The following is a 111,220-nucleotide window of genomic DNA, read 5'->3' as shown; positions in this document are numbered from 1 at the left end:
GGCGGCGCGGCGAGCACGGCGGGGGCCGGGATCGCCGGCGGCGTGCCGCACGCCGACTACCGGGCGCTGCCCCGGGTCACCTTCACCGACCCCGAGGTGGGCGCGGTCGGGCTGACCGAGCGGCAGGCCCGCGAGCGCGGCATCAACGTGCAGGTCGGCGTTAGCCGGCTCGGCTCGTCCACCCGGGGCTGGATCCACCAGGCCGACGGACTGATCAAGCTGGTCGCCGACGCCGACCGGGGCGTCCTGGTCGGCGCGACCTCGGTCGGCCCGGCCGGCGGCGAGGTGCTGTCGGGCCTGGTGGTGGCGGTGCACGCGGCGGTCCCGCTGCCCCAGCTCCGGAACATGATCTACGCGTATCCGACGTTCCACCGCGCCATCGAGGACGCCCTGCGCAACCTGAGGTAGCGCCGGTGGCTCCCTGATCGTCCGACGAGCACGAGGTCGTGCCGGTGCGGTGCTGACGGTCAGGGGGCGGGTGCGGTGTGGCCGGTCAGGGAGACGCGGGTGCGCCGTGCCGGCCGGCGCCCGCGGCGAAGCGGGCCGCACCCGCCGCCGCGTCGGCCGCCAGCGACTCCGCGCCGTGGGCCAGCTCGACCGCGAAGGCCTCCGGCTCGGTCAGGTTGGCGCCGGCCAGCACCGCCGCCCGGTCATTGCGCAGGCAGGTCTGCGGGTGGCGGGCGATCCCGGCGGCCAGCCGCTCGGCCTCCACCCGGGCCTCACCCGGCGCGACCAGCCGGTTCACCAGACCCATCGCGTACGCCTCCTCGGCCGGCACCGGTCGGCCGGTGAGGATCAGGTCCATCGCCCGGCTCTCGCCGATCAGCCTGGGCAGCCGGAAGGTCCCCCCGTCGACCAGCGGCACCCCCCAGCGCCGGCAGAAGACCCCGAGCACCGCGTCGGACTCGGCCACCCGCAGGTCGCACCAGAGGGCCAGTTCCAGCCCGCCGGCCACGGCGTACCCGGAGATCGCCGCGATCACCGGCTTGGACAGTCGCATCCGCGTCGGGCCCATCGGGCCGTCGCCGTCGGGCTCGACCCGGTTGCCGCCGGGGGTGCCGATCGCCTTCAGGTCCGCCCCGGCGCAGAACGTCCCGCCCGCTCCCCAGAGCACGGCCACCGCCGCCTCCGGGTCGGCATCGAAGGCGCGGAACGCGTCGGCCAGGGCCCGGGCGGTCGACCCGTCGACGGCGTTGCGGGCAGCCGGCCGGTCCAGGATCACCGTGGTCACGGCCCCGGCGCGTTCGACCCGTACCCCCATTGGCGTCCCTCCTGGTCGGACGGCTTGACCCTCGGCTGCGGGCCGCCGGGCTGGCGGTGCATGCCGAGGTGGCCGGCGGGCCGGCCCTCGGGGTGGTGGTGGACACCCCGACATCGACCGTAGCGGCCCGTCCGTCCCGACGGCGCACGCGCGCGGCGCTAGCATCGGCGGCGGCACGATCATGTGAGGTGCCCCGCGTCTGCGGGGAGAATCGGGAAGCCGGTGGGAATCCGGCACGGGCCCGCCGCGGTGACCGGGGAGCCGCCGTCCACGCGCGTCACGCGCAGCCACTGGCCGCACGGCTGGGAAGGCGGACGGTCGGGCGTCGATCCGGGAGTCCGAAGACCGGCCTCGCGTCGGGTGCCCACCGCAGCGGTGGGCCGAGCGCAGCGGGAGCCTGCCTGTGGACATCTACGACACCATCCACCGCCGCCGGGACGTCCGGGCCGAGTTCACCGGAGAGCCGGTGCCGGCGGACACCCTGCACCGGATCCTCGACGCGGCGCACGCCGCGCCCAGCGTCGGATACTCGCAACCGTGGGACTTCGTCCTGGTCCGGGACGCCGAAACCCGCCGCCGGTTCCACGAGCACGTCCAGGTCGAACGGGATACGTTCGCCGCCACCCTCGACGGCGAGGCGGCCGAGCGGTTCGCCCGGATCAAGATCGACGGAGTGCTGGAGTCGACCCTGTCGATCGTGGTCACCTACGACCCGGCGCGGGGCGGCCCGGCCGTCCTCGGGCGGCACGCCATCGCCGACGCCGGCCTCTACTCGGTCTGCCTGGCCATCCAGAACCTGTGGCTCGCCGCCACCGCCGAGGGGATCGGCGTCGGCTGGGTCTCCTTCTACCGGGAGCCGTTCCTGGCCGGGCTGCTCGGCATTCCGGACGGCATCCGGCCGGTGGCGTGGCTCTGCCTCGGGCCGGTCAGCCACCTGGCGACCGTGCCAGACCTGGAACGGCACGGATGGCGGCGGAAGCGTCCTCTCGCCGAGGCGGTGCACCACGACCGTTGGGCGGTAACCCACCGGCGAACGGCCGATTCATGAACCTCGATTGCTGAGATAGCGTGGTGTTCACCCTCGGTACCCAACCCGCTACGCTCGGGAGGATCTTCATGCGTGCCACCGTCAGGGTCCTGCTCGCCTCCGTCCTCACCACCCTCGGCCTGACCGCCGCCGTAGCCACCCCGGCCCTGGCCAGCGCCCCCGCGCCCTTCTGTGAGTCCGGCGGGTCGCAGTTCTACTGCGACGCCACCAGCACCGGCACGACGACCTGGACGGTCACCTGGTACTCCGGCAGCGTCGGGACCTTTACGAGCGCCGGACCGACCCTCTTCGCCAGCTGCCCCTTCTCCAACATCGGCCTGCAGGTGCGGGTCAGCTACAGCTACTTCGACGGCAGCGTGACCCAGTACAGCGACACCGATAGGTTCATCTGCCGCAGCGGCCCCTGGCAATAGTCGCCGGGCCCCGCGCTGCTGGCCGGTGGCAGCGCGGGGACCCCGCCGCCGGCACCCGGGCCGGTGACGTGCGGGTCCGGCGGCGGTGTCGGCCGCGTCCCCGGACGGCCGGTTGACACGTACGGCGACAAGCTCGTCACCGCCGACCGGTTTGCGACCGCTCCTGCCGGGAAGCCGGACGGGATGCGGGCACTCTTGACGAGAATCGAACAGAACTCGGCGCTGGACCGGGTCGGGGACCGGTTGCAGCGCGCCGTCCAGGCCACCATCCGCCCGCAGCGGGTGCGCGACCTGCTGCACGGCGTCTTCCTCGGGCATCCGCTGCACCCGGCGCTGGTGCAGGTGCCGGTGGGCGCCTGGATCAGCGCCGCCGTGCTGGACCTCATGCCCGGTCAGCGTCGGGCGGCCACCACGCTGGTCGGGCTGGGCACGGTCGGCGCCCTCCCGGCGGCGGTCGCCGGGCTGAACGACTGGGCGGCCCTCACCCGGGACCAGCGGCGGGTCGGCCTGGTGCACGCCGCCTCCAACACCGTCGGCCTGGCCCTGTACACGGGCTCGCTGGCCGCCCGGCTGAGTGGGCGGCACGGGACCGGGCGGGCGCTGGCGTACCTCGGGCTGACCGCGGCGAGCGCGGGGGCCTACCTCGGGGGGCACCTGGCGTACAAGCAGGGGGCCCAGGTCAACCAGAGCGTGTCCGAGCTGAACCGGATCAGCGACGGCTGGCACGCGCTCGTGGACATGGCCACGCTGCCGCAGCGGAAGCTGGTCACCCGCGAGGTGGACGACGTCTCGGTCATCCTCTACCGGCACGGCGACGAGGTCACCGTGATGCTGGAACACTGCCCGCACCAGGGCGGTCCGCTCGGCGAGGGCGAGGTCGCCGAGATCGACGGGCACGCCTGCGTGGTCTGCCCGTGGCACGGCAGCGCGTTCCGGCTCAACGGCGGCGAGGTCATGCACGGGCCGTCCGGGAACGACCAGCAGATCCTGCCGACCCGGGTGGTCGACGGGATGTTGCAGGCCCGGCTGCCCTGAGCTTTCCGCTCCCGCGCCGCCCGTCGCCCCGCTCCCGTCGCCCCGCCGGGCCCGTCCTGCCCGCTCTGCGCGCACTTTCCCCGAATGTGTGGCATCGGCGCGCGCCATGGCCACACATTCCGTGAAAGTGCGCGCAGGGGAGGCGGGGCGGGGGCGAGGTGGGGGCGGCCGGCGTCAGTTTCGGCGGTGCCGGCCGGAGACCAGGGCCCGCGCGCCGGCGGCGGCCCGGGCGATGCCCGGCCGGCGGCGCAGCCCGAGGACCGCGCCGATCTGCGCCCCGACGATGCTGGCCACGGCGAGCACCGCCGAGACCGCGAGCGGACGGTTCACCTGGTCCTCCTCGCTCGCCCGGGACGCCCCGGCGGCCATCGCCGGCTGCGGCCCGGAGGGCGGCTGGGCCACCTGCTGGCTGCCGCGGGTCGACTCGGCCGACGGCTGGGTGGCCGACGGCGCGGGTGCCGGGCGGGTGGCCGGCGGCGGCGTCGCCGCCGGGGTCGCCGCCGGGGTCGCGGGAGCTTCGGCGGCCGGCGGGGTGGCCGGGGTCGCAGGCGGGGGAGTGACCGCGCCGCCGGGGGCGGGGGCCGTGGGCCGGACCACCAGCCGGCCGGTGGCGTGCGTACGGGCCCCGGCGTCGCCCGCACCGTCGGGCAGCCTGATGAGCTGTCCCGGGCGGATCCGGTCGGGGTCGTGCAGCCGGTTCAGCTTCGCCACGTCCCGGTACCGGTCGAAGTCGTCGAGGTAGCGCTCGGAGATCTCGCCCAGGTAGTCGCCCTTCGCCACCCGATACACCGTCGGCTCCACCGGCTCGGGGAGCTGGGCCGCCGTGGTGACCACGACCGGCGGCGCCGTCCGCGCGCCGACCGGAAGCGTCGCGCTGACCGGCCGGGCCATCGGGGCCGCCGCGGCGACGGCCGGCTGCGCCACCGTCGGGTACGGGCCGGCCAGCACCGTCGCCGCGCTGGCCGCCGCCGGGCTCGCCGCGATGATCAGGGCCACCGACCCGACCAGCGCCGCCGCGGCCCGCTGCTGCCGGCTGATCCCGGGCAGCCGGGGTGCCGGCCGGCGCAGCGACTGCGCTCCCAACTCCACGAGCACAGAGAATGCGAAGGTGGCCCAGCCGAACCAGCCGACCAGGGCCAGCGCCCGCAGGAACAATTGGCCGTCGTCCCGGCTGGTCAGTGTGACGCCGATCTCGGCGAGGGTGGGTACCTGGTCGGGGAGCGGGTTGCCGGCGAACGCGATCAGCGCCACCGGCCCTCCGACCAGCACCGCGATCAGCACGACCAGCGCGCCGAACCCGGTGAGGACCTGTCCGGTCCGCCGTGCGGCGGAGCGACCCGGTGCGGCCATGGCGGTTCCTTCCCTTCCTACGGGCCCTCGGTGAGGGCCCGCGCGGTGGCCTCACCGGAGACGGTGACGGTGTTGCCGAAGCCGAAGAAGCCGAGCATGTACCGGTCGTAGGTGACCGTGACGTGCACCCGGACGAGGGTCTCCCCGCCGACGACCGGGAACTCGACGGAGGAGGCGGTCACGTCCGCCGCGGCGAGGTAGCTGTTCACCGCGGCCCTGGCGGCCACCTGGTCGATCACCTTGGGCCCGCCCTCGATGGCCTTCGCCCGGTCGATGGCCTGGCCGCCGGTCCGGGCCGCCTCCGCGGCCAGGTTGTCGGCCCGCTGCATGGACCGCAGTTGGCCGGCGCCGTCGAAGGCCAGCCCGATGATCGCGAGGACGCCGATCATCCCCGCCGCGAGGAACAGGCTGACCCGGCCGTCGTCACCGCGGAGCCGGCGGGCGGTCACGACCTGCTCCGGTAGCGGTCCAGCGGTGAGGTGAAGGCGGCCGAGACCGTTCGGTTGGTCGGCATTGCCGGCAGCAGCGACAGGTCGATGTCGGCGAAGGTGACCGTGCAGGCCACCCGCACGGTGACGGCGGCGGGCTCGCCGGGATCGCTGGCGAAGGCCTCGTCGAAGCTGACCGCATCGCCGTCGACCGAGCCGCTGAAGGTGAGCGTCGGCTCGCTGGCGCAGTTCGCCCGCTGCCAGTCGAGCTGGTTGCTCGCGGCGGCCAGGGCCTGCTGCCGGGCGGTGGCGGCATCCCGGGAGATGGAGGCGGCCCGGGCGGCATCGTGCGCCGCCGACTCGATCGCCTCCTGGGCGATCGCCGTACGCCCGGCCACGCCGGCCAGCACGAGCAGCGCGAGGAAAGCCGGGGCGAGCACGGCCACCTCGACGGCGACCGAACCGCGTTCGTCCCGCCGCGGTCGGCGCCGGAATCGGTGTCGGCCATCGGCCGGCACGTCATGTCTCCGCACGCCGCTCATCCCGTCGTCCACCGTTCGACGGTGCCGTGGGCGGTCTGCCGCACCGGGAAGCTGACCCAGGGGACGACCGACAGGGCGGTGCCGGTCACCGTGCAGGTCACCTCGGTGGCGGCCGTCATGCAGTCGGGCCCCGGCGAGTCCCAGTCGACCAGCCAGTCACCGGCCGAGGTGAGAAAGTCGGTCGCCCGCTGTTCCCCGGCCCCGTCGGGAGCCTGAAGGACGCGCTGGGCGTTGACCCCGCTCTGCGCGGCGTTCAGCGCGGTGGCCCGGGCGACGAACCAGGCGGCGGCCTGGATCGAGGCGAAGAGCAGCACCAGGATCGCCGGCATCACGACGGCCAGTTCCACCGGGTTGGCGCCCCGCTCGGCCGGGCCGTCGGCGAGTCTCCGCCGGGCCCCGGCCAGCAGCCCCCAGGACGCCTCCCCGGGTGGCCGCCGTAGGCCGTCGCGCGCCCACCGGCCCGGTCGCCGCCGTACGCCGTCGCGCGCCCGCCCCGGTGCGCGCAGGCCGGTGGGCCGGTCGGCGGGTGCCGACCGGCTCCGGTCCGCGCGTGCGGGGCGGCCCGTCACGGTTTCGACCCGCCGTCCGGGATGGCGTTCATCCAGCTGTTGGCCTTGGTCAGGGCGAGGGCGGTGACCGCCATGGCGACGGTGACCAGGCCGGCGATGATCACGGCGGTCGGCACCGGGCTGTCGCCGCGCTCGCCGTCGCGGCGCAGCTCGGCCAGCCGCGTCGTCAACGCGATGTGCAGATAGGCGATGAGGTGCATGACGTGCTCCTTATGAACTGGGGAGGGGTTTCACAACCGGGCGAGGAACGGGTAGATGGCGAAGCCGAGCAGCACGAAGACCAGCAGCGAGCCGGGGATGTCCAGCCGGCTGGTGACCGCCTCGGCCCGGGCCAGGTTGTCGGTGCGGATCTGGTCACGCAGCGAGTCGGCCCGGCTGCGCAGCGTCTCGTGCACCTGCGCGCCCTCGCTGCCGGCGGAGCGCATGATCGCCCCGACGTCGCCCAGCTCCGGGATGCCGATCTTCTCGGCGAGCTCCCGCAGCTCGTCCCAGGGCGAGTGCATCTGCATCTGGGCGATCCGCAGCGACTCCCGGATCCGGTCGAAGACCCAGCCGTCGCAGACCGCCGCGGCCCGCTCCAGGGCCTGCACGGGGCCGTGCGCGGCGGAGAGCTGCAACGCCACCAGGTCCAGGTAGGTGCAGACCGCCTGGCGGAACTCGTCCCGGGCGGCGTCCGCGCGGGTCAGCACGCTGCGGTGCGCCACCAGGGCGGCGACTAGCGCCATCCCAAGGCTCCCCAGCAGCGGTACGAACACCGGCACGGACACCCCGCCGAGAAAGAGCACCGCACCGGCCAGGGTCGGGGTGACCAGGCCGACCAGCGCGGAGAGCAGCAGGGACAGGGCGTACTGCTCCGGGGTACGGTCGATCAGGGCGAGCTGCCGGTGCGGCGGACGCAGCCAGCGGGCCAGCCCGCCGACCCAGTCGAGGCGCTGCGCACCGCTCGCGGCGGTCCGGCCGGTGCCCGGCGGCTGGTGCAGCCGGCGCAGCGCGGGGCCGAGCGCCGGTGCGGCCGGCAGCGCCTCCCGGACCACCAGGAAGACCCCGAACCCCACCGCCGCGCCGCCGCAGACGGCGACGGTGAGCTGCCAGTTGAGGATCACCGGTGCCGCCTTTCGTTCGCGACTGCGGGGCTCGCAAGCTCACTCCTCGCGCTCACCGGTGCCGCCTTTCGTTCGCGACTGCGGGGCTCGCAAGCTCACTCACGCGATTGCCTCCGTGGGGTCGGGGGCGGGCAGGAAGCGGGCCGGCCGGGGCGGCTGGCTCATCGCCCGCACCCAGGCCAGCAGCCCGATGAACGCCCCGCCGAGCACGGCCATCACGAGCTGCCCCACCGGCGTGCCGTACGGGCGGACGTACTCGGTGTTGACCAGGCCGTACGCGAGGGTCAGCAGGGTCATCCCGGTGAGGAACCGGACCGCGAACCGCGGCTGGGTGCGCTTGGCCTCGATCTCCCGGCGGGTCGCCACCTCGGCGCCGGCCGCGCTCGCGATGGAGCCCAGCACGTCGCCGAGCCGCTCCCCCCGGTCGGTCAGGTGCAGGATCAGCGCCGCCACCACCTGGTCGCAGACCGGGTCCCCGATCTCGTCGGCGAACGCGAGCAGGGCCGTGCGGGCCTGCCAGCCGGCCTGGAGCCGGGCGGCGAGCGTCCGTACCTCCTCCGCGATCTCCTCGGGCACGGTGGCGATGGTGCCGAGGATGGCCTGCTGGAGGCCCTGGCCCGTGGACGAGACGTCCTTGAGTCGGCGGGTCCACTCGCCGACCGCCTCGATCCGGGAGATGGCCCGCTGCTCGGCGCGGCCGACCGCGAACAGCCACGGCGCGCCGGGCACCGCCACGGCGACCAGCAGGCCGACCACGGGCAGCCCGGTGAGCAGGAAGGCCAGCGCGCCGCCGAGCCCCGCGCCGCCGATCAACACCTGGTGGTTGCGCTGCTCCCGGGCGGTGGTGCCGGAGCCGAGCCAGAGTCTGCGCAGCCCGCCACCCGGGCCCGCGCCGGGAGCCGGGCCGGCGGGCCGGGTGGTGCCGACCAGCGCCACCACCGCCAGCACCAGGCCGGCCACGCACGCCGCGCCGGACACCACGGCGATCAGCTCGATGTTCGGGGTCACCGGGTCACCGGCCTGACGCCGAGCCGGGTGTGCCGGGGACGCTGCCACGCCCCGGCCCCGGCCTCGATCCACCGACCCAGCAGCCGGGCGTCGTAGCCCACCCGCAGGAGCTGGTCGCGGACGCGTTCGGGCAGGTGACGGGGGATGGCCCGGCCGTCCGGCCCCGGACCGAAGACGCTGGTGGTGGTTATCCGGCTGCCCTCGCCGACCCCGATCACCTCCTCCACGTGGGAGACGAAGCGGTACTTGCGGCCGCCGATCGCGGTCTCGTCCTCGACGGTGACGTAGACGATCAGGTCGAGGGCGTTGCCGGCCATCCGGCGGGCCTGGTCGACGGTCATCTCCCGGCCGTGCGAGAGCGCCAGCTCGACGATCCGCTCGCTCACCCCGGCCGGGGTGCGGGCGTGGATGGTGCACATCGATCCGCGGCTGGTGGTCATCGCCTGGAGCATCGGCACGATCTCCCGGGACCGCACCTCGCCGACGATGATCCGCAGCACGCCCATCCGCAGCGACACCGGGATCAGGTCGGCGATGCTCACCTCGCCGGCCGGGCGGCCGTCCAGCCCGCGTTCGCCGTGCCCCTCCCGGGCCTCGAAACTCATCACCGCCCGGTGCTTGTGCCCCCGGCGGGCGGGAAGCAGCTCCCGGCTCTCCTCCAGCAGCACGTACGGCTCGTCGGCCGGGATTTCGTCCATCAGCGCCCGGATGACGGTGGTCTTCCCCGCCCCGGCCAGCCCGGCGACCATGATGTTCAGCCCGGCCCGCATGGACGCCCGGAGGAAGTCGCGCAGCAGCGGGTCGATCATCTCGTCCAGGTCGCCCCGGCTGCCGGCGATGTCGTCGAGGCTCACCTCGAGGGTGTTGTGTTTGCGGATCACCGCGTACGGGCGGTGGCTGACCAGGAACACGGCGGCCAGCCGGCTGCCGTCGGGCAGTTGCAGGTCCAGGGTGGGCTTCGAGGTAGACAGCGACCGCTCCGTCGCCCCGGCCCGGCGGGCCGCCGCCTGGAGGATCTCCACCAGCTCGTCGTCGCTGTCGGCGATCGGGTCGGCCCAGTCGACCCCGCCCCCGTGCCGGGTGATGCGCACCTGGTCGCAGCCGAGGATGTGCACCTCCTCGATGGTGTCGTCGACCAGCAGTGTCTGGAGCCGCCCGAGGCCGACCAGTTCGGCGGTCACCTGGTCGAGCAGCAGCCGCTCCTCCCCGGCGGGCATCGGGGTGCCGGCCCGGCGGACCGCGTCGGCGTACTCGGCGACCACCGCGACGGCAAGGCGGGCCCGCTCGACGTCCTCGGCGTCGGCGTCGAACTCCCGGCCGCGCTGCCACAGCGTGAGCCGTTCGCTCAGCTCCCGGCGCAGCTCCCGGACCACGGCGAAGTCGACCCGGGGACGGGGCGTCGTCGGCGCGACGGTCGGCGGCGGGGCGGGGCCCACCGGCGGGACCGGCTGCTGGTGCCGCCCGTTCGGGGCCGGCGGCAGCGGCGGGGCGATGGAGGTCGCGCCCTGCTGCTGCGGGACCCGGGGGTCGTGCGACACCGGCTCAAACCGCATCCGGCACCCCTTGGGCGGCCGGCCAGGCCAGCCGGGCCCGGCGGCGGTCCAGCAGCGCCCGGATCGGCACCTCCAGGGCGCCGGCCGCGCGCATCAGCGGCCGGCCGGCCCGCACGGTGCCGCCGAGGGTGAGCACCTCCGCGGTACGCGGGTCCTCCGGCAGCCGCGCGATCACCGGAAGCCGCAGCGCCTTGCTGATCTCGCCGCGCCCGTGTCCGTCGCCGATCGGCAGCAGCCGCAGCGTGCCGGGCGGCACCCGGTGCTCGGTGAAGTCCCGCTCGATCGCCCGGATCATGGACCGGGTGGCGGACAGGTCGGGCAGCTTCGCCCGGGTGACCAGGAGGACCACGGCGGCGGCGCGCAGGATCGGCCACGGCGGGCCGGTCACCTGGAGCCGCCCGCAGTCGACGAGCACGTCGTACGGGAGCTGGCCGCGTTCCAGGTCGAGGAAGAAGTCGGCGAACCGGTGCCAGAGCGGGGTGACGCTGCCGGCCTGCGCGGGGTCGACGACACCGGGCAGCAGCAGCCGCTCCCGGCGGGGCGCGTCGAGGTCGACGAGCTGGGACCAGAACGCGGACTCCAGGCTCCCGTCGCGCAGCTCCCCGACGGCCAGCTCGCCGATGCCCCGGGGGCCGTCCAGCACCCCGCCGAGGTAGCCGGCGAGGACCGACCCGCCGGACGGGTCGCACTCGGCGAGCACCAGCCGCCGGTGCCAGGTCAGGGCGCAGGCCAGCGCGGTCGTGGTGACGCCGGGCGAGCCCTTGGCCGAGACCAGCGCGATGATCGCCATGCTCAGGCCGCCCCGGTCAGCACGACCGCGATCCGGTCCTGGGCGGCCAGCGCCACGATGGCCGGCACGTCCCGGGCGGTGAGCGCCACGTAGACCACGACGCTGCTGCTGCTCGGCGTGGCCGTGTCGATCACGGTGGCCTCGAACCGGGTGCTGCCGGAGCTCTGCCCGTTGGCGTTGCGGTTCGGGGTGCTGACCAGCAGCACCCGGTCGCCGGGGTGCAGCCGCTTCGCCGGCACCTGGCCGGGGGAGAGATCGAGGGAGATCTGCTGCTGGCCGGGGCCGAGCAGCGGGTCGGCGGTGAGCTGGGCGGGAGTGAGCAGGGTACCCGGGGCCAGCGCGACGGCCGCCCGCTTGCCGATCACCTCGTTGAGCTGTCCCGCCGGCACCGGCCGCAGCCCCTGCCCGCCGGCCACCTGCACGGTGACCAGGTCGTCGGCGCTGAGCGTCCGGCCCACCTCCACCGGCCGGGCCACCGCGAGGTAGCTGCCGGTGGCCCGGACGGAGGTGACCGCGAACGCCGCGCCGAGGCCGCCGAGGGCGATCAGCAGCACCGCGAGGCCGAGCAGACCGGGGCGGACCCGGCGCTGCCGGAGCACCTTGGGCGGGGCGATGGGGGCGTCCACCGGCCCCGTGCCGTTGCGCGTCGCCAGACTCACCGGGTCACCACCTGAAGCTCGTCGATCTCGATCTGGACCGTGCCGCTGGTCCGGGTCTGGGGGATGTCGCCGCTCTGGTCACCGCCGACCCAGTGCACGTTCCAGAAGGTGGTGGCGCTGACGTCGTAGGTGTCGGCCCTCTGATAGCCACCGTGGTAACCACAGTCCGGGGAGGGACGGCCGGCACCCGGGCCGTCAGCGGAGTACGGGGTGCCGGGGTTGTCGCACTCGACCTGCTCGCCGTTGTCCATGTCCCAGACGATCCGCTTTACAGTGGCGGTGATGGTCACCGTCAGCCCCCGGTCGGAGGCCGAGGCGGTCAGCGGGCCGAAGTAGTCGTCCCCGGGGCTGGCCCACATCCACACCGGCAGGCCGACCAGGCCGGGGCCCTTGCTCTTGCGCGGGGCGACGGACGCCCGGGGCGGGAGCAGCGAGATCGAGGCGAGCGCGCGGCGGGCCAGCTCCTCCGGATCGGGCGGGGTGCCGTAGCCGGGCGGCGGGGCGTCCAGCAGTTTCTCGCGCAAGCTGCCGATGTCCCCGCCGTTGCAGATGAGCTCGTACCACTGCTTGCCCTCGGGGGTGCCCGGAGGCTGCGGATGCTTCAGCTTGTAGTAGCAGCCGTCGTCGTTGTTGAACCACCCGAGGACGTTGTCGTAGCAGGGGATGACCTTGCCTTTCCACTGGCACTTGCCGGCCGGCCCGTCGTTGCCGCCCCCGCCGCCGGGGTTCCCGCCGCCGCCCGGGGTGCCCGGGTCGTCGTCCCAGATGTTGCAGTCGTTCTGGCCGATGGGGCACTCCACCCCGCCGCCCCGGGCCGCCGCCGCCGCCGCGACGGTGGCGGTGGGCGGGGCCGCCGCCACCGCGAGCACGAGGGCCAGGCCGATCCCCGCGAGCAGCCGTCCGGGCCGCGGATCGCGGAGCCGGCGGTGGGCGGGCCGTGGACGTACCGCTGGTGCGTCGCGCCGGCCGGGGGCCGCGCCGGCCCGTCCGCCCCGGGTCAGCACGGCTGGTCCTCGTGGGCGGCGCCGGAGCTGATCAGCCAGCGGCCGTCCGCATACCGGGTGGCCGTCGCGGTGGCCAGGTGCCGCCCGCCGCCCGAGCCGGGCACGACTTTCTTCGTCTTCGTGTAGATCAGCCGGTAGCCGGTGGCGTCCACACAGTCCTGGATGTCCACCGTGGCCGGGACGCCGTCCAGGCTCACGGCGGTGACGGTGGGATCGGAAACGAGCGTTCCGGTACGCATGGCACCGTGCTCCTTCGCGTCGCGAATTGCCAGTCGAACCCGGGTCAGCAATGGATCTGCCAGGAACCTGGTCAGTTCCGGGTGGAACGGATCGCTGCGGCGGTTCGCCGTCCGGGACGCCGCGAGATATCCGGAATATGCGGTGAGCGCCGATTCTCGGGCCGCCCGTTCCTCGGCCGCCGAATGGCTCTGGGTCGTTTTCGGCGCCGCCGACAGGGGCTGCGCCGTGGTCTCGGGTTCCGCGCCGCAGGCGGCGACCGGTCCGATCACCAGGACCGCGACCAGGAAGATCGTCCATCGGTCGGGGTGCTGTGCGCGCAACGCCGCCCCTCCTTGCTGGCGACCCGGTCAGGCGGCACGCCGACCGCCCCCGGGCGTGCGGCAACGCGGCCGGATGATGTCATCCGAATATTGCTGCGTCGCCGCGGTATTCGCCTGTGCTGATCTTAGAAAAGCCGTGAATCGATGTCCTCGCGTTGCCTCCGACGCTGCTTGCGGGGTTGCGCCGTACTCAAGGGGCGAGCATAAGCTGACGCCTGCCGATGCAACAGAGGCAATTCATGCGAACACTCTCGGTGACGAGTGGGTGGTGGTGGGGGATGGCGCGTGCGGGACCGGACATCGCGGGGCCGGGGTCGCCCTCGAACGGCACCATGACGGCCGTGACATCGGCTGCGGGTGTGGGGTGCGCGGTCCTTTCGGCCGGTCAGCCGGCCCGCTCCGGGAGGGTGGGTCCGAAATGCCCGCAGGTCGGGGTGCCTACCGTGCCCGTCCGGCCGCCCCGTCGGCCGCGCGGCCCCGCTGGGCCGTGGCGGGGTGTGGCCGGGTCGGATTCGGCGTCATCCGCTACACAAGGGCGGGCCGAAGGTGACTCACCGTGTCCTCCCCGATCCGGCTGCCCGGCCGGCCCGGGGGCCGGTCATGCCCGCTGACCCCCCGTCCCGGCCCCTCGCGGCACCCGTCGAACCGGTCGAGCCCGCGTCGGTCGAGCCGGTCCCGCCGCCCGTGCCGGTCCCGCCGCCCGTGCCGGGGGCTCGTGCCGGGTCGCGAGGGCGGCCGTGGACGCGACTGGCGGCGATCCTGGCCGTCGCCCCGGTGCTCCGCCTCGCAGTCGCCCGGTACGCCGTACCGCCCGGGGCGCCGGACCGGACGGCCTGCCCGACCTGCGGCACGCCGCTCGCGCTCGACCGGCCCTGGCCGGCGCTCGGGCCGGCGGCCCGCTGTCCGGCCTGCCGGTCCCGGGTCGGCGCGCCGCCCGGCACGGTCGAGGTCGCCGTGCTCGCGGCGCTGGCGGTGCTCGTGTCGGCGGGCGGGACGCCGGGCGAGCTGGCGGCCCTGGCCTGGTGGCTCGGCTGGGCGGTGCCGCTGGTCTTCGTCGACGCGGCCGTGCACCGGCTGCCCGACCGGCTCACCTGGCCGGCGGCCGTCGGGGCTCAGGCGCTGCTCGGGGTGGCCGCGCTGGCCGCCGCCGGGCCCGCTCCCTGGCTGCGGGCGGCGGCGGCCGGGGTCGGTCTGGCGCTCTGCTTCGCCGCCACCACCCTGGTGCTCGGGCGGCGCGGCTTCGGCCTCGGCGACGCCAAGCTGGCGCTCGGGGTGGGCGCGCTGCTCGGCTGGTACGGCTGGCCGGTCCTGGTGCTCGGGGTGCTGGTGACGTTCACGCTCTCCGCGCTGACCAGCCTGGCGCTGCTGCTGGCCCGCCGGGTCCGCTGGTCCAGCCACCTGCCCTTCGGTCCGTTCCTGGTGCTCGGAACGGTCGTCACCCTGCTCCTCGTCCGCTGACCGGGGTCCTTGCGTCAGCGGCCCCGGCTGGCGTCGGCCACCGGGCGTTCGGCCCGGCGTTCCCGGCGGCGCAGCACCCCCGCGACCGGCCGGGCCAGCAGCGGGGTGCCGACGGTGGCCACCAGCGCGCCGAGGAGCAGGCCGGCGGCCACATCGTGCGGGTAGTGCACGCCGACGAAGGCGCGGGAGAACGCGGCCAGCACGGCCAGTGGGACCGCGTACCAGGCGAGTCGGGGGGAGAGCAGCAGGATGACGGCGGCCAGCGCGCCCGCGATCGTCGAGTGGTTGCTCGGGAAGGACCAGTCGCCCACGGGTGGGCACTGCCCGGCGACGATCACCAGGTCGGCCGGGGTGCGGCAGGGGCGCTCCTCGTCCACCACCGTCTTGAGCAGTTCGCTGCCGCCGTACGCGAGGACGACCGCGACCGGCGCGGCCACGGCGAGCGCGAGGCTGCGCGGCCCGGCACCCAGCCTCGGCAGGGCCGCCGCCACGAACAGGAGCCCGAGCAGGATGATCGACCATTCGGTGAAGTGCGCGGCGAACCACTGCACCGAAGCGGGCGTGCTGTCCGCGAAGTCGACGATGTCGCGGTACCAGTCGACGCTGAACTGGGGAACATCCGACAGGAAGCCGTCAATCATGCCTCAACCTACCAAGTGTTCATCTTCCGTTCACCTGATCACACGGTAGGCGACCGAGCCGGATCCCCGCACCGGACGAACGTCAGGCGGCCGCCACGACCAAGGTCGGTGCGGGCCCGGGACAGCTTCACGACTGGCCGGGCGCCGGCCGGGGCACGCCGCCCGACATCCGCTCGACGACCTCCTCCAGCGCCTCGAAGGCGTACGCCCAGTTGTGGCACTTGAAGCTGCGCAGCCCGTCGATGGGCGTCCGGCAGTCGGAACAGTGCACGCCGCCGATCGCGTTCGGCACCTCCGTGTTGACGTACCGGCGGTCGCCGAGGATCACCCGGGCGATCATGGCCGGGTCGTGTACGCCGTGCAGCGCCGACGAGACGATGTCGAGCCAGGTCATCCGCCGACCGCACTTCGGGCAGTCCGGCTCGTCGCCGCTGACCCACAGGGGCGCCCCGATGCTGCGCGCCGGCATCCCGAGCAGCTTCTCGATCCGGCGGACGTCGTGCTCCGGCGTCACCCAGCGGTGCCGGCCGGGCAGCGCGGCCGGTGAGTCGTACACGGCGCGGAACAGCACGGGGTCGACCTCGACGGTCTCTCGCTGACGGGTCATCGCGTACCTCCTCGACCTGGCGGCACCGACCCTGCCGGCGTCGCAGCCCCACCGTCGCCGCGGACCGACGACGGATACAACCGGATCAACGACACGCGGGGTCGATGGCGGTCGTGCGGGGTGCTAGACATTCAGGACGCGTACCGAGCTGCCCCAGTGGAGGGACATCGTGACCAGCGACCCGGCGCCGACCGCACCCGGCGGGGGAAGAAGCGACGCCACCAGCGCCGGGACGGCCGGGTCGGGCGTCGAGAGCCGGCCGAACGTCGCCCGGATGTACGACTACTACCTGGGCGGCTGCCACAACTTCGCCGCCGACCGGGCCGCCGCCCGGCAGCTGCTGGAGATCTTCCCGGACACCGGCGTAGCCGCCCAGACCAACCGCGCGTTCCTGCGTCGCGCCGTCCGGTACGCCGCCGAGCAGGGCGTGCGGCAGTTCCTCGACATCGGTGCGGGGCTGCCCACCCAGGGCAACGTGCACGAGGTCGTGCAGTCCGTGGCCCCCGACTCGCGGGTCGTCTACGTCGACTACGACGAGGTTGCCGTCGCGTACGCCCGGCGGCTGCTCGGCGACGCGACCCGCACGGTCGTGGTCCGGGGCGACCTGCGCCGGCCGGACGAGCTGCTGACCCACCCCGACGTGACCGCGTCGATCGACTTCACCCGCCCGGTCGCCGTGCTGCTGGTGGCGGTGCTGCACTTCGTGCCGGACGCCGAGGACCCGTACGCGGCGGTCGCCCGGCTGCGCGACGCCACCGCCCCCGGCAGCCAGCTCCTGCTGTCCCACCTGACGCTCGACGGCGCCCCGCCGCTGCCCGCGCAGCGGGGCCGGGCCGTCTACCAGCAGAGCACCGCCCCGCTGGTGCCCCGCACCCGCGCCGACATCCTCCGGTTCTTCGACGGGTACGACCTGATCGAGCCGGGCCTGGCCTGGCTGGCCGACTGGCGGCCCGACGGCGAGCCGCGGGACGGGGTGTCGCACGGTTTCGGCGGGGTGGGCGTCCGCCGCTGAAGCCGTACGGCCGGGACGAACGGCACGTCGGCTGGCACTTCCCCGGGCGGGGCGGGCCAGGGGCAGCGGATCGGGGCGGCGGGTCAGGGAGCGGCCGGCTGCTGGCCGGCCGAGCCGCGGCGCACCGCCTCGCTGGCCAGCCGCGACCGGCGCCGGTCCTCGTTGGAGGTCAGGTCGAACTTCTCGTACAGCCGGGTCAGGTGCTTCTTCACCGCGCTCTCCGTGACGTGCAGGGCGGTCGCGATCGCGCGCACCGAGGGCGGCTCGGGGAACGGCTGGCCGCCGGAGACGTACGGGCGGCAGAGCACCGTGATCACCTCCTGCTCGCGCGGGGTCAGTGCGGGCGGCGCGGGCGGCGGCTCGACGTGCAGGGTCCGGGTGCCGGGGTGCTCCGACGGGGCGTGGAAGAGCAGCCGGGCCGGGCCGACCTCCACCCGGTCCCCGTCCCGCAGGATCTGTGCCTGACGCACCGGGCTGCCGTTGACCGTGGTGCCGTTGGTGCTGCCCAGGTCCCGGATCGACCAGCCGGACGGGTAGCGCTCGACCAGGGCGTGCAGGCGGGACACGAGCCTGCTGTCGATGGGCAGCTCGTTGGTCTTCGCCCGCCCGATGGTCAGCGCGTCGGTGGTCAACGGCACCAGCCGGACGCCACCCGCGCCGTACACCTCGAAGTACCCCTCCGCCACCCCCGCCTCCGAACGGTCAGTCGCCGCAGTACGGCTCGGTCGTCGCGCTCGTCGGCACCCCGGTCCGCACGCTCGTCACGGTGGCGGTCGCCGTGGTGCAGCCGCCGTCCACCGGGAGCGGCTCGGTCCACAGCTCGAACGGCTGCCCCGTCGCCCGCTGCCGCACCCCGACCGGCCCGAACGCGTCGAGCGACCCCGGCGGTCCGGCAGCCCCGGTCCCGGGGCGGACCGTGAGGTCGACGTCCCAGGTGCCGCCGTCGGTCCCCGCGTTGTCCCGGTACTGCTTCCACACCCAGATGTACGCCATCGCGGCCCGGCAGGCAGGCGACCAGTACTGCTTCACGGAGATCGCGCGCAGGCCGCCGGCGTACCCGTACGCCGACGTGCCCACCTGGTAGGCGTCGTCGTAGCAGCGGCCCGGTGGCGCGTCGTCCCGGCTCGCCCGGCGCGGATGGCCGGTCCCGACCACCCGGACGGTCACCGGGTCCGGCGACCCGGCCACGGTCAGCGCCAGCATCGGCCGGCGCGGCCCCGGCGCGCGGGGGGCGAAGACCAACCGCACCTCGCACGCCCGCCCGGGTGCCAGCGGCCGGGCCGTGCATCCCCCGGCGGTGACCCGGAGGTCCCCGCCGTCCGCCCCGGTCGACGCGACCCCCGTCACCCGCACCGCCCGGTCGCCCGGGTTGCGCACGGTCACCGTCTGCTCGGCGGAGTCCACGTTGACCTCCTGGTCACCGAAGGTCAGCTCCACCGGCACCTCGATGGGAGCCGGGGCCGGCAGGGCCGCCGACCAGCCGGTGGTCAGCACCGACACCAGCGCGACCAGCAACCCGACGGCACGGGCCAGCGCGCGCCGGGGCACCCCGGGCGGCTGCCGGCCCCGCACGGTGGCGGTGAGGTCCAGGTCGAGGGCCGCCCGGCGGCGCGCGCTGAGCGAGAACCGGGGCCGGGGCGGCACCTGATCGCCATCGGTGGCCGGGGCGTCGTCCGGCCGTGGGTGGGCGGCCCCGTCGTCCCCGCCGCCGGGCATGAGCGGGGTGACCGGCTGGCCGGCGGCGCGCTGTGCCCGCTGGAGGTCCTCGGCGAACGCCACCGCCGTCGGATGGCGCAGCGCCGGGTCCTTAGCCATCGCCCGCTCCAGCACCACGCACACCACATCGGGTACGCCGGCCGGCCGCAGGTCGGGCACCGGGTCGGCGGCGACCCGCCGGAGCAGTCGCGCCAGCGGCTCCGTCCCGTCCGGCGGCCCCGCGCCCGACAGCGCCTCGGCGAAGGCGGGTGTGCCCCGGATCCAGTGCAGCACCGACGATGCCAGCGCGTACACGTCCGAGGCGACCGAGGCCGGCTCGCCGCGCAGGATCTCCGGCGCGGCGTGCAGCACACTCGTCGTCACCCGGCGTCGCCCTGGGGCGGGCTCCGCCGCCCGGGGCCGGGCCAGCCCGAAGTCGGCCAGCTTCGGCTCGCCGTACCGGGAGATCAGGATGTTCTCCGGCTTCACGTCGCGGTGCAGCACGCCGGCCCGGTGCGCGGTCTCCAGCGCCCCCGCCACCGTGATCCCGCCGGCCACCGCCGCCGGCCACCGCTGCGCCGCCGACACCGCGTCGGGTGCGCAGCCCGCCTGGGCGGCGGCCAGCCGGTCGGTCAGCGAGCCACCCTCCTCGTACGCCATCAGCAGGTACGGGTTGCCGGCCGCCGTCCGGCCGGCCTGGTGCAGGGTGACGATGTGCGGATGGTCGGAGAGCCGCCCCAGCACCCTGAGCTCGCGCTCGAAGCGGGCCCGGGACGGGCCGTGCCAGTCGGCGGCGAGCACCTTGACCGCCACCCAGCGGGAGAAGTCGGGCTGCCAGGCGCGGTAGACCACGCCGAAGCCGCCGCGACCGATCTCGACCGCGTCCGTGCAGCCGGCCACGCCGAGGTCGAGCCCCGGGACTGTGTCGGCCTCCCCAGGGCGGTGGGAGGCCGACTGCTCTGTGTGGACCATGGCGGCCCATTATGACCGAGGGGTGTGCCAGGACAGTCGTCCGCTACCGGCCGGTCACCTGTCGCCCGGCCGTGCCGGGCGACAGCCTGCGGCCATCAGGTGGAACTCGCCCGATGCCGAGCCCCACCCAACCGCTACGGCATGTTCGGCTAGCAGGACGTCCGGTACCAGGTGGAGTAGCGGGTACGGATGCCGTCCTCGAAGCTGTTCCCGCAGTTGCCGTACACGAGCATCCCGACCTCCACGGTCTTGCTGGCGTCGGAGTAGTAGATGAAGGTGATGCTCTCGTCGTTGTTCGGGAACGGTAGGGCCATGGCCGGGCTGGCCACGACCGCCGTGGTGCCGGCGACGGTCAGCAGGGTGGCCAGGACGGCGTTCCGCACGAACTTCTTCACCTGAAGGCCTCTCGATCGAGCGGGTGGATGGTCGAATAATAGTCGTCCATCTATCTTCCGCACAGCGGCTTGAACCTTGCCCCGAATATCTGGGAAACTCGCCGACCCGGCAAACTGGGTGGATGGGGCCACCGCGGGTCGGATCGGCATGACCGGCCTGCCGATGTGGGCCACGGACGGGCAGGAGTGAACCGGCTGGCATGACCGATCCAGACGACGGAGCACGGCTGGCCGCGTCGATGGCCGGCCGACTCGCCTGCCTGACCTTCGTGGACCGCACCACCGAGCAGGTCACGGAACTGCTCATCGACGCGATCGCCGACTGGGGCACGGCGCAGGGCTGGCGGGTCTACCGGCGGGCGGCCAGCGTGGTGCCGCTTCCGCCGCCGATGTCCGGGCAGCAATCCGTCATCGACATCGCCTGCGCCCGGCCCGCCGCGCCGCCCGTGGTGATCGAGGTCGACCACACCGACCGGCGTCGTACGGTCGAGAAGCTCCTCGCCGAGGCCGACGCCGGGCGGGTGCCGATCTGGGTCCGGTGGGGCTCCCGTGGCTTCGTCGAGCCCCCGGAACCGGTCCGGATGGTCACCGTCCCGGTCACCGCGCGGCGCGGCGAGGCCGGCGCACGGCTGCACTCCCGCCAGCCGGCGCGGCAGCTCCCGCCGCCGGAGCACCGCGCGGGGCCGGTCACCGCCGGCCCGCCGGACTCCCTCTTCGATTCCACGGGCGGGAGCTGACGCGGCTGCGTGGTGCCCCGGGCGGCCGCCGGTCGCGGAGGGCCCCGGCCGGAACGGGCTGCCCGGCGCGAGCTGAGGCGAGGTCATCCTCGTGCGCCGGAGCGCTCCCTGTGCACCGGTTCGATCGTTGGTGGGAGCAGGTGGAATTGTCCTTCGCCGTGTGCCGTCCGATCCCCGGAACGGTGGTGACGGGCGGACCAGGGAAGACGGCGGGGAGACGGCCGGACGGAGAGCTTGAGATGGTGCGTCAGAGCTACCTTGCGACGTTGGTCGTGTTCGGTGTGCTGCTCGCTGGATGCGACGGGCAAACCGGTGCGGGGTCGGCAGGCTCAGGGCCGGTCCCGGGTGCCACCGAGGCTTCGCGGCCGCTGGCACCGGAGAAACTGGTCGGCTCTTGGACGATCGCCGACGTCGGCGACCCGGGCGCGGGCAAGATCCTGCGTTTCGCACCTTCTGGACTGCACCTGATCGGCAGCAGCTGCGGCACCTTGGGTGGGTCCTGGCGGGCAGACGTCGATGGTGTCTTCCTCGCGGACATCGACACCGCCTTCAGCGCCGCGGTCGAGGGCATTCCGGGCTGCGAGAGGGCCAGCCAGGACGTTCCCGGCTGGCTGCGGCGCGTGACGGCGTACCAGTTCGACGGCTCAGGGCGGCCCGTGCTTCTGGATGATCTGGCGCGGCCGGTTGCCCGGTTGATCCCCGGCGCGACGCCGACGGCCGGGCCGGACATGATGGCCTCCGAGCTGGTGCCGCCGGTGGTCACCGACGAGGCCCGGCAGGCCCTCGCGCCGGCCGCCGCGCTACCGGAGGCGCTGGCTGCCGTCGATCGGCGCCGGCTCGCCGGCCGCTGGGTTCCCACCGACGGGCACAAGGCGGCGTACGTGGAGTTCACGGCGGACGGCGAGTGGCGTGGGTCCGACGGCTGCAACGACGAGAGCGGCCGGTGGATCACCGGGGCCGGGGGCACGCTGCTCGCTACCGCCGGGTCCGCCACGCTGATGTACTGCGTGGCCAGCGTGCCGGTCGGGGAGTGGCTCTGGACGGCCCGGCGAGCAGGCTTCGACGGTGCGACCCTGGTGCTGCTCGACGCTCAGGGCAAGGAGAAGGGCCGGCTACGCGCCGTCGACTGAGAGCGCGGGAGGCGGTACGGCCGGAGGGCCGTTTCCCGGGCCGCTGAGTTCGTGGCGATGTCGTCCTACTCGCGGCGGACTATCAGCAACTCTCTGCGTGGCGTGGACGCCTGCCTGTGTCCGTGCAGGCGCTGCACGCCGTGGCCCCCGCCGTCCGCCGCGGAGCGGCGATCGTTGAGGTGGTCAGTCGGGGTGAACGCCGTTCAGGATCCGCATGGCGTGGCGTTCCCGGTCTGCGAGTTCGGTGAGGACCGCCGAGGCGCGGCTCAGATGGTCCGGGTCGCCGGTCTCCCCGGCGGCCGTGATGTGGTGGGAGACCTCGGTCCATAGCGGGGCGATCTCGGCGTACAGCCGGTGACCGAGACGGACGTTGTCGTCGTCGACGATCGTGGCGCATTCGGCGAGGAAGTCGCGGTACATGGCGCGGAACAGGGCGCCGCCGGTCCCGCCGCGTTCCATCAGCGTCGCAGCCAGCGGGAGGTCGCGGGACGGGTCGCTTGAGCGGTCGAGCCACCGCGCCACCTGCCGGGCCGCCTTGTCGATGCCGCGGTGGCCGAGGTTGGCGATGGGCGGGTTGAGAAAGGCGTGTGCGTTGTTGCGGATGGCTGCCCGGACGGCGTCGCCCAGGTCGGGCCGGACGGCGGGGCCGGCGATCGTGTAGGAGAGGTTACGGGTGGTCATCGGTCCGCGTTCGTTGCGGGCCCGCTCCAAGCTCGTCAGCGTGGTCCTCACGGTGCCGCCCTGCTGGGCGGTGTCGATCAGGTAGGCGTGGGTGTCGTCGTAGCCGTACATCGCGACGAGGTGGCCCCCGAAGTGGACTTTGGTGGTGAAGTAGTCCAGGTGGTAGGAGTCCAGTTGCAGGCCGACCGGGCGGCCGGCGGTGAGGGCGTCGGCGACGTTCTGCCAGGCCCTACGGGGCGAGGCGGTCTCCTGGACGTGCAGCGTCAGGCCCAGCCGGTCGGCCACGGTCCGGGTGATCGTGGTCGGCTTGGTGCGGCCGCCGAGGAACGGGAAGTCCATGTTCTTGACATCCCAGTAGACGAAGCCCAGACCTTCGCCGAGGCCGAACAGCATGGGCTCGGACAGGTCGAGGCCCTCGTGGCGCAGCAGTGCGCCGAGCGTGGTGGTCTCGCAGTGCTGACCGGCGGAGAACGACACATTCTCGATGATCATCTTGCTTCCTGGTTCGCTGGTTGAGGCGGGCCGGACGGGGGTCGGACCGGCCAGGCGATCTCCGTACGGAGCGCGGCCATGGGTACGCCGGGCCCGGGCGGGACGAGGTAACGCTCCTCGGCCGGGCCCGCCAGCAGCCGGTCCTGCTCGGCGATCCAGCGCCCCAGTGACCGGTAGGCGGTCTCGATGTCGTCGTAGCCGCCCTCGTGGACGGTCGCGGCGAGCAGACAGCCCGCCTGTTCCCCGGCCGCGATCGTCGCGGTCGGCCGGGGCGGGCGGGCCACCGGCACGAACAACTCCACCTCCAATTCCGCCGCGTCGAGGTCGTCGCTGAGGTAGCGGGTCCCGGCCGGCCCCGCCGGGGCGATCCCCTGCTCGGCGAGGCCGGCGAACAACCGCGCGAACCCGGGCGCCAGGGCCTCGGCCAGCCCGCTCAGCGGGGTACGCACCAACATGCGGGCGGTGGGCTGGGCACCGCGCCACCGTTCGTACACCTCCAGCCAGCCCGACACCCGCCCCGGCTCGGCCAGCACGGCCCCCAACCGCCCGGCGATCTCGCCCAGCCGGGCCGCCCGCGCGGCCACGCGTTCCCGGTGCCGCTCGATGACGGCGCCTGCCTGCTCCGGGGTGTCGGCCGCCAGGATCTCGGCGATCTCGGGCAACGGCACCTCCAACTCTCGCAGCCGCCGCACCAGCCCCGCTCGGGGGAACTGGTCGACGTCGTACCGGCGGTAGCCGGTGTCCGGATCGACCCACGCCGGGACGAGCAGACCCAACCGGTCATAGTTACGCAGCACTCGAACGGACAACCGGGTCGCTCGCGCGAACACCCCGATCGGCATCAACCCCGTCACCGACGCCTCCAACAGCCTCGCCCCTCCCCCTGGGAGAGGGTCAACCGCGCCCGGCACCTGCCGCACCGACCACGGAACGAATCACCATGGAAACGGGCCCGGCGCGGTCGCCAGCCGGCGGGATGGGTGCAGCCTCTTCCCCGCCCACGCGGGGGACCAACCGCCCGGTCGCATCCACGCACGACCGTCGGAGCAGCCAACATCAATGCAGGCGGATGGCGATGATCGCCTTTATTCGCTGTTCATGGACCAGTTTTGTGGGCCGCCTGGGACTCGAAGCCAGAACATCGGACGCTGCCGATAGATCATCTCGAATCAGGCAGATCCGGCCCTTGACCAGGGCGGCAATCCTCATCGTCTCTCGACGCTTTACAGGCGTTTCCGGGCCCAGTTGTGCCGGATCTGTGCCCGATGATCATGCCGGGGCATAGAAGTCGATCAAGCTTTCGGCGTACGGGTTCCGCTACAGAGTCAGGTACGCGCTGACGCAGAGATCCGCCCGCTCCGAGAAGCAGCGTGCCGCTGGCCATCGGCCCACCCAGCCTCCGTGCCAACGCCTACGCTCAGTTACCGGCAGGCAGTCGGCCAACGCCCGGATCGTGGCATGTGAGTGCGCTTTGGCATTGCCACACTGCACAACACGGCGACGCATGTCTATAAGCTGTACTGGGTGTTGCGTTGGCTGTCTAGCGGGAGAGGCGCTGTGGACCTTGCGTTGCCGGACGGCCGGGTCCTGGGCTGGGCGGAGTACGGCGATCCAGCCGGGCCGCCGGTGGTGTTCCTGCACGGCACGCCGGGCTCTCGGATCAGCCGCCCGGACGACACGGCGTTGGCGGACGTCCGCCTGATCACCGTCGACCGGCCCGGGTACGGTCGGTCCACAGCTGTCCGACAGCCAATGCTCCTCGGCGTCGCTGACGACGTCGGTACGCTGATGAGCTCTCTGCGGATCGAGCGCTTCGGCCTGATCGGGTTCTCTGGGGGCGCGCCGTACGCCGTGGCCTGTGGGGTCCGGTTCCCGCATCGACTGACGGGGGTGGTCGCCGCAGGCTTCACCGGCCCATATCGGGAACTGCGCACGGTGCGTGGCTGGCAGCGGTTTCACGCGTGGGTCTTGCGGACCGTTCCGGGGCTCGGGCGCCGCTACGTGACCCGCGCCGCCGCATGGTACGCCGAGGATCCGCTCAAGCAGCACCGGCAACTGCTTGCCGCAGGCCAGGACCCCTGGATGCGGCCCTACGAGGAGTCCAGCCGCGAGGGTGCCCGCCAGGGCGCAGTGGGGCTGGCCGGCGACTGGCTCGCCACCGACATCCGCCCATGGGGGTTTGGCCTGCGCGACGTGCCCTGCCGCGTCCTCATCTGGGCCGGTCGACACGACCCCGGCCGAGCGGTTCCCGACGCACCGCTGATCGCCGCACGGATGCCCAACGGCAAGATTCGCATCAGCGAGGACGCAGCCCACACGCCGTCTCCGGCCCACTGGCAAGCGATGCTGACGTGGGTAACAAGCGGCTGAAAACCGGCGCTCCCCAGGTGGCCGCAACGCCGTCGACAAGCGGGAGATCTACGTTCGGCTGGCCGGCCTGCGCTCTGCCCGTCGATCTGATGGGCACCCGGGGTCGGAGTCGGCTTTCGTGTCACGGTCCGGCACCCGGCGGACACCGCCACAGCGGCGCTCTTGACCTGACCGCGCGGCCGGCAGCGGAGTCGGCTCCTGGCCGATCGCCCCGACCGTCGACGGCCACCACCCCTTTCAGGCGCAGGGTTTGACCTGACCCGGACTCGGTAGGAGCTGGCACGGGGGGTCGCCCGCCCGGCAACCGCGGGCGCCGCCCCCATGCTTGGGGCTTGCCGGCTCTCCCCTGCGCGGCACTCTCGGAGCCAGACTCCGGCGGCGTCCGTTCTAGCTAGTGGACCGGGCGAACGGACGCCTACCATGAGCCGATGATCGAGCAAAGTCAGCGACGCGTTCCTATGCCGGTTGCCGCCGCATCGGTGATTTTGCTCGTGGCGACCGCGTTCCCGGCGACGACGATGTTCACGAGTGGTCCATCGATGGTCACCGGGTTGATACAGGTGCTTCTTCTCCTGGTGTTGGCTTACGGACTGTGGCGTGGTAGCGGGCGGGCCCGGTTTTGGACAACCCTCTTCTTGACCACCAGCGTTGTGTACGGCGTCGTCATGATCGGCAGGGCTGATGCCTTAGGGCTGCTAGAGATCTTTGGTGCATCAGTCATCGTTGGCCTGTTGCTGGTGCCCGCATCGTCCCGGCGGTGGTTTCACGACTTGCCGGCGGAGAAGTAGCACTGGCCGTCGCCGAGGGCGGGGCGGTCGCTGCCGCGCCGCTACCGGCCTGCCACCGGGTAGCGGGGCTCTGACCGACGTGCCGTTAGCTAGCGCTGGGGCACCGCGAAGGGCCTGTCGCCGCTCACGTCAGCGAAGTCGGCCCCGTCGAGTTCGAGCTTCCCGACATCACCACGGGAGAGCGGCTGGCTCGGCCGGTCGCCGTTCTGTTCACCTCCTCGCGGGGGAAGCTGCTGAACGACACCTACTGGTCGCAGTTGTGGGCGGACTGGCGCGAGGCTGCCGGATGGCCGAAGGTAGGCACCTTCCACTCCCTGCGCCACTTCTTCGCCACGACGCTGATGAGCAACGGTGTCGAGCCGCAGGAGGTACAGAAGGCGCTGAGGCATGCCAACCTGCGAGTCACGCTGGAGACCTACGTTCACTGGCTGCCGAAGAAGGACCGGCCGCGCGGCCTGGGCGCGGCCGACTCCGCGCCGGCTGGCCGTTGCGGCCACGGGTCCGACTCACCGCCGAGGGCCGGTGTCGTGCAGGGCTGCCCGGGCGGCAGCCGCCTCGTCCCGGATCTGCGCCGAGGCGACGGTGTCTCCGGCCTGACGGTGCGCCTCGGCCAGCGTGTCGAGACCGACGGCAAGCCAGCTCCGGGAGCCGACCTGCCGCCACAGCTTCACGGCGGCCTCCGCGCGCCGCCGGGCCAGCACCGGCCGCCCTACGGCGAGCTGCGCCTCGGCGAGCGCGTAGGCCACCGCAGCCTCGCCCCACACGTTGCCGAACTCGCGGTAGATCCAGAGGCTCCGGGCCAGTAGGCGGCGTCCCTCGCCGTGCGCGCCCTGGCGTACCAGAACGTCACCGAGCCAGCAGATGGCGTGGGTGGCGGTCAGCCGGTCGCCGAGGTCCTCGCTGATCGCAGCGGCCCGTCGGAAGCAGTCCGCGGCAGCCGGGTATGCGCCGAGAGCGCGGTGGCTCTGCCCCAGGCAGCGCAGGGCCTGGGCCTCACCGGGCCGGTACCCGGCTGCCCGGCTTACCTGCAGACACTCCTCGAACCGTGCCATGGCGGCGTCGACCCGCCCCTGTTCCAGGTCGATGACACCGATGCCGTTTGTGGCGTAGACGAGACAGTTGACGTTGTCACTCGCCCGGGCCAGTGCAACGGCCTCCTCGAACTGGCGCACCGCCGAGTCGTACTGGCCGAGCAGCCGGTGCACGTAGGCGAGGCCGGCGGCGGCGCTTTCCTGGTAGGCAGGCTCCCGACCGTCAGCGAGCAGCAGAGCTTGCCGGAAGTGGTCCAGTGCCTCCGGGTAACGGTCCAGGATGGTGGTGAGTTCGCCGAGACAGCGGTGAAGTTTGGCGGCGCTGCGCTGGTCGCCGGTGCGCAGCGCGGCGTCGAGAGCCTTGCTCTGGAGCCGTTCCCACTCGTCGAAGTGACTACGGACCTGGAAGAAGGTCGTCAATGCGACGGCCACTCCAGCCGCTGGCCCGATGTTCGGGTTGTCGAGCGCCTGGTCGACCAGGGCGATCAGGAAGCGGCGCTCGTCGTCGAACCACGCCACCGGATCGGCGACCAGCTGATCGATGTCCGGTGCCGGGAGCCGCCAGGACACCAGCTCGGCCGGTGGGCTGCCCTGGAAGTCCGCCCCGAGGGCATCCGCGGCGAGGTCGGCCAGGTGCAGGCTTCCGCCGAGCAGCCGGTCCAGTGCCGTCGCCCAGTCCTGCTGCGGAATCGCTCGCTGCGCCAACTCCCGGCCGAAGAGCCGGACAAGGTCGTGCAGCCGGTAGCGGAAGCCGGTGGCGCCGTTGGCTCCGACCTCCACAAGGTGTACCTCCACCAGGTCGTCGATGACGGCCTCCGCGTGCGCCATCGTGGTGTCGATGAGCGCTGCCAGCGCCCAGGCAGCGAAGTCCGGGCCGGGCGACAGGCTGAGCAGGCGCAGGGCCTGCTGCGCCGTCGGGGTCATCCCCCGGTAGGTCAGTTCCAGGCTGGCCCGGACGGCGATGTCACCGACGGCCAGCTCGTCGAGTCTGCGCTGCTCGTCGCCGAGCGCCTCGGCGACCCTGGCCAACGGCCAGTGCGGTCGGGCGGCCAGCCGTGCGGCGGCCACCCACACCGCGAGGGGAAGCCCCCCGCAGGTCTCCACGATGAACCGGGCGGCGTCGGGTTCGGCGGTGGTCCGCTCGCGGCCCAGCATCTCCCGCAGCAGCGCGAAACCTGCGGTCGAATCCAGGGTGCCCAGCGAAAGGCGGCGACTGCCCAGGTCCGCCAGTGTGGTCCGGCTGGTGACGATCGTGGCGCACCGACCACCACTCGGCAGCAGGTCGGTGACCTGTCGGGTGGTCGCCGCGTTGTCCAGCACGATGAGCACCTCTCGCTGCGCCAGCAGAGTTCGGTACAGGTGGACCCGGCTGGCGAGGTCCGGGGGCATCGCCCCACCATGCACGCCGAGCGCCCGCAGAAAGGCACCCAGCACGGCAAACTGCCCCAGTGGCTCGTCGCCGAATCCGCCCAGGTCGATGTAGAGCTGGCCGTCCGGAAACCGGCCCGTGAGCAGGTGCCCGAGGCGTACCGCGAAGGCGGTCTTGCCGACTCCGGCCGGGCCGCTGACCAACAACGTCACCGGCCCGGCTGAGTCCAGGTCGAGCAGCCGCCGCGCCTCGGAGAGTTCGTCGTCCCGACCGACGAACAGCGGCAGGTCAGGCGGCAGCAGGCAGGGGGGCCACTGCCTCCCGGCTAGCCCGTCTAGAGCGGAGCCGACGGGTGCTTCCGGCCCGGGTGCGGTCGGCGTGGCCGGCCCGGGTACACCGGCAGCCAATTCGAACCGGTCGCTCGGGGTCAACGCGTGGCGAGCGGCCACCCACTCCGCCACGATTGCCGGATTGCCGCCGCAGGCGCGCACCAGGGCTGCCACCAGTTCCTCGGACGGTAGTGAGATTCGATTGAGCGCGCTGGAGACGGTGCTGATCGGCAACTGATCGCCGGCACGCCGGGCCCTCCGCTCCAGCTCTCGGTACGAGAACCGGGACCAGGCTTTCACGCTGCGTAACTGGGCGACAAACTCGGCCGTCGTACGTGTCGTGCCGGGCCCCGGCGGCTGCATCATCACGCAACGTATTGTATCGATGCGCGATCAGTGCGCCCCTTCTGATCAATGAGACCCGACCGGTCCAGAGCCGGGATATGGGATTCTCCACCGGTGCACCGGACCGAGACCCGCTCGGGCGGGCCTGCCGGACGCCTTGTCGACCGCGCCAGCAACACGCGGGCCGCGCACCGGGATCGAGATCGTGCGCCGACCTGCAGACCAGTGAGGAATCATCGCGCCCTGCTGGGAGCACCTCTTGGTGTTCGGGACGGATCCGTACAGTCTCGTACACCGTGATGCCTTGCTCAGGGTAAGTGGTGGTGATTGGCTCATCTCACCCTAACAAGAAGGGTGAAGCGGCCGGATTGGCTATGACTTCCAACGGCCCTCCTGCGGCAATCAGGGCTGTTCTCGATGGCCGCCCTGGTGGCGCAATAGCAATTTGTTCCACCCATCCACATTGGCCTGATGCTCACGCGGAGCACTAGGTGGGAGTCAAATACCCATCGAAGGGAGTCGAATCTTATGCGCCGATTGCGGCGCCGGGGCGCCATGGCAATGGCGGCACTCGCCCTGGGATCTGGAGTCTCGATATCCTATGTTCAGCCTGCTCAGGCAGCATGCAGTTGGACCGTCTCGACGCCAGTCAAAAGCGGCGGCAAGGCGGTCACCACCGGGACCGCCTCGGGTTGTAGCACCTCATCCGGTTGGGAAACGCAGCTCTACGTCTGGAACGGAGCGAGTTGGCAGTTGTTGAACTACGTGACCTTCAGCGGCAACACGAGCCGCTCTGTTAGTCACACGTGCTCCGGAACGGGCAGCCACACCTTCAAAGGTGCGATATACAACGCCGCCACCGGCGCGTCCAAGACGTCAACGACGGCGCTGGCCTGCGGCGTCTGACCTCAGCTCAGCCGACATCTCTGCCGGAAATTAGAGGGGAATAATGAACTGGCGATTCCCCTCGCGAGGACGTCGGGCTGCAATGAGATTACCCATCAATCAGAAAGGTAAATGATGTCTGGAAATCTCGTCAGGAAGATTATCGGGGTCGGTGCTGGTACGGCCGTGGCGGCGACCCTTGCCGTGACCGTGTCGTCCACGCCCGCATCCGCCGCCCCGGTCTGGTGTGGAAACTGGTTGAGCGAGCCGTCCCTGGCGTCGAACATCTCGCCGGTCCCGGGGACAACGGCGAACGTCGGCGGGCCGACCTATATCCGGGTGAACCAGGGGACGTACGGCGGGAAGTGGTACGCCTGGGCGAAGATGTACAACTATGGCATGGACCTGGTATCGCTGATCTGGGTGAACCAGTCCGACAAGGCGATTTACGCGTGCGGCAGCCGCGACGGTGAACAGGAATGGTCCCAGGACTACACCGCCGGCGTCGACGACGCCCACGCCTACAAGGTGCAGGCGAAGTACAAGCACAGCGCCGTGGCATACGGGCCGACGGTGATCTGGCGATAAGCCGGGTCCTCCCGCATCGCGGCCATCGGCACCGCGGTGCGGGAGGACGGCGCGTCCCCCGTGCGATTTGACAGGGAGTGTCCTATGAGGGCTTTGAAAACCTGGGCTGCGGTGACTGGTCTGTTCCTTGCGGCGGTGCTCGCCGTCGCAGGCTGCCTGGCGAACACGACGTCGCGGAGCCCGGACGGGGTGCCCCTCGTGGGGCAGAACCCTGGCGGGGCGGCCGGGCTTGTCCTCCCGCTTGACAGCTATGAACTGACCTCGGCCGAAAATTTCGCCGTGCACCGGGCGAACATCCGATTGTTGCACGACTGCATGACTGCGTTTGGCCTGGCATTTTCCGAGTCAGCGCAGGCGCCGTCGAGGTACCCCCGACATGCGACGCTGCTGTACTGGCTCGGTTCACACGACGTGCAGAAGCACGGCTACGGAGGCCCGCCGGGATTCGCTGAGGAGGTGGCTGCCGCCGCTCGCCGGGAAGCGCGACCGATCGTGATTCCGGAAAACCAACTGTCGGTCTTCAGCGGTACCGAACCTCAGTTCTCCGGCCGGGCAGTGCCGCCGGGGGGTTGTGACGGACAGGCTCGGCGCTCGTTGCACCGCGGGGCTCTCGCAGTCGACCTCTCGGCCGTGGACCCGACCGTCATGCCGGAGCGCGGAGTCCAGGCGCTGGAGTCGCGCGCTGCCGACCAGGCGCGAACGGACGACCGCTATCGATCGGTAGTTGCTGCGTGGCGCAGGTGCATGCAGCGAGCGGGATACCCATACACAGATCCCGACCAGGCGCAGAGCGACCCACGCTGGGCGGAGCGCACCACCGCAGCGGCTCCGTCCGATGCAGAGATCGCCGTGGCACTCGCGGACCGCAGATGTCGTGACGAGGTCAACCTCTCCGGCGTGCTCCGGAGCGTGATCGCTGAGCACGAGATGCAGCTCATTCCGCGACACCATACGGCGCTGAGGCAGGTGTCCGAGCTACTGCGAACGAACCTCCGCAATGCCTACGGTGTTCTTGGCGAGTCCACGGGCGAATGACCCGGCACGGCGCCAGAGCCACTCTGGTGCGGCCGGCGGCCCCGGACATCGCGCACCTGCTCAAGGCCACCGATGACTACGTGCGCGAGGTGATCCACCCGTTCAACGCTACGGTGAACCACCGTCGGCGGCCGAAGCCGCGTCGGTGCCTTCCTCTGCCATGCCCACGCACAGGCCGGTGATCGCCGTCGTGGCGACGTAGACGATGGCGGTCAGTGCCATCAGAGCCAGCAGGGCGCTGATTTCCGAGCATGCCTCGGGTATGTCCGCCTCTGGATCGCTGATCTATAATCCGTGAGCCCGGAGACACCTCTCAACGGACCGGTACGACCATTCGCCCCCCCCCACACGAGTGCCTGACGTTTTACAGGCGTTTCCGGGCTCACTTGTGCCGGATCTGTGCCCGATGATCATGGTCGGACATCGAAGGCTATTCGCCCTCTGGCCTGACGAACGTCCCTCGTTGCGGCACCACGAACAGCGCGCCCTGGTCCACCAGCACGGCGATCGCACGGCGGACAGTCGCCCGAGCGAGGCCGTACTCCCCGACAAGCTGCGCCTCGGACGGGATGGCCCGGTTCGGCTGCCAGTCACCGCGACGAATTCGGGCTACGAGGATGCCGGCCAGTTGACGGTAGGGCGGCAGCGGTGCGCCGTGGTCGATGCGGGCGTCCGGGTCGGCCTCCATACGTCTGACCCCGTGGCTTCTGCTCGCTGTCCACTCCCGGTGCACTCCTCGGGCGGGGCGTAGGCACGAATGGTGCCGTTGTGCCGCGCAACTCTCCCGTCAGCGGTGAGGGCTACGGTGCGTTTGCAGACGGGGCACCGACCCCCCTGGTGCTGCGAGCGCTGAGCCACCTTGCCTCCTCGGGTAGGCCGTTGCACGTCTTCAGTTCTACCCGCCAAGCCGCGAGGTGCCGACCGACTCCAAACGGTTGTGCCCACGGAAGGGTCGATCTACGCAGTGGCCCGTTCTAGCGCTGAGGCGCGCGGGGTTGTCCGGTCGGCGTCGGGGGAACTGCCTGCACCCGCCATCCCGCGTGCACCCAGTCCCGGCCGGCTGCGGCTGTCGACTGCTCCTCTTGCTACGCCGTGCGCCGGGGCGTGACCGGCCGCCAGGCCGCACGCGCGCCCCGGCGCGGGCACGGCGGCGGGCCGCAGGCCCGCCCTTGACCAAGTAAAGAAAGTCTGAGCACACTACGCTTTAGTACTTCAGCAGGAGATCCGTTTTAGGGCTCTGTGAGTTTCCGTCTTTGGTAGTGGCTGGCCTTGGCGGCGGCTTGATGTCGCCGCCGGAAGATGGACCAGGCGATGACGTCGGCGATGCGTCGGGCGGGTTCGGGTCAGGGCCGTTTAGTCAAGGTATTCCAGGGACTTGACGGGGCCGTGGCTAGGCGGCCACGTTGAGAAAGAACTTTTCGTGATCGCCACCCGGGGCGCCGAACTGGCAGTTGACTACCCCACCGCCACCGTTGGTGGAGGCCGTCACCCCGAAGCCGACCAGGCGCAGAAACGAATTCGGAAACAACGTCGACTCGAAGGAGAACGAGCCACCTGCCTGCGGGAGAAGCTTGAACGTCTCGTGGGTACCCACGTGGACCTGGCAGTTGACGGTCCCACCGCCCGGCCCCCCGGGGATCTGCGGCAACTCGGCGGCGTCCATGCGCAGATGCACGTTCGAAAAGGTCGCCGACGCGAAGGCGAACGAGCCGTCGGCCTGCGGGAGAACCTTGAACTTCTCGTAGGGTCCCGCGCCAAACTGACAGTTGACGATCCCGCTGCCAGACCCGTTCCAGGTCGTCACCCCGGTGCCGTCCATGCGCAGATACACGTTCGGAAAGGTCGTCGAAAGGATCGTGATCGGTGCTTTTCCGGGCACCGCGAGGTCCGCCACTGACAACGGCATGAGAGATCCTCTCCTTCTTCGGGAATTCTCACTCACGATAGTCGGATCGTCATGGAGAGATAAACCCTGGCGTTTGGCGAAGGGCGAACGTAGCGACGATGGTGGACGGATGTGACAATACCGAAATGCAACACCATACCGGGATTCTCCCGAGCGGCGAGGACTGGCGGTGCCGGTTGGCCGAAGCCGAGGGCGAGCGCGATCAGCGTCGCGTCTTTTCCACCAGTAGTTCTGGTCAGGCCGAATCCGCCAACCAATTAGTGCGGTTGGCGCTGACGCTCGACCGCTGTTGACCCGTGGGCGAGTCGATGCCGAGCAACGGTCGTCTGCAATAAATGGCAAACTCGCTCGGCCTGGGAACCGGATAGGGCTAATGCTGGTCCATCTTCCGGCGGCGACATCAAGCTGCCGCCAAGACCAGCCACCACCAAAGACAGAAACTCACAGAGCCCTAAAACGGATCTCCTGCTGGAGTATCAGCCGTGCTGGCGGGTGACGGGCGTTTCGTTATGAGTGATCTATAAGCCGCTCGATGGCATTAGCCGCTTCACTGACTGACGCAGCCTCGGTGTCGATCCGCATGTCTGCGACCGGCAGGCGAAGTGTTTGCTTGACAGCCGCAAAGCGCTGGTCTTCGTCCCCGGTGCCGCGCGACCGGATGCGGCTGGCGAGTATAGCTGGCCGGGCGTATAGCTCGATTACAGTCCAGTTCGCCTCGGTGCCGTCGGCTGTAGCTTCAATCGCCTCGATCTGGCCAAGGTGCACGACTGGCACCCGGCCTGACTCCCATAGCTGCTCAAGTCCGAAGCAATCAACGAAGTATGTTGCGCCGTATCGGGTGTTCTCCCACAGGGTCGCCCCCGGTTCATGCCGCAACTTATCTGCTTCATCTGGGCTGATCGTCCGGTACCCACTCGTCCTCCCAGGCCCGCACTTTAGCCGCTTGAAGTGCGCAAAGCGCGGGTATCGGCCGACCATTTCAGCGGTGATTGTGTCTTTTCCGGTTGCGGGAGCGCCGTGGAGGATGAGGCATGCCAACCTGCGAATCACGCTGGAGACCTACGTCCACTGGCTGCCGAAGAAGGACGGGCCGCGCGGGCTGGTCGGCAACCTCCTACGGCAGGCAGACGGCATGCTGCCGAAGCATCCCACCGGTCAAGATCAAACCTGAGCTGTGCCCTGGTTGTGCCGGACGATCGTCAGCCGGAGTTCTTGCAGCTCAGAGGGGGTATGTGGTGGGCCGCCTGGGACTCGAACCCAGAACCTAAGGATTAAAAGTCCTCAGCTCTACCATTGAGCTAACGGCCCGCCGTACCAGGTTACCGGAACCCCGCTCCTGGGGCCGGCTGGGAGGGTTTCCCCTGTCAGGTCAGGCCGGTGCAGACAGTGGACGTCGCCGGGCCGTGCACCGCCCCGTGCCAGTTGGCGGCTCGGTCCTGCACCAGCAGCACAAGTCGATATACGCCCGGTGTGTACACGCGGGGTATACCCTCGGGGTATGGTCTCGGCATGAGTGTTCCCATGACCCTTCTCGGCCTGCTCGAACGCGAGCCCAGCCACGGCTACGACCTGAAGCGCGACTACGACACCTTCTTCAACCGGAGTAAGCCACTGCCGTTCGGCCAGGTCTACTCGACCCTCGGTCGGCTCGCCCGCGACGGCAAGATCGTGGTCGGCGAGGTCGAGCCGGGCGTAGGTCCGGAGCGCAAGCGCTACGTCATCACCGAACGGGGTGCGACCGAGGTCGAGTCCTGGCTGACCGAGCCGGTCGAGGCCGAGCCCAACCTGCAGACGGTGCTGTTCACCAAGGTCGTGCTGGCGCTCATGCTCAACCGCCCCGCCGAGGAGTACCTCGACATTCAGCGCGCTGCGCACCTGCGGCGGATGAAGGAGTTCACCGAGGTCAGGCGCAGCGGCGACCTGGTCGACGCCATGTTGGCCGACCACGGCCTGTTCCACCTGGAAGCCGACCTGCACTGGATCGACACCACGGTCGCCCGGTTGGACGCCCTCCGAAAGGTGGTCCGGCGATGAAGGCGATCGAGGCGCGGGACGTCGTCCTGTCCTTTGGCGAGACCCTGGCGTTGCGGGGCGCCAGCATCTCGGTGGCTCCGGGCGAGATCGTCGCCATCATGGGCCCGAGCGGCTCCGGGAAGTCCACCCTGCTGCACTGCCTGGCCGGGATCCTGGTGCCGGACTCCGGCGAGATCCACTTCGACGGCCGCCGGATCGACACCCTCAACGAGAACCAGCGCAGCGTCCTGCGCCGGGACCATTTCGGGTTCGTGTTCCAGTTCGGTCAGCTCGTGCCGGAGTTGACCGCCGAGGAGAACGTCGCCCTGCCGCTGCTGCTCGGCGGCGTCAAGCGGGCCGCCGCGCTCAAGGAGGCGCGGCCCTGGTTCGAGCGGCTCGGGCTCGCCGGGCTGGAGCGGCGCCGGTCAGGTGAGCTGTCCGGTGGGCAGGCGCAGCGGGTCGCTCTGGCCCGTGGCCTGGTCGCCCGGCCCGGGGCGCTGTTCGCCGACGAGCCGACCGGGGCCCTCGACTCGCTGACCGGTGAGCAGGTCATGGATCTCCTGGTCTCCTCGGCGCGCGAGCAGGGCACCACCGTCGTTCTCGTCACCCACGAGGCCCGCATCGCCGCGTGCGCCGACCGGCAGGTCATCGTGCGTGACGGCAGGGTGAACGCGCTGGTGCACTCATGATCCGGTTCGCGGTACGACTGTCCGTGGCCGGCGGGCGCGAAGCCGCCACCCGGCTCGTCATCATCGCCACCGCAGTGGCGCTCGGCGTCGGCATGCTCCTGACGGCGCTCGCCGGCATGAACGCGGTCGGCACGCAGAACGAGCGGTACGCCTGGCTCAACACCGCCGTCGCCCCGGCGTCGGCCGACCCGTCGGCCGACCCGATGTGGTGGCTGGCCCGCAAGGACTACTACCGTGGCGGGTCCATCGGCCGGGTCGAGGTCGCGGCGCTGGGCCCGGACGCGCCCGTTCCGCCGGGCATCCCGCACCTGCCCGGCCCGGGCGAGTTCTACGTCTCGCCCGCCCTCGGCGAGCTGCTGCGGACCTCGCCGGCCGTGGAACTCGGGGACCGCTTCCCCGGCCACGAGATCGGTACGATCGGCCGGTCGGCGCTGCCTTCCCCCGAATCCCTGCTGATCGTCATCGGCCGTACCCCGGCCGAACTGGAGCAGTTGGGGGCCCGGCAGGTCACCCAGATCATGACCACCTCCCCAAGCGACTGCAACGGCTGCTACGTCGGCGTCAGCGGCGACGGCATGGCACTCGTGCTCTCCGTCACCGCCGCCGCACTGCTCTTCCCGGTGCTCATCTTCATCGCCACCGCGACCCGGCTGGCTGCGGCCCGCCGGGAGCAGCGCTTCGCCGCAATGCGGCTGGTCGGGGCGACACCACGGCAGATCACCCTCATCTCGGCCGTGGAGTCCACAGTCGCCGCCCTGGCGGGCACAGTCGTCGGGTTCGGCCTGTTCCTCGCGTTCCGGCCGGGACTCGCCGCGATCCCGTTCACCGGCGAACCATTCTTCGCCGCCGACCTGTCACTCAACGTCATCGACGTCGTGTTGGTCGCGGTCGGTATCCCGCTCGCTGCGGTCGTGGCCTCCTGGCTGGCGCTGCGCCGGGTGCAGATCTCGCCGCTGGGCGTGAGCCGGCGCGTCACCCCGAAGCCGCCACGCGCCTGGCGGATGATCCCGTTGGTCGCCGGGCTCGCCGAGCTGACCTACTTCATCGGCCGGCGCCCCGACACGACCAACGGCCAGCTCACCGCGTACCTCTCCGGATTCCTGCTGATCCTGGTCGGACTGATGCTGGCCGGGCCCTGGCTGACCATGATCGGCGCCCGGGTGCTCGCCGGACGGGCGAGCCGGCCCGCCACGCTCATCGCCGGACGGCGTCTCGCCGACAATCCGCAGGCCGGTTTCCGGTCCGTCGGTGGGCTGATCGTGGCGCTGTTCGTGGCCAGTGTGGCGACCGGCACGATCACCACGTTTGTCGCCAACCGCGGCGCACCGCGCACCGACTCGGTGGCCGCGACCTCACTCGCGAAGAGGTTCTTTCCCGAGGATGGCCCTGCGCCGACCAAGGAGCAGATTCCGACGGGACTCGCGACGATCCCCGGCGTACGCAGTGTGACCTTGGTGCACCTCAACCCCGACGTCTCCGATTCAGGCGGATGGCCCGGCTTGATCACGTGCGCCGAGCTGGACCGCCTGGCGGTGTTCGGCAGTTGTCCCTCCGGCGCTCAGGTTGCGTCCGTGTACCCCGACCTCATCGGCCCGCGCGCGTTCGACCTGACCAGCGATTCGTACGTCTGGGAAGCCGCCGGCATCGCCCCCACGGAGGTCGACCGGCAGCCGATCCTGTCGGTGGTCGTCGACACGACCAGCCGTTCCGCCTTCGAGCAGGCCCGGACGCAGCTGGTGAGTGCGCTTCCGGCCGGGCTCCTTCCGGCGAGCGTCGGCGAGTGGGAGGCGGACTCCGCGCAGCAGATGGTGCAGTTCCAGCAGTTGGCCAACGTGGTCATGCTGGCCAGCCTGCCGATCGCGGGCTGCAGCCTGGCGGTGAGCATCGCCGGCGGGCTGAGTGACCGGAAGCGGCCGTTCAGCATGCTGCGGCTCACCGGGGTGCAGCTGCGCACACTGCGCCGGGTGGTCGCGCTGGAGACCGTCGTGCCGCTACTGACCGTCTCCGTGGTGGCGATCGGGATGGGGTTCCTGGCCGCGCAGCTCTTCCTGCGGGCGCAGTTGCGCTACACGCTGGTGCCGCCGGGCCTGTCGTTCTACCTCATAGCCGTCGGAGGGCTGGCGGTGTCGCTGGGAATCATCGCCTCGACGCTGCCGCTGCTGCGCCGGATCACCGGCCCGGAGGCGGCCCGGAACGAGTGAGCCACGCTCCCGTCACACCGACCTCACTGGGGCTGGGCGATGGTGGCGCCGCTGACGGTGTCCACATACCACCGCTGGTACTGCTCCAGCGGCCATCCGCGTTGCCGGACGAGCCAGTCGAAGTTGCGGACGTCCTGGGCCAACCAGAGGATGTCGGCCACCTGTTCGACGTCCAGGTCGGGGCGGAGGGCTCCCGTGCCGACGAGTTCTGCGGCGAACATGGCCATGCCACGGCGGCGCTCGTCGATGTTCTTGCGCCAGATCTCGGCGGCGTCCGGATCGGCCGTGGCCGCCCCGGCCAGCGCGAGCATCACCTGGGCCTGCCGGGTGTGGACCTCGACCAGATGGCGGGCGTAGCGGACGAGCTTGGCGCGGGGGTCGGCGAGCACGCGGATCTCGGCGACGAAGGGCCGGTCCGGCAGGGCCACCGGTTCGTCGTCGCCGGCCAGGGTGACGTCAACCAGCTGGGAGAGCAGTTGGCGCTTGCTGCCGAACACCGCGTACAGCGTCTGGACCGCGACGCCGGCTTCCGCGGCGACGGCGGTCAGCGGCGTGGCCGCGTAGCCGGGATCGACGAACAGCCGGCCAGCCGCTTCGAGGATTGCTCGCCGGGTCTGTCGGGACTGCTCCTGCCGCCGGGACGAGTCATAGCGTCTCTTGACAACCACGGTTCAAGTGTAGTGCTCTATTGGATAGAACTTTACTCTATCGAAAGGGCGCGGTCATGCCGTTCGGTGTGTTGCAGGAGATGCCCGGCGTCAGCGAGGCGGAGTACCAGCAGGTGGAGCGCCACCTCGGACCGGACCGGCCGCCGGGACTCGTCGCCCATGTCGCCGGCCCGACCGAGGACGGCTGGCGGATCATCAACATCTGGCAGGACGAGGCCGCGTTCCGTCGGTTCCAGTCCGAACGGCTGGTTCGGGCCGCAGGCCTGGCGGCGCAGGAGGACGGCTTCGATCCGGCAAAAGCGGCCAACTTCCGATCGATGAGCGTCGACGGCACCGAGATGCCGTTCTGATGGCCGACGCCGCCACCCTGCGGTCCCGTAACGCCGCTTTCTGGACGGGAGCGGCAGCCGGCTGGATCCGCCACGCCGATCGGCAGGACGAGATCGGCCGACCGCTGGGCGCGCCGGCCATGGATCGAATGGCCGCTCGGCCGGGCGAACGGATCCTTGATGTGGGCTGCGGCTGTGGGGGCACCACGGCCGAACTCGCCGGGGCGGTCGGCGAGAGCGGCGCGGCGGTCGGTATCGACATCGCCGAGGCGATGGTGGCCGCCGCCCGGCAACGGTTCTCCACGGACCGGTATCCGGGTATCCGGTTCCGCGCGGCCGACATCGAGACCCTCGACGTCGTGCCGGGGGCTCCGTTCGACGCGGCGTACTCGCGAATGGCTCTGATGCTGTTGGCGGATCCGGTCGCCGGCTGCGCCACGATCCGGCGGTCACTGCGCCCGGGAGGGCGCCTCGCCGCGACCGTCTTTCGCGACGGCAGCGTCAACCCGTGGATGTCCGCGGCGATGCTCGGCGCAGCGCCACATCTCGGGCCGTTGCCACCGCTGCCGGTGGGCGACGAGCCCGGTCCGTTCTCCTTCGCCGACCCGGCGCGGCTCGCCCGGGTCCTCACCGTCGCCGGCTTCACCGCCGTCACGGTCACGTCGTGTGACGTCGCGATGGATGCTCCGGACGACGCCGATGCCGTGGCCGAATGGCTTGTCGAGATCGGCCCCGCCGGTGCCGCGTACCGGGCGGCTCCGCTGGCTGGGCAGGCTTTGGCTCGGGCGGGGGCGGTCCGGCTGCTCGACCGGTTTCGCGCACCCGGCGTCGGCTACCGACTGCCCGCCGGCCTGTGGCTCGTCACCGCGATCGCCGCCAGGGTTGACGGTGAGTCACGCGTTCCACAGTCCGCTGACGGGCCATCCGCTGCGGCCCGACCGCCGGTCACCCACCACCGACAACCACGTCAGGACGAGAACCGATGAGAACGATCCGAACGCTCGCGCCGGCCCTCTGTCTTGTGCTCGCCCTGACGGCGTGTGCCGACGCCGACGCGCCCGAGCCCTCCGGGGCTGCGGCACCGGGCACCCCCGCAGCAGCCGACGCCGCGTCCAGCGCGGTCGGATCCGCTCCGGCCGGTGGCTCGACGCCGGTGTCGGCGAAGGAGGTGTGTGCCTACCTGGACGGCCAGTTGCCGACGCTGCGAGGGATCGGGTCCGAGACGGGCACGATGGCCAACCTCACTGTGAACCTCTATTCCTGGTACGAGAAGCAGGGTGCCGTGCCGACCGGCCGGCAGATCGACGATCAGACCCGGCAGGAGTGCCCGGCGACCCGGACCGAGGTGCTCGAACTCGCCGGTATGGAGAGCTTCGAACGTTTGTAACCGCCACGAGCGGGCGGTCAACGGCGGCGGCGCATGACGGACGGCGAATCCGGGTATGGTGCGGTGTGTCGGTGTCGTCGGGCTTTCGCCAGTAATCGAGACACTGATCGGGCCCCAGGGCGAGCGCCGGGTCTGTCACGAGGTCGTCGGCACGAGCTGCCGGGCGACCTGATCTGCCTCTTTTTCGAAGACAGGACTACCGCATGGCATCGAATGCTAACGATCAACCGGTGTTGTTCTTCGCCACGGCGAGCACCGACGGGCTCGACGGTCCGGGCGTGACCTTCGACGGCAGCGAGGAGGCGATGCGGCGACTGCGCCATCCGTTCGCGGTGCAGCAGACCCAGCCGCCGGCGGGCCGTAACCCGGAGCAGCGCGCCTGACCCAGTTTCCGTCGGGCGGGCCGACGGGGCATGAAGTGGTCGAGATCAGCCGCACGCGGAGCGGGCGGCCTACGCGGTTCATGGGCGCAGGAGGGTCTTGATGGCGCGGCGTTCGTCCATGGCCCGGTAGCCCTCGGCTGCCTGCTCCAGGGGCAGTTCGAGGTCGAACACCCTGCCCGGGTCGATCTGCCGGTCTCCGATCAGCCGCATCAGCTCGGGGAGGAAGCGACGCACGGGGGCGGGCCCTCCGTGCAGGTGCACTCCGGAGAAGAACAGTTCCAGGCCGGGCAGCTCGACGCCGTGGGTGACGCCGACGTAGCCGACGTGCCCGCCGGGGCGGGTGGAGTGGATGGCCTGCATCATCGACTCCCTGGTGCCGACGGCCTCGATGGTCGAGTGCGCCCCGAGCCCGTTGGTGAGTTCCTTGATCCGGGCGACGCCCTCGTCGCCGCGTTCGGTGACGATGTCGGTGGCGCCGTAGTGCAGGGCGAGCTTCTGCCGGTCCTCGTGGCGACTCATCGCGATGATCCGTTCGGCGCCGAGCTGCCTGGCCGCGAGCACGCCGAGCAGCCCGACCGCGCCGTCGCCGACCACGACGACGGTCTTGCCCGGCCCTGCCTCGGCGGCCACCGCGGCGAACCAACCGGTGCCCAGCACGTCGGAGGCGGCCATGAAGTCCGGGACCAGATCGTCGGACGGTACGTCGTCGGCGGCGACCAGGGTGCCGTCGGCGAGCGGAACCCGCGCGAACTGCGCCTGCGTGCCGATGGCACCCATCGGCTCGGCGTGCACGCAGCGGGACTGGTAGCCGGCCCGACAGATCTCACAGGTGTTGTCCGAGGCGAAGAACGAGCCGACCACGAACTGCCCCGGCTTGACGTTGCGCACGTCGCCGCCGACTTCCTCGACGATGCCGACGTACTCGTGGCCCATCGGCGCGGGCCCGGCGGACTTCTCGATGCCCCGGTATGGCCACAGGTCCGAACCGCAGACGCAGGTGGCGGTCAGCCGGATGATCGCGTCGGTGGGCGCGAGGATCCGGGGATCCTCGCGATCCTCCACGCGGACGTCACCGGGGGCGTACAGAAAAACACCACGCATGATTTCTCCTCCAGGGTTCTTCGCCATTAGCTACCCGGCTGGGACGCGGGCATCCGCGCCAGCACCGGGGGATGAAGCGGGCCGGAACGGGGACAGGGCGGCCGTACCCGGTCAGATGTCCAGTACACCCGGCCGCTTCGCGGCGGGGAAGTCACTGACGATGGGTGTACCGCCAGTGCATCCCACGACCCCGCAGCCCGTCGTACTGTCGAGGTCGTGGACAACCGAGCCGAGGTGCGCGACTTTCTCACCACCCGCCGCGCCAAGATCACCCCCGAGCAGGCCGGACTGCCCACCGCCGGGCAGCGCCGCGTCAAGGGGCTGCGCCGCAGCGAGGTCGCCGCGCTGGCCGGGATGAGCGTCGAGTACTACGCCAAACTCGAACGGGGCACCCTCGCCGGAGTCTCCGCCGGTGTGCTCGACGCGATCGCCCGCGCCCTGCGGCTCGACGACGCCGAACGGGCTCACCTGGTGCGCCTCGCCCAGGAGGCGAACGGCAGCAACGCGATCCTGCGACCCCGCCGCCGGCCCAGGCAGTGGGCCGTCCGGCCCAGCCTGCAATGGTCGCTCGACACGATGAACACCCCGGCGATCCTCGTCAACAACCGCTCGGACATGCTCGCCGCCAACCACCTCGGCCGGGCCATGTACAGCGACGCGTACGCCGATCCGACGTGCCCGCCGAACATCGCCCGATTTGCGTTCCTCGACAGCGCGGCCCGCCGCTTCTACCCCGACTGGGACCTCGCGGCCGACATGACGGTGGCGAACCTGCGTACCGCAGCCGGCAAGGACCCCCACGACAAGGGCCTGCACGACCTGGTCGGGGAGCTCTCCACCCGCAGCGACGACTTCCGCCGCCGCTGGGGGTCGCACAACGTGCGCACCCACGCCACCGGCGTCAAGCACTTCCGCCACCAGGTGGTCGGTGACCTCACGCTCGCCTGGGAGAGCCTCGACCTGCGCGCCGAACCCGATCTCACCCTGACCATCTACACCGCCGAACCGAACTCGCCGAGCGCCCACGCCCTCAGCCTCCTCGCGTCCTGGGCCCTCACCTCGCGGACGGAGCCGGGCGGGGCGACACAGCGGGCCTGACCGGCTTCCTCCTGAGCCGATTCGAGCGCGCTCGTGCAGAACGTGATCAGGCCCGGGGCTCTGCTGTGGACGCGGAATGACCGGAAGGTCAGCCGGCCGGGGTCAGGGCTGGGTCAATCCGATGATGGCGGCCAGCCGGGTCACGTCGGCGGCGGCGCGGCCGTCGCGGAGCACGGCGGTCAGCACCGTACGGGCGGCGGGGCGGATGCGGGTCTCGGCGGGGGCGATCCGGTCGGCGGTGACCAGGGCGCGGCCGGCGGCGTGCGGGTTGCCGGAGTCGACGTGGATGCGGGCCATGTCGATCAAATGGGCTGCCCGATGCTCGGCGGGGAGCCGGTTCCAGGCGTCCCCGACGGCGGTGCGCTTGTGGAGGCTGACGGCCTGGTGGGGGTCGCCGAGCTCGGCGGTGATGAGGGCGCGGGCGAGGGCGGCCACGCTCGGGCCGTACTCAATGTCGTCGTTGTCGCGGTCGGGGCGGTCGCCGTGGGCGTCGGCGAGGCGGGTGGCGTGGTCGATGAGGTTGCGGGCGGCGGCCGAGTCGGTGCGGGCGGCGGCGAGAGCGGCCTCGACCAGCAGGGTTCCGGCCAGGGCGAGGCGGTCCGGCGGGACGTCGTGGGACGGGTGCGGGGCGAGTCGGCGCACGGCGGTGCTGGCGGCGATCAGCGCGAGCCGGCCTTCTTCCAGGGCGCGTAGCGCCTGGACCAGGGCGATCGCCGCGACTGCCGTGCGTCGGGGGTCACCGGCGGCGGTGGCCATCGCCCGGTCGGCGGCCAGCCAGGCCAGGTTGGCCTCGCCGAGTTTCACCAGCATCTGAGCGGCGAGCCGATAGATGCGCACCAGCAGGTCGGCGGCGCGCGCCGAACCGGTCGGTGCCCCGTGTTCGCGGGCCTGACGGGCGTCGGCGAGCAGGTCGGGCAGCATCCGCAACGCCTGGGAGTGGTGGGCGCGCCGGTACGCCAGCCACGCGTACGTCACCTGGCGGTCCAGCTCTTCGAGGGGCAGCGGCGGTCGCCAGCCGGCCTCGCCGGGGCCGGGGGTGTGGTAGCAGGCGAGCGCCGCTCGCACCCGTTCGACGGCAGCGGCGACGCCCGCCGCCAGCTCGCCTCGGCGGGTCTCCCGGGCGAGCAGCACCTCCGGGGCGACGCCGAGGACCGCAGCGACCGCTTCGAGGACCGAGATCCGATCGAGGGTACGCAGACCGCGCTCGACCTTGTCCACCCAGCTCTTCGACCTGCCGACCCGGCTGGCGAAGATCTGCTGGGTCATTCCCCGTCGGGTACGCAACTGCGCCACCCGCCGCCCGATCGGCGGCTGCCCGCTGTTGCGCCGGTTCGGCCCGTTCATCGGTCCTCCGTGTGGTGCATGGTCTCGGTGGACTCGCCGCAGCGCGGGCACCACCTCGACTTGACCCGGAACGCGAGGAGCCCGAGCAGGAACCCCGGCACCAGGCCGCCGAACACGATCGACACGGTCTCGGCAATCACAAGCAGTCTCGCCCTTCTGGTGGAGGCCGGCGGCGGGCGTTGCCGCGCCTGCGGCGCTCCCGGCCGTTGGTGTGTCCAGCAGCCTGCACACGCTGCGGAGTTGATTGGTGGTGCGCTGTAGTCAGACTTGCGCATCAAGTGATGGAGCACAAGTCCCATGAATAAGATCAAGGGCGGGTATGCAGGCGATCCGGGGCAGACGAGCGAGCGGGTTTGGTGCAGAATCACGACATGCCTCGATTCACGCCAGCGACTCCCCGCTCTCGACGGCTCGGCCGGGAGCTGCGCAAGATCCGCGAGACCAAGGGTCTTACCGGCGAGGAGACAGCGAAGCTCGTCCGCTGCTCGTCGTCACGGATCAGCCGGATCGAGTCCGGCGAGATCAAGCCTCGTGCCGGCGACGTCATGGAATTGCTGGTCGCGTACGGCATCAGGATCGACGAGGAGCCCGGCACGTCGCTGCTGGAACAGGCGCGCGACCTGCGCGAGGAAGGGTGGTGGCAGCGTCTCGGCGGCCGGTACGCGACGTACATCGCCTACGAGGAGGAGGCCGCCGAGCTGAAGAACTTCGAGCCGATGTTGGTGCCGGGGCTGTTGCAGACCGAGCGGTACGCCCGCGAGGTCAACGCCATCGGCCGCGAGTCCGACAAGGACACCATCAACCAGCGAGTTGCCGCCCGGATGACCCGACAGGAGGTGCTGCACCGGCAGCCGACGCCGCTGCGGATGCACGCCATCCTGTCCGAGGCAGCCGTGCGCACGGAGGTCGGCGGCCCGGATGTCCTGCGCGAGCAGCTTGACCACCTGGTCACGTTGAGCCGACTGCCCAACGTCACGATCCAGGTCCTCCGCTTCGAGGCCGGCGCTCACCTCGCAATCAGCAGCGGATTCGCCCTGCTGACCTTCGAGCAGGACGATCCGCCGCTGGGCTACATCGAGACCCTTGCCGGCGAGCTGTTCCTCGAATCGAGCCGCGATCTGGTGCGGCTCTCGGCCGCGTACGACAATCTGAGGACGCTGGCACGATCGCCGGCTGAGTCCGTCAAGTTGATGAAGGAGCTGAGCAAGCATGGAGCGCAACACTTGGCGTAAGTCGAGCCGCTCGGGCAACAACGGCCAGTGCGTCGAGGTGCGCGACCGGGGTGCTCGGGTCGACGTACGCGACTCCAAGGCCCCCACCACCGGGACGCTGAGCTTCGACCCGGCCGCGTGGACCGCCTTCACCGGCAGCCTCAAGACCGACGGCACCCGCCCATAACTCGCAGCCACCGTGGCGGCTCTTCTTCGCAGCAGTCGCCACGGTAGGCCCGGCGGATTTGGGGGCGTCACAGGTCGAACCGTGATTCCACCCCCACCTCGGCCTTCGGCCGGTGGCCCTACGGCGACTCGACTCCGGCGATCCGGTACTTGCCGACTTCCGCGGACCGGATCGGCGGGGTCTGCGGATCCGGCCCGCCGCCGTCGCGGAAGTGGTGGAGATCCGCGTCGGACTCCCACCGCTCGTAGATGTTGATTCGATCCGGCTCGATCGGGTCCGCCGACTGGACGAAGTCGAGACAGCCCTGCGCGGATCGCGCCCGCCCGGTGACGTCGGCGACGGCGGCAAGGTACTGCTCGCGGTCGGCAGGGTCGAGGTGGAGCGTCCCGGCGATGATCAGCACTCGTTCCTCCTGGTACGTGCTCGGCCGTCGGCCCCTCGGCGATTCCCTGCATGCTCGCACGTCCGGTGGAGATGAGGCGCGACGAGAGACCCAGCCTGCGGTGATCGTCAACTCTGTGCTCGACCCATGGTCTGCCCGCGTTGCCTGGCCGCCAGCGGCGGCAGCGGCAGAACTGGGCCCGCACCGCGCCCCGCCCCTGACGGTCGCGGCGAACAGGGGGCCGGGGGATTTACGACCGGCGCAACGGGTACCGGGCCAGGCATGCGGATCGTGGTGGTGGGTGCGAGCGGGAACGCCGGTACCGCCCTGTTGCGCCGGCTGCGCCGGGAGCGGGACGTGGAGCTGGTCGGGGTGGCCCGCCGGCTGCCCGGGCCGAACGCCGGCGAGCCGTACGACGGACTGGAGTGGCACTCCTGCGACATCGGGGCGGCGGGCGCGGCCGACCAACTGGCGGCGGTCTTCGCCGGGGCGGACGCGGTGGTGCACCTGGCCTGGCAGATCCAGCCCAGCCACGACCAGCGGGCGCTGCACCGGACCAACGTCGGCGGCAGCCGGGCCGTGGTCGACGGGGTGCTCCGCGCGAAGGTGCCCGCCCTCGTGTACGCCTCCTCCGTGGGCGCGTACGCCTCCGGCCCGAAGGACCACCCGGTCAGCGAGCGCTGGCCGGTGACCGGGGTGCCCGGCTCGTCGTACAGCCGGGACAAGGCGGAGGTGGAGGCGCTGCTCGAACAGGTCGAGCGGGATCATCCGGAGCTGCGGGTGGTGCGGATGCGGCCGGGGCTGATCTTCCAGCGGGACGCCGGCACCGAGATCACCCGCTACTTCCTCGGGCCGCTGGCCCCGGTGCGCCTGCTCCGGTACGGCCGCATCCCGCTGGTGCCCAGCCACCGTCGGCTGCGGATGCAGGCGGTGCACGCCGACGACGTGGCCGACGCGTACGCCCGGGCGCTGCTCGGCGACGCGCGCGGCGCGTTCAACCTGGCGGCCGATCCGGTGCTCACGCCGGAACTGGTTGCCCGGCACTTCCACGGCTGGACGGTGCCGGTGGCCGCCCCGCTGCTGCGTGGCGCGGCGGCGCTGACCTGGCTGGCCCGGCTGCAACCGGTCGACGCCGGCTGGGTGGAGCTGGGCCTGAACGCGCCGCTGATGTCCAGTGCGCGGGCCGAGGCCGAGCTGGGCTGGCAGCCGAGGGTGGACGCGCTGGCCGCCCTGCGCGACCTCTTCGCCGGCATGGCCCACGGCGGCCACACCGCCAGCCCGCCGATGTCCGCCGACCCGGATCTTCCGGGCCGCCCGGCCGGCCTGCTGAAGGCCTGCCCCGCCGGGCACGGCAACCCGTACTGACCGCCCGTCGCCGCCCATCCACGCCGGAGGGTTCAGGCGTGGGACAGGGCGAAGGCCACCAGGAAGCCCAGCACCGTGATCAGGCCGACCAGCAGGTGGGCGTCCTCGAACGCCTCGGGGACCATGGTGTCGGTGATCATGGCGAGGATCGCGCCGGCCGCCAGCGCGGTGATCGAGGCGAGCACCTCCGGGGGCGCGCCGCCCAACAGGGTGTGTCCGGCCAGCGCCGCGAGGCCGCTCACCAGGGCGATCCCGGTCCACAGGAGGAAGACGTACCGGCGGGTGCGGCCGGCCCGGCGCATCCCCGCCGCGCTGGACAGCCCCTCCGGCACGTTGCTGAGGAACACCGCGATCACCGTGACCGCGCTGACCGCGCCGCCGGTGAGCAGGCTCGCGCCGATCACCACGGACTCGGGGATGCCGTCGAGCAGCGCCCCCACCGCCATCGCCGAACCGGACCCGGGCTCCTGCCCCTCCGAGGGCTGGTCGCCGGAGCGCTTGCGGTGCCGCGCGCCGCGCCGGGCCAGCAGCACGTTCGCCCCGGTGTACGCCAGCGCGCCGCCTGCCGCCCCGATCGCCGTCGGCAGCAGCCCGCCCTGCTCGTGCGCCTCGGCGACCAGCTCGAAGGAGACCGCGGAGAGCAGCACCCCCGCCCCGAAGGCCATGACGGACGCGACGACCCGTCGCGGGACCGGCACGAACCAGCCCAGCGCCGCCCCGACCAGCAGGGCCGACCCGGCCAGCAGACCCCAGCCGCCCGCCTGCAACCACTCCGGCATTCGCGGAACGCTACCCGAACGCCGGGCGGCGGAAACAGGTCAGAAGTCCGCGTACAGGTAGGGGAGTCGGCGGGGGAAGAGGCGGCGCAGTTCGACGGCGGCGTCGGCCGGCACCTGGCCGAGGCCGCGGACGTCCACCTCCGCCGGGTCCAGCACCCCGTACGCCAGGGCGGAGAGCCCGGCCGCGGTGAGCGTGGCGGTCGGCGCGGCACCGGTGGCGGCGTCGGCCACCAGTTCCAGCCGGCCGGTGGTGCCGTCGAGCAGGTGACTGCCGCCCAGCCAGCGGTCCCCGGTCAGCGAGATCCGGGCCCGGCCGGGCCCGGCGGGGAGGCCGGACAGCGCGTCCAGCGAGAGCAGCCGGGCCATCGGCGCCGCCGACCCCGGCCGGGCGACCCGGGCCTCCACGTGCACGGCCAGGTCGGTGAGCCACAGCTCGGGCAGCTCGTCGGCGGCCACCCGCAGCCGCACCCGGCCGACCTGGTCGACGTGCCGGGCCAGGAACTGAAGGATCAGCGCCCGGGCGTACGGGTCGGCGACCAGCAGGTCGTCGCCGGCCAGCTCGCCGCCGTGGTCGTCGATCCGGTACGTCAGCACGCCGACCGTCGCGCCGTCGACGCGGGCGGTGACCAGCCACCGGTCGTCGTCGTCGCGCAGCCACACCGCCCGGGTCTCGGGGAAGAGCGCGAAGCCGTGCCGCTCGGCCAGGCAGCGCTCGGTGAAGGCGCGGTGCGCGGCGTACCCGGTGCCGGTCCGTTCCCAGCTCAGCTCGCCGGGCAGGTCGGCGCGCAGCAGCGGGGCCAGGTCCGCCGGCGTGAAGGTGACCGTGCGGGACCGGGGCAGCCCGACGTAGCCGAACCGCTCGTAGAACGAGGCGCGGAACGGGTACAACGCGCTGACCAGGTGCCCCTCGTCGCGCATCTCGTCGAGCAGCCGGTGCAGCAGGGCCCGGACGTGCCCGCGTCGGCGGGCCAGCGGATGGGTGGCCACCCCGGCGACGCCCGCCATCGGCAGCACCGCGCCGCGCAGGTTCTGCCGCATCGGGATGGCGGAGACCACGGCGAGGGTCTCGCCGCCCTCCTCGGCGATCAGGGTGCGGTTGGCCTCGCCGTACGGCAGGTAGCGGCCGAACTCCTCGGCCCGCTCGGGTCGCTTCGGCGACGCCTCGAAGGCGTACGCCTGGAGCGGGAAGGAGGTGCTGGAGCGCTCGGTGTTGGTCACCCGCCGGATATGCATCCCCCATCCCAACCCGCCCGCCGGGCCGGCGCAACCACATTCGCGGGGGTGAGCGGTCAGGCCGCGGTGACGTCGGAGACGACGACGGTGACGTTGTCCGGGGCACCGGCCTGGTGGGCGAGCTTCACGAGCTGCTCGCCGCAGTGCTGACGGTCGCCGTACATGGCCAGGGCGGCGGCGATCGACCCGTCGTCCACGTAGTCCGACAGGCCGTCGCTGCACAGCAGCAGCCGGTCGCCGGCGAAGACGGTGAGCGCGCCGACCGCCGGGGGCGCGTCCGCACCCTGCACGGCCCGGGTCACCAGCGAGCGCTGCGGATGGTGCCGGGCCTGGGCCGGGGAGAGCGCGCCCTGGTCGACCAGCGTCTGGACGAAGGTGTCGTCCCGGGTGAGCTGGGTCAACTCGTTGTCCCGCAGCAGGTAGCAGCGGGAGTCCCCGACCTGGGCGAGGACCAGCACGTCCCCGGCGAGCAGACCGGCCGTGAGGGTGGTGCCCATGCCCTCGCGGGCCGGGTCGACGGAGATGGCGGCCCGGATGCGCCGGTTGGCGGTGCTCACGACGGACCGTAGCGCGTCGGTGGCGCCCTCGGTGGTGGCCGGCGGGTTCAGCTCGTCGAGGATCCGGATGACGATCTCGCTCGCCACCTCGCCGGCCGGCAGGCCACCCATGCCGTCGGCGACCGCGACCAGACGGTCACCGGCGAGGGCGGAGTCCTCGTTATTGGTCCGGACCAGGCCGACATCGTTGAGGATTGCCGAGCGGAGGATCAGTTTCATACGACAAGCTTGCCAAGAAGACCCTCCCGCCGTCTCTACGCACTACTGCGTAGGGTGAAAAGAATGATGCCGGTCCCCATGGTCGGGCGTGCCGGTGAGCTTGCCGAGCTCGACCGGGCGTGGTCCACACTGGCGCTCGGCGGTCGGCCCGGCCCAGCGGTCGCGGTGCTCACCGGCGCGGCGGGCGTCGGCAAGAGCCTGCTGGTGGCGGCGGCCCTGGACGGCTTCGCGCCCCGCCCGGCGGTGGTGCTCAGCGGGGCCGCGCGGGTGCACAGCCCGGCCCCGTACAACTGGCTCGCCGCAGTGCTCAGCGGGCGGGACACCAGCCGCCTCGACCTGCCGCCCGACGCGCTCGCCTGGCTCGCCCAGCAGCCCACCGCCCCCCGCGAACGGTACGCCCCGGGCACGCTGCTGCGGCTGGCCGTGCGTACGGTCCGGCTGCTGGTCGGCGTCGGCCCGGCGGTGCTGGTGGTGGAGGACCTGCACGCCCTCGACCCGGCCAGCCTGAACCTGGTCGGCGAGCTGGCCACCGCGCCCGACCTGCCGGCGCTGCTGCTGGTGGCGAGCCGGCCCGCGGCGGACGCGGTGGCACCGGACCTCGCCGCCCGCGTCCTGTCCCGGTTCTGCGGGGTACGCGGCGCCGTCCGCCAGCACCTCGGCCCGCTCGGCCCGGCCGAGGTCGCCGAGGTGCTGGACCAGGTGTACGCGGGGACGCGCCCGTCGCGCCGGCTGGCGGCCTCTGTGTGGCGGCGGACCGGCGGCAACCCGTATCTGCTGACCGAGTTGCTCGCCGCGCACTCCGGCCAGGGGCCGGACGCCCTGCTGCGCCGGCCGCTGTCGGAGCACCCGGGCGCCCCCGCGCCGCGCGCCGCGGCCCCGCCCGACGCGGCGTACCCGCCCGCTGCCCTGCTTTCGGCCGACCTGCTCCCGGCCGACGCCGAGCTGACCGGTCGGGAGGTCGAGGTGCTCGCCTGCCTGGTCGCGGGGATGTCCAACAAGCAGGCCGCCCGGACGCTGGGGATCTCGGTGCGGACGGTGGCCGTGCACGTGTCCAACCTGCTGCGCAAGACCGGGTCGGCGTCGCGCACCGAGGCGGCGCTCTGGGCCGTCCAGCACCGGCTTCCGGCCCGGCAGGCCTGACTCCGGTCCCGGACCCGGCAGTGCGGCCGGCGCGGCGGTGCGGTACGGGTGCGGCGGCGGGCGGTCAGTGGCGGGGGTAGCGCAGCAGGAGGCTCGCCCACACCTCCTCGTCGCCGACCGCCGCGTAGCTGTGCGGCACGTCCGAGGTCCAGCGCAGGTGACCGCCGACGCCGGCGGTCAGCGGGGCGTCCACCGGCCCGGCGCGGAGCACCCCGGCGAAGACCGTGATGTGTTCGGTGACCCCCTGCTGGTGCGCGGGCGAGAGCTGGCCGGGCCCGGGGGCGACGCGCATCCGGTACAGCTCGTACGTCGCGTCGGTGTCGGTGAAGACCTCCAACAGGGTGGCGCTCACCGCCGCGCCCCGGACCGTCGGGGTCGCCGCCGGCCCGGCGAGTACGGCGGTCAGCGGCACCCCGAGCTGGGCGGTGATCGCGTAGAGCGTCTCCAGCGTGGGGTTGCGGGTGTTGTTCTCCAGGCCGGAGAGGGTGGCCTTTCCGACCCCGGCCAGCCGGGCCAGGGTGGACAGCGACATCCCCCGCTCCTCGCGCAGGGCGCGCACCCGGCGGCCCACCGTCTCGGCGCCGGTGTCGACGCCCCTTCCCCGGGCTGGTGCTGACGGTTCCACCCCGCTATGGTGCTACACGCTTCCGTTCCGTAAACGGAACAGTGGAGGGGGAGACGTGGCCGGCCTGCTGCAACCCGTGCTCGCCGGGCTGGTGACCGCGCTCGTGGGCTTCGCCAGCTCGTTCACCGTGGTGCTCGCCGGGCTGCGCGCCGTCGGCGCCGACGAGAGTCAGGCCGCCTCCGGGCTGCTCGCGGTCAGCGTCGCGTCCGGTGTCTGCGCGGTGTGGCTGGGGCTGCGGCACCGGCTGCCGATGGCGATCGCCTGGTCCACCCCCGGCGCCGCGCTGCTGGCGGCCACCGGTCCGGTCCCCGGCGGCTGGCCGGCGGCGGTCGGCGCGTTCGTCGTGTGCGGGGTGCTGATCGTCGCCGCCGGGCTCTTCCCGGCGCTGGGCCGGGCGGTGGCCGCCATCCCCGGCCCGATCGCCAGCGCGATGCTGGCCGGCGTGCTCCTGCCGCTGTGCACCGCGCCGGTCCGCGCCCTGGTCGAGGTGCCGGCGCTGGCCGCGCCGGTGGTCGTCACCTGGCTGGTCCTGCACCGGTTCGCCCGCCGTTGGGCGGTGCCCGCCGCGCTGGTGGTGGCCGCGGTCGCCATCGCGCTGACCACGCCGGGCGGGATCGGCGCGCACGGCCTGAAGCCGGTGTTCACCCTCACCGCGCCCGAGTGGACGGTCCCGGCGGTGGTCGGGCTGGCGCTCCCGCTCTTCCTGGTCACCATGGCCGCGCAGAACGTCCCCGGGATGGCGGTGCTGCGCGGCTACGGCTACCGGCCGCCGCTCGGCGCTGCGCTGCGCGTCACCGGCCTGGCCAGCGCCCTCGGCGCCCCGGTCGGCGGGCACGCGGTCAACCTGGCCGCGATCACCGCCGCGCTGGCCGCCGGCCCGGACGCCCATCCGGACCCGGAGCGCCGCTGGGTCGCCTCGGTCACCGCCGGGGTGGGGTTGGCCCTGCTCGGCCTCGGCGCGGGCGTCGCCACCACCCTGGTGCTGCTCTCCCCGCCGGTGCTGATCGAGGCGGTGGCCGGGCTCGCGCTGCTCGCCGCGCTGGCCGGCGCGGTGTCGGCGGCGGTCGCCGACCCGCAGGCGCGGGAGGCCGCCGTGGTGACCTTCGTGGTGACCGCCTCCGGGGTGAGCCTGCTCGGCGTCGGCGGCGCGTTCTGGGGGCTGCTCGCCGGCTGGCTGATGCTGCTCCTCTTCCGCCGCCGCCCGACCCCGGACGCCGCGACCCCGGACGCCGCGACCCCGGACGCCCCGACCCCGCGCGGCTCGACCCCGGCCCCGGACGCCCCGGCCCTGCCCGTCCCGACCCCGGCTTCCCGGGCGGGCGAGTAGGCCGACCGCACGTCGGGGAGACGGTGGGGATCAGTCCGCCTCGGCGGACACGCCGACCTCCATGATCCGTAGCCGGACCCCTGACACGTTCTCCTCGACCATGCGGCGCAGCGCGCGGGCGTGGTCGAGGGTGTCGAGGGTGATCAGCACGTGGGCGGCCTCCCGGTCGGCGTCGTCCAGCCCCCACCAGCCGCGCACGAACCCGGGGCTGCGCCGCACCACGTCCGCCATGTGCGCGAACCGGGCCCGTTGCTCGTCCGCGTCGACCGCCTCGGCCTGCTGCTCCCCGATCAGGATGTACATCGGTCCACCATAGGGGCTGGCCTATTCCTCCGCGGGGAGGCTCGTGGCGGGGACGTCGAGGCGTACCCGGCCGTCGGTGACGCCGGCGATCTGGTCGGCCAGCACGTAGACGGCGCCGGTCGGGGCGAGGTCGGTGGAGACCTTCAGGTAGCCGGTGCGCAGCAGGCGGGCGGCCAGGTCGGCCGGCACGTCCGGCTCCTCGACCGCCGCCGACTCGATCAACTCGTCCAGGCTGCCGCCGGGGTCCGCGGCCGGCGCCTGGACGGTCACCGCGTTCGGGTCGCCCCGCTGGACGAGGTCCACGGTGCCGACCTCCGCCCCGGTCACGTCGACCACCGGCATCCCGGTGGTGACGCGGGAGATGGTCGCCTGCTGATCGGTGCGCTGCTGCTCCATCCTGGCGCGGTTCCCGGGCCGGCCGCCGGCTAAACGCCGCCCCGGTCAGGGGCGTGCGTCCGGCGTCGGCTGCCACGCGTCCGGCGGGCGGGGGGACAGCTCGCGCCAGCCGTCGGCCCCGGCGAGCAGCGCGCGGACGGTCTCCTCCGCCTCCTCGACGCTCGGGTACTCGTAGAACTGGGAGACGCCCTCTGCGCCGCCGGCCCGCTGCTCGACGTGCCACCGGTCGCCGTTCACCCGGAGGAAGACGTCCCGCCGCGCCAGCCGCCCCCACTTGCCGTTCCACCAGTGCTTCCGCTGCTCCATGACGGGACCCTATCGAACACGTGTGCGAAACAGGTCGGCCCCCACGGGAATCCCGTGGGGGCCGATGTGCTGCCGGGTGGGCCGGCGCGGGGGCCCTGGCTCGGCGGCGGTGTCCCGGGGGCTCAGCGCGGGGCCGGGGGCTCCGGGCGGCGGCCGAGCACGTCGTCCAGGGCGCCCCGCTGCTGGCCCGGGGTGGCGTGGCCGGCGGCGACCAGCGCGTCCCGGATCTCGGTGAGCAGCTTGACCTCCTCGCTGGGGGCCGAGGGCGGCGGCTCCTCGCCGCGCTTGCGTCGCTCGGCGAGCCTGTTCATCGGGTAGACGACCAGGAAGTACAGCGCCGCCGCGGTGAGCGCGAAGGTGATCGCCGCGTTGACGAACGCCACCCAGTCGAACGGGATGTCCCGGAACTTCGGCGTCGAACCGCTGAGGCCCTTCGGATTGCCGGTGATCAGCACGATTAGCACCCTGACCAGCGGTTCCAGGAACGACTTGGTGAGCTGGGTGACCACGCCCGTGAACGCGGCGCCGATGACGACGCCGACCGCGAGGTCGACGACGTTTCCGCGCATGATGAAGTCTTTGAAGCCCTTGAGCATCCGTACTCCCGTGGTGTCCGGTTAACCGTCCCGGGCAACCTATGCCCCCGGGGAGGGCTCCAGAAAAGCACCGGCCTCGCGGGCCGCCGCACCGGGGTCGCCGTCGCGGATCGCGTCCACCAGCCGGGCGTGGTCCACGTACCGCTCGGGTTCCAGCGTGTCGCCCATCGCCTGGGTGATCGTGCTACGCAGCGCCGTGCCGACCGAGGCGTACAGCTCGGCGAGCATGCCGTTGTGCGCGGCGGCCACCACCACCGTGTGCAGCGCCGCGTCCGCCTCGACGAACTCGCCGACCCGGCCCGCGTGCCAGGCGGCCTCCCGGGCGGTGAGCGCGCCGTCGAGGGCGGCCAGGTCCTCCGGGGTACGCCGCAGCGCGGCGAGCCGGGCGGCCTCCACCTCGAAGGCGCGGCGCACCTCGATCACCTCGGCCATCCGGTCGTCGGTGAGTCGGCGGGCCACCACCGGGGCCAGTTCGTCGGTCGACACCACGTACGTGCCGGAGCCCTGGCGGCACTCCAGCACCCCGCCGTGCACCAGGGCGCGGACCGCCTCGCGGACTGTGTTGCGCCCCACCCCGAGCGCGGCGACGAGCTGTGGTTCGGTCGGGATGCGCCCGCCCACCGGCCACTCCCCGCCGAGGATGCGGGACCGGAGCTGCTCGATCGTCTGCCGGACCCGGTGGCCACGGGGCGGCACGGGCACGGAATTCACCGGCGGTGTCACTGGTTACATCACCCGTCCGCAATTCATCCCATGATTGTAGGTTGAAGGCCATGACCCCGCCACCGACCGCCACCGAGGACCCCGTCACCGTGCCCGACCGGCCCAGCCCGACCGCCGCCATGCCCCCGGCCACCGACGCCGCAACGGCCCCGGTCCCGACGCGGCGGCCGGCAACCGGCGGGCTGCTGGTGCTGGTCGGCATGCTGCTGGTCGCGCTCAACCTGCGTGCCGCCGTGACCAGCCTCGGTGCCCTGCTCGACGAGGTCCGCACCGGCCTCGGGCTCTCCGGGGCGATGGCCGGGTTCGTCACCACGCTGCCGACGATCGCGTTCGCCGGGCTCGGCGCGCTGACCCCGTGGCTGGTCCGCCGGTTCGCCCCGGCCCGGGTGCTGGTGGTCGCCATGGCGTCCCTGGCCGTCGGGCAGGTGCTGCGGGTGGTCACCGACTCGGCGCTGGTCTTCGTGGCCACCAGCGCGCTCGCGCTGGCCGGCATCGCGGTGGCGAACATCCTGCTGCCCATGCTGGTCAAGCAGCACTTCCCGCACCGCACCGGGCTGGTCACCGGGGCGTACACGATGACGCTGACGGTGGGGACGACGGTGGCCGCCGCCTCGGCCGTGCCGATCGCGCACGCCTTCGGCTCCTGGCGGGCGGGGCTCGGCGTCTGGGCCGCGCTGGCCGCGGTGGCCGTACTCCCGTGGGTGCCCCTGGCGCTGCGGGCCCGCGCCGCGCGCCGGGCCGGTACCCCGACGGTGGCCGCCGCCGCGCCGGCCCGGGTCCAGCCGGCGCGGACCCGGCTCGGCTGGGCGATGGCAATCTACTTCGGGGCGCAGTCGCTGAGCGGGTACGCGATCATGGGCTGGCTGGCCCAGCTCTTCCGGGACGCCGAGTTCGCGCCGGAGACGGCCGGGCTGCTGCTGGCCGGGGTGACCGCGCTCGGCGTACCGGTCGCGCTGCTGATGCCGGCGCTGGCCGGCCGGCTGCGGACGCTGCGTCCGCTGGTGCTCGGGCTGACCGCGTTCTCCACGGCGGCCTACCTGGGGCTGGCGATCGCGCCGCACGACGCCGCGCTGCTCTGGATCGCCCTGCTCGCCCTCGGCCAGGGCGCGTTCCCGCTGATCCTGACCACCATCGGGCTGCGCGCCCGCACTGCCGAGGGGACGGTGGCGCTGTCCGCCTTCGCGCAGAGCACCGGGTACGTGATCGCCGCGCTCGGTCCACTGCTGGTCGGCATCCTCTACGAGGCGACCGGCGGGTGGACCGCGCCGATCGGCTTCCTGCTCGCCGCCCTGGCCGTGCAGACCGTCGCGGGCCTGGCGATCGCTCGTCCCCGGTTCATCGAGGACGAACGCTGAGAGGACGAGCGCTGAGAGGGCGGGTCAGGAGGAGGCCGGCGTGGGATTGCCCGCGACGGCCTGCTCGACCGTCGGGTAGGTGTGCAGCACCTCGACCAGCCCGCTGACCTCCAGGATGCGCAGCACGCCGCGCTGCGGTGCCGCCAGCCGGACCACGCCGCCGGCCTCGTCGCAGCCGTTCTTGGCGCGTACGAAAACGGACAGCCCGGTCGAGTCGCAGAACGAGACGTCGGCCAGGTCGAAGACGAGGCGGCTGCGACCCTTGTCGAGCAGATCCGTGATCTGGTCCTGGAGCTGCGGTGCCGTCGCCATGTCCAGCTCGCCCGCGACCGATACGACGACGACGTCGCCGTGCTGTTCCGTGTGTACCGTCAAGGACATTGGGACCTCCTGTGATCGGTGGAACGGTATCCCACGTTCGGGGTTCGCCGCTGAAGGGAAGCGGCGGCCGTGTCCCCCGTCATTTCTTTGCCTTGTGGCAATTAGTTGCTGGGTACCCGGTGGTACAGTCCGGCCGGTCCAGGTCAGAGGGAGGATGCCGTGGCATTGAACGCGGAAGAAAGCGGTCGGCTGGCCGGTCTGCTGAGCGAGCATGCCGAGCGGGTCACACAGCGCTGGACGGAGATCGCCACCGGGTCGCTGCGCGGCCGACTCAGTCAGGCCGAGCTGCGCCGCCAAGTGCAGGAGCTGCACCGTGCCATGGTGGAGGCGGGGCGGCACGGCGCGTTCGATCTTGAGTCGGATTCGGCCGGTGAGCTGCGCGCCGTGCTCGCAGAGCTGTCCAGGGGCCGGGCCCGGCAGGGGTTCACCGCCACCGAGACGGCGGTCAGCGTGTACGCCGTCAAGGACGTCCTGCTGGAGCTGATGGAGGCCGACGGGGGCGACGCCAGCCTCCGCGACTACGTGGCCTTCTCCTCGCTGGTCGACCAGATGGGGCTGTTCACCTTCGAGAGCTTCGTCCGCACCCGGGAGGGCCTGATCGCGGACCAGGCCGAGCAGCTCCTCGAACTCTCCACCCCGGTCGTCAAGATCTGGGAGGGCGTGGTGGCCGTGCCGCTGGTCGGCACGCTCGACTCGGCCCGGGCCCAGGTGGTGATGGAGCGGCTGCTCCAGACCCTGATCGACACCAGCTCGCCGTACGCGATCATCGACATCACCGGCGTGCCGGCGGTGGACACCCAGGTCGCCCAGCACATCCTCAAGACGGTGGTGGCCGCCCGGCTGATGGGCGCCGACTGCATCATCTCCGGCATCCGCCCGCAGATCGCCCAGACCATCGTCGCGCTCGGCATCGAGTTCGGCGACATCGCCACCAAGGCCACCCTGGCCGACGCGCTGCGCCACGTGTTGCGGTTGAGCGGGGCGGCGAACGCCCGCCGGAATCCGCGACGGGAGTTCTGATGGAGCGGGTTCCGGTCCTGAAGATCGGCGACATCCTGCTCGTGTCGATTCAGGTCGACATGTCCGACCAGACGGCGGTCCAGCTCCAGGAGGACCTGGCCGAGCGGATCGTCGCCACCGGCTGCCACGGCGTGATCATCGACATCACGGCGCTGGACATCGTCGACTCGTTCGTCGGCCGGATGCTGTCCACCATCGCCTCGATCTCCAAGGTGCTCGACGCCGAGACGGTGGTGGTCGGGATGCGTCCCGCCGTCGCCATCACCCTGGTCGAGCTGGGCCTGTCGCTGAACGGCATCCGTACCGCCCTGAACGTCGAGCGCGGCATGGAGCTGATCGCGGCGGCCGGGCACGACGACTACGACTTCGCCGTCGACGACGAGACGGACGACGAGACGACGGCCACGGCATGACCACTGGTATCGACCTGGGCCACCCGCAGGCGCAGGCGATCCAGAGCGACGAGGACGTGGTGCGGGTCCGCCAACTGGTACGGACGGTGGCGGTGGCGGCCCGGCTCTCCCTGGTCGACCAGACGAAGCTGGTCACCGCGGCCAGCGAACTGGCGCGCAACACCCTGGTCTACGGCGGGGGCGGCGAGGCCGAGGTGACCACCATCGACAACGGCCTGCGGCGAGGCATCCGAATCGTCTTCGCCGACGACGGCCCAGGCATCGTCGACCTGGGCCTCGCCCTCACCGACGGCTACACCACCGGTGGGGGCCTCGGCCTCGGCCTGAGCGGCTCCCGCCGACTGGTCGACGAGTTCGACATCGTCACCGGGCCGGGTCAGGGGACCCGGATCACGATCACCAAGTGGTCCCGATGATCGCCGAAGACCTGTCCGACCACGGGCTGTGGTTCCGGGTGGAGAGTGGCAGCGCGGCCAGCGCGGCCCGGCGGGCCGCCGAGCGGTTGGGCCGGCAGCTCGAGATCGGTGAGGCCCGCACGGCCGACCTGGCGATCGTCGCCGCCGAGCTGACCAGCAATTTGGTCAAGCACGCCGAGGACGGGGTGCTGCTGCTGCGCCCGGTGCGCCGGGACGGACAGGCCGGCGTCGAACTGGTCGCGATCGACTCCGGGCCCGGCATGGCCGACCTGACCGTGTCCTCCCGGGACGGGCACTCCACCGCCGGGACCCTCGGCATCGGTCTCGGCGCCATCACACGTCAAACCGACTGGTTCGACGGCTACTCCCGGCCCGGCAGGGGCACCGTGCTGGCCGTGCAGGTCTGGCCTCAGGGCCCCCACCCGGAGCTGTCCTGGGTCGGCGCGCTCACCCGGCCGATCACCGGCGAGTCGGTCAGCGGCGACGGGTACGCCCTCCGGATCGCCGATGGGCGGCAACAGGTGCTGACCTGCGACGGTCTCGGCCACGGGCCGCTGGCGGCGGCGGCCACCGACGCGGCGCTGGCCGCGTTCCGGACCGCCCCGGCCGGGCCGCCGGCGGCGGTGGTGCAGCACCTGCACCGGTCGATGTCGCACACCCGGGGGGCGGCGCTGGCCGTCGCCGAACTGGACTCGGACGCCGGCCTGCTGCGGTTCGCCGGGCTGGGCAACATCTCCGCCTCCGTGGTGGCCGAGGGTGAACGGCGGCGGGGGCTGGTCTCCCTGCCCGGGATCGCCGGCCATCAGCGACCCGTCATCCGCGAGTACGACTATCCCTTCCCGGCCGGAGCGTCGCTGGTGATGCACAGTGACGGGGTGGTGGACCGCTGGCAGCTCGACGACTATCCCGGGCTGCTCCGCAGCGGTCCGCTCGTGATGGCCGCGACGCTGCTGCGCGACGCGGGGCTGCGCCGGGACGACGCCTGCGTCCTGGTCGCCCGGGCGGCGTGGTGACCGGGTCGCCGCTGCTCCAGATGGCGCTGCGGGTCGAACACGACATCTTCGTGGTTCGGCAGCGCGGCCGGGAGGTGGCCGAGGCGGTCGGCCTGGAACACCAGGACCAGATCCGGCTTGCCACCGCCCTCAGCGAGGTGGCCCGGGACCTGCTGCACGCCGCCGGCGGTGCGGACGTCACCTTCACCGTCGACCTCGACGGGCAGGGCCCACCGCGGGTGCGGGTGGACCTGGCCCCGGTGCGCCCGCTGCCCGACGGCCGGTACGAGCCGCACTCCGGCGCGGTGGCGCGACTGGTGGACATGTTGGGCGTGGTGGACCGGGAGGGCGATACGGTCGTGAGGATGTCCCGACGTGTCCCCGCAAGCGCGCGGGCGCTGACCCCGGAGCGAATCGCCGAGCTGCGTGCCGAGCTCGGCAGCAGCGCTCCCGGCAGCGCCCTGGACGAGCTCGCCTCGCAGAACGAGCAGCTCATCGCCGCCCTGGACGAGGTGCGCAGCCAGCGCGACGAGCTGGCCGTGCTCAACGAGGAACTCCAGGAGACCAACCATGGCGTGATGGCCCTGTACAACCAGCTCACCGAGGAGCTGGAGGAGACCAACCGGGGCGTGGTCGCGCTCTACGCCGAGCTGGACGAGAAGTCCGTCCAGCTCCGTTCGGCCAGCGAGTCGAAGAGCCGGTTCCTGGCCAACGTCAGCCACGAGCTGCGCGCCCCGGTGACCGCGGTCATCGGGCTGAGCAGGCTGCTGGCCGACTCCGCGTCCGACCCGCTGACCGAGGAACAGGCCCAGCAGGTCGGGCTGATCCGCTCCTCGGCCACCGACCTGCTTGGCCTGGTCAACGAGCTGCTCGACCTGGCCAAGGCCGAGTCCGGGCGGCTGGAGCCGAACTGGGCCGAGGTGGACCTGCGGGCGGTCTTCGGCCAGTTGCGCGGCACCCTGCGCGCGCTGTCCAAGACGGATGTCGAGCTGGTGGTGGAGGACCCGCCCCCGCCGGGGACGCTCCGCTCCGACGAGGTGCTGCTCGCCCAGGTGCTGCGCAACCTGCTGCACAACGGGCTGAAGTTCACCGAGCGGGGCGAGGTCCGGCTGCGGGCGGAGGTTCGCGACGAGCGGTGGTGGCTGTCGGTCGCCGACACCGGCGCCGGCATCGCCCCGGAGCTGCACGATCGGATCTTCGAGGAGTTCTACCAGGTGCCGGGGAGCCCGCGGATCGGCGGCACCGGCCTCGGCCTGCCGTACGCCCGCCGGGTGGTGCGCCTGCTCGGCGGCACCCTGGAACTGACCAGCGAGCCCGGCCGGGGCAGCACCTTCACGGTCACCCTGCCGATCGGCGAAGGGTGACCGCGGCGGGCGGTCCGGCGACCGTACTGGTGGTCGACGACAGCCCCACGAAGCGGTACCTGCTGGTGAGCTGGCTCAGCCGGGCCGGCTTCGCGACGCTGGAGGCGGAGACCGGTGGGGAGGCGCTGGCCCGGGTCGGGGTGGACCAGATCGACCTGGTCGTGCTCGACGTCCGGCTGCCCGACCTGATGGGGTTCGAGGTCTGCGAACGGATCAAGAAGGCGCATCCGGCGATGCCGGTGATCCACGTGTCGGCGCACGCCGTCGACGTGGCGGACCGGGCCCAGGGCCTGACCCGGGGCGCGGACGCCTACCTGGCCGAGCCGATCGAGCCGGAGGAACTGGTCGCCACCGCCCACGCGGTGCTGCGCTACTACCGGGCCCGGCAGCGCGCCGAGCTGCTCGCCGAGCGGCTCACCGGGCTGGCCGAGACGACCGTGGCGGTGCACGCCGCGCCGAACTTCCCCCGGCTGCTGACGTCGGCGGCGGCCGGCGCCGCCCGGATCTTCAAGGGACCCGCGGCGGTGGTGGCGGAGACCTTCGACGGTGACTGCATCGCCGGAATCTGCGCCGGCCCGGGGGACGAACCCCGGATCGTGCCATGGGTCGTCGACGACTCCGGGGTGCCGACCGGCTCCACGGTGTGGGTGGACGACCCCGGCAACTGGGGCCTGGTCGACTGGCCCGACGGAGACCGGGTGACCGTGGCCGCGGCGAAGCTGCGCGAGGACCGGGCACCGCTCTACGTGGTGGTGCCGACGCACACCCAGACCGCCGGGACGCCGGTGCTGGTACAGGTCGCCCAGGCCGTCGCGGCGGCGGTGGAGGCGCAGCGCTCCTTCGACGAGGAGCACCGCATCGCCGTCACCCTGCAACGCAGCCTGCTGCCCCGCCGGATCCCGGAGATCGTCGGGCTCGACCTCGCCGTCCGGTACGAGCCGGCCAGCGCGCAGACCGAGGTGGGCGGCGACTTCTACGAGCTGGTGATGCTGGACGGCCACCTGCTGATGGCGATCGGCGACGTCGCCGGGCACTCCCTGCACGCCGCGACGGTGATGGCGGAGCTGCGGCACGCGGTGCGCGCGTACGCCGTCGAGGGGCACCAGCCGGGCGCGATCCTGCACCGGGTCAACGAGCTGATGCTGACGCTGCTGCGCAACGAGCTGGCCACCATCTGCCTGCTGCTGCTGGAGCCGAACTCCGGCCACGTCCGGCTGGCCAGCGCCGGTCACCTGCCGGCGCTGATCAGCCTGGACGGCACGGTGGAGTACGTCCAGCACTCGGCCCCGCTGCTCGGCGTCCGCGCGGCCCGCCCCGAAGACCTTGAGTTCGTGCTGCCGGCCGGGGCGACGCTGGTGCTCTACACCGACGGGCTGATCGAGCGGCGGGACACCACGATCGACGAGGGGCTGGCCGCACTGGCCAGTTGCGCCGAGGTGGTGGACGCCGACCTGGACGCGTTCTGCCGGCGACTGCTGGTCGAGCTGGCCCCCACCGAGATCAACGACGACGTCGCCGTGGTCGCCCTCCGCCGCCGCCGGTAAGGAAGCCCCTTCCCTACCGGGCTGACGCCGGCCGGCTGAGCGACCGGGCGTACGCGGTCGGGGAGATCCCGGTTGCGGCGGTGAACTCGCGGACCAGGTGGGCCTGGTCGGCGTAGCCGAGGTCGGCGGCGAGGGCCGCCCAGTCCACCGGCCCACCGGCGGCCTGCTCGATCGCCTCCTGGACGCGGTACCGCCGGATCACCCACTTCGGGCCGACGCCCACCTGGTCGAGGAAGAGCCGTTGCAGCCGCCGGGTGGTGGTCCCGTGTCGCCGGGCCAGGTCGTCGACCCGCAGCACGCCCCGGTCGACGCGGATCTCCTCGGCCAGCGCCATCGCCTCCGCCGTCGACGGGTCGGGGCGCGGGTTCCAGGCGAGCAGGAGGTCGTCCAGGGCGGCGCAGCGCTCGTCGTCCGTACCGGCGCAGGGCCGCCGGCCCGCGACGAGGCCGGCGGCGAGCGGGCGGCGCTCGCCGGTCAGCTCGGCGACCGGCCGCCGCCAGAACGGCCGGAAGCCGCCCGGCCGGAACTGCACTCCACTGACCCCGCCGGTGCCGGTCAGGGTGATCCGGAACAGTTCCCGCCCGACGCCGGCCACCTCGGCGGTCTCCCGACTGTCGCCGCCGCTGTGCTGGAACACCAGATTGACCGCCGGGTGCGGGAGCACCCGCTGCTCGAACGGCTCGTCCAGCTCCCAGTCGATCAGCCAGTAGAGCTCGACGTACGGGCGCAGCGCGGCGGCGGGCAGCCGGCGGCGGAAGCGGACCTCGCGCAGCAGCCGACGGGGGTCGAGGATGCCCCGGCTGTCCCCGCGCGGCTGGTGTCGCATTTCTTCAAGACCACCCTCATACGCTGCCCCTATGGCCACGAAGACTAGTGAACTGTTGTCGGAAGCCGCGCCGCGCGCCGTCGCGGTGGCCCGGGCGATCCGTGAGGACCAGCTCGACCTGCCGACCCCGTGCGTGGACTACTCCGTCCGGGATCTTATGAATCACCTGTACCAGGTGGTGGTCAACTTCCAGGAGCTGGCCGCCAAGCGGCCGGCGAACTGGGACAAGACCGACTACCTGACCGATGGCTGGCGGGACCGGTTCGCCGCCGAGACCGAGCGGTTGATCGAGGCGTGGGCGGACCCGGCCGCGCTGGAGGGCGTCTCGCCCGGGATGGGGCTGCCCCCGGAGACCGTCGGGGAGATGGGGCTGATCGACCTCACCGTGCACGCCTGGGACCTGGCCCGGGCCACCGGCCAGCCGTTCGACGCCGCGCCGGACGCGACCGCCGTCCTGCACGCGTTCATGGACCGGATGGGGGAGACGGGCCAGCGGATGGGTGCCTTCGCCGCCCCGGTCGCCGCCCCGCCGGACGCCGCCCCGCTCGACCGCGCCCTGGCCCGGATGGGCCGCCACCCCGCCTGGTCCCCGCGCTGACCCGACCACCCCCCACCCCCACCCCCCCCGCGCACTTTCACGGAAAGAGTGGCCATTTCCCGTTGGAAAGCCACTCTTTCCGTGAAAGTGCGGGCACGTTTTGGGCGGTGGTGCGTGGCCTCGGCGGCGGCGGCAGGATGGCGGGATGGACCTTGTGACGCTCGACGACATCCGGGTCGCTGCCGCCGACATCGCCCCGACCGTCCTCCGCACGCCGCTGCTGCGCGCCCCCTGGGACGACGCGCTGTGGCTGAAGCCGGAGAGCCTGCAACCGGTCGGCTCGTTCAAGCTGCGCGGCGCAACCCACGCGGTCGCCCGCCTCGACCCGGCCCGACGGGACCGGGGGGTGGTCACCCACTCGTCCGGCAACCACGGGCAGGCCCTCGCGTACGCGGCGCGGGCGGCCGGCGTGCCGTGCACGGTGGTGGTGCCGGAGGGCGCCCCGGAGGTGAAGATCGCCCGGATGCGGGCGTTCGGGGCGACGGTGCTGCTCGTCCCGCCCGCGCAGCGGCTGGCCGAGGCGCAACGGATCGTCGCCGGGTCCGGGGCGGCGCTGGTGCCGCCCTTCGACGACCGGCGGATCATCGCCGGCCAGGGCACCGTCGGCACGGAGATCGTCGACGACCTGCCCGACGTGGACGTGGTGCTGGTGCCGGTCGGCGGGGGCGGCCTCGCCTCCGGAGTCGCCACGGCGTTGCGGGCGCTGCGCCCGTCGACCGCCGTGATCGGCGTCGAGCCGGAGCTTGCCGCCGACGCCCGGGAGTCGCTCGCCGCCGGCCGGGTGGTGCCCTGGGACGTCGAGCTGACCTACCGCACCTGCGCGGACGGGCTGCGCACCAACCTGTCCGAGCTGACCCTGGCCCACCTGCGGGACCGCCTCGACGGCATCGTCACCGTGACCGAGGAGGAGATCCGGGCGGCGGCGGGCCGGCTGATCAACGAGGCCCGGCTGGTGGTCGAGCCGAGCGGGGCGGTGGCGACGGCCGCCCGGCTGTTCCGAGCCGCCGAGCTGCCGGCGGGCCGTACCGTCGCGGTGGTGACCGGCGGCAACGTCGATCCGGCCCTGCTCGCCGACCTGGTCGCCGCCTCCTGACGGCGCGCCCCGCCGGCCCCATCAACGGCGTGCCCCGATGCGTGCTCCACCGGCCTCCGCCGGGTGGCGGAGGCCGGTGGGGGAGGCCGGTGGGGGAGGCCGGTGGGGGAGGCCGGTGGGGGAGGGCTTTCCCCTACGCCGCCTTCAGGCGGTCGAGGACCCAGGCGTTGATGAACGCCTCCTCGCGCCAGGAGTCGTACCGGCCGCTGGGGCCGCCGTGGCCGGCGCCCATCTCGGTCTTGAGCAGGTAGTCGCCCCGGGGTGCGACCGCCCGCAGCCGGGCAATCCACTTGGCCGGCTCGTGGTACAGCACGCGGGTGTCGTTGAGGCTGGTCACCGCGAGGATGGCCGGGTAGTCCACCGCCGCCACGTTCTCGTACGGGGTGTACGACTTCATGTACGCGTACACCTCGGGGTCGTCGAGGGGGTTGCCCCACTCCTCCCACTCGGTGACGGTCAGCGGCAGCGACGGGTCGAGGATCGAGGTGAGCGCGTCCACGAAGGGCACCTGCGCGACGATGCCGGTGAACGCCTCCGGGGCCAGGTTGGCCACCGCGCCCATCAGCAGGCCGCCGGCCGAGGCGCCCCGGGCCACCAGCCGGTCCGGCGACGTCCAGCCCGAGCCGGCCAGGTGCCGGGCGCAGGCGACGAAGTCGGTGAAGGTGTTCTTCTTGGCCAGCATCTTGCCCTCGTCGTACCAGCGGCGACCCAGCTCGCCGCCACCCCGGATGTGGGCGACCGCGAAGATGACGCCCCGGTCCAGCAGGGAGAGCCGGGGGATGGAGAACCACGGGTCCATGCTCGCCTCGTACGAGCCGTACCCGTAGATCACGCAGGCGGCGGAGCCGTCGCGCGGGGTGCCGGCCCGGCAGACCAGCGAGATCGGCACCCTGGTGCCGTCGTCGGCGAGCGCCCAGTCCCGGTGCTGCTCGTAGTCGGCGGGGTCGTACTCCCGGCCGTCCGGACCGGGCCGGACCGGCTTGCGCCGGCGCAGCGTCAGCTCCCGGGTCACCAGGTCGTAGTCGTACACGGAGTCGGGGCTGACCAGCGAGGCGTAGCGCAGCCGGACCTGCCGGGTGCGGTACTCCGGGTTGTTGTCCAGCCCGACGCTGTAGATCGGCTCCGGGAAGTCGATGTCGTGGCCGTCGCCGCCGCCGACCGGCAGCACCCGCAGCCCGGTCAGCCCGTTGCTGCGCAGCGAGACGACCAGGTGGTCGGCGAAGGCGTCGACCGCCTCCAGCCGGGTGCCGGGGGTGTGCGGGATCAGCGGCACCCAGTCGCCCGGCGCGTCCGCCGAGGTGAACGCCAGCGCGAAGTCCTCGGCGTCGTGGTTGTGCAGGATCAGGAAGCGGTGCCCGTGATGCTCGACGCTGTACTCGACGCCCTGCCGGCGGGGTGCGACGAGGGCCGGCTCGCCGGTGGGATTGCCGGCCGGGATGACCCGCACCTCGCTGGTGATCTTGCTGTGGCTGTCGATCAGGATGAACTTCTCCGACCGGGTCAGCTCGACGCCGACCCAGAAGCGCTCGTCGTCCTCCTGGTGGACCACGACGTCCTCGGCGGCCCGGGTGCCGATCAGGTGCCGCCAGACCCGGTTGGGCCGCCAGGCGTCGTCCACGGTGACGTAGAACAGCACCGAGGCGTCCGCCGACCAGGCGGCGCCGTAGGAGGTGTCGGGCACCTCGTCGGGCAGCACCTCGCCGGTGCTGAGGTCCTTCACTCGCAGGGTGAACCGCTCGTCGCCGGAGAAGTCCGTCGAGTACGCCAGCCACCGGCCGTCGGGGCTGACGTCGAACGCGCCGAGCGAGAAGAAGTCGTGCCCCTCGGCCAGCAGATTGCCGTCGAGCAGCACCTCCTCGCCGTCGAGCGGGGCACCGTCGGCGCTCACCGGCGGCTCGGTCTCGCCGGGGTGGACGGCCCGGCGGCAGTGCACGCCGTACTGCTGGCCCTCGACCGTGCGGGTGTAGTACCAGTGGCCGCCCTTGCGGGTCGGCACCGACAGGTCGGTCTCCTGGGTGCGGCGCCGGGTCTCCTCGAACAGGGTGCCGCGCAACTCCTCCAGGTGCGCGGTGCGCGCCTCGGTGTACGCGTTCTCCGCCCTCAGGTGGGCGGTCATCTCCGGGTCGTCCTTGGCGGCCAGCCAGGCGTACTCGTCGACGACCGTGTCGCCGTGGTGGATGCGCTCGGTGGGAACCTGCTTGGCGACGGGCGGGATCTCGGTGGTCACGCCGGTCAGGTTACCGGCCGGCCGGGTTGCCGTCGGGGCGCTGCGGCGGCCCGGCGAGGTGTTCCCCCTGCGCCCGGCTCCTTCGCGGGGGCCGGCGGCCCGACGCCGCGCGCGGCACCCACCGTTCTGTTCGAACACCTGTACGATAACCGCCATGGCGGCAGCAGCACGGTCGACCGACCGGTCCGGGGCAATGGGCATCACTCGTCGACTTACCGAGATCTGCGGTCCCTCCTTCGCCCGCTTCGCCGGGGCGGCCGACGAGGTCGCCGGGCGGCCGGCCCGGTGGGTGGCGGTGCCCGGCGATCTGTCCGCTGCGGCCGAGGTGCTCCGGCTGGCCGCCGCCCACGACCTGACGGTGGTGCCCCGGGGCGCTGGCACGAAGATCGACTGGGGTGCCGCCCCGGAGCAGGTCGACATCATGCTCGACACCGGCCGGCTGGCAGGCATCGGCCACCAGCCGGCGGGCACGCAGGTGGCCGAGATCGGCGCGGGCACCCCGCTGCGCGCGGCCCAGGCGGTCCTGGAACGCACCGCACAGCGCCTCGCCCTCGACGCGCCCTCGCCCGGTGCGACGGTCGGCGGGGTGCTGGCCGCCGACGAGTCCGGCCCGCTGCGGCACCGCCACGGCGGCCCCTGCGACCAACTGGTCGGGGTGCGCTACCTGGCCGCCGACGGCGAGCTGACCAGCGCGGGCGGCGGCACGCCCGGCCTGGAGCTGGCCCGGCTGCTCTGCGGCTCGCAGGGCGGCCTCGGGGTGCTGGTCTCGGCCACCCTGCGGGTGCAGCCGGTGCCGGCCAGTCAGGTCTGGGTCACCCGCCCGGTGGGGAGCCCGCTGGAACTGCCCGATCTGGTCCGGGCGGTGCTCGCCGCCCGGCTCGACCCGGCGGCCGTCGAGCTGGACCTGCCGGCCCGGGCGAACCGGGTGCGCCCGGTGCCGCACCCCGACGACCCGGCGGCCGCTGCCCGCGCCCGGCACCCCTCGATGTTCCGCCGGGCGGCGCTACCGGCCGGGGCGGGCACCCTGACGGTGCTGCTGGAGGGCGGCCCCGCCGACGTCTCCGAACGGGTGGACAGCCTGCTCGCCCTGCTGGGCGACGAGGCAACCGTCGACCACTCGGCGCCGACGTGGTGGCGGAGCTATCCGTTCGGCCCCGGCGAGACCGCGCTGCGCATAGAGGTGCCGACCACAGACCTCCACGCGGCCGTCTACGCGCTGCGCGACGCGGCCGGCGGCCCGGTCCCGATCCGAGGCTCCGCCGGGCAGGGCGTGGTGCACGCGGCCCTGCCCGGCTCCCTGCCCGCCGAGCGGGTGGCATCGATCGTCACCGGGGTGCGCCGGGTGCTGCTCGCCCGGCGTGGCCGGTGCGTCGTGGTGGCGGCGCCGCCACCGGTGCGCCAGGCGGTCGACCTCTGGGGCGAGCTGGCCTCACTGCCCAGGCTGCGGGCGGCGAAGGAATACCTCGACCCGCACCAGCGCCTGGCCCCCGGCCGCCTCCCCGGCGGCCTGTGACGGCCGCATCCTCCGCGCCAGGGGACATGACAGCCGTTCCGGTCATGCGGAGGCGCTCAGTCCAGCCACCACCGGTGCATGTCGCCGACGGCGGGGAGGAGGCGGAGCAGGGGTAGGGCCATCGCGCTGACGATCCCTGCCAGCAGCAGGGCCCTGGCCGGGCGGGACAGCGCATGCCAGGTTCGCGCGAGCAGCGGCAACGAGACCATGGCCAGAGCTGGGCTGACCAGGAAGCCGACCAGGTAGAGCAGCGCGACCAAAGCGTAGAGCCAGGTGAACGGGTTCACCCCGGACAGTCCGAAGGGGACCAGATCCTTCGGGTCGAAGCGGCCGCTGAGCATGTCAGCAGGACCGGCCCCGGTTGCGGCCATCCGTCCGAGGTAGAGGACGGTTACCAGCAGGAAGGCACCCGCGAAGGCCAGATGAATCGTGGTCAGCAGCCAGACCGACGACGGGGTTCGCGCGCTGGGGGCCGCCGCCGTCGACATGGGGGGAACCTAGCACCGGCGGAGGAGATGTGCTGTCCCTCCAATGACCGTGGGGCAGCCGAGGGTAACCGGGTCCGGGGTTCTCCCTCCCGGGGCGCTCGCTCTGGGCTCAGAGCCGGTCGTTGCGCAGCACCAGGATGGCGATGTCGTCGCGGGGGGCCTCGACCGAGAACCCGATCGCGGTCGAGCGCAGCCGGGCGGCCACCACGTCGGCCGAGTACCCGGCCAGTGGCGCGGCGGACTCCCGCAGCCGATCGGTGCCGAACAGTTCCCGGCCCCGCCTGCGCTCGGTCACCCCGTCGGTGTAGAAGATCAGCGAGTCGCCGGGGGCGAGCGTGACCTGTGCCGTCGGCGAGCTGATCGCGTCGAGCAGGCCGAGCGCGGTGCCGGTGGCCCCGACGAAGTCGGCCCCGTCGCCGGCCCGCAGCAGCACCGGCCGGTCGTGTCCGGCCAGGTGCAGGGCCACGTCCAACCGGTCGCCGTCGCCCGGCCCGACCGCCGCCAGCGCCAGCGTGCAGTAGCGCCCGCCACCCCGCTCGACCAGCGTCTCGTTGAGCCGGCCCAGGACCTCCGGCAGCGGCTTGCCGTCGCCGACCAGCACCCGGATGACGTCCCGGACCAGCCCGGTGACCGCAGCCGCCTCGACCCCCTTGCCGGACACGTCGCCGACCACCACCAGCCAGCGCCCGTCGGGCAGCGGGAGCACGTCGTAGAAGTCGCCGCCGACCTCCGCGTCGTCCCCGGTCGGCACGTACTCGGCGGCGAGGCCGATGCCCTCGACGACCGGCAGGGCCGGCGGCAGCAGCGACTGTTGGAGGGTCTGCGCCACCCTGCGCCGCTCGGCGTGGATGCGGGCGTTCTCGATGGCCAGCGCGGCCCGCCGGGCCACGTCCTCCAGCACGGCTACCTCGTCCGGGTCGTGCCGGTGGCGCTGGTGCCGGCCGACCGCCAGGGTGCCCAGCCGCTGGCCGCGCGCCACCAGCGGGACGGCGAAGCCCTCCATCGGCCCGCCGAGCGGCACCTGCGACCCGGTCCGGGACGCCTCGCGCAGCCGGGCCTGCACCGAGTCCGTCCCCGTCTCCCGGAGCACCTTGTCCAGCTGCGGCAGCACCGACTCGTCGGCGTGGGTGGCCGCCGCGAGCCGCAGCTGCCCCCACTCGTCGGCGGTGTGCACCGCGCACCACTGGCCGAGGCGGGGGACCACGAGCTGCGGGATCAGTGCCATGGTCAGCTCGACGTCCAGGGACTGGGCCAGCAGCTCGCTCGCCTCGGCGAGGAACGTCAGCCAGGCCTGCCGGCGGACGTTGGCCCGGCGCAGCCGGTCGTTCTCCAGGTGCAGCGAGAGCCGCTCGGCGGTCAGTACCGCCAACGGCCGGGCGTACGTCGAGGGGGCGGCGTCCAGCTCCAGCTCCCCGGCGTATGGCCGGTGCACCGCCAGCGGCACCCGGAGCAGCTCGTTTCCGGCCCGCGGGGCGCGACCGTAGCGGGCCAGCACCTGCGTGCCCTGCCCGTCACCCCGGTCCAGCCGGACCACGCCGCCGGCCGCGCCGACCATCTCGGCCAGCCGGGTGAGCAGGTCGGTGGCGAATTCGGGCAGCGGGTCCTCGGCGTACTGGTCGGGAGCGGTCTGCATCAGCTCGCTCATCGCCCCGGCGCTCGGCCCAGGGTGCTCGGTGGCCGGACCGTCGCCGGAGCGGATGGTCGCCAGGCCCCACCCGCCGGCGGGCGGCGGGCCGGGGGCGACCGGCCGCCCGGCGGGGTCGCGCCGGTCGAGCCGGAACCACACCCCCTTGCCCGTGGGCAGGTACGTGGTGCCCCACCGGCTGGCGAAGTGGTCGACCAGCAGCAACCCGCGGCCCCGCTCGGAGACCTCGTTGATCTCGGAGCTGTCGTTGCGGACGCCCACGGTCAGCTCGTCGACCGTTCTGGCGGCGAAGTCGGAGACGGTGACGGTCAGCCCGACGTCGTCGGCGACGACCTCGATGTCCAGTTCCGTGCGGGCGTGCTCGACGGCGTTCGTGGTCAGCTCGGTGGTCAACAGCAGGGCCTCGTTGAGCAGGTCGTCGAGGCTCGCGGCGGCCAGCACGGACCGGACCAGGGCGCGCGCGGCGGCCGGCGTCCGCCGGTCGGCGGGCAGCCGTACCCGACGGACGCGTTCGTCCGGACCGCCTGAGGTCGCCGGTCCCGCCTCCGCTGACACCTTCGTATCCTCCACCGCGGCCCGGCCGTAAGCCAAGCCGACCCGGATGCCGCCACGAGGGGCGTACCCGCCCGGGGGACCGCCCGGGCGGCGTTGGCTCCGGCGGCCGTCGTCCCGGCAGGCCGTGTTCCCCTGAGCCGTGAGCTGCTTCGACGCGTGGGCGACCCGGCGGGCGGCGCGGCGCGGCATCGACGCTCGGCCGGGCACAATGATGGGATGGCCGGTGTGCCGGCAGGCCCCGGCGGTCCCGAACTGAGCGAGGAATGATGACCACGGCGAAACACTCGGTAGCCGCGGACCCGTCCGCGCCGGACCAGGCCGCCCTGCTCAGCGAGCTGGCGGAGGCGCTGCGCCGGGTGCGCGGCGGTGACCTGAAGGTCCGCCTGCCCCGGCGGGCGGGCGCGGCCGGCGAGGTGGCGGACGCGTTCAACGACGTGGTGGCCCTCCAGGAGCGGCAGCACCTGGACCTGCGCCGGATCAGCCGAATCGTCGGCCGGGACGGCCGGCTCACCGAGCGTCTCGACGAGGAGGGGCTGGAGGGCTTCTGGGCGGAGGGGCAGCGCGCGGTCAACTCGCTGATCGATGACCTCGGCCGCCCGACCACCGAGATCGCCCGGGTGATCGTGGCCGTGGCCGACGGCGACCTCTCCCAGCACATGGCGCTGGAGATCGACGGCCGGCCGCTGCGCGGCGAGTACCTGCGGATCGGCCGCACGGTCAACACGATGGTCGACCAGCTCTCGTCCTTCTCCAACGAGGTGACCCGGGTGGCCCGGGAGGTGGGCACCGAGGGCAAGCTCGGCGGCCAGGCCGACGTGCGCGGGGTGGCCGGCACCTGGAAGGACCTCACCGACTCGGTGAACACCATGGCGTCGAACCTGACCGGCCAGGTGCGGTCGATCTCGCAGGTGGCGACGGCGGTGGCCAAGGGCGACCTGTCGCAGAAGATCACGGTCGGGGCGCGCGGCGAGGTCGCCGAGCTGGCCGACACGATGAACTATCTCACCGACACGCTGCGACTCTTCGCCGAGCAGGTGACCCGGGTGGCCCGGGAGGTGGGCACCGAGGGCAAGCTCGGCGGCCAGGCGGAGGTGCCGAACGTCGCGGGCACCTGGAAGGACCTCACCGACAGCGTCAACTCGATGGCGTCGAACCTGACGGCCCAGGTGCGCAACATCGCCCAGGTGTCCACGGCCGTCGCCCGGGGCGACCTGTCGCAGAAGATCACCGTCGCCGCGCAGGGCGAGATCCTGGAGCTGAAGGACACCGTCAACACGATGGTGGACCAGCTGTCGTCGTTCGCCGACGAGGTGACCCGGGTGGCCCGCGAGGTCGGCATCGAGGGCAAGCTCGGCGGCCAGGCCCAGGTGCGTGGGGTCTCCGGCACCTGGCGGGACCTCACGGAGAACGTCAACCAGCTCGCCGGCAACCTGACCAGCCAGGTCCGCAACATCTCCCAGGTCTCGACGGCCGTCGCCAAGGGCGACCTGAGCCAGAAGATCACCGTGGACGCGCAGGGCGAGATCCTGGAGCTGAAGAACACGGTGAACACGATGGTGGACCAGCTCTCGTCGTTCGCGGACGAGGTGACCCGGGTGGCCCGTGAGGTGGGCACGGAGGGCAAGCTGGGCGGTCAGGCGCAGGTGAAGGGCGTCTCCGGTACGTGGCGGGACCTGACGGACAACGTGAACTCGATGGCGTCGAACCTGACGTCGCAGGTGCGCAACATCGCGTCGGTGACCACGGCCGTCGCGAAGGGCGACCTGTCGCAGAAGATCACCGTGGACGCCCGGGGCGAGATCCTGGAGCTGAAGTCGACGGTGAACACGATGGTGGACCAGCTCTCCTCGTTCGCGGACGAGGTGACCCGGGTGGCCCGTGAGGTGGGCACGGAGGGCAAGCTCGGCGGCCAGGCCCAGGTGCGCGGCGTCGCCGGCACCTGGCGGGACCTGACCGACAACGTGAACTCGATGGCGTCGAACCTGACCGCCCAGGTGCGCAACATCGCCCAGGTGTCCACGGCGGTGGCGAAGGGCGACCTGTCGCAGAAGATCACCGTGGACGCCCGGGGCGAGATCCTGGAGCTGAAGTCGACGGTGAACACGATGGTGGACCAGCTGTCGTCGTTCGCGGACGAGGTGACCCGGGTGGCCCGTGAGGTGGGCACGGAGGGCAAGCTGGGCGGTCAGGCGCAGGTGAAGGGCGTCTCGGGCACGTGGCGGGACCTGACGGACAACGTGAACTCGATGGCGTCGAACCTGACGTCGCAGGTGCGCAACATCGCGTCGGTGACCACGGCCGTCGCGAAGGGCGACCTGGGCCAGAAGATCACCGTGGACGCGCAGGGCGAGATCCTGGAGCTGAAGAACACGGTCAACACGATGGTGGACCAGCTCTCCTCGTTCGCGGACGAGGTGACCCGGGTGGCCCGCGAGGTCGGCATCGAGGGCAAGCTCGGCGGCCAGGCGCAGGTGAAGGGCGTCTCCGGCACCTGGCGGGACCTCACCGAGAACGTCAACCAGCTCGCCTCCACGCTCACCACCCAGCTCCGGGCCATCGCCCAGGTGTCGACATCGGTGACCCGGGGCGACCTGACCCAGCGGATCGCGGTCGAGGCCCAGGGCGAGGTCGCCGAGCTGAAGGACAACATCAACCAGATGATCGTCACCCTCCGGGAGACGACGAAGAAGAACGCCGAGCAGGGCTGGCTGGACTCCAACCTGGCCCGCATCGGCGGCCTGCTCCAGGGGCAGCGGGACCTCGGCGAGGTCTGCCGGATGATCATGATGGAGGTGACCCCGCTGGTCGACGCGCAGCTCGGCGCGTTCTTCCTGGTCGACACCTCCGACGGCAGCATGCGGCTGCGGCTGACCGCCTCGTACGGCTACGTGGCCCGGGGGCACGACGTCACGTTCGGCCCCGGCGAGGGACTGGTCGGGCAGGCCGCGCTGTCCCGCCGGACGATCCGGGTGAGCGCCTCCCCGGACGGCCGGCTCACCCTGCGCTCGGGGTTGGCGGACACCCCGCCGTCCGACCTGGTGGTGCTGCCCGTGCTGTTCGAGGGCGAGCTGCTCGGCGTGATCGAGTTCGCCAGCGTGGCCGCCTTCTCCGAACTGCACCTGTCGTTCCTGGAGCGGCTGGTGCTGACCATCGGCGTCGCGGTCAACACGATCCAGGCCAACCGGCGCACCGAGGAGCTGCTGGCCCAGTCGCAGCGGCTGGCCCACGAGCTCCAGGAGCAGTCGGCCGAGTTGCAGCGCACCAACGCCGAGTTGGAGGACAAGGCCCAGCTGCTGTCCGAGCAGAAGGCCAACATCGAGACCCAGAACCGGGAGATCGAGCTGGCCCGGCTCGGCCTGGAGGACAAGGCCCAGCAGCTCACCCGGGCCTCGGCGTACAAGTCGGAGTTCCTGGCCAACATGAGCCACGAGCTGCGTACGCCGCTGAACTCGCTGCTGCTGCTGGCCCGGCTGCTGGTGGAGAACTCGGAGCAGAACCTCACCCCGAAGCAGATCGAGTTCGCCCGGACCATCCACAACTCCGGCTCGGACCTGCTGCGTCTGATCGACGACATCCTCGACCTGTCCAAGATCGAGGCGGGCCGGATGGACGTCGAGCCGACCGAGGTCCGGTTCGACGAGATCCGCGGGTTCGTAGAGCAGGCGTTCACCCCGCAGGCCGAGGACAAGGGCCTCGACTTCCAGGTCCGGGTGGCCGAGGACCTGCCCCCAGCGCTGGTCACCGACACCGGGCGGTTGCAGCAGATCCTGCGCAACCTGCTCTCCAACGCGGTGAAGTTCACCGACAGCGGCACGGTGACGCTGCGGATCGCCCCGGCGTCCGAGAGCGTCGTCTTCGACGTGCCGGCGCTGACCAACGCCCGACAGGTGATCGCCTTCACGGTGATCGACACCGGGATCGGCATCTCGGACGACAAGCTGTCGCTGATCTTCGAGGCGTTCCAGCAGGCGGACGGCACGACCAGCCGGCGGTACGGCGGCACCGGGCTGGGGCTGTCGATCAGCCGGGACCTGGCCCGCCTGCTCGGCGGCTCGATCGCCGTGGCCTCGGTGCCGGGAGACGGCTCCTCCTTCACCCTGTACGTACCGGACGTGCTGGCTCCGGACGCGGTGGTCGCGCCCGCGCCACCGTCGCCGGCCCGCGCGGGCCTGCCCGCGTCGCTGCTGATGTCCCCGCCGGAGCTGTCGGGGGTGGCCGAGACGCCGGCCACCCGCCGGCTGGAGGGCGTCACCGTGTTGATCATCGACGACGACGTGCGGAACGTCTTCGCGCTGACCAGCGCATTGGAGTTGCACGGTATGACCGTGTTGTACTCGGACAACGGGGCGGACGGCGTCCGCCGGCTGGCCGAGCATCCGGAGGTGGACATCGTGCTGATGGACGCGATGATGCCCGACCAGGACGGCTACGAGACCACCCGGCAGATCCGCCGTAACCACCGCTTCGCCGACCTGCCTATTGTCTTCCTTACCGCGAAGGCGATGCCGGGCGACCGCGAGTCCGCGCTCGCGGCGGGCGGTAGCGACTACATCACCAAACCTGTTGACCTGGACGACCTGATCGAGCTGATGGCGTCCTGGGTGGGCGGCAGCCGAGGCGAGGAGAGAGCGTGACCCAGACGGCCAAGGCGCTGTTGGTCGACGACCGGCGGGAGAATCTGATGGCCCTGGAGGCGATTCTCCAGGGGCTGCCGGTGCAGTCGGTCGCTGTGGAGAGCGGCGAGGCGGCGCTCAAGCAGTTGTTGGTGGACGACTTCGCGGTGATCCTGCTGGACGCGCAGATGCCCGACATGGACGGCTTCGAGACCGCCAGCCACATCAAGCGGCGGGAACGCACCCGGCACGTGCCGATCATCTTCCTCACCGCGGCCGACAAGGATGCCCAGCTCGCCCTGCGCGGGTACGCGGTCGGTGCGGTCGACTACCTGACCAAGCCCTTCGACCCGTGGGTGCTGCGGGCCAAGGTGTCTGTCTTCGTCGAGCTGTGGGTCAAGACCCGGCAGCTCGCCGCCCAGTCGGACCTGGTCCGGGAGCGCGAGACGCAGTGGCGCACGCTCACCGACGCCGTCGACGAGGCCACCGCCCTGCTCCGGGCGGACGGCCCGGAGGCCCGAACCCGGGCCGTCGACCTGCTGGAACAGGCTCGCTGGGGCAACACCCGCTGATCTAGCCGGGTGGCAACCCGCCGTGGCCCGTGGCGGCGCGGCGGGCCCGCCAGCGCTCGCCGAGCGAGTCGATCTCTTCCTGGACGAAGGCGAAGAACTCACGCATCTCGGCGACCCGCTCGCCGGCCGGGGTGCTCCGGCCGGCGAGGGCGTCGACCCCGCCGTCCGCGATGTCGATGAAGCCCTTGTAGAGGCCGGTCTTCGTGATCGTCCCCTCGTACCAGGGGTTGTCCGAGAGCCCGTAGCGGTCCCGGCGGGAGCCCTTCACCGGCTCGCGGACCAACATGCCGAACTGGGTCAGGTAGCGGACCGCGCCGGAGACCGCCGCCGCGCTGACGTCGAGCCGCTCGCCGATCTCGGCGGCGGTCAGCGGCTCGTCCGCGCTCATCACCGTGAACAGCACCCGGGCGGCCATCCGGGGGAAACCGACCTCCGCGAAGGCCATGGCCATCCGCTCGACGAAGAGGTGGACCGCCTCGTCGTCGCGGCGGGGCGGGTCGGCGGCGGTCATCCGGCTCTCCTCGGCGTAGGTCGGGTATCTGATGGTGCCCCAGCTTCCACAGGCTTCACAACTTCGTGAAACGACTGTAGCTTCTGAAGCATGGAAACTCCGATAACGGTGGCCGGTCTGGTGAAGACCTTCGGCCGGACCCGGGCGCTCGACGGGCTGGACCTGACCGTCCGCGCCGGTGAGGTGCACGGCTTCCTGGGGCCCAACGGCGCCGGCAAGTCCACCGCCATCCGGGTGCTGCTCGGCCTGCTGCGGGCGGACACGGGGGCCGCCCGCCTGCTCGGCGGCGACCCGTGGCGGGACGCCGTCGCCCTGCACCGCCGCCTGGCGTACGTGCCGGGCGACGTGACCCTCTGGCCCAACCTCACCGGGGGCGAGGTGATCGACCTGCTCGGCCGGATGCGCGGCGGGATCGACCGCACCCGCCGCGACGAGCTGCTCGCCGCGTTCGAGCTGGACCCGCGCAAGAAGGGCCGGGCGTACTCGAAGGGCAACCGGCAGAAGGTCGGACTGGTCGCCGCCCTCGCCTCCGACGTGGAGCTGCTGATCCTCGACGAGCCGACCTCCGGCCTCGACCCGTTGATGGAGGAGGTCTTCCAGCACTGGGTGGGCCGGGCCCGCGCCGCCGGTCGCACCGTCCTGCTCTCCAGCCACATCCTCGGCGAGGTCGAGGCGCTCTGCGACCGGGTGACGATCATCCGCAACGGCCGCGCCGTGGAGACCGGCACGCTGGCCGAGCTGCGTCACCTCCAGCGCACGGCCGTCGACGCCGAGCTGGCCGGGCCGCCGCACGGGCTGGCCGAGCTGGCCGGCGTGCACGACCTGCGGGTGGACGGCGACCGGGTCCGCTTCGACGTGGACACCCCGGCGCTCGACGCCGCGCTGCGCCGGCTCACCGAGATCGGCGTACGGAGCCTGGTCAGCCGGCCACCCACGCTTGAGGAGCTGTTCCTGCGGCACTACGGGTCGGCGAGCACCGCCGGGGTGGCCCGATGACCGGCACCCGGCACCTGGTCCGGCTGATCCTGCGCCGGGACCGGGTGCTGCTGCCGATCTGGGTGCTGCTCATCGCGGTGCTGCCGGCCAGCTACGCCGAAACGTACGCCGGGCTGTACCCGACCGCCGCCCAGCGCGCCGAGTACGCGGCCAGCACCGCCGGCAACCCGTCGATCGAGGCCCTGCTCGGCCCGGCGTACGGCGACAGCGTCGGCGCGCTCGCCGCCCAGCGGTCCGGGCTGCTGCACCTGATCGTCGGCCTGATCAGCCTGCTCGTCGTCATCCGGCACACCCGTACCGAGGAGGAGGCGGGCCGGCGGGAGCTGCTCGGCGCGACCGTCCTCGGCCGGTACGCCGGGCTGGCCGCCGCGCTGCTCGTCACGTACGCGGCGGACCTGCTGCTCGGGCTGCTCGTGGCCGGCGGGCTGGTCGCCGCCGGCCTGCCGGCGGCCGGCTCCCTGGCGTTCGGGCTCTCGGTCACCCTCGCCGGGGCGGTCTTCGCCACCGTGGGCGCCCTCGCCGCGCAGCTCACCGAGAGCGCGGGCGGCGCCCGAGGGCTGGGCGTCGCGGCCCTCGGGGCGGCGTACCTGGTCCGGCTCGCCGGGGACGCGGGCGGGACGGAGTGGCTGAGTTGGCTCTCCCCGCTGGGCTGGGCCCAGCGCACCCACCCGTACGCCGGCGAGCGCTGGTGGCCGCTGGCGCTGCTCGCCGGGCTGGCCGCGCTGGTCGGCGCGGTGGCGTTCCGGCTCTCGGCGCGGCGCGACCTCGGCGCGGGCGTGCTGCCTCCGCGGCTCGGGCCGGCCGCCGCAGGCCCCGCCCTCGCCGGTCCGTGGGGGCTGGCCTGGCGGCTGAACCGGGTCGCGCTGCTCGGCTGGACGGTCGGCGCGGCGGCCCTCGGCGCGGTGCTCGGCGGCGCCGCCGAGGCGGCCGGGGACGCGGTGGACGGCAACGAGACCGTCGCCCGGCTGATGGAGCGGCTCGGCGGCTCGGCGTCGATCGCCGAGGCGTACCTCGGGACGACCCTGAGCATCGTCGCGCTCGCCGCCGCCGGTTACGGCATCCAGGCCGTGCTGCGGATGCGGACGGAGGAGACCGGTCAGCGCGCCGAGCCGGTGCTCGCCACCGGGACGAGCCGGTCCCGCTGGCTGCTCGGCCACCTGGCCTTCGCCCTGCTCGGCCCGGCGGTGATGCTGGCGGTGACCGGCGCGGTCACCGGGCTCGCCTACGGCCTCAGCAGCTCCGACGTGACCGGCAAGGTGCCCCGGCTGGCCGGGGCGGCGCTGGCCCACGTGCCGGCGGTCTGGGTGCTGGTCGGCCTGGCGGTGCTGCTGTTCGGCCTGCTGCCCCGGATCAGCGTCGGCGCGGCCTGGGCGGCGCTCGCCGGCTGCCTGCTTCTCGGTCAGCTCGGCGCGGCGCTGGAGCTGAGCCAGTGGCTGCTGGACCTGTCCCCGTTCACCCACACCCCGCAGGTTCTGGGCGGGTCGGTCCCCGCCACGCCGCTGCTGGCCCTGGCCGGCACGGCAGCCGCGCTGGCCACCGCGGGCCTGCTCACCTTCCGCCGCCGCGACCTGTCCGGCTAGGCGGCGACGGGGCGGGCGGGGCGGTCAGTCGGTGGGGGCGCCGTTGCGGATCATCAGGGCCGAGCGGAGTCCGGTGATGTCCAGGACCCGGAGCAGGAAGTCGCCGACGCCGGTCAGGATGAGCAGGCTCTGCGCGTGGCTGGTCTTGCGGCTGAGCACGACCAGGGTGCCCAGACCCTGGGAGTCGCAGAAGGTGACCCCGCCCAGATCGAGGACGATCCGCAGGGGCGGATCGGCGAGCACCTCGTTGACGACGGTCGAAAGTTGGGCGGCCGTGAGCATGTCGATCTCACCGGCGAGGCGAAGCACCACTTCATCGCCCGTCCGGTGTAGCGTGATGGACAGTTCGGCACGATCCACCCGATCAGCCTAGCGTGAACCGGGTCCTCTGGCCCGTCGAGGCGCTCGCAGCCCGCCCGGCCAGCCGTTCCGCGTGAGCCCGGTAACCCCGACCAGGGGTGGCTGCCGATTCGCCGCCCGGCGCTGACACAATGGCGGCATCGTGACCGATACCTTTTCCGCCGGATCCGGCCGTTACCCTGCCGACGCGCCGGCCTCCGAGGCCCTGTTCGACCGCGCCCGCGCCATCGTGCCGGGCGGGGTGAACTCCCCCGTGCGCGCGTTCCGCGCCGTCGGCGGCACCCCGCGCTTCATGGTCCGGGGGGAGGGTCCCTGGCTCCACGACGCGGACGGCCGGCGCTACGTCGACCTGGTCTGCTCGTGGGGGCCGCTGCTCCTCGGGCACGCCCACCCGGAGGTGGTCGAGGCCGTCCAGGCCGCCGCCGCCCGGGGCACCAGCTTCGGTGCCCCGACCCCCGGCGAGGTCGAGCTGGCCGCCGAGATCGTCGATCGCACCCCGGTCGAGCAGGTCCGGCTGGTCAACTCGGGCACCGAGGCCACCATGTCGGCGATCCGGCTGGCCCGGGGCTTCACCGGTCGCTCGAAGATCGTCAAGTTCGCCGGCTGCTACCACGGTCACGTCGACGCCCTGCTCGCCGCCGCCGGCTCCGGCGTGGCCACCCTCGGCCTGCCCGACTCGCCCGGCGTGACCGGCGCGGCGGCCGGCGACACCATCGTGCTGCCGTACAACGACATCGCCGCCGTCGAGGAGGCGTTCGCCGCCGAGGGGCAGCACATCGCCGCGGTGATCACCGAGGCGGCGGCCGGCAACATGGGCGTGATCGCCCCCCGCGACGGGTTCAACTCTCAGCTCGCCCGGATCGCCCACGCGCACGGCGCGCTGCTGGTCGTCGACGAGGTGATGACCGGGTTCCGGGTCTCCCGCTCCGGGTGGCACGGCCTCGACCCCTCCGACGCCGACCTGTGGACGTACGGGAAGGTCATGGGCGGTGGCCTGCCGGCCGCGGCGTTCGGCGGGCGCGCGGAGATCATGGCGCGACTCGCCCCGGCCGGCCCGGTCTACCAGGCCGGCACCCTCTCCGGTAACCCGCTCGCCTGCGCCGCCGGCCTGGCCACGCTGCGGCTGGCCGACGACGCCGTCTACCGCAGGCTCGACGAGACGGCCGCCGTCGTGGGCAGGCTCGCCGCCGACGCGTTGACCGCCGCCGGGGTTCCGCACCGGCTGTCGTACGCGGGCAGCATGTTCTCGATCTTCTTCACGGACGCCGACGTGGTCGACTACGACATCGCCCGGACCCAGCAGGTCCCGGCTTTCAAGGCGTTCTTCCACTCGATGCTCGCCGACGGGGTCTACCTGCCGCCGAGCGCGTTCGAGTCCTGGTTCGTCTCGGCGGCGATCGACGACGCCGCGTGTGAGCAGATCGCCGCGGCCCTGCCCGCGGCGGCGAACGCGGCGGCAGCGGCGGGCAACGGGGGGTAGTGGTGAGCGCGAGGAGTGAGCCGGTTTTGCGAGCCCCGCAGTCGCGAACGAAGGGAGCACTGCGGTGAGCAAGACGGTGGTCCACGTGCTGCGGCACGGTGAGGTGCACAACCCGGATCAGATCCTCTACGGCCGGCTGCCCGGCTTCCGCCTGTCGGAGCTGGGCGTGCAGATGGCCAAGGCGGCGGCCCAGGGGCTCGCCGAGCGGGACGTGGTGCACGTGGTTGCCAGCCCCCTCGAACGTGCCCAGCAGACCGCCGAGCCGATCGCCGGGCAGTTCGGCCTGCCCGTCGGGGTGGACGAGCGGCTGATCGAGAGCGCCAACTGGTTCGAGGGCAAGAAGGTCTCCCCGGGCGACGGATCGTTCCGCGACCCGCGCAACTGGTGGGTGCTGCGCGACCCGGTCACCCCGTCCTGGGGCGAGGCGTACCGGGCCATCGCGGAGCGGATGTTCGCCGCCCTGCACGCGGCCCGGGTCGCCGCCGAGGGACGCGAGGCTGTGCTGGTCTCCCACCAACTCCCCATCTGGACGCTGCGCCGCCACGTCGAGCGCAAACGGCTCTGGCACGACCCGCGCCGGCGGCAGTGCGGCCTGGCCAGCCTCACCTCGTTCCACTTCGACGGCGCGAAGATCGTCGGGATCGGCTACAGCGAGCCGGCCGCCCACCTGGTCGCCACATCGCCGACCGCTCGGACGGCCAAGGGGGCCTGATGCCAGCCCGGAGGTGGATCGCGGGACTCCTCGCGGCCGTGGTCACCACGGCGGCGCTGGCCGGCTGCTCCTCCGACAGCCAGGAGCAGCGCTGCGCCACCACCGACGGCGCCATCGAATGCGCCCCCGACCAGCGGTCCACCGCCCCGAAGCTGTCCGGTGAGCTGCTCACCGGCGGCAGCTACGACGTCACGACGGACCGCGGCCAGGTGGTCGTGGTCAACTTCTGGGGGTCCTGGTGCCCGCCCTGCCGGGCCGAGGCCGACGACCTGGAGGCCACCTACCAGGCCACCAAGGCGTCCGGGGTGAAATTCCTCGGCATCAACGTGCAGGACAACCGGGACAAGGCGCTCGCGTTCGAGGAGGGTCGGGTCACCTACCCCAGCCTCTTCGACCCGCCGAGCCGACTCGCCCTCGCCTTCGACATCTCGCCCACCACCATCCCGGCCACCGTCGTGCTGGACCGGGACGGCAGGGTGGCCGTGGTCATCCGGTCGGCGGTGACCCAGGAACGGCTGCAACCGATCGTCGCGCGGATCGCCGCCGAGCAGCCCGCGCCCAACGGCTCCCGCTGATGGGCGGGACCTTCCACGACGTCGCCCAGAGCGGGCCGCTGCTACTGGCCATCGGCGCGGCGGCACTCGCCGGGCTGGTCAGCTTCCTGTCCCCGTGCATCCTTCCGCTGGTCCCCGGCTACCTCTCCTACGTCACCGGCCTGGCCGGCGCAGACCTGGAGGGCCGGGACGCGCCGGCAACGCCCCCCGCCGGCACCCCGGGCCCCGGGCAGGGCTCCGACGACGGCGGCGGCGTGGCGGTGCGGGAGCGGACCCGGGAACGGGGCCGGTCGGCGGCGGCGGTCAAGGGCCGGGTGCTCGCCGGGACGCTGCTGTTCATCGCCGGGTTCACCGCCGTCTTCACCGCCACCGCGATCCTCTTCGCCAGCGTCGGCCGGGTCTTCATCCAGTACGAGCGGGCCCTGGAGATCGGCGCCGGTGCGCTGGTCATCGTGCTCGGGCTGGCCTTCGTCGGGGTGCTCCCCGGCCTGCAGCGGGAGTTCCGGATCCACCGGCTGCCCGCCGCCGGCCTGCTCGGGGCCCCCGTCTTCGGCGCGGTCTTCGCCCTGAGCTGGATGCCCTGCACCGGCCCCACACTCGCGGCGGTGCTCGGCATGGCCACCCCCGGCGGGCAGACCGACCGGGCCGTGGTGCTCGCCGTGGCGTACTGCCTCGGGCTGGGGATACCGTTCGTCGTCTTCGGGCTGGGCTTCCACCGCCTGCTCGGGGTGTTCCGCGCCGTCCGGCGCAACAGCCGCTGGGTCACCCGGGTCGGCGGCGTCCTGCTGGTGCTGATCGGCCTCGCGCTGGTCACCGGCGGGTGGACCAACTTCGTCATCTGGTTGCAGACGACGTTCGGCGTGGGTGAGGTGAGCATCTGATGACGATCGTGAAGGAGCGGCCGGTGCCCCCGGCCGAGGCGCCGCGCCGCCGGCCCAACCGGGCGCTGGCCCTGCTGCGCAACTCGTGGCGGCAGCTCACCAGCATGCGTACGGCGCTGATCCTGCTCTTCCTGCTCGCCGTCGCGGCCATCCCCGGCTCGGTGCTGCCGCAGCGCGGGGTGAACCTGGAGAAGGTCAACGAGTACTTCGTCGACCATCCGGAGCTGGCCCCGAGGCTGGACCGGATCGGCGCGTTCGAGGTGTTCGGGTCGGTCTGGTTCTCCGCCATCTACCTGCTGCTGTTCACCTCGCTGATCGGCTGCATCCTGCCCCGGCTGCGCGACCACGTCCGCGCCCTGCGCACGAAGCCGCCGGCCGCGCCGAAGCGCCTGGAGCGGCTGCCCCAGCACGCCGTGCGCACCGGTGTCGCCACCGACGCCGAGGCCGTCGCCGCCGAGCTGCGCCGGCGACGCTGGCGGGTGGTGGTGCGCGGAAACGAGGTCTCCGCCGAGAAGGGGTACCTCAAGGAGACCGGCAACCTGCTGTTCCACACCTCGCTGATCGCCGTGCTGATCGGGGTCGCCCTCGGCTCCTGGTTCGGCTGGCACGGCAACAAGCTGCTGGTGGCCGGCGGGGAGAACGCCTTCTGCAACACCCGGCAGCAGTACGCCGAGGCCAAGCTCGGCCCCCAGGTGGACAGCGCCGACCTGCCGCCGTTCTGCCTGACCCTCAACCACTTCGACGCGCGGTTCCTGGAGTCGGCCCAGCCCGAGTTCTACCGGGCCACGGTCGACGTGCAGGAGGCCGGCCGCGCCACCCGCACCGAGACCTTCTCGGTCAACTCCCCGCTGCGCCTCGGCGACGCCAACGTCTACCTGCTCGGCCACGGCTACGCCCCGGTGCTGCGCTACACCGACCGGTACGGCAAGACCCAGACCAGCAACTTCCCCTTCCTGACCAGCGGGGACGCCACCCTGACCAGCGAGGGACTGGCCGCGTTCCCGGACGTGAACGTCGACCCGAAGACCGGCAAGCGGGACTCGAACCTCCAGGTCGCCTTCGAGGGGCTGTACCTGCCCACCGCGCCGCAGCAGGGCCCGTTCAACCGGTCGGAGTTCCCGACCGAGGACAACCCGGCGGTGGTGCTGGTCGCATACCGGGGGAACCTGGGCATGGACGCCGGCATCCCCGGCTCGGTGTACAAGCTCGACCAGCGCCAGGTCACCAACGGCAAGCTCAAGCAGGTCGGCGACAAGAAGCTGGCCCTCGGCGAGAAGTGGACGCTGGACGACGGCAGCGTCCTGGAGTTCGTCGGCACCAAGCCGTACGTCACCCTGTCGGTGCGCTACGACCCCGGCTCGATGCTGCTGCTCGGCAGCTCGACGGTGCTGCTGGTCGGCCTGATGGGCTCCCTGTTCGGCAAGCGCCGGCGCGTCTGGTTCCGGGTCACGCCGGCCGGATCGGGTGAGGCGGCCGACCCCGCCGACGGATCTCCGACGGGCGGTAGTAGCTTGGTGGAGGCCGGTGGCCTGCCGCGCACCGACTATCCGGGGTTCGCCGACGAGTTCGCGCAGCTCGTCGCCGCCGTCAGCCGCAACGGGGAGCCGGGCGAGCGGGCCGGCGAGAGCCGCGACGCGCGCGGTCCCGCTGGGACGCGAGAAGGAGCCGAGTGATGTCCGCACTCTCCGACCAGCTGGTCACGTTCGCGATCCTGGCGTACCTGGTCGCGATGATCTGCCACGCCGTCGAGTACGCCCTGGGTAACGCCAGGGCCGTCGCCCCGGCCGCGCGCGAGCTGGTCGGCGCGGGAGCCGGCGGGTCCGGCGGCCTGGTCGACGCGCCCGCCGCCCCGGTCGCACCACCGGCCCGGGTCGGCCGCTCGGCGGAGCGGGCCCGGCTGTTCGGCCTCGTCGCGGTCGGGATCACCGTCCTCGCCGCCGCGCTGCACCTCGCGGCCACGGTCACCCGCGGCATCGACGCCGACCGGATGCCCTGGGGCAACATGTACGAGTTCGTGCTGACGATCTCGTTCATCGGGACGGCGGCCTGGCTCGGCGTGCTGTGGAAGCGCCCCTCGCTGCGCCGCCTGGGGCTGTTCCTCACCCTGGTGATGGTGCTGCTGCTCGCGTTCGCCGAGCTGAAGCTGTTCGTCGAGGTGGTGCCGCTGATGCCGGCGCTCCAGTCGTACTGGTACATCGTGCACGTGTCGACGATCAGCTTCTCGTCCGGCATCTTCCTGCTCGGCGCGGTGCCGGCGATCGCGTTCCTCATGCGCAACGGGTACGAGCAGGGAAAACGCAGCTTCCCGTACACCCTGGCGCAGCGGCTGCCGACGGCGGCCGGCCTGGAGCGGCTGACCTTCGTGCTGCACGCCTTCGCGTTCCCGGTCTTCACCTTCGCAGTGATCGCCGGCGCGATCTGGGCGGAGGCCGCGTGGGGCCGGCCGTGGGGCTGGGACCCGAAGGAGACCTGGGCGTTCATCTCCTGGGTGGTGTATGCGGGCTACCTGCACGCCCGGGCCACCCCGAGCGTCAAGCGGAACGTGGCCACCTGGCTCGCCATCCTCGGCTTCCTCACCATGCTGATGAACCTGTTCGGGGTCAACTTCTTCTTCACCGGCCTGCACTCCTACGCCGGCATCGACTGACCCGGCACCGTCGAACCGATCCGGTGACCGCCGGGGGCCAACTGGCCCCCGGCGGTCACCGTGTTCGGGGCGGTCAGCCCAGCGTCACCGCGGCCACGTCGTTCGCCGGGTGGTCGTCGATGCGCGGGTACGGGTCGACCCGCACCTCGCCCGCCGCGCCGGCCGGGCCGTCGATCCGCAGGTCGAACGCCACGGTGAAGGTCTCGCCGGCGGGGAAGACCAGCCCCGGCTTCCCGCAGTACCAGTAGACGGGCCCGCCCTCCTCGCCGTCGCTCGGGGAGCACCGGGCAGGGTGGTTCGTCACGGTCGCCCCTGCCGGCGGGACGAACCGGAAGCTGGCCGAGCCGCCGCCCGAGACGGTGTCGTCGGGCACCCCGGGGCCGTCGTTGCGGATGCCGACCTGGACCTGGACGGTGTCGCCGACCGCTCCGGTGGCAGTGGCCCCGAGCGCCACCACGTCGAACGCGCCCCGGATGCCGCGCAGGTAGTACAGCCCCCAGGCGTCATCCTGCTCGGCCGTGAGGACGTCCACCGGCTCGCCGACCGCCCGCAGCCGCAGCGGTCGGTCCGCCTCCCGGCGGGTGAGCTTCACCCCGGCGGGCAGCGGGCCGGCCATGGCCAGCGGCTCGACGAACTGGGTGATCCCCTTGTTCCCGAGAGCGGCCGGGGTGACCCGGGTGGGGATACCACCGCGCGCCTCGTAGCGCTGGCCTGGGGCGAAGCCGCCGCGCACGGTGCAGACCATCACGGTGGCAAGCACGATCGGATCGGTGCCGTAGCGGCAGTTGCGGTACGCCTTCGGGGCGAGCCCGACCGGGAAGCGCAGGGTCACCCGCAGGTCCTCGATCGGCTGGTGGCCGCCGTTGGCCACCGCCACGGGCACGCCGATCCGGTCGCCCACAGCCGGCCCCGGCACGTACGCGTCGACCAGGTCGACCGCGGCCGGGCCGGCGGCCACCGTGACGGTTGCCTGCTGTGTCTCCGGGTCGACCTGGTCGGCGGCGACCGTGTAGCCGATCGTGCCGGTCGCGCCGTCGGCGGCCCCCGGCACGGCCCGCAGCACCACCGGCACCGTGCCGTTGACGGTGCCGAACTCGTCGGGAGTGGCCGTCGGGGGCATCGGGCAGGTCACCGCCGTGGCCGAACTGACGCACCAGTCCGGGAAGGTGGCGGTGGCGACGCCGGCCAGCGCGGTCAGGTCGAAGCTGACCCGGGGGTTGACCGCTCCGACGTTGGTCATGCTCAACGCGGCGGTCCGGCCGGGGGCGCCGGCCGCGCCGATGGTGGTGTCACCGAGCCAGGCGCTGACCCAGCCCGGGTCGCTCTCGGCCGCCGCCGGGGCGGCGACGCTGCCCACGGCGGTCGCCGCGACCAGCCCCACCACGCCGAGGCGGGCCGCCAGGGAGCCGCTGCCGGACGGGATTACGGTCGCCCCACCGCGTGGAACGCGCACAGATCCCATCGATCTCCTTCGTCAGGGAAGCCGACCCGGAGAAACCGGCGGGCACCCCGCAGGCCGGATCGGCGCCCTGATTCTAAGGACCGGGGGTGACAGTCACCGCTCCGTTCATCAGGGCCGGGCAGCCCTCGTCGCGGTGAGGACCCGGTCCACCTGCCGGGTGACCTGGTAGGCCACCTCCGGCACGTCGGGCAGCTCGATCCGCTCGGCTCGCATGGTGAGCTGGGCGTGCAGTTCCCGGGCGACCGCGTCGCGGATCTGGACCAGCAGGGGGGAGAGGCCGTCCGGGTCCCCGGACACGTACGCATCGCTCATGCCCTCATCGTGCCCCCTTGAGCGGTTCCTCGGCCCGCCGTGCCCGGCGCTCCGACATGTATAACCACAGGGCTAAGAACGCCAGTTGTGCGAAATGCGGTGGCATCCGACTGAGTCGGGATCGGGTCAGGTGCCGAACCAGCCCGGGACGTCGAGGCGGAAGAAGTCGGCGGCGGCGACCGTGCGCAGGTCGTCCTCGATCGCGGCGACCCGTCCCGGGCCCAGGGTGGCCGCCCAGCGGTCGCGCAGCGCGTCGAAGGTCACCGCCGAGCGGGCCAGCCCGTCGTAGCCCCGCGCGGTCATCCGGACCAGCTTGCGGCGGGCGTCGCGCGGGTCGTCGGCGCGTTCCAGGTAGCCGAGGGCGACCAGCCGGTCGACCGTCTTGCCGGCGGCCTGCTTGGAGACGCCGAGGCGCTGGCCCAGCTCGGTGGCGGTGGTGCCGTCGGGGCCGACGGCCTGGAGGACGAAGCCGTGCAGCGGGCGCAGCTCGGGGTGGCCCTGCCGGGCCAGCTCCGCGTGCAGGTCGTCGAGGAGCCTGCGGAAGCCGGCCAGCAGCAGCAGGGGCAGCGCGAAGCCGGGGCGGGCGGGATCAGTGGTTGCCATATTCGACAACCACGTTTACGGTTTGGACAACCACGTTGACGATCGTACGTCACGGCCGGCGTCACGTGCCTATCGGAGAGCAGGTTCCCCATGCCCAGTGCCGCCTTCACCGCCCACACCCACGACACCGCGCCCGCCGCCGCCCAGCCGACCATCGAGGGGGTACGGCGGAAGTTCGGCTATCTCCCGGCGCCGGTCGCCCTGATGGCCTCCTCGCCGCAGCTGCTCAAGGGCTTCCTCACCATCAACGGGATCTTCGAGCAGTGCGGTCTCGACCAGTTGGAGCGGGAGGTCGTCGTGCTGACGGTCGCCACCCGCAACGAGTGCCACGTCTGCGTGGCGATGCACACCGGCACGCTGACCGGGCAGGGTGTCGACCCGGTGCTGATCGGCGCGCTGCGCTCCGGCACGCCGCTGCCCGAGGCGCGGCTGGAGGCGCTGCGGCTGTTCACCCTGGCCGTGCTGGACCACCGGGGCGCGGTCCCGGACGACGTGCTGCGCGCCTTCCTCGCCGCCGGCTACCACCCCGGCAACGCCCTCGACGTGGTCCTCGGCGTCGGCACGTACACCATCTCCACCTTCGCCAACCGGCTCACCGACGCTCCGCTCGACCCCCAGCTCGCCGACCACGCCTGGCCGTCCAGCCCTGCGCCCGCCGCCGGCTGACCCGGCCGACGCCCGGACCGCCGGACCAGCTGGGCCGGGCACTGGCCGGCGGGTCAGGCCGGGCGGAGGAAGTCCAGCAACAGTGCGAGGAGTTCGTCCGGCCGCTCCTCGTACAGCCAGTGACCGCAGTCCTCGACCACCTCGCCACGGACCGTCGTGGCGTACCGGCGGGCCTGGTCGGCGACCTGGTTGCCGAGGCTGGCCCGACCGCCGACGGCCAGCACCGGCATCGGCAGCAGCGTCGCCTGGTAGGTGGCGTTGTCTTCGATGTCCTGACCGAACGCGCGGAAGTACGCGAAGCTCGCCCGCAGGTGCGCCTCGTCCCGCAGGTGCCGGGCGTACTCCTCGACGCCGTCGGGGCCGATGCTGCCCTTGCGGACCATCAGGGCGTCGGTGAACCGGTCCACCCAGAGCGTCTCCCGGCCGCTGACGAGCTGCTCGGGCAGCCCGTTGGTGAGGCTGAAGAAGCCGAAGTTCCACACCCCCGGGCCGGCCGGGGTCAGCGCGGGGAACGCGTAGACGCTCTCGTCGGGGATCGGCGCCTCGCTGAGCACCAGCCGACTGACCCGGTCCGGGTGGGCAGCGGCGTACGCGTAGGCGACCATGGTGCCGACGTCGTGGCCGACCAGCCGGATGTCGCCGGCCACACCCAGCTCGGCGAGCAGCCCGTGCAGGTCGGCGGCGAGGGTCTTCTTGTCGTACCCGGCGGCCGGGGCATCGCTGTCACCGAAGCCGCGCAGGTCGGGGGCGATCACGTCGAAGTGCCGGGCCAGCCCCGGCAGCAGGGCCCGCCACATGTACCAGGACTCCGGGTAGCCGTGCAGCAGCACCAGCGGCGGCCCCTGCCCGCCACGGACGTGGTTGATCATTACCTCGCCGACCCGCACCCGTCGCTCGCCGAACCCCTCGGGCACCCGTCCCCCACCCACCTGATCCCCTCCCTGGCACCCCAACCCCAACCCGCAGGCCGCCGCGTTGATCAAGAGATTCGCGTCGGGACCGGCCCCGGCGGAAGTTGACCGAGAGTTTGATCAACTTGGGGGGATGAATGTCACTCTGGGTCAGTGACAGGCTACCGTGCGCTGAGAGGCTTTTTGATCCGTCTGCGATGTCAGCTTCATTTTGATTCGGAGGGATGTCTGCTGCCTGGGTGGGCGCGTGGACGGGGCAGCTCCAAAGGAGCCCGCCCGTACGCGGCCCCCGCCGAGCGGGAGGCGGGCCGTCGACCACGGCGACGGGTGATCTGCGTCGGCGCGGGGGACCCGGAGCGGCGGTTCCGGCGGCCGGTGGGGGAGACTGGCTGTCATGGCGGCTCGTGGCTTCCCGTACACCGATCTGAAGGACTTCCTCGCGGCCCTGGAACGGGCGGGGGAGCTGCGCCGCGTCAGCGTCCCGGTCGATCCCACGCTGGAGATCAGCGAGATCGTCACCCGGACCGTGCGGGCCGGCGGGCCGGCGCTGCTCTTCGAGCGGCCCACCCGGGGCGAGATGCCGGTGGTGCTCAACCTCTTCGGCACCGAGAAGCGGATGGCGATGGCGCTCGGCGTCGAGAACCTCGACGAGATCGGCGAGCGGATCGGCAACATGCTCAAGCCGGAGCTGCCGATGGGCCTCTCCGGGATGATGGACGGCCTCGGCAAGGTCATGCAGCTCAAGTCGATGCCGCCGAAGAAGGTCAAGACCGCCCCCTGCCAGCAGGTGGTCTACCGCGGCGACGACGTCGACCTGAACCGGCTGCCGGGGCTGCAGGTGTGGCCGGGTGACGGCGGGATCTTCCACAACTTCGGTCTGACCCACACCAAGCACCCGGAGACCGGCAAGCGCAACCTGGGGTTGTACCGGTTGCAGCAGCACTCGCGGAACGCCGTCGGCATGCACTGGCAGATCCACAAGAACTCCACGGCGCACCACGCGGTCGCCGAGCGGCTCGGCCAGCGGCTGCCGGTGGCGATCGCCATCGGCACCGAGCCCGCGGTCGCCTACTCGGCCAGCGCGCCACTCCCCGCCGACATCGACGAATACCTGTTCGCGGGGTACCTGCGCGGCGAGCGGGTCGAGATGGTGGACTGCCTGACGGTTCCGCTGCAGGTGCCGGCGCACGCGCAGATCGTCCTGGAGGGGTACATCGAGCCGGGCGAGCGGCTCCCGGAGGGCCCGTTCGGCGACCACACCGGCTTCTACACGCCGGTGGAGCCCTTCCCGGTGATGCACATCGAGTGCATGACCATGCAGCGCGACCCGGTCTACCACTCGATCGTCACGTCGCAACCACCGCAGGAGGACCACGGCCTCGGCAAGGCCACCGAGCGGATCTTCGCGCCGCTGCTGCGCTTCCTGATCCCGGACATCGTCGACTACGATCTGCCCGCCGCCGGGGTCTTCCACAACTGCGTGATCGTGTCGATCCGCAAGCGCTACCCGAAGCACGCGCAGAAGGTGATGAACGCCATCTGGGGCGCGCACATGATGTCGCTGACCAAGCTGATCGTGATCGTCGACGAGGACTGCGACGTGCACAACTACAACGAGGTCGCGTTCCGGGCGTTCGGCAACGTCGACTACGCCCGCGACCTGCTGCTCACCGAAGGACCCGTCGACCACCTCGACCACGCCTCGTACCAGCAGTTCTGGGGCGGGAAGGCGGGCGTCGACGCCACCCGGAAGCTGCCCACCGAGGGCTATACCCGGGGCTGGCCGGAGGAGATGACCATGGCCCCTGAGGTCGTCTCCCTGGTCGACAAGCGCTGGAAGGAGTACGGGATCCGATGACCGCCGCCGTCACGGAGCCCGTCGAGCGCCCCGGCCGGGTCAAGTCCTTCCTCAAGCTCGTCGCGATCGAACACTCCGTCTTCGCGCTGCCGTTCGCGTACCTGTCGGCGCTGACCGCGATGCAGGTCCACGGCGGGCGGGTGCGCTGGGGAGACCTGCTGCTGATCACCGTGGCGATGGTCGGGGCGCGGACGTTCGCGATGGCCGCCAACCGCATCCTCGACCGGCGGATCGACGCGCGGAACCCGCGCACCTCCTCCCGGGAACTGGTCACCGGGGCGGTGAGCGTGCGGACGGCGTGGACCGGCGCGGCCGTCGCGCTGGTGGTCTTCCTCGCCGCAGCCGCCCTGCTCAACCCGCTCTGCCTGGCGCTCGCCCCGCTCGCCGTGGTGCCGCTGGTCGTCTACCCGTACGGCAAGCGGTTCACCAACTGGCCGCACGCGATCCTCGCGGTCGCCCAGGCGGTCGGCCCGGTCGGCGCGTGGTTCGCGGTCACCGGCACCTTCGCCGGCTCGTGGCCGGCCTGGCTGCTCGGCGCGGCCGTCGGCCTGTGGATCGGCGGCTTCGACCTGATCTACGCCTGTCAGGACGCCGACGTGGACCGGAAGATCGGCGTGCACAGCGTCCCCGCCCGGTACGGGCTGCGCTTCGCCCTGCACGCCTCCACCGTCACGCACGTGGTGACGTTCGCGCTGTTCATCTGGTTCGGGGCGCTGGTCGGGTTCGGCTGGCTCTGGTGGATCGGGCTGGCGCTGACCGCCGTCGCGTTCGGCTACCAGCACCTGGTGGTGTCGCCGACCGACCTGAGCAAGGTCAACCGGGCGTTCTTCACCGCGAACGGGTTCGTCGGCATCGCGCTGTTCGTGCTCGCCCTGCTCGACCTGGTGGTACGGCTCGGCCTGCGCCCCTGAGCCGGCCTGCGCCCCTGAGCCCGCTCCTCGCCCCTGAGCCGGCCTCTGGCCGGGCCGGCGGGAGCCGTCAGTCCCGGGCCGCCGGGGTGGGGTAGCGGGCGCTCTCCAGGGTCCACTCGATGGTGCCCCGGACGGCGTCGGCGACCCCGTCGAGGTAATCGGCGACGGCCTCGTCCAGCGCCGGGCCGAACGACGGCACGGCCGCGCGGAGCTCGACGAAGCGGCGCATCGCCGTCCGCCAGCGCTCGGCGGCCAGGTCGATCGCGGCGGCGATCGGGACGCCCCGCTCGGCGGCCAGCGCGAGCACCAGGTTGTGCCCGCCCGAGGTGGCCCGGTCCCGCTCCAGTGAGGCGAGGTCGTTGTACCAGGAGAGCAGGTCGTTGCCGAGGTCGGCGATCTCGCGCAGCAGCGGATGGTGGTACACCGCGTCGGGCAGCGGGCGGTCGGTGACGAACTCGATCAGCGGGTACGACACGTACGCCGCCGAGGTGGCCCGGCGCAGCTCGACGTACCGGGCCACGTCCGGCGGCCGACCGGCGACCTTCTCCACCGCCTCCTGCCACGTCCCGTGCAGGTGGTGGCCGACCGCGTCGGCGAACCGCAGCCGCCAGCGGGCCGGCATCCGGCGGCGCGGCTCCCGCCAGGCCCGCACCAACAGCCGGCGCAGCGGGCCGGTGAGCCCCGGGTGACGGATCCGGTGCCCCTCCCGTAGCAGCCACAGCGTCCCGTCGCGCAGCGCCCGGATCTGCTGCGGGGTCAGCCGGTGCGGGCCGTCGCAGGCGTCGTCGACCAGGAAGAACCAGGTGAACAGGGCGGCCACCACCCGCAAATCGGCCTCGGTGGCCTGCGGGTAGAGCCGGCTGGCGTAGCGGGCGAAACCCGCGCGGGACAGCCGGTCCAGCGCCGGTCCGTCCAGCGGCAGGCCGAGGCCGGGCAGCCGGTCGTCGAGCCACCGCTGCACCCGCTCGGCGTACGGGGACAGCCTCGGCGGAATGGGGCAGTGGGAGCGAAGCGACCAGAGGATGTCGTCGGTCATCATCGATTCCTCCCGGAGGCGTGGGATCGCGCCCACGGCAGCATGGCAGGTCGGTACCGTGGGCGGGGGGCCGGCCCGGCGGACCCAGGAGGGCGGCCGACGGCCGCCCGGCGTGACCAGGCAGGCTGGACGGTATGCGTGAACCATGGGTGGTGGGAGTCTCCGGTGCGTCGGGCACGCCGTACGCCGCCGCGGTCCTGAGCGGGCTGCTGGACGCCGGCGAACCGGTGGACCTGATCGTGTCCCGCGCCGCACGGCTGACCATCCTCGACGAGACCGGGCGGGTCTTCCGCGACGGGCGCTGGGCCGAGGACCTCGCGGCCTGGCTCGGCCGGGACCTGGGCGACGCCGACGTGCGGCACTGGCCCGCCGGTGATCTCGCCGCCGGCCCCAGCAGCGGCTCCTACCGGGTACGCGGCATGGCGGTCGTGCCGGCCAGCACGGCCGCCTGCGCCGGCATCGCGATCGGGCTGTCCAAGGACCTGTTGCAGCGGGCCGCGGAGGTCAACCTGAAGGAGCGCCGGCCGCTGGTGGTGGTGCCCCGCGAGACGCCGGTGACCCGTAGCCACCTGGAGCACCTGATCGCCCTGCACGACGCCGGGGCGGTGGTGCTGCCCGCCAGCCCGGGCTTCTACGGCGCCGGCGCGTCCGCGTCGGCGCAGCAACTCGTCGACTTCGTGGCGGGGAAGGTGCTCGACGCCCTGGGCGTACCGCACACGTTGTTCCGGCGCTGGTCCGGCGAGCTGGGCACCGGCCGTACCGGCGGTCCGGACGCCGGCCGCCGCTGAGCGGGGACGGTGTCGTCGGGACGCGGACCGGGCGGGCCGGTCCGCGTGCCCCGTCAGTGCACCTGGTCAGTACATCCCGGCGTTGGCCGGGCCGGGGCCGGTCGATGCCGCGGGGCCGACGTTATGTGTCTTTCCCATGTCGTCCGCCTCGTCCAGCATGCCCTCCCCTTCCAGCAGGGCCCGCACCTCGGATTCCCGAAACCGGCGATGCCCGCCTGGAGTCCGGATGCTGCCTATCCGGCCGGCCGCCGCCCATCGCGTCACCGTCTTCGGATCAACCCGAAACAGTGCGGCAACCTCACCCGGTGTCAGCAGGCGATCTCCAGTGTCCACAGCCCCCTCCTCGCGTCGACGAAGCCCTCGGCTGAACACACTGCCCCCGGCCGGTGCGAGCCCAGAGCCGTCATGAGGGACGTATGGCAATTACAGCACCAGCGACCTGGCCTGTCCGCCAAACGCGAAAAAAGCACTGAGTGGGAAGTTAGTAAATGCTACCGGCGCGGTTCCCCCTTGACCGAAGGTCTGCGAACACTCACCTGCTGTCAGGTGCAACGTATGTCGAGCGCCGGACGTTACGCCCGAACGACTAGGGTCACAGTCCGTGGACGCCATCGACCGGAGCCTCGTCGCGCTGTTGCAGGGCAATGCCCGACTCTCGTACGCCGAGCTGGCCCGCCAGGTCGGCCTCTCCGCCCCCGCCGTGCACGAACGGGTCGGGAAGCTGGAGTCGGGCGGGGTGATCCGGGCGTACCGGGCGGAGGTGGAGCCCGAGTCCATCGGCCTCGGGGTGACCGCGCTGATCAGCATCGTCGAGGACTCCGGCGGGGACACCGACGACGTGCTGGAGGCGTTCCGACGGATGCCCGAGATCGAGTCCTGCTACTTCATGGCGGGGGTCGAGTCGTTCCTGCTCAAGGCCCGGGTCGGCACTATCGCCGAACTGGAGCAGCTCATCGTCCGACTGAACCGGACCCCCGGGGTGGCCTCCACCCGTACCGGGATCGCCCTGTCGACGAAGTGGGAGAACCGTCCCCAGTCGATCGAACCGCCCACGGCCTGAGCGGCGGCTCTGGCGCGCGGTGTGCCACGGCGGTAGGTTGCGCCGGTGACGTCGCCAGTGCGGGGAACGGCCGTGGTGACCGGCGCGGCCGGCGGCCTGGGCCGCGCGCTGGCCGCCGCCCTGCACGCCGACGGCTGGCCTGTCCTGCTCACCGACCTGGACGCCGACGCCGTCGCCGCCGTGGCCGCGCCGCTCGGCGGCTGGTCCCGGCCGCTGGACGTGCGCGACGAGACGGCCTGCGCGGAGGTGGCCGCCGAGGCGGCCGGACGGTCGCCCGACGGCCTCGGCCTCTGGGTCAACAACGCCGGCATCCTGGCCACCGGCCCCGCCTGGGAGCAGGACGAGCGGACCCGCCGCCGGATCATCGAGGTGAACGCCCTCGGCGCGATGGCCGGCACCCTCGCCGCGCTGGCGGTGATGCGGGCACAGGGGCGCGGGCACGTGCTCAACGTCGTCTCGCTGGCCGGGCTGGTCGCCGCCCCCGGCGAGACGATGTACGCCGCCAGCAAACACGCCCTCCTCGCGTTCAGCCTGGGCACCCTGGCCGACCTGCGGGCGGCCGGGCACCGCGACGTTCACGTCTCGTGCCTGTGCCCGGACGGGATCTGGACGCCGATGCTGCACGACCGGCTCGACGACCCGGGGGCCGTGGCGTCCTTCACCGGGACGCTGCTGACCCCCGAGCGGGTCGCCGCGCGGGCGGTCCGGCTGGCCCGGCGGCCGCGGCCCGTGGTGGCGCTGCCCCGCTGGCGCGGCGCGCAGGTCCGGCTGCTCGACGCGCTCCCCGGGCTCGCCGTGGGGTTGACCCCGCTGATCCGGGCCACCGGTCGGGCCGGGCAGCGGCGGCAGCGCCGCCGGGGCGGCTCCGACCTGGCCTGACCCGTCTTGCTACGTTTCGGACGTGACTCATCTCGACCGGTGCGACGAAGCCAGCCGGACGTGGGTGACCGGGGCGATCGCCACGGTCGAGGCGGACGCCAACCGGTCCGCCGACACCCACCTGCTGCCGTTCCCGCTCCCCCGGGAGTGGGGGATCGACCTCTACCTCAAGGACGAGTCGTCGCACCCGACCGGCTCGCTCAAGCACCGGCTCGCCCGCTCGCTGTTCCTGTACGGGCTGTGCAACGGCTGGATCGGCCCCGGGACGACCGTCATCGAGGCGTCCTCCGGTTCCACGGCGGTCTCCGAGGCGTACTTCGCCCGGATGCTGGGGCTGCCGTTCATCGCGGTGATGCCGGCGTCCACCTCACCCGAAAAGATCGCCCAGATCGAGTTCCAGGGCGGGCGCTGCCACCTGGTCGACGACCCGGCGAAGGTGGTGGTCGAGGCGCGCTGGCTGGCCGAGGACTCCGGCGGCCACTTCATGGACCAGTTCACCTACGCCGAGCGGGCCACCGACTGGCGGGGCAACAACAACATCGCCGAGTCGATCTACGCGCAGCTCACGCTGGAGCGGCACCCCGTGCCGGCCTGGATCGTGGTCGGCGCCGGGACCGGCGGCACCAGCGCCACCATCGGCCGGTACACCCGGTACCGCCGGCTGCCCACCAAGCTGTGCGTGGTCGACCCGGAGAACTCGGCGTTCTACCCGGCGTGGCAGGCGGCCGACTGGTCGGTGTGTACCGGCCGGGGCTCCCGGATCGAGGGCATCGGCCGACCCAGCGTCGAGGCGTCATTCCTGCCCGCCGTGGTGGACCGGATGGTCCAGGTGCCCGACGCCGCCTCCCTGGCCGCCATGCGGGCCGGCTCGGACCTGCTCGGCCGCCGGGTGGGCGGCTCCACCGGCACCAACCTCTGGGGCGCGTTCGGGCTGATCGCCGGCATGCTCGCCGAGGGGTGCGCCGGCTCGGTGGTCACCCTGATCTGCGACCCCGGGGACCGGTACGCCGACACGTACTACGCCGACGACTGGGTGGCCGGGCAGGGGCTCGACCTCGCCCCGCACCTGGCCGCCGTCGACCGTTTTCTCGCCACCGGCGCCTGGCACCGGTAGGAGAACGGCCCCCGGCGGCGGGCCGGGCGGGTGACCGGCCGCCGGGCCGGGGCGGTGGGAGACGCCGACGTGCGCGTCAGCGCCCCGGGATCCGCTCCGCGAGGCCCGGGTAGCGCAGCACCCAGCCGTCCGGGTCGACGTCCAGGTCGGCGGTGAAGGTGCCGCTGGCGAACCGGACCCGGCCCGCGCCGAGCGCCGAGTAGACCTGTTCGGCGGGGACCACCGCCAGGCTGGGCACCAGCACCCACGCCACGGTGATCCGGTGCGTGGTGTCCGCCGCCGCCGAGGCCAGCCGCAGCCGGCGTACCGGGAGGGTGTTGAACAGCGGCGAGCCGCCGAGGTCGACGTCGACCGCGTCGGCCAGCCGGTCCGGCTCGTCGGTGCCCGCCAGCCCGGCCGGGGGACGCCCGGCGGCCCGCAGCGCGGCGTCCAGGTCGCCCTGCTCGGAGGTGGTCACCCGCCACCGGTCACCGGCCGGTTCCAGCCGTACGCTCCGCTGCCAGCCCGCCCCTTCCGCCTCGACCTCCAGCCGGCGGACCGTCCAGTCCGGCCCGCTGGTCAGTTGGTAGCGGCAGGTGTAGGCGATCGGGTCGACGGCCACCGCGACACCTCGCGCGGTCAGCCCGTCCCGGTCGTCCAGCAGGGCGTGCTCGGCGCCGGCGGTGTCCGTCCGGGCCCAGAACAGCGACTTCGGCATGGTCGGCATGAACCGGACGTTACGCCACGACGCGAGCGCCGGCAGCGCATGCGGAAACGCCGCCGCGGAGCGTGGGCTCCGCGACGGCGTTCCGGTCTTCGTCAGATCAGTGGGTACGCGCCGGCGGCCGTCCGCCGAACCCGCGCCGGTCGTCGCGCGGCCGGTCGTCCCGTCCGCGTCCCTCGGGCCGGAAACCGCCCCGCCGGTCGCCGGTGCGCGGGTCCCCGCCGGACTCGCCCCGCTCCGGGAAGCGGCGCTCGCCGTGCGGGCGGTCCCCGAACCGTCGCTCGCCGCCGAAGCCCTCACCGGTCGGGCGGTCGGCGAACCGCCGTTCGCCCCGGTCGTCGAACCGGCGGTCGCCGGTGGGACGGTCCCCGGTGGGGCGGTCGCCGTAGCTACGCTCGCCGGTGGGCCGGTCGCCATAGCGTCGCTCGCCCGTGGGCCGGTCGCCGAACCTACGCTCGCCGGTGGGGCGGTCGCCGTAGCTACGCTCCCCGGTGGGCCGGTCGCCGTAGCGTCGCTCGCCCGTGGGCCGGTCGCCATAGCGGCGCTCACCGGTGGGGCGGTCGCCATAGCGGCGCTCGCCCCGGTCCTCGAACCGGCGCGGTCCGGACGGGCGGTCGCCGTTCCGGCGGGTCGCCGACGGCTCGGCGCGGACCGGCACGCCGCTGGGCTCGCGGGCCCCGGTCAGCTCGGCCAGGACCGGGTCGCCGGCCCGGACCCGGCTCTCCGTCGGCTCGACCCCGGCCTTCTCCAGCATCGCCAGGGTGGTCCGGCGCTGCTTCGGCAGCACCAGGGTGGCCACCGCGCCGGACTCGCCGGCCCGGGCGGTACGCCCCGCGCGGTGCAGGTAGTCCTTCGGGTCCTTCGGCGGGTCCACGTGCAGGACCAGGGACACCCCGTCGACGTGGATGCCCCGGGCCGCCACGTCGGTGGCGACCAGCACGTCCATCCGACCCTCGCGGAACTCGGCGAGGGTGCGGGTCCGCATGCTCTGGGTCTTCCCGCCGTGCAGCCCACCGGCCCGCACGCCGACGGCGGCGAACTGCTCGACCAACCGGTCCACACCGAGCTGGGTCCGGGCGAAGAGCATGGTCCGGCCGGACCGGGCCGCGATCGAGGCCGTCACGGCGAACTTCTCGTGCGGCGGGATCAGCAGCAGGTGGTGGTCCATGGTGGTCACCGCGGCGGTGGCCGGGGCGGTCGAGTGGGTGACCGGGTCGGTCATGAACCGCCTGACCAGCGAGTCGACGTCACCGTCCAGGGTGGCCGAGAAGAGCAGCCGCTGGGCGCTGGCAGGAGTCTTCGCCAGCAGTTCGGTGACCTCGGGCAGGAAGCCCATGTCGGCCATCTGGTCGGCCTCGTCGAGCACGGTCACCTCGACGTCGTCCAGCTGGCAGACGCCCCGGTTGATCAGGTCGCCCAGCCGTCCGGGCGTGGCCACCACGATCTCCACCCCGCGGCGGAGCGCGTCGATCTGCCGGTCGTACGGCACGCCGCCGACAGCGGTCTTGAGGAAGATCCCGACCGCCTTGCCGAGCGGCACGAGCGCGTCGTTGACCTGCATGGCCAGTTCCCGGGTGGGGACCAGCACCAGGGCCCGCGGGCGCAGCGGGCGGGCCCGGTTGCGCTCGGCGAGCCGGGCGATCAGCGGCAGACCGAAGGCGAGGGTCTTGCCGGAACCGGTCTGGCCCCGACCGAGGACGTCCCGGCCGGCGAGCGCGTCGGGAACGGTGGCCCGCTGGATCGGGAACGGCGTGGTGATGCCCTGCCGGTCGAGCGCCCGGACCAGCGACTGGGGCAGCCCGAGGGCGGCGAAGTCGGCCTTGGGCTCCGGCGTGGCGTCGACCTCGGCGGCCGAGGCCGCGTCGGCGGCGGCGTCAAGGTCGACGGCGGCCGGGGTGGGCTCTTCGGGGGCGGTGGTGACAGCGGCGTCACCGGTGCCGGCCGGATGGGTCTGTCCGGCCGAGGCGTCGAAGGCGGACGGGAACGTGCTGGCGTCAGCAAAGGTGGTCAAGAAATGCCTTTCGAGCGGGGCGCATCTTCGCGATGGCCTGCCGCAGCTGTACGCCGCCGAATCGCCCGCAAGATCGCCCATGGGCGCGACTCATGCGCGCCAAGGTCAGTGATCGACACAAGTGTACGGCGGTCCGGCAAACCCGCCACCGCGCCGCGAGGGGTAGTGGTCGGGCTCACCATCGCCCCCGGCGTCACTTGTTGAGGAAACCCCCCACCAGCCCGTCCATGGCGTCGCCGGCCACCAGGACGACCAACACGCTGATCGCGACGAGCAGGCCGAGCGACACCGCCAGGACGGCCACGACCTTGGTGGTGCTCGACCGGGGCGTCGGGGCGTCCGTCCAGCCCTGGGCGAGGATGTGCCCGGTCAGGGAGCCCGAGTTGTCCAGCGCGGCCCCCGTCGGCAGCGAGATCGTGGCGAACCCCGGCCCCTCGGTGCCGTACGCGGTGCTGGCCAGGTCGGCAGTCCCCGGTTCCGGTCCCCCGGGTGGCCCGGCGGGGGCCTTGCCGCCCGGCACCCCGGTCGTCGGAGTCGCCGGCCAGGCGGTGGTCGCGGCGGCGCCGTACAGGCCGGGGACCGGTCGGCCGGCGGTGGGAGCGGGCACGCCGGAGACCGGCTGGCCCGGCGTTGACGACCCCGGCGCGCCCGGACGGCCTGTGGGGCTGCCGCGATGGGAGGCCGGCTCGGGCGGCGGCCAGGCCGGCAGCGCGGGAGCCGGGACCACCGGGGGCGGCGCGGAGGCCGGCGGTGCGGACGACGGCGGCGCGGAGGCCGGCGGTGCGGAGGCCTGCGGTGCGGACGACGGTCGGCTCGCCGGTGGCGGCCCGCCCGCGATCGGGCCCGTGGTGCCCACCGCTGGCGCAGGCCAGTCCGCGCCGACGTCCGGAGCCGGCGGTGCGGAGGCCGGCCGGCCGGGGAGGAACTGCACCGCCGACGCCGACGCCGACGCCGACGCCGACGACGCGGTCAGCGGCGGCGGCGGGAACGGCGGTGCCGGCATCGGGCCGGGGGGCGGTGGCGGTGGCACCGGCGGCCCGGGTACCGGCGGGATCGGGCCAGGCCCGGGTACGGGCGGGATCGGGCCAGGCCCGGGTACAGGTGGGATCGGGCCTGGGCCCGGCGGCGTCGGCTCGGGAACCGGGGGATTCGGCGACGGCGGGGTGGGGCCGGGGACCGGGGTCGGCGGGGTCGGGGGGGTCGGGGGGGTCGGGGCCGGCACGGGCGCCGGGGCGGGCTCCGGCTCCGGGACGGGCGGCGCCGGTGGCTCGGCCGGCTCCGGTGGACGCGCCGGCTCGGGAGGCTCAGGGCTCACCGGGGTCGACCGGTACACCTTGGCGCTGCCCTGCGTCGTCCCGCCGGAGCCCCGGGAAGAACCGGCGTTCCTCGCAGCCCCGCCCACCTCGCGCGTGGAGACCCGGTTCAGGTCAGGCACCGAGGCGCTGGCCCGGGCGGTCGCGGGCGCGGCGTCGCCGCTGCGCTGGGCCGGCACGACGGGTGCTGGCCGGGCGGTCGCCGGGCCGGCCGTAGCGGCGTCGGAGGCGTCACCGTGGCCCACGGCGAGGTTGCCGGCCAGGGCTGCCGGGGTTCCGTCGGCGGGCTCCGGGGCGGGGACGCCGTCACCCGTCGCGGGCGCGGTGGTGCGCCGCTCGGCCGTGGCGGCACCCGACCAGGACGACGGTGTCGCCGGCGCGGCGGGGCGGTGCTGGTCCGGAGGCGTGGCCGAGGGCTGTGTCGGCGCCGGCACAGGGGCGGCACCGGACGACGACGTGCCCGTGCGGTAGGTGGTCCCGCCGCCCGATGCGGCGGCCGGCAGCGTGAACCCCTGCGGCGGGGCGGCGGCGGTGGCGACGCTCACCCGGGCCCGCGCGGCCCCGGCCGACCCGGCCGCCCGCCCGGTCGGCCCGGACGGGTCGAGGGAGAGGCCCGGTGTCACCGCCGGGTCGTCACCCGATGTCGCACGGGCCCGGGCGTCCGCCGTGCCGGCCGCGCGGTCGGCGGGGCCGGGCGTGGATCCGGGGCCGACCGTCTCCGCCGGAACCTCTTGCTCGCCCATGGTCGTCCTCCGTGCCCGCGCTCGCCCCCGCACCCGTGGCGCCGGGCCGGAAGTGTCTGGGTGTCACGGTGCCACATTCCCGCCCGGCCGCACAGCCGGAGTGGACGGTTGGCCTCAGCCGGCCTCGGTCGTCGACGCCGTCGGCGAGGCGCTGTCGCTCGGTGCCAGGCTGCTGGACTGGGTGGTCGGCACCGGCGGCGGGGTGTCCGCCGGGCTCGGCGACGCCGAGTGCGACGGGCTCGGCGACGAGCTGGACGGCGGCGCGGACGGGGTCGTCGGCTTGGGCGTCGGCGGCTTGGGCGTCGGGGACTTCGTCGGCGTGGGGGAAAGCGTGGGCTTCGGCGTGGGCTTCGGCGTGGTCGGCGGCTTCGTCGGCTTCGTGGGCTTCGGAGTGGGAAGCGTGGGCGTGGGCGCGGGCGCGCCGGGCACCGCACCGACCACCCGGGTCGCGGCGTAGAGCCGGGACCAACCGACTGTGGAGATCTTCACCGTCTGACCGGTGGTCGGGGCCTGGACCATCTTGCCGCCGCCGATGTACATCCCGACGTGGTGGATCGTCGTCCAGCTACTGCCGGATGCGAAGAAGAGCAGGTCACCGGGGAGTAGGGCTCCCTGGCTCACCGCCCGGCCCCGGGTCGCGTAGTACTGGTCGCGGGAGACCCGGGGGAGCTGGCGGTAGCCCGCCGACCGGTAGGCGGCCCACATCAGGCCGGAGCAGTCGAAGGCGTCCGGGCCCTCCTCGGACCAGACGTACGGGTCGCCGAGCTGAGCCAGGGCGTAGCGCACCGCGGCCAGCGCGACCGGGCTGGCGGTGAGGCCGTTGGTGCTCTGCCCCTGGACGTACGACGCGCCGAGCTGCTGCTCGACCGCCTCCTGCTGACGCTCCAGCTCGATGAGCTGCGCGGCGTTGTCCTTGCGCAGCTTGAGCAGATTCGCCTCCTGCTCGCGGAGCGACTTCTCCACGGCGGCGTACTGCTCCCGGACGGTGCGAACCCGGGTGTCGGCGGCCATCCACGCCTGGTAGGCGAGCTGTTCGGCGGCGCGGGCCCGGGCCAGCTCGCCGGCGGCGGCGGTGGTGGCGCCGTCGGCCTGCTCGCCCCGGGTGATCTGCGTGAGCATGTTGAGGCCGTGCAGGTCTCGGGCGAACTCGCCGGGCGGCAACGCGGCTGCGGCCTTGAACGCGCCCGCGGCGGCGGTGTCGGCGCCGTCCTGGGCCTTGGTCAGGGCGTCGCGGGCCGTCTTGAGGCCCTGGTCGGCGGTCGCGAGCTGGGTCTCGGCATCGGTGCGGGTCTGGCGCAGCCCGAGCAGTTGGTCGCCGAGGAGTCCCACCTGGGCCTCGGCGGCGGCGATCACGGCGGCGAGCGGACCGTTGCCGAGGGGTGCCAACGGCGTGGTGGGGCTGCCCGTGCCGGGGAACCCGCCGGAGCCGTTCACGCCGGGCAGCTGGAACCCGACGGCGGCGACCGGGCGGGACCCGGTGTCGGGGACGACGTTGGGCAGCGGCGGCTCGGCGTACGCGGGGGTGGCGAGCGCGGCCGTGACGACCGCGCTGAGCAGGGCGGACCAGAGCATCGGTCGAAGCACCGGAGAGAACAGCGGACGCCTCCGTCGTTGCCGTCGTCGGCTCTGCTGGCTCTGCACCATTCCGCTCCCCGTCCGGCGTGCTTGGGACCGCGCGCGGTCGGCGCGGCGGCGGTGGCGCGCCCTGGTCTGTGGCGCGCCCCACCCTGTCTTACCGCACGGGAGCAAAGATGTCGATGCGGTAACGGGTAACGACCGGCTGTGAGTTCGGTGAACTACGTCGCTGTGCCCGACCGGGCAGACATCCCGTCGGAGACCCGACGTAGGCTCGACCGAACCGCAGGTGGAAGGGACGTGGCTTTCGATGGACGCCGGACTCAAGCGTGAGCTCGAAGCGAAGGTGTACGCGGGGGAGCGGCTGACCCGCGAGGACGGGATCGCCCTCTACGACAGCGACGACCTGACCTGGCTGGGCCGGTTGGCCCACCACCGGCGCACCGAGCTGAACGGCGACCGGGTGATGTTCAACGTCAACCGGCACCTCAACCTCACCAACGTCTGTTCGGCGTCGTGCGCGTACTGCTCCTTCCAGCGCAAGCCCGGCGAGAAGGACGCGTACACGATGCGCATCGACGAGGCGGTCCGCAAGGCCAAGGAGATGGAGGACGAACAGCTCACCGAGCTGCACATCGTCAACGGCCTGCACCCGACGCTGCCCTGGCGCTACTACCCGAAGGTGCTGCGCGAGCTGAAGGCGGCGCTGCCGAACGTCAAGCTCAAGTGCTTCACCGCGACCGAGGTGCAGTGGTTCGAGAAGATCAGCGGCCTGTCCGCCGACGAGATCCTCGACGAGCTGATGGATGCCGGCCTGGAGTCGCTGACCGGCGGTGGCGCGGAGATCTTCGACTGGGAGGTCCGCCAGCACATCGTCGACCACGCCTGCCACTGGGAGGACTGGTCGCGGATCCACGCGCTGGCCCACTCGAAGGGCATGAAGACCCCGGCGACGATGCTCTACGGCCACATCGAGGAGCCCCGGCACCGGGTCGACCACGTGCTGCGGCTGCGCGAGCTTCAGGACGAGACCGGCGGCTTCGCGGTCTTCATCCCGCTGCGCTACCAGCACGACTTCGTGGACTCGGCGGACGGCAAGGTCCGCAACCGGATCCAGGCCCGCACCACGATGGCCTCACCGGCCGAGTCGCTGAAGACCTTCGCGGTCTCCCGGCTGCTGTTCGACAACATCCCGCACGTGAAGAACTTCTGGGTGATGCACGGGCTCTCGGTGGCCCAGCTCTCGCTGAACTTCGGCGTGGACGACCTGGACGGCTCGGTCGTGGAATACAAGATCACCCACGACGCCGACTCGTACGGCACCCCGAACACGATGCACCGGGACGACCTGCTGCACCTGATCTGGGACGCCGGCTTCCGTCCGGTCGAGCGCAACACCCGCTACGAGGTCGTCCGCGAGTACGACGCCGCCCCGTCGCTGGCCGAGCGCCGGTCCGAGCCGCAGCAGGTCTGGGCCTGACCGGCCCCGTACCCTCGTATGCCATGAGCGAGTCGAGTCAGCCGGACCAGGGCGGGTTTCCCCGGCGCGATGCCCAGGGGCGCGTCGTCGCGCTCGGCGACCTGCTCGGGGTGAGCCTCGCCGGCATGGTGATCGGCCTGCTCGCCCTGCTGCTGCTCGACTGGGGCTTCGCCACGGTCGGCGCGGGTGACTTCGGCCGGTCCAACGGCTGGTTGGCGATCATCCTGCCCGCCTGGCTGTACTGGGAGGACTTCCGGGCCTGGGAGTTCGGCGCTGCCCGGGTGGTGGCCGCGCTGGCGGCGGCCGCGCTCGCCGTGGTCGGCGGCCTGCTGGTGGCCGGCCTGACCGACGGGCTGCCGTCCCTGGTGTCCGGCGGGCTCGCGGCCACCGCGTTCACCGTGGTGTACGCGGTGGTGTGGTTTCCTGGCGTCCACTGGCTGGCCCGGCGGACGGGCTGAACAACCCTCCCGACCGGGCGAGCCGGCGGCTGAATCCTCCCGCCGGCGAGTCGGCGGAGAACGGAGTGCGAACGTGAGCGCGGCGGTCAAGTACACGCTGGGCCGGATCGGGCTGTTCGTGGTGGTCTTCGTGGCGCTCTGGCCGGTCGGGATGAACATCTTCCTGCAGCTGATGCTGGCGCTGGCGTTCTCCGCCACGCTCTCGTTCTTCCTGCTCAGGGGCTTGCGGGACGAGATGGCCGGGGAGATGGCGGAGGCCGCCGAGCGGCGTCGGGCCGAGAAGGAGCGGCTGCGCTCCGCGCTGGCCGGCGACGACCAGCCCGCCGAGGGCGGCCCCGACAACCAGCGCCCCTGAGCGCGAGCCGGGCCTAAGCGCGAGCCGGGCCCGGGCCGTCCCTGGGGACGAGCCGGGCCCGGTGCCGTTTTCCTACCAGTTGGTCGAGCCCCGGACTACCGGCCAGGGCCGGTTCGCCGGCTTGACCAGGTACGCGATGCCGCCGGATCCGCTGGCCACCGTGCCGTTGGCCCGGTAGCGCTTGGTGCGCTGCCAGATCTGCTCGAACTGCTCCCGCTTGTACACGTTGCGCACCTCCGCGTTCGTCGACGACGCCGGGTCGTTGACGATCACGTCGCCGTCGGCGGTGAAGCCGACGACCACGAAGAGGTGGCCGGCGGTGCCGTAGTTCGACCCGTCCAGCTCGGTGGCGAGGAAGGACTGCGAGGTGATCACCGGGATGCCAGCCTTGATGAACCGCTCCACCTCGTCGAGGGAGTGCAGCCGGGTCACCCGGGCGTCGATGCCGGAGAAGCTACCCGCGTACGCGGTGTTGAACGGCCAGTTGCCCGCGCCCTCGTACTCGTAGTCCCAGGTCATCCGGGCTGCGTGGGCCACCTGCGGGTCGACGTAGCCGGGGGTGACCCAGGACATGTCCTGTGCCGAGGGCAGCTTGCCGTAGTACTCCAGCACCATCGTGGTGGACGTCGGGCTGCACCAGACCTGGCCGCCGCCGCCCCACTCGGGGTAGTTGCCCTGGTGGATCATCTGGGAGCGGGCCGGGACGGCCAGCTCGGTGCCCCAGGCGATCCCGCCCCGGCTCGGGGTGACGGTGAACCGGTCCGGCACGTTGGAGCTCATCGCGCCGAGCATCCGGACCTGGGGCGACGCCTTCAGGCCGGGCTTGCGGTAGAGGCCGACCCGCAGCTGGTACGACCGCAGCAGGACCCCGGCCTCGGCGTCGTCGATCGAGAACGTGTCGGTCCACACGCTCGACCACGGGTCGCCCTGACCGTCCAGGGTGGCCCGCTTGATGTCCTGGTCGCCGGAGGCCCAGCGGCTCATGACGTACCACGGGGTCTGGTCACCGGTGTTGTACGTGCCCTGGAGTTCGACCTGGATCCAGGTGCCCGCCGGGGTCTCGGCGTTCCACGAGGCGACCAGCTCGGTGGCGTCGAAGCCGATCCTGGTGCGCGGCGAGGTCCAGGTGGCGTACTCCCAGGTGGCGGTGGTGCCGCTGTGCTCGTCGGCGAAATCGGTGGTGCCGGCGGGTCGGCCGATGGTGATCCCGGGGCGGTGACCGGGGACGGCCCGGGTGCCCCGGTGGTCGCCGGAGCGCCAGTCGGGGTAGCGGGACCACTCCTGGAAGGTGATCTCCTCGTCGTGCGCGACGGTGGGGGGATGGGCGCTGGCGGGGGCGGGGACGGCCGCGCCGCCGAGGGCGAGCGCGGCGACGCCGGCAAGGGCGACCGCGCGCAGGGCTCTGCTGACCATGGGATCTCCGCGAAGTGAGGCGGGTGGGGGGCGTACTTGCCGGTCACTATCCCGCTTGGAGGGAAGTTTCGCCAGATGCTGAAGGATGGAAAACCGTTGCCGATGTGAGGATCAGGTCGGGATGGGGAAAGAAGTGAAACATATTGATATGACCATGTGACAAGTGGTGAAGTGTGCGTCACAGAACGGGATCACCCCGTGCCCTGAGGAGGTTGTCCATGGCCTTCCGTACCCCCGTCCGCCTGCGTCGCGCGCTGGTGCTCGCCACCGCCGCCGGCCTGGCCCTCACCGTCGCCACCGGCCCGGTCTCCGCACGACCGGCCCCGGAGAGCACCGCCGAGCCGGCCGCCGCCGAGTACCGGGTGCTCGGCCCGCGCACCCTGGCCGACCGCAACGCGGTGGCCCGCACCGGCGCCGCCATCGACTCCAGCGAGCACGGCATCCTGCACGTCTCGGCCACCACGGACGAGGCGGCGGCGATCCGACAGCTCGGCTTCCGGCTCGAGAAGGAGGTGGTCCCGGCCGCCCCCGCCGGGGAGATCGGCACCCTGGGCTTCCCGTCCGCCGACTCGAACTACCACGACTACGCCGAGCTGACCGCCGCGGTCAACAAGGTGGTGGCCGACCACCCGACCATCGCGCGCAAGACCAGCATCGGCCGGTCGCACGAGGGCCGGGACCTGATGGCGGTGAAGATCTCCGACAATGTGGCCACCGACGAGGCCGAGCCGGAGATCCTGTTCAACTCCCAGCAGCACGCCCGCGAGCACCTGACCGTCGAGATGGCGATCTACCTGCTCAACCTGTTCACCGACAGCTACGGCAGCGACTCCCGGGTCACCAACATCGTCAACTCCCGGGAGATCTGGATCGTCCCCACCGTCAACCCCGACGGCAGCGAGTACGACATCGCCACCGGGTCGTACCGGTCCTGGCGCAAGAACCGGCAGCCCAACAGCGGCTCGACGGCGGTCGGCACCGACCTGAACCGGAACTGGGGCTACAAGTGGGGCTGCTGCGGCGGCTCGTCCGGCTCCGCGTCGTCGTTGACCTACCGTGGCCCGTCGGCCTTCTCCGCCCCGGAGACGCGGGCGATGCGCGACTTCGTCAACAGCCGGGTCGTCGGCGGGGTGCAGCAGATCAAGGCCAACATCGACTGGCACACGTACTCGCAACTCGTGCTCTGGCCGTTCGGCTACACCACGGCGAACACCACCACCGGGATGACCGCCGACCAGTACAGCACCTTCGCCACCCTCGGCCAGCGGATGGCGGCCACCAACGGGTACACCCCGGAGCAGTCGAGCGACCTCTACATCACCGACGGCGACAGCCTCGACTGGATGTGGGCGACGCACGGCATCTGGGCGTACACCTTCGAGATGTACCCCGGCTCGTCCGGCAGCGGCGGCGGCTTCTACCCGCCCGACGAGGTCATCCCCGCCCAGACCTCGCGGAACAAGGAGGCGGTGCTGCTGCTCTCCGAGTACGCCGACTGCCCGTACCGGGTGATCAACAAGGAGGCGCAGTACTGCGCCTGACCGTCCTGCGGGGTGGGGTCCGGGCCGGGCCCCACCCCGTCACGGGGCGTGCGCGCAGAGAGATGGCTCCTGGCTCAGCCAGGTGCGCGCGGAGCGTGCGCTACCGTGGCACCGACCATTCCGCAGCGAAACCGGTGTGAATCCGGCGCTGTCCCGCAACTGTGATGCCCCACTCGTGGCGTCCCGCCCCTTCCAGGGCGGGCGTGGGGCCGGCCACGACGGCCGGCTCCTTCCAGACGTCGGCCGGTCGGCCGGCGCTGCCGTGTGTGGCGAGCCAGGTCGCCTGCGGCGCGGTCGCGACACGCGCCTTCGAGGAAGGGCGCCTCGCGGACGGGCATCCG

113 protein-coding genes, 1 tRNA gene, 2 pseudogenes and 1 riboswitch (1 of these 117 only partly in view) are annotated in these 111,220 nt (G+C 72.7%); of the genes and pseudogenes, 59 read left to right on the top strand and 57 right to left on the bottom strand.

Annotation, left to right across the window (positions count from 1 at the left end):
• A protein-coding gene (locus OG559_RS10625) for a dihydrolipoyl dehydrogenase family protein (RefSeq protein ID WP_405116561.1) crosses the window boundary here: on the top strand, positions 1-408 show its end. Its footprint begins 1,050 nt before the window's first position; only the last 408 of its 1,458 coding nucleotides appear in the window; its start codon lies off the left edge, out of view; it ends in the stop codon at positions 406-408.
• A gap of 85 nt (positions 409-493) precedes the next feature.
• Here the strand turns inward: OG559_RS10625 and OG559_RS10620 are convergent, their stop codons facing one another.
• Positions 494-1,261 (bottom strand): crotonase/enoyl-CoA hydratase family protein, encoded by a 768-nt coding sequence (locus OG559_RS10620; protein WP_405114751.1) that lies wholly within the window; start codon positions 1,259-1,261, stop codon positions 494-496.
• Positions 1,262-1,430: 169 nt separating this feature from the next.
• Positions 1,431-1,630, top strand: a riboswitch (cobalamin riboswitch).
• Positions 1,631-1,664: 34 nt separating this feature from the next.
• Between OG559_RS10620 and bluB the strand changes: the two genes are divergently transcribed.
• From bluB to OG559_RS10605, 3 genes are all read left to right on the top strand, one after another.
• Positions 1,665-2,309, top strand: coding sequence for a 5,6-dimethylbenzimidazole synthase (bluB, locus tag OG559_RS10615; protein ID WP_405114749.1), 645 nt, complete (start codon positions 1,665-1,667; stop codon positions 2,307-2,309).
• A gap of 68 nt (positions 2,310-2,377) precedes the next feature.
• Positions 2,378-2,722: a hypothetical protein gene (locus OG559_RS10610; protein WP_405114747.1), complete on the top strand. Its 345-nt coding sequence runs from the start codon at positions 2,378-2,380 to the stop codon at positions 2,720-2,722.
• Positions 2,723-2,905: 183 nt separating this feature from the next.
• A complete protein-coding gene (locus OG559_RS10605; protein ID WP_405114745.1) occupies positions 2,906-3,757 on the top strand; it encodes a DUF2231 domain-containing protein in 852 nt (283 codons plus the stop codon).
• A gap of 174 nt (positions 3,758-3,931) precedes the next feature.
• On the opposite strand, the gene OG559_RS10600 is transcribed toward OG559_RS10605, so the two are convergent.
• From OG559_RS10600 to OG559_RS10545, 12 genes are all read right to left on the bottom strand, one after another.
• Positions 3,932-5,107, bottom strand: coding sequence for a LysM peptidoglycan-binding domain-containing protein (locus OG559_RS10600; protein ID WP_405114743.1), 1,176 nt, complete (start codon positions 5,105-5,107; stop codon positions 3,932-3,934).
• 17 nt (positions 5,108-5,124) lie between these two features.
• Positions 5,125-5,556 carry a hypothetical protein gene (locus tag OG559_RS10595; RefSeq protein ID WP_405114741.1) on the bottom strand — a complete coding sequence of 144 codons (432 nt, stop codon included), beginning with the start codon at positions 5,554-5,556 and terminating at the stop codon, positions 5,125-5,127.
• Positions 5,553-6,077, bottom strand: coding sequence for a TadE/TadG family type IV pilus assembly protein (locus OG559_RS10590; protein WP_405116559.1), 525 nt, complete (start codon positions 6,075-6,077; stop codon positions 5,553-5,555). The genes OG559_RS10595 and OG559_RS10590 overlap by 4 nt, the downstream gene beginning before the upstream one ends.
• Positions 6,074-6,484, bottom strand: a complete 411-nt coding sequence (locus tag OG559_RS10585; RefSeq protein WP_405116557.1) for a TadE/TadG family type IV pilus assembly protein — start codon at positions 6,482-6,484, stop codon at positions 6,074-6,076. The genes OG559_RS10590 and OG559_RS10585 overlap by 4 nt, the downstream gene beginning before the upstream one ends.
• A gap of 158 nt (positions 6,485-6,642) precedes the next feature.
• The gene (locus OG559_RS10580) at positions 6,643-6,846 is read right to left on the bottom strand and encodes a hypothetical protein (RefSeq protein WP_396671655.1); all 204 of its coding nucleotides are present in this window, start codon (positions 6,844-6,846) and stop codon (positions 6,643-6,645) included.
• A gap of 30 nt (positions 6,847-6,876) precedes the next feature.
• Positions 6,877-7,746, bottom strand: coding sequence for a type II secretion system F family protein (locus OG559_RS10575; protein ID WP_396672053.1), 870 nt, complete (start codon positions 7,744-7,746; stop codon positions 6,877-6,879).
• A gap of 102 nt (positions 7,747-7,848) precedes the next feature.
• On the bottom strand, positions 7,849-8,805 hold the full coding sequence (locus OG559_RS10570; RefSeq protein WP_405114739.1) for a type II secretion system F family protein: 957 nt from the start codon (positions 8,803-8,805) through the stop codon (positions 7,849-7,851).
• Positions 8,754-10,310, bottom strand: coding sequence for a CpaF family protein (locus tag OG559_RS10565; protein ID WP_405114737.1), 1,557 nt, complete (start codon positions 10,308-10,310; stop codon positions 8,754-8,756). The genes OG559_RS10570 and OG559_RS10565 overlap by 52 nt, the downstream gene beginning before the upstream one ends.
• Positions 10,300-11,100 carry a ParA family protein gene (locus tag OG559_RS10560; RefSeq protein WP_405114735.1) on the bottom strand — a complete coding sequence of 267 codons (801 nt, stop codon included), beginning with the start codon at positions 11,098-11,100 and terminating at the stop codon, positions 10,300-10,302. Before OG559_RS10560 ends, OG559_RS10565 begins: the two co-directional genes overlap by 11 nt.
• A gap of 2 nt (positions 11,101-11,102) precedes the next feature.
• Positions 11,103-11,759 carry an SAF domain-containing protein gene (locus OG559_RS10555; protein ID WP_405114733.1) on the bottom strand — a complete coding sequence of 219 codons (657 nt, stop codon included), beginning with the start codon at positions 11,757-11,759 and terminating at the stop codon, positions 11,103-11,105.
• Positions 11,756-12,763: a hypothetical protein gene (locus tag OG559_RS10550; RefSeq protein ID WP_405114731.1), complete on the bottom strand. Its 1,008-nt coding sequence runs from the start codon at positions 12,761-12,763 to the stop codon at positions 11,756-11,758. The genes OG559_RS10555 and OG559_RS10550 overlap by 4 nt, the downstream gene beginning before the upstream one ends.
• Positions 12,757-13,218 (bottom strand): hypothetical protein, encoded by a 462-nt coding sequence (locus OG559_RS10545; protein WP_405116554.1) that lies wholly within the window; start codon positions 13,216-13,218, stop codon positions 12,757-12,759. Before OG559_RS10545 ends, OG559_RS10550 begins: the two co-directional genes overlap by 7 nt.
• A gap of 705 nt (positions 13,219-13,923) precedes the next feature.
• On the opposite strand from OG559_RS10545, the gene OG559_RS10540 reads away from it, so the two are divergent.
• The gene (locus OG559_RS10540) at positions 13,924-14,781 is read left to right on the top strand and encodes a prepilin peptidase (RefSeq protein ID WP_405114729.1); all 858 of its coding nucleotides are present in this window, start codon (positions 13,924-13,926) and stop codon (positions 14,779-14,781) included.
• 14 nt (positions 14,782-14,795) lie between these two features.
• On the opposite strand, the gene OG559_RS10535 is transcribed toward OG559_RS10540, so the two are convergent.
• Both OG559_RS10535 and OG559_RS10530 read right to left on the bottom strand, forming a co-directional pair.
• A complete protein-coding gene (locus tag OG559_RS10535; RefSeq protein WP_405114727.1) occupies positions 14,796-15,422 on the bottom strand; it encodes a phosphatase PAP2 family protein in 627 nt (208 codons plus the stop codon).
• Between the two features lie 127 nt (positions 15,423-15,549).
• Complete coding sequence (locus OG559_RS10530) at positions 15,550-16,029, bottom strand: hypothetical protein (RefSeq protein ID WP_405114726.1); 480 nt, start codon at positions 16,027-16,029, stop codon at positions 15,550-15,552.
• A 169-nt stretch (positions 16,030-16,198) separates the two neighbouring features.
• Between OG559_RS10530 and OG559_RS10525 the strand changes: the two genes are divergently transcribed.
• Positions 16,199-17,041: an SAM-dependent methyltransferase gene (locus OG559_RS10525; protein WP_405114725.1), complete on the top strand. Its 843-nt coding sequence runs from the start codon at positions 16,199-16,201 to the stop codon at positions 17,039-17,041.
• An 83-nt stretch (positions 17,042-17,124) separates the two neighbouring features.
• Here the strand turns inward: OG559_RS10525 and OG559_RS10520 are convergent, their stop codons facing one another.
• The 3 genes from OG559_RS10520 to OG559_RS10510 form a co-directional block, all read right to left on the bottom strand.
• Positions 17,125-17,727 (bottom strand): FHA domain-containing protein, encoded by a 603-nt coding sequence (locus tag OG559_RS10520; RefSeq protein WP_405114723.1) that lies wholly within the window; start codon positions 17,725-17,727, stop codon positions 17,125-17,127.
• A gap of 16 nt (positions 17,728-17,743) precedes the next feature.
• Positions 17,744-19,708, bottom strand: coding sequence for a protein kinase domain-containing protein (locus OG559_RS10515; RefSeq protein ID WP_405114721.1), 1,965 nt, complete (start codon positions 19,706-19,708; stop codon positions 17,744-17,746).
• A 149-nt stretch (positions 19,709-19,857) separates the two neighbouring features.
• Entirely contained in the window at positions 19,858-20,103 is a 246-nt protein-coding gene (locus tag OG559_RS10510; RefSeq protein ID WP_405114719.1) for a hypothetical protein, read from the bottom strand.
• Positions 20,104-20,303: 200 nt separating this feature from the next.
• Here OG559_RS10510 and OG559_RS10505 point away from each other — a divergent pair, with 200 nt between their 5' ends.
• Both OG559_RS10505 and OG559_RS10500 read left to right on the top strand, forming a co-directional pair.
• On the top strand, positions 20,304-20,840 hold the full coding sequence (locus OG559_RS10505; RefSeq protein WP_405114717.1) for a hypothetical protein: 537 nt from the start codon (positions 20,304-20,306) through the stop codon (positions 20,838-20,840).
• A 239-nt stretch (positions 20,841-21,079) separates the two neighbouring features.
• Positions 21,080-21,970 carry an META domain-containing protein gene (locus OG559_RS10500; RefSeq protein ID WP_405114715.1) on the top strand — a complete coding sequence of 297 codons (891 nt, stop codon included), beginning with the start codon at positions 21,080-21,082 and terminating at the stop codon, positions 21,968-21,970.
• Between the two features lie 183 nt (positions 21,971-22,153).
• Here OG559_RS10500 and OG559_RS10495 read toward each other — a convergent pair whose 3' ends face one another.
• Both OG559_RS10495 and OG559_RS10490 read right to left on the bottom strand, forming a co-directional pair.
• Positions 22,154-23,143 (bottom strand): BtrH N-terminal domain-containing protein, encoded by a 990-nt coding sequence (locus tag OG559_RS10495; RefSeq protein WP_405114713.1) that lies wholly within the window; start codon positions 23,141-23,143, stop codon positions 22,154-22,156.
• Complete coding sequence (locus OG559_RS10490; RefSeq protein WP_405114711.1) at positions 23,140-23,997, bottom strand: MerR family transcriptional regulator; 858 nt, start codon at positions 23,995-23,997, stop codon at positions 23,140-23,142. Before OG559_RS10490 ends, OG559_RS10495 begins: the two co-directional genes overlap by 4 nt.
• Positions 23,998-24,700: 703 nt before the next feature.
• On the opposite strand from OG559_RS10490, the gene OG559_RS10485 reads away from it, so the two are divergent.
• The 3 genes and pseudogenes from OG559_RS10485 to OG559_RS10475 form a co-directional block, all read left to right on the top strand.
• Positions 24,701-25,513, top strand: a complete 813-nt coding sequence (locus tag OG559_RS10485; protein WP_405114709.1) for an alpha/beta fold hydrolase — start codon at positions 24,701-24,703, stop codon at positions 25,511-25,513.
• A gap of 428 nt (positions 25,514-25,941) precedes the next feature.
• Positions 25,942-26,301 (top strand): hypothetical protein, encoded by a 360-nt coding sequence (locus OG559_RS10480; protein WP_405114707.1) that lies wholly within the window; start codon positions 25,942-25,944, stop codon positions 26,299-26,301.
• Between the two features lie 95 nt (positions 26,302-26,396).
• A pseudogene (locus OG559_RS10475) lies at positions 26,397-26,717 on the top strand (tyrosine-type recombinase/integrase); the annotation flags it as partial.
• A 90-nt stretch (positions 26,718-26,807) separates the two neighbouring features.
• Here the strand turns inward: OG559_RS10475 and OG559_RS10470 are convergent.
• On the bottom strand, positions 26,808-29,396 hold the full coding sequence (locus OG559_RS10470; RefSeq protein WP_405116552.1) for an ATP-binding protein: 2,589 nt from the start codon (positions 29,394-29,396) through the stop codon (positions 26,808-26,810).
• A 999-nt stretch (positions 29,397-30,395) separates the two neighbouring features.
• Between OG559_RS10470 and OG559_RS10465 the strand changes: the two genes are divergently transcribed.
• The gene (locus OG559_RS10465) at positions 30,396-30,848 is read left to right on the top strand and encodes a hypothetical protein (protein ID WP_405114705.1); all 453 of its coding nucleotides are present in this window, start codon (positions 30,396-30,398) and stop codon (positions 30,846-30,848) included.
• Between the two features lie 111 nt (positions 30,849-30,959).
• A complete protein-coding gene (locus OG559_RS10460) occupies positions 30,960-31,883 on the top strand; it encodes a hypothetical protein (RefSeq protein ID WP_405114703.1) in 924 nt (307 codons plus the stop codon).
• Between the two features lie 430 nt (positions 31,884-32,313).
• Here the strand turns inward: OG559_RS10460 and OG559_RS10455 are convergent, their stop codons facing one another.
• The 3 genes from OG559_RS10455 to OG559_RS10445 form a co-directional block, all read right to left on the bottom strand.
• Complete coding sequence (locus tag OG559_RS10455; RefSeq protein ID WP_405114700.1) at positions 32,314-32,571, bottom strand: GntR family transcriptional regulator; 258 nt, start codon at positions 32,569-32,571, stop codon at positions 32,314-32,316.
• Positions 32,572-33,273: 702 nt separating this feature from the next.
• Positions 33,274-33,789, bottom strand: a complete 516-nt coding sequence (locus OG559_RS10450; RefSeq protein ID WP_405114698.1) for a hypothetical protein — start codon at positions 33,787-33,789, stop codon at positions 33,274-33,276.
• A gap of 507 nt (positions 33,790-34,296) precedes the next feature.
• Positions 34,297-34,563, bottom strand: a complete 267-nt coding sequence (locus tag OG559_RS10445) for a hypothetical protein (RefSeq protein WP_405114696.1) — start codon at positions 34,561-34,563, stop codon at positions 34,297-34,299.
• 250 nt (positions 34,564-34,813) lie between these two features.
• On the opposite strand from OG559_RS10445, the gene OG559_RS10440 reads away from it, so the two are divergent.
• Positions 34,814-34,960: a hypothetical protein gene (locus OG559_RS10440; protein ID WP_405114694.1), complete on the top strand. Its 147-nt coding sequence runs from the start codon at positions 34,814-34,816 to the stop codon at positions 34,958-34,960.
• Between the two features lie 62 nt (positions 34,961-35,022).
• Here the strand turns inward: OG559_RS10440 and OG559_RS10435 are convergent.
• Positions 35,023-35,097: transfer RNA gene (locus OG559_RS10435), tRNA-Lys, on the bottom strand.
• A 201-nt stretch (positions 35,098-35,298) separates the two neighbouring features.
• On the opposite strand from OG559_RS10435, the gene OG559_RS10430 reads away from it, so the two are divergent.
• The 3 genes from OG559_RS10430 to OG559_RS10420 are packed head-to-tail and all read left to right on the top strand — an operon-like array spanning position 35,299 to position 38,692.
• On the top strand, positions 35,299-35,823 hold the full coding sequence (locus tag OG559_RS10430) for a PadR family transcriptional regulator (protein ID WP_405114692.1): 525 nt from the start codon (positions 35,299-35,301) through the stop codon (positions 35,821-35,823).
• Positions 35,820-36,491, top strand: coding sequence for an ABC transporter ATP-binding protein (locus OG559_RS10425; protein WP_405114690.1), 672 nt, complete (start codon positions 35,820-35,822; stop codon positions 36,489-36,491). The genes OG559_RS10430 and OG559_RS10425 overlap by 4 nt, the downstream gene beginning before the upstream one ends.
• Positions 36,488-38,692: an FtsX-like permease family protein gene (locus OG559_RS10420; RefSeq protein WP_405114688.1), complete on the top strand. Its 2,205-nt coding sequence runs from the start codon at positions 36,488-36,490 to the stop codon at positions 38,690-38,692. Before OG559_RS10425 ends, OG559_RS10420 begins: the two co-directional genes overlap by 4 nt.
• A 23-nt stretch (positions 38,693-38,715) precedes the next feature.
• Here OG559_RS10420 and OG559_RS10415 read toward each other — a convergent pair whose 3' ends face one another.
• Positions 38,716-39,360 (bottom strand): TetR/AcrR family transcriptional regulator, encoded by a 645-nt coding sequence (locus OG559_RS10415; RefSeq protein ID WP_405114686.1) that lies wholly within the window; start codon positions 39,358-39,360, stop codon positions 38,716-38,718.
• 56 nt (positions 39,361-39,416) lie between these two features.
• Here OG559_RS10415 and OG559_RS10410 point away from each other — a divergent pair, with 56 nt between their 5' ends.
• From OG559_RS10410 to OG559_RS10395, 4 genes are all read left to right on the top strand, one after another.
• A complete protein-coding gene (locus OG559_RS10410; RefSeq protein ID WP_405114685.1) occupies positions 39,417-39,710 on the top strand; it encodes a hypothetical protein in 294 nt (97 codons plus the stop codon).
• Positions 39,710-40,675: a class I SAM-dependent methyltransferase gene (locus tag OG559_RS10405; protein ID WP_405114683.1), complete on the top strand. Its 966-nt coding sequence runs from the start codon at positions 39,710-39,712 to the stop codon at positions 40,673-40,675. Before OG559_RS10410 ends, OG559_RS10405 begins: the two co-directional genes overlap by 1 nt.
• A complete protein-coding gene (locus OG559_RS10400; RefSeq protein WP_405114681.1) occupies positions 40,672-41,076 on the top strand; it encodes a hypothetical protein in 405 nt (134 codons plus the stop codon). The genes OG559_RS10405 and OG559_RS10400 overlap by 4 nt, the downstream gene beginning before the upstream one ends.
• A gap of 203 nt (positions 41,077-41,279) precedes the next feature.
• Positions 41,280-41,459, top strand: a complete 180-nt coding sequence (locus OG559_RS10395) for a hypothetical protein (protein ID WP_405114679.1) — start codon at positions 41,280-41,282, stop codon at positions 41,457-41,459.
• A gap of 78 nt (positions 41,460-41,537) precedes the next feature.
• On the opposite strand, the gene OG559_RS10390 is transcribed toward OG559_RS10395, so the two are convergent.
• The gene (locus tag OG559_RS10390) at positions 41,538-42,560 is read right to left on the bottom strand and encodes a zinc-dependent alcohol dehydrogenase family protein (RefSeq protein ID WP_405114677.1); all 1,023 of its coding nucleotides are present in this window, start codon (positions 42,558-42,560) and stop codon (positions 41,538-41,540) included.
• Positions 42,561-42,776: 216 nt separating this feature from the next.
• On the opposite strand from OG559_RS10390, the gene OG559_RS10385 reads away from it, so the two are divergent.
• On the top strand, positions 42,777-43,658 hold the full coding sequence (locus tag OG559_RS10385) for a helix-turn-helix transcriptional regulator (protein ID WP_405114674.1): 882 nt from the start codon (positions 42,777-42,779) through the stop codon (positions 43,656-43,658).
• Positions 43,659-43,760: 102 nt separating this feature from the next.
• Here the strand turns inward: OG559_RS10385 and OG559_RS10380 are convergent, their stop codons facing one another.
• On the bottom strand, positions 43,761-45,002 hold the full coding sequence (locus OG559_RS10380) for a helix-turn-helix domain-containing protein (protein ID WP_405114672.1): 1,242 nt from the start codon (positions 45,000-45,002) through the stop codon (positions 43,761-43,763).
• Positions 44,999-45,142, bottom strand: coding sequence for a hypothetical protein (locus tag OG559_RS10375; RefSeq protein WP_405114670.1), 144 nt, complete (start codon positions 45,140-45,142; stop codon positions 44,999-45,001). The genes OG559_RS10380 and OG559_RS10375 overlap by 4 nt, the downstream gene beginning before the upstream one ends.
• Before the next feature lie 231 nt (positions 45,143-45,373).
• On the opposite strand from OG559_RS10375, the gene OG559_RS10370 reads away from it, so the two are divergent.
• Together OG559_RS10370 and OG559_RS10365 are read left to right on the top strand one after the other, a co-directional pair.
• Positions 45,374-46,234, top strand: a complete 861-nt coding sequence (locus OG559_RS10370) for a DUF5753 domain-containing protein (protein WP_405114668.1) — start codon at positions 45,374-45,376, stop codon at positions 46,232-46,234.
• Positions 46,212-46,400, top strand: a complete 189-nt coding sequence (locus OG559_RS10365) for a DUF397 domain-containing protein (protein ID WP_405114666.1) — start codon at positions 46,212-46,214, stop codon at positions 46,398-46,400. Before OG559_RS10370 ends, OG559_RS10365 begins: the two co-directional genes overlap by 23 nt.
• Before the next feature lie 118 nt (positions 46,401-46,518).
• On the opposite strand, the gene OG559_RS10360 is transcribed toward OG559_RS10365, so the two are convergent.
• On the bottom strand, positions 46,519-46,803 hold the full coding sequence (locus tag OG559_RS10360; RefSeq protein ID WP_405114663.1) for a putative quinol monooxygenase: 285 nt from the start codon (positions 46,801-46,803) through the stop codon (positions 46,519-46,521).
• A 261-nt stretch (positions 46,804-47,064) separates the two neighbouring features.
• On the opposite strand from OG559_RS10360, the gene OG559_RS10355 reads away from it, so the two are divergent.
• Positions 47,065-48,147: an NAD-dependent epimerase/dehydratase family protein gene (locus tag OG559_RS10355; RefSeq protein ID WP_405114661.1), complete on the top strand. Its 1,083-nt coding sequence runs from the start codon at positions 47,065-47,067 to the stop codon at positions 48,145-48,147.
• Between the two features lie 32 nt (positions 48,148-48,179).
• Here OG559_RS10355 and OG559_RS10350 read toward each other — a convergent pair whose 3' ends face one another.
• Genes OG559_RS10350 through OG559_RS10340 form a run of 3 tightly spaced genes read right to left on the bottom strand, consistent with a single transcriptional unit; the run spans position 48,180 to position 50,935 of the window.
• Positions 48,180-48,926 carry a ZIP family metal transporter gene (locus tag OG559_RS10350; protein ID WP_405114659.1) on the bottom strand — a complete coding sequence of 249 codons (747 nt, stop codon included), beginning with the start codon at positions 48,924-48,926 and terminating at the stop codon, positions 48,180-48,182.
• A gap of 39 nt (positions 48,927-48,965) precedes the next feature.
• A complete protein-coding gene (locus OG559_RS10345; protein WP_405114657.1) occupies positions 48,966-50,159 on the bottom strand; it encodes an enhanced intracellular survival protein Eis in 1,194 nt (397 codons plus the stop codon).
• Positions 50,160-50,215: 56 nt separating this feature from the next.
• The gene (locus tag OG559_RS10340; protein ID WP_405114655.1) at positions 50,216-50,935 is read right to left on the bottom strand and encodes a PP2C family protein-serine/threonine phosphatase; all 720 of its coding nucleotides are present in this window, start codon (positions 50,933-50,935) and stop codon (positions 50,216-50,218) included.
• Between the two features lie 63 nt (positions 50,936-50,998).
• Between OG559_RS10340 and OG559_RS10335 the strand changes: the two genes are divergently transcribed.
• Complete coding sequence (locus tag OG559_RS10335; protein WP_405114653.1) at positions 50,999-52,075, top strand: LuxR C-terminal-related transcriptional regulator; 1,077 nt, start codon at positions 50,999-51,001, stop codon at positions 52,073-52,075.
• 64 nt (positions 52,076-52,139) lie between these two features.
• Here the strand turns inward: OG559_RS10335 and OG559_RS10330 are convergent, their stop codons facing one another.
• Positions 52,140-52,700, bottom strand: coding sequence for a helix-turn-helix domain-containing protein (locus OG559_RS10330; RefSeq protein ID WP_405114651.1), 561 nt, complete (start codon positions 52,698-52,700; stop codon positions 52,140-52,142).
• A gap of 55 nt (positions 52,701-52,755) precedes the next feature.
• Between OG559_RS10330 and OG559_RS10325 the strand changes: the two genes are divergently transcribed.
• Positions 52,756-54,027 carry a benzoate/H(+) symporter BenE family transporter gene (locus tag OG559_RS10325; RefSeq protein WP_405114649.1) on the top strand — a complete coding sequence of 424 codons (1,272 nt, stop codon included), beginning with the start codon at positions 52,756-52,758 and terminating at the stop codon, positions 54,025-54,027.
• 30 nt (positions 54,028-54,057) lie between these two features.
• Here OG559_RS10325 and OG559_RS10320 read toward each other — a convergent pair whose 3' ends face one another.
• The 5 genes from OG559_RS10320 to OG559_RS10300 form a co-directional block, all read right to left on the bottom strand.
• Positions 54,058-54,330, bottom strand: coding sequence for a hypothetical protein (locus tag OG559_RS10320; protein WP_405114648.1), 273 nt, complete (start codon positions 54,328-54,330; stop codon positions 54,058-54,060).
• Positions 54,331-54,351: 21 nt separating this feature from the next.
• Positions 54,352-54,726 carry a hypothetical protein gene (locus tag OG559_RS10315; protein WP_405114646.1) on the bottom strand — a complete coding sequence of 125 codons (375 nt, stop codon included), beginning with the start codon at positions 54,724-54,726 and terminating at the stop codon, positions 54,352-54,354.
• Positions 54,727-54,771: 45 nt separating this feature from the next.
• Complete coding sequence (locus OG559_RS10310) at positions 54,772-55,032, bottom strand: hypothetical protein (RefSeq protein WP_396671616.1); 261 nt, start codon at positions 55,030-55,032, stop codon at positions 54,772-54,774.
• Between the two features lie 122 nt (positions 55,033-55,154).
• Positions 55,155-55,628, bottom strand: a complete 474-nt coding sequence (gene mscL / locus OG559_RS10305; protein WP_405114644.1) for a large conductance mechanosensitive channel protein MscL — start codon at positions 55,626-55,628, stop codon at positions 55,155-55,157.
• Between the two features lie 39 nt (positions 55,629-55,667).
• Positions 55,668-56,351, bottom strand: coding sequence for a FadR/GntR family transcriptional regulator (locus OG559_RS10300; protein WP_405114642.1), 684 nt, complete (start codon positions 56,349-56,351; stop codon positions 55,668-55,670).
• Between the two features lie 119 nt (positions 56,352-56,470).
• Between OG559_RS10300 and OG559_RS10295 the strand changes: the two genes are divergently transcribed.
• Positions 56,471-57,706, top strand: coding sequence for an MFS transporter (locus tag OG559_RS10295; RefSeq protein WP_405116549.1), 1,236 nt, complete (start codon positions 56,471-56,473; stop codon positions 57,704-57,706).
• Positions 57,707-57,730: 24 nt separating this feature from the next.
• On the opposite strand, the gene OG559_RS10290 is transcribed toward OG559_RS10295, so the two are convergent.
• On the bottom strand, positions 57,731-58,087 hold the full coding sequence (locus OG559_RS10290) for an STAS domain-containing protein (RefSeq protein WP_405114640.1): 357 nt from the start codon (positions 58,085-58,087) through the stop codon (positions 57,731-57,733).
• Positions 58,088-58,246: 159 nt separating this feature from the next.
• Between OG559_RS10290 and OG559_RS10285 the strand changes: the two genes are divergently transcribed.
• Genes OG559_RS10285 through OG559_RS10260 form a run of 6 tightly spaced genes read left to right on the top strand, consistent with a single transcriptional unit; the run spans position 58,247 to position 63,836 of the window.
• Positions 58,247-59,107, top strand: coding sequence for an STAS domain-containing protein (locus OG559_RS10285; protein ID WP_405114638.1), 861 nt, complete (start codon positions 58,247-58,249; stop codon positions 59,105-59,107).
• Positions 59,107-59,520: an STAS domain-containing protein gene (locus OG559_RS10280; protein ID WP_405114636.1), complete on the top strand. Its 414-nt coding sequence runs from the start codon at positions 59,107-59,109 to the stop codon at positions 59,518-59,520. The genes OG559_RS10285 and OG559_RS10280 overlap by 1 nt, the downstream gene beginning before the upstream one ends.
• Entirely contained in the window at positions 59,517-59,936 is a 420-nt protein-coding gene (locus OG559_RS10275) for an ATP-binding protein (RefSeq protein ID WP_405114634.1), read from the top strand. Before OG559_RS10280 ends, OG559_RS10275 begins: the two co-directional genes overlap by 4 nt.
• Positions 59,933-60,949, top strand: a complete 1,017-nt coding sequence (locus OG559_RS10270) for a SpoIIE family protein phosphatase (RefSeq protein WP_405114632.1) — start codon at positions 59,933-59,935, stop codon at positions 60,947-60,949. The genes OG559_RS10275 and OG559_RS10270 overlap by 4 nt, the downstream gene beginning before the upstream one ends.
• Positions 60,950-60,969: 20 nt before the next feature.
• On the top strand, positions 60,970-62,292 hold the full coding sequence (locus OG559_RS10265) for a sensor histidine kinase (protein WP_405116547.1): 1,323 nt from the start codon (positions 60,970-60,972) through the stop codon (positions 62,290-62,292).
• Positions 62,289-63,836, top strand: coding sequence for a SpoIIE family protein phosphatase (locus OG559_RS10260; RefSeq protein ID WP_405114630.1), 1,548 nt, complete (start codon positions 62,289-62,291; stop codon positions 63,834-63,836). Before OG559_RS10265 ends, OG559_RS10260 begins: the two co-directional genes overlap by 4 nt.
• Before the next feature lie 13 nt (positions 63,837-63,849).
• Here the strand turns inward: OG559_RS10260 and OG559_RS10255 are convergent, their stop codons facing one another.
• Complete coding sequence (locus tag OG559_RS10255) at positions 63,850-64,662, bottom strand: DUF6597 domain-containing transcriptional factor (RefSeq protein ID WP_405114629.1); 813 nt, start codon at positions 64,660-64,662, stop codon at positions 63,850-63,852.
• 31 nt (positions 64,663-64,693) lie between these two features.
• Here OG559_RS10255 and OG559_RS10250 point away from each other — a divergent pair, with 31 nt between their 5' ends.
• On the top strand, positions 64,694-65,260 hold the full coding sequence (locus tag OG559_RS10250; protein ID WP_405114627.1) for a TIGR03086 family metal-binding protein: 567 nt from the start codon (positions 64,694-64,696) through the stop codon (positions 65,258-65,260).
• 145 nt (positions 65,261-65,405) lie between these two features.
• Positions 65,406-66,353 (top strand): threonine/serine dehydratase, encoded by a 948-nt coding sequence (locus OG559_RS10245; RefSeq protein ID WP_405114625.1) that lies wholly within the window; start codon positions 65,406-65,408, stop codon positions 66,351-66,353.
• Between the two features lie 133 nt (positions 66,354-66,486).
• Here the strand turns inward: OG559_RS10245 and OG559_RS10240 are convergent, their stop codons facing one another.
• Positions 66,487-68,580, bottom strand: a complete 2,094-nt coding sequence (locus OG559_RS10240) for a S9 family peptidase (RefSeq protein WP_405114623.1) — start codon at positions 68,578-68,580, stop codon at positions 66,487-66,489.
• A 154-nt stretch (positions 68,581-68,734) separates the two neighbouring features.
• Here OG559_RS10240 and OG559_RS10235 point away from each other — a divergent pair, with 154 nt between their 5' ends.
• Complete coding sequence (locus tag OG559_RS10235; RefSeq protein ID WP_405114621.1) at positions 68,735-70,093, top strand: FAD-binding oxidoreductase; 1,359 nt, start codon at positions 68,735-68,737, stop codon at positions 70,091-70,093.
• A gap of 56 nt (positions 70,094-70,149) precedes the next feature.
• Here OG559_RS10235 and OG559_RS10230 read toward each other — a convergent pair whose 3' ends face one another.
• Together OG559_RS10230 and OG559_RS10225 are read right to left on the bottom strand one after the other, a co-directional pair.
• Positions 70,150-70,581 (bottom strand): hypothetical protein, encoded by a 432-nt coding sequence (locus OG559_RS10230; RefSeq protein ID WP_405114619.1) that lies wholly within the window; start codon positions 70,579-70,581, stop codon positions 70,150-70,152.
• A gap of 109 nt (positions 70,582-70,690) precedes the next feature.
• Positions 70,691-72,781, bottom strand: a complete 2,091-nt coding sequence (locus tag OG559_RS10225) for a SpoIIE family protein phosphatase (RefSeq protein WP_405114617.1) — start codon at positions 72,779-72,781, stop codon at positions 70,691-70,693.
• Positions 72,782-73,047: 266 nt separating this feature from the next.
• On the opposite strand from OG559_RS10225, the gene OG559_RS10220 reads away from it, so the two are divergent.
• Together OG559_RS10220 and OG559_RS10215 are read left to right on the top strand one after the other, a co-directional pair.
• Positions 73,048-77,415: a HAMP domain-containing protein gene (locus tag OG559_RS10220; protein WP_405114615.1), complete on the top strand. Its 4,368-nt coding sequence runs from the start codon at positions 73,048-73,050 to the stop codon at positions 77,413-77,415.
• Positions 77,412-77,966 carry a two-component system response regulator gene (locus OG559_RS10215; RefSeq protein WP_405114613.1) on the top strand — a complete coding sequence of 185 codons (555 nt, stop codon included), beginning with the start codon at positions 77,412-77,414 and terminating at the stop codon, positions 77,964-77,966. Before OG559_RS10220 ends, OG559_RS10215 begins: the two co-directional genes overlap by 4 nt.
• 1 nt (position 77,967) lies before the next feature.
• Here OG559_RS10215 and OG559_RS10210 read toward each other — a convergent pair whose 3' ends face one another.
• Positions 77,968-78,477 (bottom strand): GbsR/MarR family transcriptional regulator, encoded by a 510-nt coding sequence (locus tag OG559_RS10210; RefSeq protein ID WP_405114611.1) that lies wholly within the window; start codon positions 78,475-78,477, stop codon positions 77,968-77,970.
• Positions 78,478-78,567: 90 nt separating this feature from the next.
• On the opposite strand from OG559_RS10210, the gene OG559_RS10205 reads away from it, so the two are divergent.
• Positions 78,568-79,473, top strand: a complete 906-nt coding sequence (locus OG559_RS10205) for an ATP-binding cassette domain-containing protein (RefSeq protein ID WP_405114609.1) — start codon at positions 78,568-78,570, stop codon at positions 79,471-79,473.
• Entirely contained in the window at positions 79,470-81,053 is a 1,584-nt protein-coding gene (locus OG559_RS10200; RefSeq protein WP_405114607.1) for an ABC transporter permease, read from the top strand. Before OG559_RS10205 ends, OG559_RS10200 begins: the two co-directional genes overlap by 4 nt.
• A 24-nt stretch (positions 81,054-81,077) precedes the next feature.
• On the opposite strand, the gene OG559_RS10195 is transcribed toward OG559_RS10200, so the two are convergent.
• The gene (locus tag OG559_RS10195; RefSeq protein ID WP_405114605.1) at positions 81,078-81,413 is read right to left on the bottom strand and encodes an STAS domain-containing protein; all 336 of its coding nucleotides are present in this window, start codon (positions 81,411-81,413) and stop codon (positions 81,078-81,080) included.
• 142 nt (positions 81,414-81,555) lie between these two features.
• On the opposite strand from OG559_RS10195, the gene hemL reads away from it, so the two are divergent.
• The 6 genes from hemL to ccsB all read left to right on the top strand — a co-directional run bounded on the left by hemL (position 81,556) and on the right by ccsB (position 87,687).
• On the top strand, positions 81,556-82,893 hold the full coding sequence (hemL, locus tag OG559_RS10190) for a glutamate-1-semialdehyde 2,1-aminomutase (protein WP_405114603.1): 1,338 nt from the start codon (positions 81,556-81,558) through the stop codon (positions 82,891-82,893).
• 64 nt (positions 82,894-82,957) lie between these two features.
• Complete coding sequence (locus tag OG559_RS10185; RefSeq protein WP_387020633.1) at positions 82,958-83,605, top strand: histidine phosphatase family protein; 648 nt, start codon at positions 82,958-82,960, stop codon at positions 83,603-83,605.
• Complete coding sequence (locus OG559_RS10180) at positions 83,605-84,180, top strand: TlpA family protein disulfide reductase (protein WP_405114601.1); 576 nt, start codon at positions 83,605-83,607, stop codon at positions 84,178-84,180. Before OG559_RS10185 ends, OG559_RS10180 begins: the two co-directional genes overlap by 1 nt.
• Positions 84,180-85,040: a cytochrome c biogenesis CcdA family protein gene (locus tag OG559_RS10175; protein ID WP_405114599.1), complete on the top strand. Its 861-nt coding sequence runs from the start codon at positions 84,180-84,182 to the stop codon at positions 85,038-85,040. The genes OG559_RS10180 and OG559_RS10175 overlap by 1 nt, the downstream gene beginning before the upstream one ends.
• The gene (locus OG559_RS10170; protein WP_405114598.1) at positions 85,040-86,713 is read left to right on the top strand and encodes a cytochrome c biogenesis protein ResB; all 1,674 of its coding nucleotides are present in this window, start codon (positions 85,040-85,042) and stop codon (positions 86,711-86,713) included. Before OG559_RS10175 ends, OG559_RS10170 begins: the two co-directional genes overlap by 1 nt.
• Positions 86,713-87,687: a c-type cytochrome biogenesis protein CcsB gene (gene ccsB / locus OG559_RS10165; RefSeq protein ID WP_405114596.1), complete on the top strand. Its 975-nt coding sequence runs from the start codon at positions 86,713-86,715 to the stop codon at positions 87,685-87,687. The genes OG559_RS10170 and ccsB overlap by 1 nt, the downstream gene beginning before the upstream one ends.
• A gap of 73 nt (positions 87,688-87,760) precedes the next feature.
• On the opposite strand, the gene OG559_RS10160 is transcribed toward ccsB, so the two are convergent.
• From OG559_RS10160 to OG559_RS10150, 3 genes are all read right to left on the bottom strand, one after another.
• The gene (locus OG559_RS10160) at positions 87,761-89,149 is read right to left on the bottom strand and encodes a hypothetical protein (RefSeq protein ID WP_405114594.1); all 1,389 of its coding nucleotides are present in this window, start codon (positions 89,147-89,149) and stop codon (positions 87,761-87,763) included.
• A gap of 108 nt (positions 89,150-89,257) precedes the next feature.
• Positions 89,258-89,461 (bottom strand): hypothetical protein, encoded by a 204-nt coding sequence (locus OG559_RS10155; RefSeq protein ID WP_405114592.1) that lies wholly within the window; start codon positions 89,459-89,461, stop codon positions 89,258-89,260.
• Between the two features lie 126 nt (positions 89,462-89,587).
• A complete protein-coding gene (locus OG559_RS10150; protein ID WP_405114590.1) occupies positions 89,588-90,064 on the bottom strand; it encodes a MarR family winged helix-turn-helix transcriptional regulator in 477 nt (158 codons plus the stop codon).
• A gap of 90 nt (positions 90,065-90,154) precedes the next feature.
• On the opposite strand from OG559_RS10150, the gene OG559_RS10145 reads away from it, so the two are divergent.
• A complete protein-coding gene (locus OG559_RS10145) occupies positions 90,155-90,730 on the top strand; it encodes a carboxymuconolactone decarboxylase family protein (protein ID WP_405114588.1) in 576 nt (191 codons plus the stop codon).
• A 53-nt stretch (positions 90,731-90,783) separates the two neighbouring features.
• On the opposite strand, the gene OG559_RS10140 is transcribed toward OG559_RS10145, so the two are convergent.
• Positions 90,784-91,659: an alpha/beta fold hydrolase gene (locus tag OG559_RS10140; RefSeq protein ID WP_405114586.1), complete on the bottom strand. Its 876-nt coding sequence runs from the start codon at positions 91,657-91,659 to the stop codon at positions 90,784-90,786.
• A gap of 376 nt (positions 91,660-92,035) precedes the next feature.
• Between OG559_RS10140 and OG559_RS10135 the strand changes: the two genes are divergently transcribed.
• Both OG559_RS10135 and mqnP read left to right on the top strand, forming a co-directional pair.
• On the top strand, positions 92,036-93,499 hold the full coding sequence (locus OG559_RS10135; protein ID WP_405114584.1) for a menaquinone biosynthesis decarboxylase: 1,464 nt from the start codon (positions 92,036-92,038) through the stop codon (positions 93,497-93,499).
• Entirely contained in the window at positions 93,475-94,410 is a 936-nt protein-coding gene (mqnP, locus tag OG559_RS10130; protein WP_396672046.1) for a menaquinone biosynthesis prenyltransferase MqnP, read from the top strand. The genes OG559_RS10135 and mqnP overlap by 25 nt, the downstream gene beginning before the upstream one ends.
• Positions 94,411-94,477: 67 nt before the next feature.
• Here the strand turns inward: mqnP and OG559_RS10125 are convergent, their stop codons facing one another.
• On the bottom strand, positions 94,478-95,446 hold the full coding sequence (locus OG559_RS10125) for a terpene synthase family protein (protein ID WP_405114582.1): 969 nt from the start codon (positions 95,444-95,446) through the stop codon (positions 94,478-94,480).
• Between the two features lie 134 nt (positions 95,447-95,580).
• Here OG559_RS10125 and OG559_RS10120 point away from each other — a divergent pair, with 134 nt between their 5' ends.
• The gene (locus tag OG559_RS10120) at positions 95,581-96,234 is read left to right on the top strand and encodes a UbiX family flavin prenyltransferase (protein ID WP_405114580.1); all 654 of its coding nucleotides are present in this window, start codon (positions 95,581-95,583) and stop codon (positions 96,232-96,234) included.
• Positions 96,235-96,300: 66 nt separating this feature from the next.
• Here OG559_RS10120 and OG559_RS10115 read toward each other — a convergent pair whose 3' ends face one another.
• Positions 96,301-96,567 carry a BldC family transcriptional regulator gene (locus tag OG559_RS10115; protein ID WP_387020667.1) on the bottom strand — a complete coding sequence of 89 codons (267 nt, stop codon included), beginning with the start codon at positions 96,565-96,567 and terminating at the stop codon, positions 96,301-96,303.
• A gap of 268 nt (positions 96,568-96,835) precedes the next feature.
• Here OG559_RS10115 and OG559_RS10110 point away from each other — a divergent pair, with 268 nt between their 5' ends.
• The 3 genes from OG559_RS10110 to OG559_RS10100 are packed head-to-tail and all read left to right on the top strand — an operon-like array spanning position 96,836 to position 99,287.
• Positions 96,836-97,294, top strand: a complete 459-nt coding sequence (locus tag OG559_RS10110) for an Lrp/AsnC family transcriptional regulator (RefSeq protein WP_396671581.1) — start codon at positions 96,836-96,838, stop codon at positions 97,292-97,294.
• A 45-nt stretch (positions 97,295-97,339) separates the two neighbouring features.
• The gene (locus OG559_RS10105; RefSeq protein WP_405114578.1) at positions 97,340-98,173 is read left to right on the top strand and encodes an SDR family NAD(P)-dependent oxidoreductase; all 834 of its coding nucleotides are present in this window, start codon (positions 97,340-97,342) and stop codon (positions 98,171-98,173) included.
• A gap of 22 nt (positions 98,174-98,195) precedes the next feature.
• The gene (locus tag OG559_RS10100) at positions 98,196-99,287 is read left to right on the top strand and encodes a PLP-dependent cysteine synthase family protein (RefSeq protein ID WP_405114576.1); all 1,092 of its coding nucleotides are present in this window, start codon (positions 98,196-98,198) and stop codon (positions 99,285-99,287) included.
• A gap of 76 nt (positions 99,288-99,363) precedes the next feature.
• Here the strand turns inward: OG559_RS10100 and OG559_RS10095 are convergent, their stop codons facing one another.
• The 3 genes from OG559_RS10095 to OG559_RS10085 all read right to left on the bottom strand — a co-directional run bounded on the left by OG559_RS10095 (position 99,364) and on the right by OG559_RS10085 (position 102,608).
• A complete protein-coding gene (locus tag OG559_RS10095; RefSeq protein WP_405116545.1) occupies positions 99,364-99,984 on the bottom strand; it encodes a putative glycolipid-binding domain-containing protein in 621 nt (206 codons plus the stop codon).
• 106 nt (positions 99,985-100,090) lie between these two features.
• Positions 100,091-102,001 (bottom strand): DEAD/DEAH box helicase, encoded by a 1,911-nt coding sequence (locus OG559_RS10090; protein WP_405114574.1) that lies wholly within the window; start codon positions 101,999-102,001, stop codon positions 100,091-100,093.
• Positions 102,002-102,194: 193 nt separating this feature from the next.
• Entirely contained in the window at positions 102,195-102,608 is a 414-nt protein-coding gene (locus OG559_RS10085) for a hypothetical protein (protein ID WP_405114572.1), read from the bottom strand.
• 52 nt (positions 102,609-102,660) lie between these two features.
• Here OG559_RS10085 and OG559_RS10080 point away from each other — a divergent pair, with 52 nt between their 5' ends.
• Positions 102,661-103,785: a hypothetical protein gene (locus tag OG559_RS10080; protein ID WP_405114570.1), complete on the top strand. Its 1,125-nt coding sequence runs from the start codon at positions 102,661-102,663 to the stop codon at positions 103,783-103,785.
• A 386-nt stretch (positions 103,786-104,171) separates the two neighbouring features.
• Here the strand turns inward: OG559_RS10080 and OG559_RS10075 are convergent, their stop codons facing one another.
• Positions 104,172-105,701: a C40 family peptidase gene (locus tag OG559_RS10075; protein ID WP_405114568.1), complete on the bottom strand. Its 1,530-nt coding sequence runs from the start codon at positions 105,699-105,701 to the stop codon at positions 104,172-104,174.
• Between the two features lie 241 nt (positions 105,702-105,942).
• On the opposite strand from OG559_RS10075, the gene mqnE reads away from it, so the two are divergent.
• The 3 genes from mqnE (at position 105,943) to OG559_RS10060 (ending at position 107,925) form a co-directional block, all read left to right on the top strand.
• Positions 105,943-107,112 carry an aminofutalosine synthase MqnE gene (mqnE, locus tag OG559_RS10070; RefSeq protein ID WP_161689024.1) on the top strand — a complete coding sequence of 390 codons (1,170 nt, stop codon included), beginning with the start codon at positions 105,943-105,945 and terminating at the stop codon, positions 107,110-107,112.
• Between the two features lie 23 nt (positions 107,113-107,135).
• Complete coding sequence (locus tag OG559_RS10065) at positions 107,136-107,570, top strand: hypothetical protein (protein WP_405114566.1); 435 nt, start codon at positions 107,136-107,138, stop codon at positions 107,568-107,570.
• Positions 107,571-107,643: 73 nt separating this feature from the next.
• Positions 107,644-107,925: a DUF4229 domain-containing protein gene (locus OG559_RS10060; RefSeq protein ID WP_405114564.1), complete on the top strand. Its 282-nt coding sequence runs from the start codon at positions 107,644-107,646 to the stop codon at positions 107,923-107,925.
• A 72-nt stretch (positions 107,926-107,997) separates the two neighbouring features.
• Here the strand turns inward: OG559_RS10060 and OG559_RS10055 are convergent, their stop codons facing one another.
• Complete coding sequence (locus OG559_RS10055) at positions 107,998-109,338, bottom strand: peptidase C39 family protein (RefSeq protein WP_405114562.1); 1,341 nt, start codon at positions 109,336-109,338, stop codon at positions 107,998-108,000.
• A 218-nt stretch (positions 109,339-109,556) separates the two neighbouring features.
• On the opposite strand from OG559_RS10055, the pseudogene OG559_RS10050 reads away from it, so the two are divergent.
• Positions 109,557-110,873, top strand: a pseudogene (locus OG559_RS10050) (M14 family metallopeptidase); the annotation flags it as partial.
• Positions 110,874-111,220: the final 347 nt, after the last annotated feature.

The organism is Micromonospora sp. NBC_01405 (assembly GCF_045040155.1).
In the GTDB taxonomy this organism is placed as follows: domain Bacteria; phylum Actinomycetota; class Actinomycetes; order Mycobacteriales; family Micromonosporaceae; genus Micromonospora.
The sequence above is the reverse complement of the archived record's forward strand: the minus strand, read 5'-3'. Positions and strand labels throughout refer to the sequence as shown.

Coding starts and splice junctions, on each gene's coding strand:
- OG559_RS10255 (WP_405114629.1), bottom strand. CDS start 64,662: ATGCGACACCAGCCGCGCGGGGACAGCCGGGGCATCCTCGACCCCCGT.
- OG559_RS10355 (WP_405114661.1), top strand. CDS start 47,065: ATGCGGATCGTGGTGGTGGGTGCGAGCGGGAACGCCGGTACCGCCCTG.
- OG559_RS10160 (WP_405114594.1), bottom strand. CDS start 89,149: ATGGGATCTGTGCGCGTTCCACGCGGTGGGGCGACCGTAATCCCGTCC.
- OG559_RS10405 (WP_405114683.1), top strand. CDS start 39,710: ATGGCCGACGCCGCCACCCTGCGGTCCCGTAACGCCGCTTTCTGGACG.
- OG559_RS10055 (WP_405114562.1), bottom strand. CDS start 109,338: ATGGTCAGCAGAGCCCTGCGCGCGGTCGCCCTTGCCGGCGTCGCCGCG.
- OG559_RS10175 (WP_405114599.1), top strand. CDS start 84,180: ATGGGCGGGACCTTCCACGACGTCGCCCAGAGCGGGCCGCTGCTACTG.
- OG559_RS10275 (WP_405114634.1), top strand. CDS start 59,517: ATGACCACTGGTATCGACCTGGGCCACCCGCAGGCGCAGGCGATCCAG.
- mqnE (WP_161689024.1), top strand. CDS start 105,943: ATGGACGCCGGACTCAAGCGTGAGCTCGAAGCGAAGGTGTACGCGGGG.
- OG559_RS10455 (WP_405114700.1), bottom strand. CDS start 32,571: ATGGAGGCCGACCCGGACGCCCGCATCGACCACGGCGCACCGCTGCCG.
- OG559_RS10395 (WP_405114679.1), top strand. CDS start 41,280: ATGGCATCGAATGCTAACGATCAACCGGTGTTGTTCTTCGCCACGGCG.
- OG559_RS10065 (WP_405114566.1), top strand. CDS start 107,136: ATGAGCGAGTCGAGTCAGCCGGACCAGGGCGGGTTTCCCCGGCGCGAT.
- OG559_RS10180 (WP_405114601.1), top strand. CDS start 83,605: ATGCCAGCCCGGAGGTGGATCGCGGGACTCCTCGCGGCCGTGGTCACC.
- OG559_RS10565 (WP_405114737.1), bottom strand. CDS start 10,310: ATGCGGTTTGAGCCGGTGTCGCACGACCCCCGGGTCCCGCAGCAGCAG.
- OG559_RS10400 (WP_405114681.1), top strand. CDS start 40,672: ATGAGAACGATCCGAACGCTCGCGCCGGCCCTCTGTCTTGTGCTCGCC.
- ccsB (WP_405114596.1), top strand. CDS start 86,713: ATGTCCGCACTCTCCGACCAGCTGGTCACGTTCGCGATCCTGGCGTAC.
- OG559_RS10465 (WP_405114705.1), top strand. CDS start 30,396: ATGTCTGGAAATCTCGTCAGGAAGATTATCGGGGTCGGTGCTGGTACG.
- OG559_RS10250 (WP_405114627.1), top strand. CDS start 64,694: ATGGCCACGAAGACTAGTGAACTGTTGTCGGAAGCCGCGCCGCGCGCC.
- OG559_RS10230 (WP_405114619.1), bottom strand. CDS start 70,581: ATGTCGACGGCGGCGGCCCCCAGCGCGCGAACCCCGTCGTCGGTCTGG.
- OG559_RS10245 (WP_405114625.1), top strand. CDS start 65,406: ATGGACCTTGTGACGCTCGACGACATCCGGGTCGCTGCCGCCGACATC.
- OG559_RS10380 (WP_405114672.1), bottom strand. CDS start 45,002: ATGAACGGGCCGAACCGGCGCAACAGCGGGCAGCCGCCGATCGGGCGG.
- OG559_RS10220 (WP_405114615.1), top strand. CDS start 73,048: ATGACCACGGCGAAACACTCGGTAGCCGCGGACCCGTCCGCGCCGGAC.
- OG559_RS10590 (WP_405116559.1), bottom strand. CDS start 6,077: ATGAGCGGCGTGCGGAGACATGACGTGCCGGCCGATGGCCGACACCGA.
- OG559_RS10150 (WP_405114590.1), bottom strand. CDS start 90,064: ATGGCAACCACTGATCCCGCCCGCCCCGGCTTCGCGCTGCCCCTGCTG.
- OG559_RS10410 (WP_405114685.1), top strand. CDS start 39,417: ATGCCGTTCGGTGTGTTGCAGGAGATGCCCGGCGTCAGCGAGGCGGAG.
- OG559_RS10295 (WP_405116549.1), top strand. CDS start 56,471: ATGCCCCCGGCCACCGACGCCGCAACGGCCCCGGTCCCGACGCGGCGG.
- OG559_RS10390 (WP_405114677.1), bottom strand. CDS start 42,560: ATGCGTGGTGTTTTTCTGTACGCCCCCGGTGACGTCCGCGTGGAGGAT.
- OG559_RS10365 (WP_405114666.1), top strand. CDS start 46,212: ATGGAGCGCAACACTTGGCGTAAGTCGAGCCGCTCGGGCAACAACGGC.
- OG559_RS10440 (WP_405114694.1), top strand. CDS start 34,814: ATGAGGCATGCCAACCTGCGAATCACGCTGGAGACCTACGTCCACTGG.
- OG559_RS10310 (WP_396671616.1), bottom strand. CDS start 55,032: ATGGAGCAGCGGAAGCACTGGTGGAACGGCAAGTGGGGGCGGCTGGCG.
- OG559_RS10095 (WP_405116545.1), bottom strand. CDS start 99,984: ATGCCGAAGTCGCTGTTCTGGGCCCGGACGGACACCGCCGGCGCCGAG.
- OG559_RS10075 (WP_405114568.1), bottom strand. CDS start 105,701: ATGGTGCAGAGCCAGCAGAGCCGACGACGGCAACGACGGAGGCGTCCG.
- OG559_RS10540 (WP_405114729.1), top strand. CDS start 13,924: ATGCCCGCTGACCCCCCGTCCCGGCCCCTCGCGGCACCCGTCGAACCG.
- OG559_RS10290 (WP_405114640.1), bottom strand. CDS start 58,087: ATGTCCTTGACGGTACACACGGAACAGCACGGCGACGTCGTCGTCGTA.
- OG559_RS10170 (WP_405114598.1), top strand. CDS start 85,040: ATGACGATCGTGAAGGAGCGGCCGGTGCCCCCGGCCGAGGCGCCGCGC.
- OG559_RS10620 (WP_405114751.1), bottom strand. CDS start 1,261: ATGGGGGTACGGGTCGAACGCGCCGGGGCCGTGACCACGGTGATCCTG.
- OG559_RS10210 (WP_405114611.1), bottom strand. CDS start 78,477: ATGACCGCCGCCGACCCGCCCCGCCGCGACGACGAGGCGGTCCACCTC.
- OG559_RS10125 (WP_405114582.1), bottom strand. CDS start 95,446: ATGACCGACGACATCCTCTGGTCGCTTCGCTCCCACTGCCCCATTCCG.
- OG559_RS10280 (WP_405114636.1), top strand. CDS start 59,107: ATGGAGCGGGTTCCGGTCCTGAAGATCGGCGACATCCTGCTCGTGTCG.
- OG559_RS10350 (WP_405114659.1), bottom strand. CDS start 48,926: ATGCCGGAGTGGTTGCAGGCGGGCGGCTGGGGTCTGCTGGCCGGGTCG.
- OG559_RS10155 (WP_405114592.1), bottom strand. CDS start 89,461: ATGAGCGATGCGTACGTGTCCGGGGACCCGGACGGCCTCTCCCCCCTG.
- OG559_RS10600 (WP_405114743.1), bottom strand. CDS start 5,107: ATGGCCGCACCGGGTCGCTCCGCCGCACGGCGGACCGGACAGGTCCTC.
- OG559_RS10265 (WP_405116547.1), top strand. CDS start 60,970: ATGGCGCTGCGGGTCGAACACGACATCTTCGTGGTTCGGCAGCGCGGC.
- OG559_RS10270 (WP_405114632.1), top strand. CDS start 59,933: ATGATCGCCGAAGACCTGTCCGACCACGGGCTGTGGTTCCGGGTGGAG.
- OG559_RS10205 (WP_405114609.1), top strand. CDS start 78,568: ATGGAAACTCCGATAACGGTGGCCGGTCTGGTGAAGACCTTCGGCCGG.
- OG559_RS10425 (WP_405114690.1), top strand. CDS start 35,820: ATGAAGGCGATCGAGGCGCGGGACGTCGTCCTGTCCTTTGGCGAGACC.
- OG559_RS10320 (WP_405114648.1), bottom strand. CDS start 54,330: ATGTACATCCTGATCGGGGAGCAGCAGGCCGAGGCGGTCGACGCGGAC.
- OG559_RS10500 (WP_405114715.1), top strand. CDS start 21,080: ATGGTGCGTCAGAGCTACCTTGCGACGTTGGTCGTGTTCGGTGTGCTG.
- OG559_RS10560 (WP_405114735.1), bottom strand. CDS start 11,100: ATGGCGATCATCGCGCTGGTCTCGGCCAAGGGCTCGCCCGGCGTCACC.
- OG559_RS10450 (WP_405114698.1), bottom strand. CDS start 33,789: ATGCCGTTGTCAGTGGCGGACCTCGCGGTGCCCGGAAAAGCACCGATC.
- OG559_RS10145 (WP_405114588.1), top strand. CDS start 90,155: ATGCCCAGTGCCGCCTTCACCGCCCACACCCACGACACCGCGCCCGCC.
- OG559_RS10605 (WP_405114745.1), top strand. CDS start 2,906: ATGCGGGCACTCTTGACGAGAATCGAACAGAACTCGGCGCTGGACCGG.
- OG559_RS10535 (WP_405114727.1), bottom strand. CDS start 15,422: ATGATTGACGGCTTCCTGTCGGATGTTCCCCAGTTCAGCGTCGACTGG.
- OG559_RS10580 (WP_396671655.1), bottom strand. CDS start 6,846: ATGCACCTCATCGCCTATCTGCACATCGCGTTGACGACGCGGCTGGCC.
- OG559_RS10420 (WP_405114688.1), top strand. CDS start 36,488: ATGATCCGGTTCGCGGTACGACTGTCCGTGGCCGGCGGGCGCGAAGCC.
- OG559_RS10610 (WP_405114747.1), top strand. CDS start 2,378: ATGCGTGCCACCGTCAGGGTCCTGCTCGCCTCCGTCCTCACCACCCTC.
- OG559_RS10530 (WP_405114726.1), bottom strand. CDS start 16,029: ATGACCCGTCAGCGAGAGACCGTCGAGGTCGACCCCGTGCTGTTCCGC.
- OG559_RS10505 (WP_405114717.1), top strand. CDS start 20,304: ATGACCGATCCAGACGACGGAGCACGGCTGGCCGCGTCGATGGCCGGC.
- OG559_RS10470 (WP_405116552.1), bottom strand. CDS start 29,396: ATGATGCAGCCGCCGGGGCCCGGCACGACACGTACGACGGCCGAGTTT.
- OG559_RS10370 (WP_405114668.1), top strand. CDS start 45,374: ATGCCTCGATTCACGCCAGCGACTCCCCGCTCTCGACGGCTCGGCCGG.
- OG559_RS10480 (WP_405114707.1), top strand. CDS start 25,942: ATGATCGAGCAAAGTCAGCGACGCGTTCCTATGCCGGTTGCCGCCGCA.
- OG559_RS10315 (WP_405114646.1), bottom strand. CDS start 54,726: ATGGAGCAGCAGCGCACCGATCAGCAGGCGACCATCTCCCGCGTCACC.
- OG559_RS10345 (WP_405114657.1), bottom strand. CDS start 50,159: ATGCATATCCGGCGGGTGACCAACACCGAGCGCTCCAGCACCTCCTTC.
- OG559_RS10335 (WP_405114653.1), top strand. CDS start 50,999: ATGATGCCGGTCCCCATGGTCGGGCGTGCCGGTGAGCTTGCCGAGCTC.
- OG559_RS10430 (WP_405114692.1), top strand. CDS start 35,299: ATGAGTGTTCCCATGACCCTTCTCGGCCTGCTCGAACGCGAGCCCAGC.
- OG559_RS10340 (WP_405114655.1), bottom strand. CDS start 50,935: ATGAAACTGATCCTCCGCTCGGCAATCCTCAACGATGTCGGCCTGGTC.
- OG559_RS10235 (WP_405114621.1), top strand. CDS start 68,735: ATGGCGGCAGCAGCACGGTCGACCGACCGGTCCGGGGCAATGGGCATC.
- OG559_RS10135 (WP_405114584.1), top strand. CDS start 92,036: ATGGCGGCTCGTGGCTTCCCGTACACCGATCTGAAGGACTTCCTCGCG.
- OG559_RS10495 (WP_405114713.1), bottom strand. CDS start 23,143: ATGATCATCGAGAATGTGTCGTTCTCCGCCGGTCAGCACTGCGAGACC.
- OG559_RS10515 (WP_405114721.1), bottom strand. CDS start 19,708: ATGGTCCACACAGAGCAGTCGGCCTCCCACCGCCCTGGGGAGGCCGAC.
- OG559_RS10200 (WP_405114607.1), top strand. CDS start 79,470: ATGACCGGCACCCGGCACCTGGTCCGGCTGATCCTGCGCCGGGACCGG.
- mscL (WP_405114644.1), bottom strand. CDS start 55,628: ATGCTCAAGGGCTTCAAAGACTTCATCATGCGCGGAAACGTCGTCGAC.
- OG559_RS10120 (WP_405114580.1), top strand. CDS start 95,581: ATGCGTGAACCATGGGTGGTGGGAGTCTCCGGTGCGTCGGGCACGCCG.